Consider the following 91,318-nt stretch of genomic DNA (forward strand, 5'->3'; position numbering starts at 1 on the left):
GGGTCGCTCGCCTCCTCGACGTGCGTGTGCTGCCCGGACCGCAGATAGCCCTGGAGCTCGTGCTTCATCTCGTCGTCCCGACGCGGGCCGATCGGGTTGCTGCCTCGCTCCGCCATGTCGGACGCCTCCTCACTGCCGACTGGACGGCCCCGGCACCGGACCACCGGAGCACCGCCCCCCGGCTACCCGCCCCGAGCGCCGCGACACGGCCCCCTGAGCAAGGTTCTCCGACCCGCCCACCCGGGCCGTACGGCACCACTCCAGGGCGCCACCCCCGAGCGCACCCCTCAGACGTGGGACAGGCTGAACGACACCAGAAAGCCGCAAACCGTGATGACACCGATCGCCGAATGAGTGTCCTCGAACGCCTCGGGGATCATCGTGTCGGCGATCATGGCCAGAATGGCCCCCGCCGCGACGGCCGTCACCGTCGCCACCACCACCGCGGACAGCCCGCCGACCACCGCGTAGCCGAGCACCGCCGAGAGCGTGCCCGCCGCCGCGATCGCGCCCCACACGCCGAAGACGTACCCGCGGCCGCGGCCCGCCTGCCGCATCCCCGCCGAGCTGGACAGCCCCTCGGGGACGTTGCTGATGAACACCGCCGCCACGGTCACCGTGCTCACCGCGCCGCCGTGCGCCAGCCCGACCCCGATGACCGCCGACTCGGGCACCCCGTCGAGCAGCGCCCCGAGCGCCAGCGCGAGCCCGGAACCGGACTGCTCCGCCTCCGACGGCTGCCTCCTGCGGTGGCCGGACCGCTTGCGGTGCCTAGCGCCGCGGCGGGCCAGGGCGACGTTGCCGACGGTGTAGGCCGCCGCGCCGCCGAGCGCGCCGACCGCCGCCGGGGCCAGCCCGCCCTCCCGGTGCGCCTCGGCGATCAGCTCGAACGACACCGCGGACAGCAGCACCCCGGCCCCGAAGGCCATCACCGAGGCGATCACCAGCCGCGGGATCCGCACCGCGTACCCGAGCACCGCGCCAAGCAGCAGCGCGGAGCCCGCGACGGCGCCCCACACGCCCGACTCCACCACTTCGGCCATGCCGCGCCCAGTACCCCTCGATCAGCGGATCAGCCCCGGCCGCGCGGGGCCACCGCGCCCGGCGGCACGGTGGCCCGTCCCGCGGGCGCCGCGGGTCAGTCGACCGAGATGGCCTCCAGGACGTCGCCGACCGTGCGGTCCGGCAGGGCGCGCGCGACGTCGGCCAGCGCGACGATGCCGACGAGGCGGTGGCCGTCGATGACGGGCAGGCGGCGGACCTTGTGCGACCCCATGGTGCGCAGGATCTCCTCGACGTCGTCGTCGGCGCCGATGGTGACCGCCTCGCCCTGGGCGAGCTCACCGGCCCTGACCCTCGCGGGGTCCTGTCCCGCGCCGAGGACCTTCACCACGATGTCCCGGTCGGTCAGCACACCCTTGAGCCGGTCGTCGGAGCCGCAGATCGGCAGCGCGCCGACCCCCAGGTCGGTCATCTTCCGCGCCGCGTCCAGCACGCTGTCCTCGGCGCCGACGCAGGTGGCGCCCTCGGTCATCAGGTCGCGGGCCGTGGTCATGCCGCATCCTCCTCGAATCGTCACTCCTTGCGTTGCAGCGGCTATCCGGTACATGAACGGTCAAACGCCCCGAGACGGCCGGAACGGGGCCCGGCCGCCGGAGTCGCGCGCCGGTCGCACCCCCGGGGGCGTCACCGGTCGCGGGGCAGGAGCGGGCCGAGCGGGCCGAGGTCGATGTTCAGGTCCTCCGGGGCGAGGCCGAAGTGCTCGCGCAGCTCCTCCATGCGCTCCTCCAGCGCCATGAGGGTCAGGCCCACCTGCTCCACCTGCTCGTCGGTGAGGTCGCCCTGCTCGACGCGGCGCAGCGCCTGCCGCTCCATCAACTGGCGCAGCAGCTCGACGACGGTGAGCACCAGCCCGGCCAGGCCGCGCTCCACCGACTCCCGGTCCGCCACCACGCGTTCGGGCACGCCCCGGGCCCGGTCCCCGGCACGGGCCCGGCCGTCGCCGCGATCCTGGCGGCCGGTCACGGCCGGGGCTCCCAGGGCTCCGGCGGGTCCGGGAACAGCGCCGGTGTCCCGCCGTCCACCGCGCGGATGGAGGCGACGAGGGCGTGCAGCGAGATCCGCACCAGCTCGACGTCGGCGATGCACAGCGTGACCTCGCCGGTGACCACGACGCCCCCGGCCAGCACCCGGTCCAGCAGGTCCACCAGGGCGACGTCGCGGCCCGCCAGGACGTGCCCGCCGGGGGTGCCGGGGCGGGTCTCGGGCAGTTCGGGGAGCTCGGGCAGGGTCACGGCCGGCCCTCCCCCGCGCCGGTGCCGACGCCCGGCCCCGCCGTCTCCTCCCGCTCGCCCGCCGCGAAGGAGTACGGCGGCCAGGGTCCGACCAGCTCCAGGCGGACGTCCGGGAACCGCTCCCGGAGCGCGGCCACCGCGTCCGCGAACTCGCCGGTGCGGGTGTCGGCCACCAGATAGGAGGCGTTGAGGACCATCCAGCCCCGGTAGGCGGCCAGCCGCGGGTCCTGCGGCCGGTGCCGGGCGGACCCGCGCGCGAGCCGGGCCAGCGCGCCGTGGATCTCCTCGGCCCGGTCCAGCGCCCGCTGGTGCGCGGTGTCCTGCTCCTCCCGCTGCGCCTTGCGGCGCAGCAGGTAGGCGGTGCCGGGGCGGCCGCCGCCCGCGGCCGGGGCCCGGGGCCCGGGGCGCTCCCCGCCCGGCTGGTCCACGAACGCCTTCACGCCCCACTCGGTGCTCCCCGCCACGCCGCGCAGCGCGTCGGCCAGTTCGGTGTGCCGCTCCTCCAGCAGGGCCAGCACCCGGGCGTCGTCGTGATAAATACTGGCGAAGCGGAACGGGACCACGTCACCGGCGCGGGCCGCCGCCGCGATGACCCGGTGGTGGGCGCGGGCCGCCGCCTCCAGCCAGCGCAGGTCCTCCAGGTGCGCGGTGAGGGCGTCCCGGCCGAAGTCGTCGAGCGGCACGGAGCCCACCACGGCGGCCAGGCGCGCGGTCGCGACAACGCGGACGGGTTCGCCCGCCACACCGGTGACGCCCGCGAAACCGCCGGGCGGGGCCGCCGGGACGACGGCGTACAGCCAGGTGGCCTGCCCACCGGTCACGGCTCCCCCTCGGGCCGGTGATCACCGGAGCCGTGAGCCCCGGGCCCGCGGCCGCCGGACCCGTACCCGTCCGGCCCGTACTCCTCGGGCCCGTACTCCTCGGGCTCGTATTCCTCCGGCCCGTACTCCTCCGGCACCCCCCGCGGCTGCCCGTCCTCCCGGCGCCGCCGGGCCCCGCGTCCGCCGTGCGCCGGCTCGAGCGCCGCCTCCTCGCCGCCGGCCTCCAGCTCGCCGACGCGGCGGCGCAGGCGGCGGTTCTCCGCCAGGACGTCCCGCTTGCCCGAGGACAGCGACGGGTCGTGCTCCCACCAGTCGATGCCCATCTCGCGGGCCCGGTCCACCGACGCCACCAGCAGCCGGATCCGGATGGTGAGCAGTTCGATGTCGAGCAGGTCGATGCGGATGTCACCGGCGATGACGATGCCCTTGTCGAGCACCCGCTCGAGGATGTCGGCCAGGTTCGCCGACTCGGTGTGCGGCCGGGCGGGCGCGTAGTCGCTCCTGCGGCTGGGCCCGCTCCAGGTGTGCTGCTCGGTCATCGCTCGCCTTCCTCTCCCCGTCCCCGCGAGTAGCGCCGGTCGCGGCGGTAGGCGATCAGCTCGCCGTCCTCGTCCACGTCCACGCGGTACAGGGCGAGGACGTCGGTGGTGTCGGGGACGCGCCGCGCCTCCAGCACCTCGATCCCGACCCGCCAGCCGTCGCCGGTCCGCTCCAGCGCGACCACGGCCTCGGGTTCGCGCCCGGTGAACTCCCGCACGTGCACCGCCGCGCACACGGCCGCCTCCCGCCCGGTGAGCCGCCGCCGCGCCCGGCCCGGCCCGGGTTCCCGGCCGCCGCGCCCCGGGTCCCTGCCGTTCCCGCCGCCCGCGCCCGCCCGGCCCGCCGCGTCCCCGGTCGGCTCGCCGTCCCGGCCGCGCTCCCGCCCCGGCGCAGGACGCCGGGGGGCGGGCTGTCGCGGGCCCGGCACCGTTCACACCTCCGGGACACCGCCGGGAGGACCGCCGCCGGGCAGCCCCGCGCCCGCCGACGCCATCAGGCGGGCCACCAGTTCCTCCTCCTCGCGGGCGGCCTCCTCCTCGGAGAGGTCCCCGCTCTGCCGCGCCTCCTCGACCTGCTCCAGCCGCCTGCGGATGGACTCCGGGTCGTACAGCTCGCGCAGCCCCGCCTCGCGAAGCTGCTCCGCGAGCCACACCACCGCGCGCACGGGCGCCAGCGGCGCCAGCAGCACTCCGGAGATCAGCCCCATGACGGCCGCCCCTCCCGTGCGTCCCGCATCGCGTCGTCCACGTAGTCGTAGGGGGCCAGCGGCCCGAGCAGCCGGACGCGGACGCGGCCCTGCCACTGGTGGGCCAGCCGCTCCGCCTCCCGCTCGAACGCCTCCCTGCTGCCGCGCTCCACCAGGAACGACGCGTCCACCAGGCCCTCGCCCGCCGCCGCCTCGGCCGCCTTGGAGGCGACGGCGAAGGCGTCCAGCCGCTCCATCAGCACCGCCGCGTCCCGCCTGCGCCTGGCCTCCACGGCCTCGCTGATCACGCGGCCCAGCTCGATGCGCCGGTAGTACGACGCGTCCTCGGGCAGCGCGGCCACCTCCTCGCGCAGCCGCGCGACCCCCGGGTCGTCGGCGACCACCTCGGCCACCACGGCCTCCGGCACATAGCGCGCCCGTACGGTGAACTGCGCCCGCCCGTCGAGCGTCCGCAGCACCGCGGCGAAGTCGTCACGGCCCTGCCCGAGCAGTTCGTCGGAGACGGCCCGCTCGTCCGGCAGCACCGTGCCGAACCGGAACGGCGCCACCGGCACATCCGCCGCCGCCAGCGCGTCCAGCACCCGGGCGTGGGCCCGCAGGTCCTCCGGCATGCCCAGCGGCCGGTCCGTGCGGACGTCGCTGACGACCGCCGCCACCCCGCCGCCGGGCACGAACCTGATCCGCGCCTCAGGGTCGCCCACTCCGGGAAGCTCCTCGACCCGGCGGGCGTCCGCCGTCCGCGGCACCACGCCGTACACATAACATCCGGTCAGGGCCTGCCGCGCCCCCGCCGCGGGCCCGCCGGCCACCTGTTCCGCGGTCACCGTTCCCGCTCCTCGTGCGCTGCCCGGCTCTGCTGCCGGGGCCTGCGGCGCGGCCGCTCCTCGTAATCCTCTTCCTCCTCGTCCCGCCGGTCGTCGTCGCCGAGCCCGAGCGCGTCGCTCACCGAGCCCTTCACGCCCTCCAGCATCCCCTTGGTCTTGTGCCGGGCACCGCCGCGCTGCACCTCGCCGACGAGCTCGGGCAGCCCCTTGGCGTCTCCGCTGCGGGCCAGGTCCAGGCGGTTGGCCGCCTCCGCGAACCGCAGATAGGTGTCGACGCTGGCCACCACGACCCGCGCGTCGATCGTCAGCAGCTCGATCCCGACGAGGGAGACCCGGACGTAGACGTCGATGACCAGGCCCTTGTCCAGGATCAGGTCGATCACATCGGCCAGGCCGCTGGACGAGGGGCGGTCGAGCACTCCGCCCTGCCGGCCGCTCACGGTCATCAGGTCACCTCCGCCTCACCCGGTCCTCGCCCCGCCGCTCCCGCGCCGCGGGCGCCGGTCGCCTTCCCCCCGTCCGCGAGGGCCCCGCGCGCCCGCGCGCGGGCCCGGGCCGGTCCTCGTCACCCCCCACGTCCTCGTCCTCCTCTTCCTCTTCGAGGTCCTCGTCCGCGTCCTCGTCCCGGTACTCGTCCTCGTCCCGGTAGCCGTCGTCGGCGTCACGGTCGTCGGCGTCACGGTCGTCGGCGTCACGGTCGTCTGCGCGGTCCTCATCGGCGGAGTCGCGGTCGCCGTCCCCGGCTTCGCGGTCCTCGTCCGCGTAGTCCTCGGCGTCCTCGTCCGCGTACTCGTCGTCGTCCTCCGCCCGCCCCCGCCGCTCCCCGCGGTCCCGTCCGGCGGCCTCCGCCTCCTCGTGGCCCCCGCGCCCGCCGTCGTCCCCGCCGCCGCGGGCGTCGTCCTCGTCCTCGTCCCCGCGCTCCCGCTCGTCCTCGCGGGCGTCCTCGTCGCTGACCACCACCTCGCCGTCGCGGACCTCCCCGCGCCAGCCCCGCTCCTCGTCGGGCTTGAGCAGCGTCGCGGTCATCACATGGCGGCGGAAGTGCTTCAGCTCCAGCCGGGCGCGGCGGCCCTGGGCCCGCCAGATGTTGCCCGTGCCCTCGAAGAGGCCCTGCGGGTGGTACTGGAGCACCAGCAGGATCCGGGTCAGCTCGGGACCGAGCTCGTGGAACGTCACCGCGCCGTCCACGTACCCCTTCGCGCCCTTGGAGCGCCAGACGATCCGCTTGTCCGGGACCTGCTCGATCACCCTGGAGTGCCAGGTGCGGTGGGACCAGAAGACCTGCGCCTTCCAGTCGAGCTCCGTCTCGGACTTCCGGTCCACGGACTCGACCTTCTTCATGAAGCTCGGGAAGTCCTGGAACTGCGTCCACTGGTCGTAGGCGACGCGGATCGGGACGCCCACGTCGATGTCCTCGACGATGTTGACGACCTTCACCTTCGCGCCCTTGCCGCCATCCCCGCCGGGCAGCATCTTCTTGACCTTCTCCTTGAGGTGCCCCAGGCCGGTGGAGGCCAGCGCCTTCAGCGGGGAGCCGCCGCCGGTCAGGGCCTTCCCGCCCTCCGCGGCCCCTTTGACCAGGCCGGTGCCCTCGCCCTTGGCGACGTCGCCGACCTTGTCCGTGAGCGAGGTGAGCGCGCGCTCGCCCAGCGCCGTCACCAGGTTCTGCGCCTCGTGGAGCAGCCGGTCGGTGGGCAGTTCCTTGACCAGGGCGCCCTGTCCGCCCCGGCCGTCAGTGTGCTCAGCCATACGTCATCCCCTCGGCTCCGCCGTGCGGTGTGCTCCGCCGGGCCTCCTCCCGGCGGCCCCACGCCGGCCGGTGCGCTGATCCCTGTCGTCCGCCTCGTCCGCCTCGTCCGCCTCGGCCTCGCGCCCGCGGCGGCCGGTCCCGTCCTCGTCCCGGGGCCGGCGCCGCTCGCGGCGCTCCCGGCCCTCCGGCCGTTCCCGGTCCCGGTCCTCGTCCCCCGCGCCCTCGTCCCGCGCGCCCCCGCCACCCGCTGGACCACCGTCCGGCGATCCCGGGCGCAGGGACTCGGCCCGGGACTGGAGCCGGTCGCTGAGGGCCTCCATGCGGCGCCCGGCGGTCGCCACCGCCGCCGTCCGCCCGGCGGAGAGCACCTGTTCGCGCAGCTCCCGCGTCAGCCGGTCGATCTCCGGGGACTTCAGCACCTCGGTCGCGAGCCCGCGCGCCTTGGCCTTCCTCCCCGCCGCGACTCCGGCGACGGTGAGGGCCCAGCGCATCTTGCGGGTCCGCCCGAGCGCATAGCCACCGGCCAGGGCGAGAGCCATCCGGGCGTTGTTCATGATCATTGCCTGCCTCGGATCGTGGGCTACGAATAATCCCAGGATGCGACTATTGCCCGAATATATCTACGTCCGCGACATATAAGAATAAATTACCTACCGCGACGACGTTCTCACAGCGCGCTCCCACCACCCCCGCACCGCCCCCTCACCACCCGCCCGCCACCCTCACCACCCCGCACACGAAAAGGCCCGCCGACCCGGGCTTCCCCGGATCGACGGGCCTCCTCCGCAAGGGCGGGCCTCAGCTCACCGCCCCCTCAGCTCACCGCCCCGCTCACGCCGGGTCGGACGGCACCGCCGCCAGCAGGTCACGGACGACGGGCCCCGCGGACGACCCGCCGGTGACCCCCTTCTCGACCACGCAGGCCACGGCCACGTTCCCGCGGTGGGCGACGATCCACCCGTTGTTGGGCTCCTCCGCGGAGACCTCGGCGGTGCCGGTCTTCGCGCCGACCTCGCCCGGCAGATCGGCCAGGACACCGGCCGTGCCCTCGGTGACGGTGGCCCGCATCATCCGGCGAAGCTGCGCCACGACGTCCCGCGGGAGCGGGGTGGTGGTGGTCGTGTCCTCGGTGCCGCCGGTGATCGACGGCTCGTGGAACCTGCCGGAGACCGCGGTCGCGGTGACGGACGCCATGATCAGCGGGTTGGCCTGCACCCTGCCCTGGCCGATCATCGAGGCCGCCTTCTCCGTCTCGTCGCGCGGCACGGGCACCGACCCGTCGTACGAGGGGATCCCGACGTGCCACTCCTGGCCGACGCCGAAGTACTCGGACGCCACGTCGCCCAGCTCCCCGTCGCCGAGCTTGCCGCGCAGGCTGATGAACGCGGTGTTGCAGGACTCGGTGAAGTCCTTCTGGAAGGTCGCGCCCGGGTACTCGGAGGTCTCGACGTTCTGGAACCGCTTCCCCACCGTGAGGTACTTGGGGCAGTCCACGGTGTCGCCGGGGCTGACGGCGTCCTTGAGCAGCAGCGCGCCACTGGTGACGATCTTCCAGGTGGAGCCGGGCGCGTAGGTGCCGGACACCGCCCGGTTGAACCCGGAGGACGGGGAGTTGGCCACGGCCAGGATCTCGCCGTTGTCGACCCGCAGGGCGACCAGCGCCCCGTACCTGCCCTCGGCCTCACCGGCCAGGGCCTCCTCCGCCGCGGCCTGCCAGGTGGCGTCGATGGTGGTGGCGATGGGCTTGCCCGGCTTCTTCCCGAACGTGGCCTCCGTGCCCCTGACGTCCCCGGTGTCCCGGTCCACCAGGCGGACGGCGCCGCGCGGCCCCGCCCCCTCGGCGCCGGACAACTGGGCCAGGATCGGACCCAGGGAGGGGTGCGCGTCGCCCTTCAGCGGGGCGCCCGTGCGGTCGGTGACCTCGGGCCCCGCGTCGTCCTCGCGCTCCAGGCGGAACTTCTCGGTGTCGCTCAGGTGCGGGTGGACCAGGGACAGCGCCCAGTCCACCTGCCAGGTGCCGTCCTGCTGCTCGCTCAGCGGCAGCGCCGAGGAGTACGTCCAGGTGCCCAGGTCGGTGATGGGCATCCGGGCGGTGAACGGGACGGTGACGGCCCCGTCCTCGGCGAGCGCGGCCCGCGCCGGGGTGAGGATCGGCTCGCTGATGTCCAGCCCCGCGGTGAAGTTGCGCAGCACCTGCTCGGCCTGCTCGGGGCTCGTGGTGAGCGCCGCCGCCTCCGACATGCGGCCCGCCTCCCAGTGGTCCAGGAAGGCCCGCGCCTGCTCCGTCGCCTCCGGGTCGAGCCCGGCGCCCTCCGGCGCGAACGGCCCCAGGTCCGCCGCGTACGCCCCGCCCGCGGCGAGCACCAGCGCCAGCCCCACCGCCACCGCCGCCTTCCCGGCACGCCCGCGGCCCCGGCCGGTCACCTCTCCGGCATCACTCATCGAACGCTCTCCTTGTCATGACTCCCCCCCGCCGCACGCGGCGGAGCGATCGCGGACGGTACTGCCGGCCCGTGCCCCGGCGGGGCCCTGCCCGCCCTCCCCCCGAAGGGCGGAGGGCCACGATCCCACCCCGAAGCCCGGCCACCGGCGCCGGGACCACCCTCACCCTCGCACACCCATGCGAGCCAATACGCTCCTGCACCCTTCCATGCCGACTCGACATGGAACCGCGACACCCACCCGGCCCGCCCCTCCCCGCCCCCTCGCCCCCAAGGCCGGAGCCGTCACTCGGCCCGTCGCTCTCCCCGTCACTCTGCCCGTGGCGAATCTGCGGCGGGCGAAGAAACCGCTTCCGGGAATCCCCCGAGGTCAACAGTGGAGTCAACGGCACCAACGACGGCATCCACGCCACGGCAAGGAGACCAGATGACCTCACTCACCGCGCTCCCGCTCCGCTCGGAGGAGGGCGACACACCGCCCAGCCGCTTCGACGACCATCTCGCGGCACAACTGCTCGCCCAGCGGATCGTCGTCCTCGGCACTCAGGTCGACGACGTGTCGGCCAACCGGGTGTGCGCGCAGTTGCTGCTGCTGTCGGCGGAGGACCCGCGCACCGACATCAGCCTGTACATCAACAGCCCCGGCGGGTCGGTCACCGCGGGCCTCGCCATCTACGACACCATGCGGCTCATCCCGAACGACGTCTCGACGCTGGCGATGGGGTTCGCCGCCAGCATGGGCCAGTTCCTGCTCACCGTGGGAACGTCCGGCAAGCGGTTCGCGCTGCCCAACGCGCGGATCATGATGCACCAGCCGTCGGCGGGCATCGGCGGCACCGCCGCGGACATCGAGATCCAGGCGGAGAACCTCCAGTTCACCAAGAAGGCCATCGAGCGGATCACCGCCGAGCACACCGGGCAGAGCGAGGAGACGATCGCGCGGGACAGCGACCGGGACCGCTGGTTCACGGCCGAGCAGGCCAAGGAGTACGGGATCGTGGACCGGGTGGTGGAGTCGCTCACCGACATCCGCCCGGCCACCTCCCGCCGACGGATGGGGTTGTGACATGGGGTCGTACACGGTTCCCTACGTCATCGAGCGGACCGCGCAGGGCGAACGGTCCTACGACGTCTTCAGCCGGCTGCTCAACGAGCGGATCATCTTCCTCGGCACCGAGATCGACGACGGGGTCGCCAACGTGGTCATCGCGCAGCTCCTGCACCTGGAGTCGGCCAACCCGGACCGCGAAATCTCGATCTACCTCAACTCGCCCGGAGGATCGTTCACCTCGCTGATGGCGATCTACGACACGATGACGTTCGTGCAGGCGCCGATCTCCACCTTCTGCGTCGGCCAGGCGGCGTCGACGGCGGCGGTGCTGCTGGCCGGCGGGGACCCCGGGCGGCGGTTCGTGCTCCAGCACGCCCGGGTGCTGCTCGGCCAGCCGGCCAGCGGCGGCCGGCAGGGGACGGTCTCCGACCTCAGCCTCGCGGCCAAGGAGGTGGTCCGCATCCGCTCGCAGGTGGAGGAGGTCCTGTCCCGGCACACCCATCACGACGTGGCGACGCTGCGCGCGGACATGGACCGGGACAAGGTGCTCACCGCCGAGGAGGCCGTCGCCTACGGGGTCGCCGACGAGGTGCTGAGCCGACGGCTCGCGTTCGCCTGACCCCGCGGCCGGGACGCCGGTACGGCGGTGGCGCGCCCCGCCGTACCGGTCAGGCGGCGAGGCACAGACCGTCGTACCGCGCCGTGGGCGACGTACTACGCCCCCGTCCCACCCGGCTCAGCTCCTCCTGAGCGAGCGAGAGCAGGTCCCCGAGCCCGAGCCCGAGAGCCTGCGCCGCGGCCGCCAGCACCTCCGACGACCCCTCCTTGCGCCCGCGCTCCAGCTCCGACAGATACGGCATCGAGATCCGAGCCGCCTCCGCCACATCCTTCAACGTCCGCTCCTGGGCGAGCCGCTCCCGCCGCAGCACACCCCCCACCAGATCGCGCCACAGAGGCTCCCTCGGCGCGGGCGCCCGCGGAACCCCCTCCGGCCGCTGCGGGCCGCGCGCCCCGGGCGGCGAGCCCTGCGGGCTCAACGGAATGACGCGGGCTTCGTTCGGCGCATGAGTACTCACCCCTTCAGCCTAGGGATCCCCCACGCCGACGGAAGGGAGCGGCATTCTGCCCTGGGTGAAGCCTCCGGCCGCCCGGATGCGCCCCAAGCAGACGAACCACTCGGGGCCGAGTACAAGGACACAGACGCAATAGCCGCGCACCACGCCCCTCCCCAGGTGATGGCGCCACTCACACCTCCCCCACACCGTGGTGAGCAGACCCGACCGAGTGGCACCGGGCCGGCCGAGAAGCGGCCACAGCGAGTACCCCGCACCCTGTGCGCATCATGGTTCACGTTTTGACGCCCAGGGACGGCCCCGCTCACATCTCCAACATGCTGATGGCTCCACGACACAGAAACGGGGCCACATGGGCTAATTCCGCACACAATCAGCGAATCATCCGAGACTTAGACAACTTGGTCACGCCCTTCGTGGGGCTGGTCAAGTTGCTGCTCTCGCTTACGCTGTTCCATGCGCAGGGTCTCGACATTCTCAGCAAACGCCTCCAAATTCTTATCATCCGTGGAATTGTATGGGCGGATCGCCAGTTCAAGAGCCGTGGCGTGCTTCTCAATCTCGTCGGCAGTCTGCTGGAGGTTGAAGCTGCGCTCGCGGAACTTAAAGTAGCCGGTGACGCTGGTTACAACGGTGACGATGGCCCCAAGAGCGATTAGGATTGTTTTCCCTGGTTGCGGCGGGTCATATACGGCCGCAACCGCGGGGATCGCCGCGGAGGCAAGGATGAGGGTCCACTGCAATAGGTTATGCAAACGCCGATAGTGACGCGACTCATTGCGCAGGCGTTCGATCTCCTTGGGCATGGAATCTTTGTAGGAGAACTGCCGATCATATGCAGGTTGACTCAGCCTCGAAGCCTCGAGGATCCTGCGTTCTTCAGCGAGCTCCAGTTGCAGTTTCAGCTTGGCGACCGGATGCTTTACAGTACCTTGACCGTCGGGCATGTAGTAGGCAGACACTGCAAGCACCGCAAAGACGGCGGCCACGATACCGCCAGCTAAATTGGGGCGGAGCATGTCTTGCTCTCGCCAAGTGAGCGCGGTGGCCACAGCAAAGCAGAGAACCACGAGAGCAGCGGTCGCGCCAAAGCCCCACATGAGGCTGTTACGCGTGCGGGTGAGCCTGATCTGACGGCGAAGTTCGGCAATCTCTTCCCGATGCCGGATCAGGGAGTCGATCGTATTCCCAGATGATGCGGGGTTCGACATGGCAGATAACTCGCTCCTTTCATCCTGTCTTGCACGTAGGCGAGGGGTCAAGCGGCTACGGCGAGAGAGCCGGGCCAGCGGGGATTGCGGAGGCGGGTCACGCCAAGAGGACGTTCCACTAATGAAGCGGAGACCAGCAATGACTACCGCGGCTCCAGCCGCAACACCCAACAGAGTGAGGACGGAGCCGAGTGCGACCGCCGCTAACGGACTTACAGAGAGCTGCTCAAACGTCATCGTGAGCGAGCATATACGTCAGCAGCCGTCCGCGACTGGCGTTTGGCGCGTTCCAAGTTGAGCCACCTTCTACCTCGATGCACCAGGTTCACTCCATTCGCTACCATTATGTGGATGAGTCGAGTGATGCCCGAGCGAGAGCGACCATCGATTGTCAGCGAACAAGCCGCAAACGCCTACACCAGTTCGAACAGTTCATTCAGGCCCCTCAAGATCGAGTTCCTCCTGATCATTTCGGTAGATGAGGGCGGCGTGCCGCCAAGATCGCGGTCGGCTCGGTACCGTCCACCGGCTCAGCCCCGCCGACGCGCGGCTGCACCTCGACACCTACTTCCGTGACGGCTACCTGTGCTGCCTGGACGCGGTCTGCTCTTCTAGCAGGAGCAGGAGTGCTGAATGCCGCTCAATGCCACGGTCACACCGGCTATACGCGCTGCGGCCGCTGCTCTCCGTAGGACTGCGTCACGGGAAAGCGCTCGCACTGAGTGGGGCGACATGGACTTCGACGTGCGGCACACCTGGGCATCGCTGCTGCTGGCGCAGGGCGTGGACGCGCGGACCATCATGGAAACGCTCGGTCACAGCACGATCAGGATGATGCTGGACACGTACCCGCACGTGATGGACACGACGCTGAAGGCCGCCGCGGAGCGCATGGACGACGCGCTTGGGTCCGGATGACGAGGAAGAGGGCGACGATAGCCCGGCGGGGTGCCCTGCGGCCGTCTGAGTGACGCGTTGATGTCACCCGCTGATGTCAGAGGCCCCTTGGGAAGATCCCAAGGGGCCTCTGACCAGTGTCGGGACGGCGGGATTTGAACCCACGACCCCTTGACCCCCAGTCAAGTGCGCTACCAAGCTGCGCCACGTCCCGGTGCTCGTTTGGGCGAGCAAGAGAACAGTACCGCATCTCGGGGGGTGGGTGGTAACGATCTTGCGGGTGGGTGAGGGGGTGGGTGCGGAGGGTTACGAGGGGGTGGAGAGGGACAGGGCGAAGCGGGTGGCGGGGTCGGGCCACCAGTGGGTGAGGGTGAGGCCCGCACGGGTGAGTTCCGTGGTGAGGGTTTCGCGGCGGAACTTGGCGGAGATCTCGGTGCGGAGGTCCTCGCCCTCGTCGAAGGGGACGGCCAGGTCCAGGGCGGGGATCTTGACGGTGTGGGCGTGGCGGGCGCGCAGGCGCATCTCCATCCACTCGTGGGTGGGGTCCCACAGGGCCACGTGGTCGAACGCCTCGGGGTCGAAGTCCGCGCCGAGCTCGCGGTTGAGGACGGACAGGACGTTCTTGTTGAAGGCGGCGGTGACGCCCGCGCTGTCGTCGTAGGCGGCGACCAGGGTCTTCTCCTCCTTGACCAGGTCGGTGCCCAGCAGCAGGGCGTCCCCGGGGCGCAGGTGGGTGCGGAGGGCGGTGAGGAAGGCGGCGCGCTCCGCGGGGAGGAGGTTGCCTATGGTGCCGCCGAGGAACGCCAGCAGGGCCGGGCCCCGGGAGGCGTCGTCCAGGTCGAGGGGGGAGGTGAAGTCGGCGATCAGGGCGTGGACATCCAGGCCGGGGTAGTCGGCGGCGAGGGCCGTCGCGGCCTGGCGCAGCGCGGTCTCGCTGACGTCCACGGGGGTGTAGCGGCGCAGGGTGCCGGTGGCCCGCAGGGCGTCGATGAGCAGGCGGGTCTTCTCCGAGGAGCCGGAGCCCAGCTCGACCAGGGTGTGGGCGCGGGTGAGGGCTGCCGCCTCGGCGGCGCGGGCGGTGAGGATCTCCCGTTCGGTCCTGGTGGGGTAGTACTCGGGCAGGCGGGTGATCTCCTCGAACAGCTCGCTGCCCCTGGCGTCGTAGAACCACTTGGGCGGCAGCCACTTCGGGGCGGCGGTCAGGCCGCGCAGGACGTCGTCGCGCAGGGCGGCGCCCGCGGCGTCGGCGGGGATGCGGCGGGTGAGGGTGTACGGGCTCACGGGTGGGTCCTCTCTGCGGCTGCGGTGGGGGTTGGGGTGGTGGTGAGACCCGTGAGGGGGGTGAGTTCCACCGTGAAGCGGGTGGCCCGGAGCAGGGTGTGGTCGGGGACCTCCGTCCAGTCGGGGTCGTCCCCGGTGGGCTCCGAGGCGACCAGGACGCGCCCGGGGGCCTGGCGGTAGTACAGGGTGTCGCCCCAGGCGGTGGCGGTGATGGTGGTGCCGTCGGTGAGCAGGAGGTTGAGGCGGCCGGTGCCGAGGCGGGCGATGGTGTCGGCGAGGGCCCGGTGCGGCGGGGCGCCCGACCTCAGGCCGTGCAGCACCAGGGCCCACACCAGCGCCGAGTCGCAGCGGGACTCCAGGGAGAGCAGTTCCTCCGCGGGCAGGCTCCGCGCGGCCTCGGCGACGGTGGACGGCCAGCCGGGCAGGGCGCCGTTGTGGCTGAACAGCCACTGGCCCGCGGTGTAGGGGGCGGCGGAGGACTCGTCCGCCGAGGTGCCCGCGGTCGCGGAGCGCACGGCGGCCAGCAGGGCGTGGGTGCGGACGACCCGGGTGAGGTCGAGCAGGGACGGGTCGGCCCATATGGGGACGGCCCTGCGGTAGCGGGCCGGGACCGGGTCGTCCTCGGCGTACCAGCCGACGCCGAACCCGTCCGCGTTGACCGTGCCGTGCGCCTGCCTGCGCGGGGCCCAGGACTGCCGGTACAGGCTCCACTCGGGCTCGGTCAGCACCTCGCGCAGGGGGACCCGGGGGCCGAGGTAGGCCAGGTGGCGGCACATCAGACGGCCTCCTCCGCGGTGCGGGCGGTGCGGAACCCGGAGAAGATCTGGCGCCGGACGGGGTAGTCCCAGTTGCGGAACGTGCCGCGGCAGGCCACCGGGTCCACGGCGAAGGAGCCGCCGCGCAGGACCTTGTACTCGGGGCCGAAGAACACCTCGGAGTACTCGCGGTAGGGGAAGGCCCGGAAGCCCGGATAGGGCAGGAAGTCGGATGCGGTCCACTCCCAGACGTCGCCGATGAGCTGGTGGACGCCCAGCGGGCTGGCTCCCGCAGGGTAGCTGCCGACGGGCGCGGGCCGCAGGTGGCGCTGGGCGAGGTTGGCGTGCTCGGGCCCGGGGTCGGCGTCGCCCCACGGATAGCGCAGGGAGCGGCCGGTCGAGGGGTCGAACCTGGCGGCCTTCTCCCACTCGGCCTCGGTGGGCAGGCGGCGCCCGGCCCAGCGGGCGTACGCGTCGGCCTCGTACCAACTGACGTGCAGCACCGGCTCGTCCGCGGGGACGGGCTCGGTCACGCCGAAGCGGCGGCGCAGCCACTGGCCGCCGTCGCGGGTCCAGTACAGGGGCGCGGTGAGGTCCGCGCGGTTGCGGTGGGCCCAGCCCTCGGCGGTCCACCAGCGCGGGTCGTCGTAGCCGCCGTCCTCGACGAAGGCGGTGTAGGCGGCGTTGGTGACGGGGGCGGTGTCGATCCAGAACGGGTCGACGTGCGCCCGGTGGGCGGGGCGCTCGTTGTCCAGCGCCCACGGCTCGGTGGAGGTGCCCATGGTGAACGGGCCCCCGGGGACGAACGTTTCCGCGGGGAGGGGGGCCGCTCCGGCGGGCGGGGACGGGGGCGGGGGCGCGCTGAGCACGGCCGGGCCGCGGCGCAACTGGTGGGTGATGAGCATCGTCTCGTCGTGCTGCTGCTCGTGCTGGGCGATCATGCCGAAGACGAAGCCGCCGTCGAGGAGCTCGCGGCCCTCGAGCGGTGCGTGGCCGAGCAGGTCGAGCACCCGGGAGCGGACCTCGGCGGCGTAGGCGCGGGCCTCGGCGGGCGGCAGCAGCGGAAGGCTGGGGCGGCTGGCGCGGGGGTGCTCGAAGGCGTCGTAGAGGGTGTCGATCTCCGGGTGCATCGGGTCGCGGCCGCCGACGTCGCGCAGCAGCCACAGCTCCTCCTGGTTGCCTATGTGCGCCAGGTCCCACACCAGCGGCGACATCAGCGGGGAGTGCTGGGCGGTGAGGTCCGCGTCGTCCACGCAGGTGGTCAGGAGGGTGGTGCGGTCGCGTGCGGTGGTGAGCAGGGTGGCCACGCGCTCGCGCAGGCGCTCCGGGGAGGGCTGCTCGGCGGGGGCGGGGCTGTGCCGGTCGGGGCTGTGCCGGTCGGGGCTGTGCCGGTCGGGGCTGTGCTGGTCGGGCGTGGACGGGATCAGCACGTTCGGTTCTCCTTCGGGGTGCGTGCGCGGGAGCGTCCGGCCCGGGGAAGGGGCCGCGGGCTCGCACCGCGCACGGCGTCCAGCAGGTCGTCGGCGGGGCAGCGGCCGCGCGCGACGTAGCGTTCGGTGAAGTCGGTGACGGCGGCGGTGACGGCGTCGTCCGCGCCGGTGCGGGGCAGCGCCCGCGCGGCGGCGGTGAAGCAGGTGAGCGCGGCCCGGCGCAGCGCCGGGTCGGCGAGGCCGTGGCGGGCGGCGCGCAGCCAGACCGGGTTGCGCGGCGCGGGCACCCCGGGCGGGGCCAGATCCCGCACCGCGTCCTCCGCGGTGTCCGCCGCCGCGCGGTCCCCGAACAGGGCGGTGACCACCGCGAGCGGCACGATCCAGCCGTCGGGGCCGGGCTGGGCGTCGATCATGCGCAGCTCCAGGTGGCCGCGCGGCCGCACCGGCGGGAACAGCGTGGTCAGGTGGTAGGCGAGGTCGTCCAGGGTCGGCGCCCGGCGCACGCCGTCGCAGGCGCGCTCTCCCTCGGCTATCCACCGGCGGAACGAGACGCCTCCCGGGACCGCCCACGGCCCGTCGCCGTCCTCGCGGACGCACATCACCGCGGCGTCCAGCGCGTACGCGGCCCAGGCGGCGCGGGGATCGGTGCCCTCGTCCAGCGCCGGGGCCCGGGTGCGGCCGGGGTCCATCCGCGCCCACAGGGCCTGGCGGGTGGAGCGCCAGCCGCTCGGGCGGCCCAGCCGCAGCGGGCTGTTGGCGAACGCGCCCAGCAGCACCGGCCCGAGCAGGTGCGCCAGCCGCCAGCGGCGGGCGAAGCCCTCGGGGCCCGGCTCCTCGGTGCCCGCGTCCACGCAGACCTGCACCGACGCGGTCGCGGTCATCATGCCGCGCGCCTCGGGGCCGTGCCGGTCGAAGTACTCCTCCATGGCGGCGTACCGCGGGAGGTCGAGCACGCGCGCGGCGTGCCGCCAGGGCTCGTGTCCCCAGCCGGCGAGGGTGAGGCCATGCGGGCAGAGGGCGCCGCGCAGGGTGCCGAGGTCGCGGCGGACGGCCGTGACGCAGTCGTGCAGGGAATCGGCGGGGAGGGAGCTGAGCTCAACCTGGCCGCCGGGTTCACGGGTGATCAGGGCTCCTTCGGGGAGCCGCCCGGGGTCGGGCAGGGACGCCAGCGCGCCGGTGAGCCGGGACGGCTCCACGGGCAGCGCCGGGTCGGAGGAGTCCTGGACGATCCACTCCAGTTCGACGCCGACCCGGCGGGGCGGGCCGGTCTTGAAACAGATGCCGTGCACATAGCTCTCGGCGGCGGCCGCGGTGAGCGGGTCGGGCGGCGGCAGCCAGCCGGGCACGGCGGACGGGGACTGGGGTGGCGGTGGCACGGGATGACGCGGGGGTAGTGCGCGCATACGGGCCTCCTGCGGAGGGGTCTCGGATGTGTGGGTGAGGACCTCGAGGTGCCCGGCCGGGCCCCGGTTGCGGACCGCGGGCGGGCGTGGGTTGTCGGTGGTCGGCTCCTTGACGGGCGGTGTCCGGCTCGGGGCGTGCGGCTTGGCTCCGCGACCGGCGGGGTCCCCGCGGCCGGGGCTCGCCCGGCCGCGGTCGCGGGCGCGCGGCCCACGGTGGAGCGGGATGGGCCGGTGCGGTGACGGGTCCATCGGGGGTGCCGCTGGGGTGTGCGTCGGGGATGCGATCGGTGGTACAGGGGGTGCAGATGGGGATCTTATTCGCAGAACGGCTTTTTGGGTATGGGTTGGCTGAAACAGGCCGCTGCACGGGCGGCGACCGGGGCATTCCCGGTGCCGCGCACGCCCGGTGAGCGGCGGCCGGTCACGGCGGGCCCGGGGCGGGCCCTGAACCTGCATGCCCAGCCGTCCGCCGGTCATGCCCGCCGCCCGCATCCCGGGACGGCGGCGCCCCCTGGGCCGCGGCGGCGGCCAGCCGCGCCAGGGCCTCCTCCAGTTGGGGACGCGGCAGGGCGAGATTCAGCCGCAGGAAACCCGCCCCGTCCGGGCCGTACGCCGCGCCGTCCTGCACGTCCAGACCCCACTCGGCCAGCAGGTGCTCCCGCGCCGAGCGGCCCGCGGGGACGGGCAGCGCCGAGCCGTCCAGCCACAGCAGGTACGACGCCTCCGGCTCGCACGCCACCAGACCGGGCACCGCCGCCAGCGCGCCCACGGCCAGCTCCCGGTTGGCCGCCAGGTACGCCACCAGCCGGTCGCGCCAGGGGCGGCCCCGGGCCAGCGCCGTGTCCTGCGCCAGCGCGGGCAGGACCCGGCCGCCCTCGAAGAAGCCGTGCCCCTCCACCGCCCGCACCAGGCGCTCGCGCAGCCGCGGGGACGGCACGAGCGCGAACGCGTCGGCGAGCCCGCTCACGTTGAACGTCTTGCCCACCGAGTGCACCGTGACGGTGTGCTCGGCCAGGCCCTCCTCCCCCGCCGCGGCCACCGCCACCGGGTGGACGCGGCCGGGGTGCACCAGGTCGCTGTGCACCTCGTCGCTGATCAGCACCCCGCCCGCGCCCGCGGCGGCCCGGGCGAGGCGGCGTATCTCCTCGTGCGACCACACCCTGCCGGTCGGGTTGTGCGGGCTGCTGAGCACCACGGCGCGCACCGGCCCGCTCCCCGCCCTGGCCTCGAACTCCTCCACCGGCAGGCGGTACCCGCGGCCGTCCGCGGCCCGCTCCAGCGCGATCGCCTCGTACGCCAGGCCCGCCGCGCGGGCCACCTGCGCGAAGCCCGCGTACTCCGGCCCCGGCGCCAGCACCGGGCCCGGGCCGTCCACGGCGTCCAGCAGGAACCGGACGGCGGCGCGCGGGCCGAACGGAAGCCGGACCACCCACGCCGGGTCGATCCGCGCCCCGAACCCGTCCCGGTACCAGGCCGCGACCAGCTCACGGCTGTCCGGGGCGGGCAGCGTGTAACCGAGCGCCGGATGCGCCATGCGCTCGCGCAGGGCGTCGAACAGGGCGGGGAAGCCGGGCAGGTCCATGTCGGCCACGCCGAGCGGGATGCGGTGCGGGTCCGCCTCCGCCCCGGCGGTGGCCCACTTCACGCTCCTGGTGCCCGAGCGGTCGAAGAACGGGATCATGCGGCCGGTCCTTCCCTGGGGTGTGCTCCCGCGGCGCGCCCGGGGCGGCCGGGGGTGGTCCTGGTGGCGGGTCGCCACGGCGCCGCGACCCGGCGGGGGCCGCCTCGCCTGCTGTACCGCCTGCCCTGTTCCTCGCCTGCCTCCCGCTCGCCTCCGCCGCGGCCGGGATGCCCCGGTCCCTGCTTTCCAGCCGCCGATCACGTTAACCGGCGGGTCTGACATCGGCCTGGAAAGCGCTCGGCGGAAAGGACGGGCCGAGGGGCGGGGCGGTCGGGGCGGGGCGGTCTCGGCGGGGCGGTCTCGGCGGGGCGGCGCGATCGGGAGGCGTGGGCTGCGGCGCGGGGCACGCCAGGGGGATGCGGCGCAGGGCCGGCGGGGTGGCCCCTCCCCCGGCACGCCCGCCCCCTCCACCCCACCCGTCCCACCACCCCCGCGCCCCCACGTGGGAAGGTTCCCCCAGGGCGTCCGGGCAGCGGACGCCGCGGGCAGTGGCAGGCCGTCCAGCGGTACGGAGGGAAGCGCATGGCGGAACGTCTGGTCGTGGTCGGGGGCGACGCCGCGGGGATGTCGGCGGCCTCTCAGGCGCGGCGGCACAAGGGGCACGACGAGTTGGAGATCGTCGCGTTCGAGCGCGGGCACCACACGTCGTACTCCGCCTGCGGCATCCCGTACTGGGTCGGCGGTGTCGTGGACGGGCCGGACAAGCTGGTGGCCCGGTCGCCCGAGCAGCACCGGGAGCGGGACATCGACGTGCGGCTGCGCACCGAGGTGACGGCGATCGACCTGAACCGGCGGCGGGTGCGCACCCGGGACCTGGACGGCGGCGAGGAGAGCTGGACGGAGTTCGACCACCTGGTCATCGCCACCGGCGCCGTGCCCCTGCGCCCGTCCCTGCCCGGCATCGACGCGCCCAACGTGCACGGGGTGCAGACCCTCGGCGACGGCGAGGCGCTGCTGAGCACCCTGGACGGCGGCCGGGCACGGCGCGCGGTCGTGGTCGGCGCGGGCTACATCGGGGTGGAGATGGCCGAGGCGCTGCTGCGGCGGGGCCTTCGGGTGACGGTGGTCGAGCGGGCCGAGCAGCCGATGTCCACCCTGGACCCGGACATGGGCGCCCTGGTGCGGGACGCCATGACCGGCATGGGCATCGAGGTGGTCACGGGCGCCGCGGTGCGGGAGCTGCGCACCGACGGCGACGGGCGGGCGACCGCGGTGGTGGCCGAGGACGGGCGCGAGTTCCCCGCGGACCTGGTGGTGCTGGGGCTCGGGGTGCGCCCGAACACCGCGCTGGCCAGGGAGGCGGGGCTGCCGCTCGGCCCGTCCGGCGGGCTGCTCACCGACGCGGCGATGCGGGTGCGCGGCGTGGAGGGGGTGTGGGCCGGCGGTGACTGCGTGGAGGTGCTGAACCTGGTGTCCGGCACCACCCAGCACATCGCGCTCGGCACGCACGCCAACAAGCACGGGCAGGTCATCGGCGCGAACCTGGCGGGCGGCTACGCCACCTTCCCGGGCGTGGTGGGCACCGCCGTCAGCAAGGTGTGCGAGCTGGAGATCGCCAGGACGGGGCTGCTGGAGGCGCAGGCGCGGGCCGCCGGGTTCCGCTTCGTGACGGCGCGGGTGGAGGCCACCAACCGGGCCGGGTACTACCCGGACGCGTCGCCGATGACGGTGAAGGTGCTGGCCGAGCGGCGCACCGGGCGGCTGCTCGGGTTGCAGATCGTGGGCCGGGAGGGCGCGGGCAAGCGGGTGGACGTCGGCGCGGTGGCGCTCACCGCCCGGATGACGGTGGAGCAGATGACGGCGCTCGACCTCGGTTACGCGCCCCCGTTCTCCCCGGTGTGGGACCCGGTGCTGGTCGCGGCGCGCCGGGCGGTGGCCGAGGTGGCCGCGGACCTGGCCGGGCGGCGGCGCGGCTGAGGCCGTGGGGGGCCGCCGGGCGGGGATCCGGCGGTCCTCAGGGCCTGTCGCGGGGAGGCGGCGGGGTGCCGTCCCCGAACGGGCGCCCGCCGAGCTCCTCGCGGCCGTGCGGGGTGGTCCACGCGGACAGGTCGGGGCCGAGCGGCACGATCCCGGTCGGGTTGATGTGCTCGTGGACCAGGTAGTAGTGCCGTTTGATGTGGTCGAAGTCGACGGTCTCGGCGAAGCCGGGCGTCTGGTACAGGTCGCGCGCGTACGCCCACAGCACGGGCAGCTCGGTGAGCTTGTGCCGGTTGCACTTGAAGTGGCCGTGGTAGACGGCGTCGAAGCGGACCAGGGTGGTGAACAGGCGGATGTCCGCCTCGGTGATGGTGTCGCCGACCAGGTAGCGCTGCCGCTCCAGCAGTCGGGACAGGTCGTCCAGCCGGTCGAACAGGCGGGTGTACGCCTGGTCGTAGGCGCGCTGCGAGGAGGCGAAGCCCGCCCGGTAGACGCCGTTGTTGACGTCGCGGAACACCGCGTCGTTCATCTCGTCGATCCGGTCGCGCAGCCGCTCCGGGTACAGGTCGGGCGCGCCGGGCCGGTGGAGCGCGCGCCACTGGGTGCTCAGGTCCAGGGTGATGCGCGGGTAGTCGTTGGTGACGAGCCTGCCGCTGGGCACGTCCACGATCGCCGGGACGCTGACCCCGCCGTCGTAGTCGGGGTCGGCCGCCCGGTACGCCTCCGACAGGTACCGGATGCCCAGCACCGGGTCGACGCCGCCGGGGTCGAGGGTGAACCGCCAGCTCCGCTCGTCCTGGACGGGGTCGGCGACCGCGAGCGAGAGGGCGTCCTCCAGGCCGAGCAGACGGCGCACCAGGACGGCCCGGCTCGCCCACGGGCAGGCGAGGCTGACCACCAGCCGGTACCGGCCCGCCTCCACCGGCCACGGGGAGGAGCCGTCGCCGGTGATGCGGTCGGTGAAGCGGCTCGGAGTGCGCACCCACTCCTTGCCGTTGCGTTCGCCGGGGGCCGGGGCGGGGGCGGGGCCGCTGTCCCGGCGGGCGCCGCCGGGCTGCTCGTCGCTGGTCACGGTGGGCCTTCCTGCGGGGTCGGGGCGGTGCCGGACGGGGCGCACGCGGGCGCGCACACGGCGACGGATACCCCGGGCGCGGCCGGTCATGGCCCGCTCCCGCGCTCCCGCAGTGGCCGCCGCCACACCGCCCGGCGCGCATGGGCGGCGGGATACCGGGTAGCCGGGCGACTTCGGCACGAGACGAGTGGCACCCCCGCTCGCCCCCTCACGACGATTGGACGGACCATGACCGACGCCCTCAACGGCGGCCCCGCCACCCCCGCGCAGCAGGCGCTGCGCGCCCTGGCCCAGAACGGCGCCGACGAGCAGGCGCTGAGCACCCTGGCGACCAGCGAGGTCCTGCTGCCCGACCCCGGAACCCCGGAGGCCGCCCCGGGCGAGGAGGCGCCCGGCGACGACCAGGGAGTCATGACGCTGCCCGTGTTCGAGCAGGAGGACGGGGCGCGGCTGGTGCCGGTGTTCACCTCCGAGGACCGGCTGACGCAGGCCCTGCCGCAGATCCAGCGCTACCACCGGGTTCCGCTCGCCCTGCTCGCCGGGAGCTGGCCCTCGGACGAGCTCTCCCTGACCATAGACGTCGGCGCGCCGGAGGCGGTGACCCTGACCGCGCACGGGGTGCGGACGCTGCCGAGCCTCGGCGCGCGGTGAACGCCGCCGCACCGGTCTGACGCGGCCGGTCGCTGTCCGTGGCCGGACGGCGACTGGCCGCGGTCGCATTTGGGGCCTGTTATCTGAGAGAGCGAGCGGACGGGGCGCGACCCGCGCGCGGCGCCGGGGCGGCTCAGTCCCCCGTCGGCGCTCCCGCCGCCACTCTGCGCTCGGCCTCGATCCTGCTGTCGTAGGCGGCGCGGGCGGCCGCGATCTCGTCCTGGTGCTCCTCGGTCCAGGTGACCAGCGACCTGATCGTCGCGTGCAGGGTCATGCCGAGGGGCGTGAGCTGGTAGTCCACCCGCGGCGGCACGACCGGGTGCACGATCCGGCGGACCAGGCCGTCGCGCTCCAACTGGCGCAGCGTCACGGTGAGCATGCGCTGGCTGACGCCGTCGATCTCCCGGCGCAGCTCGGTGAAGCGCAGGGTGCGCCGCTCCAGCAGGGCGATGACCAGCAGGGACCACTTGTCCGCGACCCGGTCCAGGATCTGGCGGACCTCGCAGCCCTCGCGGTGGTCCCACTGGCGGGCGTCGTAGGGGTCCTCGGTGTCCGCGCAGTCAGTCGGTGACTTCAAAGTGCCTTCTTCCATGGTCCCCGAGGGTGCCGCAGGATGGCTTGCGGTTACAAGAGAGAACCCGGACACGGAAGGGAACCGTGGACGGCGCGGGGGCCGCGCCATGGCCCCGCGCCATGCCCGGTGACCGGGTGGCGGGGCCGGTGACGGGCCGCGTCCGGTCGGCCGGGGCGCGCTCCCCGGCCGGACCGGACGCGCGGCTCCGGCGGACACGCCCGGCGCCGCGCCCGGCGACCCCGCAGCCCGTCGCGCCGCGCCCGCGGCCCGCCGCTCCGTCCGGGTCTCTCCGCCACTCCCCCATCCACCCGGTGCCCCACAAGGAGCCTGCCCATGTCCGCCTCACCAGCCCCGGCGACCTCACCGGTCACGGAGGAATCCACCCGTATGGACGCGAGATCCTGGGGTGTGCTGCTCGTCCTGTGCGGCGCGATCTTCCTGGAGGGCCTGGACGCCGCGATGCTCAACGTGGCGGTCCCGTCCATCCGCGCCGACCTTGGCCTGTCCACGGCCTCGGCGTCCTGGGTGATCAGCGCCTATGTGCTGGGCTACGCGGGCTTCATGCTGCTCGGCGGGCGCGTGGCCGACCTGCTGGGGCGGCGGCGCATGTTCCTGTTCTGGCTGACGGTGTTCCTGGCCTTCTCCGGCCTCGGCGGGTTCGCCACCGAGGGCTGGATGCTGATCCTGGCGCGCTTCGTCACCGGCGCGGCCGCCGCGTTCCTCACCCCCGCCGGTCTGTCGATCATCACCACGAGCTTCCCCGAGGGCCCGCGCCGCAACCGGGCGCTGCTGGTGTACGCGGGCACCGCGGCGGGCGGGTTCTCGCTCGGCGTCGTCGTCGGCGGGCTGCTGACCGAGATCGGCTGGCGGTGGGTGTTCTTCGCGCCCGTGCTGCTCGCCGCGGTGATCCTGGTGGGCGCGCTCGCGCTGATCAGGGACGGCGGCGCCGCGCCCGCGCGCGGTCAGGGCTTCGACGTGGCGGGGGCGTTCACCGCGACGGGCGCGATGCTGCTGACGGTGTACGCGGTGGTCAGGCTGGAGGACCCAGGGCACGGGTGGCCGCTGACGGTCGCCGCGCTCGCCGCGGGCCTGGCGCTGCTGGCGGCGTTCGTGCGGGTGGAGCGGCGGGCGGCGGCGCCGCTGGTGCGGCTCGGCATCCTGCGCTCGGGGGCGCTGGTGCGCGCGAACCTGGGCGCGGTGCTGGTCGTGGGCGCGTTCTTCGGCTTCATGTTCATCGTCACCCTCTACCTCCAGGAGCTGCGCGGCTGGTCGTCGATGGAGACGGGCCTGGCCCTGCTGGTCGTCGGCATCGACGCGGTGCTCGCGCCGACGCTCACCCCGAGGCTGGTGAGCCGGTTCGGCAACGTCCGGGTGATCCTGGGCGGGTGCGTGCTGGCCGCGGTGGCGTACGCCCTGTTCCTGCCCGTGGGCCCGGACTGGTCGTACGCGGCCATGTTCCCCACCCTGCTGCTGCTCGGCCTGTCGTTCGCGCTGGCCTACGGGCCGCTGACGATCGCCGCCACGGACGGCGTGGCCGAGGAGGAGCAGGGCCTGGCCAGCGGGCTGCTGAACACCTCGATCCAGTTCGGGGCCGCGTTCGGCCTGTCCGCGGTGGCCGCGGTGCACGGCATGGCGGCGCCCGACGCGGGCGGGTCGGCGGGGCAGGCGCTGGACGCGTTCCGGGCGGCGCTGGTGGTGCCGCTGGTGCTCGTGGTGCTCGGCGCGGTGGTCACGGCCACCGGGCTGCGGACGCGCGGCACGGGCCGGGGACGGGCGGCCGCGGCGGCGCCCGCCGGAACCTCCGGGGCGCCCGGCGGCCTGGAGACCGCCGGGCGGCGCTGAGCGCCCCCGCCCGGGCCCCGTCAGCCGGCGGCGGGGCCCGGGCCGCTCAGTCGCCCAGCTTCCGGAACAGGCCCTCCTGCATCACCGACACCAGCAGCTCGCCGCGGGCGTTGAAGATCAGGCCCCGGGCCAGGCCGCGGGCGCCTGTGGCGATCGGGGACTCCTGCTGGTAGAGGAACCACTCGTCGGCCCGGAACGGCCGGTGGAACCACATCGCGTGGTCCAGCGACGCCATGTCGAAGCCGCGCGGCCCCCACAGCGGCTCCACGGGCACCCGCACCGCGTCGAGCAGCGTCATGTCGCTGGCGTAGGTCAGCGCGCACACGTGCACCAGCGGGTCGTCGCCGAGGGAGCCGATGGCCCGCATCCACACGGCGCTGCGCGGCTCGGCGCCCTCCACCTCGGGCTGGGTCCAGCGCAGCCGCTCGACGTAGCGCAGGTCGAACGCCTGGCGGCGGGCCATCCGCTCCAGCGGGGCGGGCAGTTCGCCGAGGTGGGCGCGGATCTCGTCGGCCAGCGCGGGCAGGGTCTCGGGCGCGGGGACGTCCGGCATCGGCACCTGGTGCTCGAAGCCGTGCTCGGCCTCGTGGAAGGACGCGGTGAGGTTGAAGATGGTGCGGCCCTGCTGGACGGCGACGACCCGGCGGGTGGTGAAGGAGCGGCCGTCCCTGACCCGCTCCACCTGGTAGACGATGGGCACGCCGGGGATGCCGGGGCGCAGGAAGTAGGCGTGCAGGGAGTGCACCGGCCGGGTGCCGTCGGTGGTGCGGCCCGCCGCCACCAGGGCCTGGCCCGCCACCTGCCCGCCGAAGACGCGCTGGAGGGACTCGTCGGGGCTGCGGCCGCGGAAGATGTTGAGGTCGATCCGTTCCAGGTCCAGCAGATCGACGAGCCGGTCGGCGGGGCTGTCGGCCATGTGTCAATACTCCTTTGTGCTCATCCGGGCTACGAGTCTGCACTACCGCGTCCACGGCGCGGCCACGGCCTGCCCGGGCCCGCCCGCGCGGGTGTGCCCCAGGTGAGCGGGGGCGTGCGCCCCGGCCCGCCGCCGCGCGCGGCGCGCGCCGCGCGCGGAGCCCGGTGCCCGGCGCGCCGGCTAGAACAGCGCCGGCGGCAGCACGCCCTCCAGGGCCAGCAGCTCCCGCTTGGTGCCCACTCCCCCGCCGAAGCCGCCGAGCCCTCCGGCGCTCTCCACCACCCGGTGGCAGGGCACCACCACGGGCAGCGGGTTCGTCGCCATGGCCACGCCCACCGCGCGGGCGGCGCCGGGTTCGCCGACCCAGTTGGCCAGGTCCTGGTAGCTGGCGACCCGGCCGAACGGCACCCGCTCCGCCAGCGCCCGCAGCACCCGGCGGTTGAAGCCCGTGGCGAGCCGGTAGTCCAGGGGGAGGTCGAACGCGGTGCGGGTGCCCGCGAAGTACGCGTCCACCTGCCGCACCACCGGGGCGAGCGCGGCGGGGTCCTCCTCGGGGGCCACGGCCAGGCTCTTCTCCAGCTTCTCCAGGGCGGTGGCCGCGGCGGGCCCGTCGGCGTGGAAGACCACGTTCACCAGGCCGCGCTCGGTGACGGCGAGCAGCAGCGGACCGATCGGGGTCGGCGCGACGGTCCAGGCGAGCGTGGCGGTGGCAGTCATGGCCCAAGCCTAGATCGCGCCGGTGACAGTGGCGGGCGGCCGGGAGCCGCGCCCGGGGCGACCCGGGGAGCGGGCGGGCGGGCCTCGGCGGCGGGCACGGTGGGCGGTAGCGTTGCCCCCGCAGGCGGCAGGAGGCTTGGATGGGTGCACCGACCGATCGTCCCCGCGGGGGTGCCGCGGAGGCGGAGGGGCCGGCGGAGCGGACCGGCGGGGTCCGGGACGTGAAGTCCACCGCCCGGGCGCTGGAGCTGCTGGAGCTGCTGGCCGCGCGGCAGCACCGCCCGGCGCGGCTGCGGGAGCTCAGCGAGGCGCTGGGAATGCCCAGGAGCAGTTGCTACGCGGTGCTGCGCACGCTGACCAAGTACGGCTGGGTGCGCACGGACGTGTCCGGCACCCTGTACGGCATCGGCATCCGCGCGCTGCTCGCGGGCACCAGCTACCTGGACGCCGACCCGTATGTGCGCATCGCCAGGGCGGCGCTGGAGCGGGCGGGCGAGCACCTGGACGAGACGTTCCACCTGGGCAGGCTCTCCGGCTGCGACGTGGTCTACCTGGCGACCCGCGAGTCCGGGCAGTACCTGCGCCCGCTGAGCCGGGTCGGCCGGCGGATGCCCGCGTACTCCACGGCGCTCGGCAAGGCGCTGCTGGCGGGGCTGGACGCGGAGGAGCTGCCGGAGCACCTCCCGGAGGAACTGGTGCCGCTGACCGCGCACACCCTGACGGACCGGGCCGAGCTGGAGCGGGAGCTGGCGCTGACCCGGGAGCGCGGCTACGCGGTGGACCGGGAGGAGAACACGGTGGGGGTGCGGTGCTTCGCGCTGCCCCTGCGCTACGCGGAGCCGCCGGGGGACGCGATCAGTTGCTCGGTCCCGCTGGCGCGGCTGACCGCGGACCGGGAGGCCGACATCGTCAGGGCGCTGGGGCGGGCGCGCGACGCCATCGAACGGGAGGCCGCCGCCGGGGGGTTCGGCGTGTCGGGCAGCACCTGGCCGCCCGCCCGCGGCTGAGCGGCCCGGGGCCCCTGAGCAGCCCGGCCCCGCCGCCCCGGCTCTCCGTGGGCGCGGCGGGGCCGGGCCGCCCCTGCTCAGGCGCCCACCGGCGCGGCGTCCAGCGGGAAGTGGCACAGGCCCTCGTGCGCCTCCCGCTGCGCGCCGCCCGCGCCGTCGCCCGGCCGGGTGACGACCGGCGGGGCGTGACCCGCGCACCGCTCGGTGGCCTTCCAGCAGCGGGTGCGGAACCGGCAGCCGGACGGCACGTCGAACGGGGAGGGGATCTCGCCGCGCAGCGTGATGGCCTCGCCGCGGTCGCCGGAGACGTCCAGCGTCGGGGCGGCGGACATCAGGGCGGCCGTGTAGGGGTGCAGCGGCCGGTCGAAGACGTCCTCGGTGCGGCCGTGCTCGATGACCTTGCCCAGGTACATCACGGTCACCCGGTCGGCGACGTGCCGGACCACCGACAGGTCGTGGGAGATGAACACGTAGCTCACCCCGAGCCGCTGCCGCAGCTCGCCGAGGACGTTGAGCACCTGGGCCTGCACCGACAGGTCGAGCGCGGACACCGGCTCGTCGCAGACGATCAGGTCGGGGCCGAGCGCGAGGGCGCGGGCGATGCCCAGGCGCTGCCGCTGGCCGCCGGAGAACTCGTTGGGGTGGCGGTGGGCGTCCCCGGCGCGCAGCCCCACCAGGTCGAGCAGTTCGCGGACCCGCTTCTCCCTGGCCTGGGCGGTGGGCACGACGTCCCGGTGGGTGCGCCACGGCTCGGCGATGATGTCGGCCGCGGACATCCGGGCGTTGAGCGAGGCGAAGGGGTCCTGGAAGACCATCTGCACCCGGCGCCGCCACGCCAGCAGCTCCTTGCCGCGCAGGGCGAACGGGTCGGTGCCGTCGAAGCGCACCGTCCCGGAGTCCGGCCGCTCGAGCAGCAGCAGCACCCGGGCCAGGGTGGACTTGCCGCAGCCGGACTCGCCGACCAGGCCGAGCGTCTCCCCTCGCCCGACCCGCAGGTCCACGCCGTCCAGCGCGTTCAGGCGGCGCCGGCCGCGGCCCGAGCCGACGCGGAAGGTCTTGGTCACGCCGCGGACCTCGAGCAGGGGCGGGGCACCCGCGGCGGTTGCGGGGGTGTCAGACACGGGCGAGCTCCTCGGAGAAGTGGCAGGCGGCGGAGCGGGCGTCGCCCGAGGGCCGCAGGGCGGGGCGCTCCTCGGCGCAGCGCTCCCGGGCGAGCGGGCACCTGGCCTGGAAGACGCAGCCCGCCGGGATCGCGCCGAGCTCGGGCGGGCTGCCCGGCACCGCGGGCAGCGGCCTGCCCTTCTCGGCGTGCTCGGGCACCGAGTCCAGCAGGCCCTTGGTGTAGGGGTGGGCGGGGCGGGCGAACACCTCGCGCACGGGGCCGGTCTCCACGACGGTGCCCGCGTACATCACCGCGACCTCGTCGGCGCGCTGCGCGACCACCGCCAGGTCGTGGGTGATCAGGACGACCGCCATGCGGTGCTCGTCCTGGAGTTCCCGCAGCAGCCCCATGATCTGCGCCTGGACGGTGACGTCGAGCGCGGTGGTGGGCTCGTCGGCGAGCAGCACGTCGGGGCTGAGCGCGACCGCCATGGCGATGAGCAGGCGCTGGCGCATCCCGCCGGAGAACTGGTGCGGGTAGGAGCGGGCGCGGGTGCGCGGCTCGGGGATGCCGACGCGCTCCATCAGCTCCACGGCCTTCTCCCCGGCCTGGCGGCGGGACATGCGCCGGTGGATGCGGAACGGCTCGGCGAGCTGGCGGCCCACCGGCTGCACCGGGTTGAGGGCGGTGAGGGCGTCCTGGAAGACGATGGACAGCACCGGGCCGGCGAGCCGCCGCCGCTCGGGACGGCTCAGCCTCAGCACGTCGGTGCCGGACACGCGCACCGCTCCCCCGGTGACCTCGGCCACGGGGTCGAGCAGCCCGATGACGGACTGCGCGGTCAGCGACTTGCCGCAGCCGGACTCGCCCAGCAGGGCGAGGGTGCGGCCGCGGCTCACCCGGAAGCTGACGCCGTCCACGGCGCGGACCCGGCCCGCGGGGGTGCGCAGGTCCACGCACAGCCCTTCGACGTCGAGGGCGGGGCGGTCGTCCGCGGCGGGCGCGGCGGGCGCGGTCGCCTTCACGTGGTCACCTCCGGGGGGACGGGCCGGGCGCCGCGCCGCTCCTTGGGCAGGGTCAGGCGCCAGCGCTGGGCGGGGTCGGTGGCCAGCCGCACCCACGCGGCGAGCACGGTGGCCGACACGGTGGTGAGCACGATCGCCAGGCCGGGCAGCACCGCGATCCACCAGGCGGTGCGCAGGTACTGCCGTCCCTGGGCCACCATCAGGCCCCAGCTCACGTCGGGCGGCTGGACGCCGATGCCGAGGAAGCTCAAGGAGGACTCGGTCAGCATCACGAAGCAGAAGTCGAGCGTGGCGACGGTCAGCAGGGTGGGCAGCGCGATCGGCAGGATGTGCCGGTAGATCGTCGGCCAGGCGGCGGTGCCGAAGGTGCGGGCGGCGTCCACGAACAGCCGGCTCCTCAGCTCGGCCGCCTCGGCGCGCGCGGTCCGCAGGTACACGGGGATGCGGGCGACGGCGAGCAGCAGCACCAGGTTGAGGGTGCTGGGCGCGAACACGTACAGGACGACGACGGCGAGCAGCAGCGAGGGAAAGCTCAGGATGACGTCCGCGGTGCGCATCGCGATGCTCTCCCGGACGCCTCCGTGGTAGCCGGCCCACATCCCGAGGGCGGAGCCGATCAGCAGCGAGCACAGCACGGCGGGGACGGCGACGGACAGCGTGGTGGCGGCGGCCTCGATCAGCCGGGCCAGGACGCTGCGGCCGAGCACGTCGGTGCCGAGCAGGCCGTAGAAGCCGTGGTCGAGGGACGGGGCGCGCAGCGAGGCCCGCAGGTCCTGCCGCTCGGCGTGGTCGCCGACCAGCAGGGGGCCGAGCAGCGCGACGAGCAGGACCAGGCCGAGGGCCACGGCCGCGACGGCGGCGGGGCGGTCCCGGCCGAGCAGCCGCCACCAGTGCGGCGGCCGGGTGCCGGGCCTGCCCGGCTGCTCGGGGCCGCCCGGCGCGGCGGAGCCGGCGGGCGGGTCGGTGAGGGCGGTCATGGCGGCTCCTTCGCTCATGCCTTGGCCGTCTGGCGCACGCGCGGGTCGAGCACCGCGTGGCAGACGTCGACGAGCAGGTTCAGCGCGAAGATCGTCACCGCGGTCAGCAGGACCGCGGCCTGCAACACGGCGAAGTCCCGCTGGAGGATGGAGTCGATCATCAGCTTGCCGATGCCCGGCCAGCCGAAGATGGTCTCGACGATCACGGCTCCGTTGACGAGGCCGACGGTGAGGTCGCCGGCGACGGTCAGGACGGGGGTGGCGGCGTTGCGCAGGGCGTGCCCGAAGACGACCCGCTTCTCGCCGGCGCCCTTGCTGCGGGCCACCTTCACATAGGGCGCGGACAGCGCCGCGACCATGCTGCCCCGCACGACCTGCACCAGCACGCCGAACGGTCGGATGACCAGGGTGGCGATGGGCAGCACCCACACCTCGGGGCCGCCGATGGTGCCGGAGGTCGGCAGCAGCTCCAGGCCCACCCCGAACACCAGCACGCCCATGATGGCGAACCAGAAGTCGGGGATGCTGGCGGCGACCATGGACAGGAAGGACGCGACCCGGTCGGTGGCCGAGTTCGGCCGGTAGGCGGCGAGGCTGCCGATGAGGACGGCGGCGAGGATCGCGATGAGCATGGTGACGCCGGCGAGCTGGAGCGTGACCGGGAACGCCTCGAGGACCATCGAGCCCGCGGACTGCCCGGTGCGCAGCGACTCGCCGAAGTCGAACCGCACCGCCTGGCTGAGGTAGTCCCACAACTGGGTGAGCACCGGGTCGTCGAAGCCGTGCTTGGCGGCGAACTCCGCGCGCTGCTCCGGGGTGGCGCTCAGCGGCAGGTAGAGGTCCACCGGGTCGCCGGTCAGCCGGGCCAGGCAGAACACGCCGAGCACCACGGAGACCAGCGGGATGGCGCTCGAGGTGACGCGTTTGCGCAGGAAGTCCATCTCAGCGCTCCTTGCCGTCCGCGGGGCGGACCTCGGCCAGGCGCAGTTCGTCGCCCGTCGCCGAGTTCGGCCGGTAGCGGACCTGGTCGGACATGCCGAGCAGGCCGCGCATGTGCGCGAGGTGGGCGAACTGGGCGACCTCCTCGTTCTGGAGGGCGGTCAGCTCGGCGTAGCCGCCCTGGCGGGCCGCTCCCGCGAGGGTGGCCGCCCGCGCGGTCGCGCGGTCGAGCTCCTCGGTGCCGAAGGTGGACTGGGGGCCCTCGCGGAGCATGAACTGGCTCGCGGTGAAGCCCGCGTCCCCGGCCTGGTTGCCGTGCATGATCAGCAGTGCGACGGGCCCCACGTCCTTCGGCAGCGGGCGCAGCAGGTACTGGAGGTGGGTGGCGGTGTCGGTCATCCTGATCTTCACGTTCAGGCCGACGCTCGCCAGCTCGTACTGGAGGGCCTCGGCGGTCTCGGCGACGCGGGGGAACATGCTGGAGCGGGCGACCAGGGTGATCTGCCGGCGGACGGGCACGCCGTCGGCCTTCGCCTCCTCGATCAGGGCGCGCGCGGCGTCCGGGTCGTACGGCGGCGGTTCGATCTCGTCGTTGAAGCCCACCACGCCCGGCGGGACCAACTGCGCCGCGGGCTCGGCCCGCCCGTCGAACAGGGCGTCGATGATGCCCTCGCGGTCGATGGCCATGCTGATCGCGCGGCGCACCCGGATGTCGTCCAGGGGTGCTTCGCGGCCGTCCAGCCGCAGCGCCGTGGTCTCGTTGTTGGGGTGGTCCACGGAGTTGTCCTCGGTGGCGTCCACCGGGTCGATGGACGTGGCGAGGTCGGCCTCGCCGCGGTCGATCATCGCCGCGCGGACGCTGGACTCCGCCCGCCACACGTAGCGGGCCCGGGGGAAGGCGGGGGTGCGCCCCCAGTAGGAGTCGTTGCGCCTGAGGTCGATGGAGATGCCGGTGCGCCAGTCGGCGACGGAGTAGGGGCCGGTGCCGACGGGGACGCGGACCTTGGCCTCGGTGCTGGTGGTGCGGGGCACCACCTCCACGAAGCTGAGCCGCAGCGGCAGGATGGGGTCGGGTTCCCCGGTGGTGACGGTCAGCCGGGTGTCGCCGGTGGCCCGCACCTTCAGCTCGGCGTCGCCGAAGACGTAGCCGTCCACGTTGCAGGCCAGGTCGGAGTTGACGGCGCGGTCGATGGAGAAGGCCGCGTCCCGCGCGGTGAACGGTGTGCCGTCGTGGAAGGTGACGCCGGTGCGGGTCTCGAAGGTCCAGGTGGTGGGGGTGGTCTGGCGCCAGGAGGTGGCCAGCAGCGGGCGCAGCTCGCCGGAGTCCGGTTCGCGTTCCACCAGCGGCTCGGTGATGTTGGACCGCACCACGACACCGGTCGAGGTCAGGGACGCCTCGCACGGCTCGAGCGTCGGCGGCTCCTGGCCCAGCACAATGCGCAGCGTGTCCCCGTCCGCGCCGCCGGTGCCACCCGCGGAACCGCTGTTCGCCACGGCGCATCCGCTGGTCAGCAGTGCGGTCGAGACGAGGACAGCGAGTGCCGCGCGTGTCCGGCCCCGTCCTGGGCGCGGGAGGGGAGGTACGGAAGACAGCGTCGTCATCGTCTCTCCGGAGAGCGGGATTTTCGTTGCCGCCGGAGACGCACAATCCTCAGTGACTGTCCACAAATGCGCATCCGGTCTGCATAGGTAGACGCAGACGGTAAGCGCGTGCCGTCGAGCCGGTCAAGAGGCCGGGGCCTGCCGCGCCGTCAGCCGCAGCAGCTCGTCCAGCACCGGGTTGCCGTGCCTGGTGCGCCACACGCAGTGGGTCTCCACCAGGTCCGGGCCCGTCCCGTCGATCTCGGCGAACGCCAGGTTGGGCAGCCGCAGCCGGGTCGCGGTGCGCGGCACCAGGCCCACGCCGATGCCCGCGTTCACCAGGGCGAGCAGGCTGTGCACCTGCCCGACCCGCTGCACCCAGCGCGGCTCCACCCGGGCCTGCCGGAAGACGGAGACGACCAGCTCGTGCAGGTAGCGGCTGCCCACCGGCAGGTAGGTGACGATGTCGTACCGGCCGATCTCCCGCGGGGACGGCGGGCGCCCCAGCTCGATGAGCGGGTGGTTGCGCGGGCAGGCCAGCACCAGGCTCTCGGTGTGCACCAGGCGCAGGCTCAGCAGGTCCGTCGGGGACACCCCGCGGACCAGGCCGATGTGCACGTCACCGGCCAGCACCGCCTCCACCTGGTCCCGGGTGACCATCTCGGTCAGGGTCAGCTCCACATGGGGCAGGTGCTCGTTGATGATCCGCGTCCAGTCGCCGAGCACGGTCATCGCGGACAGCGCGGTGAAGCTGACCGACAGGCTGCCGGTCAGGCCCCGGGCGGCGTTGCGCGCGGTGGCGGGGGCGGCGTCGGCCAGACTCAGGATCCTGCGCGCCTCGGGCAGGAACGCCTGGCCCGCGGCGGTCAGCAGCACGCCGTGCGGGGTGCGGACCAGCAGCTCCACCTCCAGGCAGCGCTCCAGCTTGCGCACCTGCCTGCTCAGCGGCGGCTGGGTGATGCGCAGCCGCGCGGCGGCCCGGCCGAAGTGGCCCTCCTCGGCCACGGCGACGAATCCGCGCAACTGCTCCAGCGTGAACCCGGCCGGCACGCGGCCACCCCCTCGCTCTCGTCCCGCGCGCGCCCCGCCGGCCGCCGCGCCGCGGCACCCTGCTGACCCGCATGATGCCGAAAGGGTATCGGACGATGCGTATCAGATCTTGGACAGGTATCACCCTGGGTCGTAGCCTCCGGGCAGTTCCCCGACATCGGAGTTGGCCACCATGACCTTCGCTCCAGACGCCCTACGGTCCGTGCTCGGCACGGGGCTGCTGTCCTTCCCCGTCACCCACGCGACCGAGGACCTCGCGTTCGACGAGGACGGCTACCGCGAGCACGTCGCCTGGCAGTCCTCCTTCCCCGCGGCCGGCGTGTTCGCGGCGGGAGGCACCGGCGAGTTCTTCGCCCTCACCCCCGACGAGGTGGGCCGGGTGGTGCGGGCCGCCGTCGCGTCGGTGCGGGACGGCCGGCCGGTGATCGCGCCCGCCGGGTACGGCACCGCCCAGGCCGTCGCGATGGCCCGTGACGCCCAGGCGGCCGGCGCGTCGGGCGTCTTCCTGCTGCCGCCGTACCTGACCGAGCTGTCCCAGGAGGGGCTGGTCGCCCATGTCCGCGCGGTGTGCGAGGCCACGGACCTCGGGGTGATCGTCTACCACCGGGCCAACGCCGCGTTCGGCTTCGACGCGGTGCGGGAGCTCGCCGACCGCTGCCCGAACCTGATCGGGTTCAAGGACGGCGTCGGCGACGTGGACCTGATGACCCGCATCCACGCCCGGCTCGGCGACCGCCTGCTGTCCATCGGCGGCCTGCCCACCGCGGAGACCTACGCCCTGCCCTATCTGGAGATGGGCGTGACCACCTACTCCTCCGCGGTGTTCAACTTCCTGCCGCGCTTCGCGCTCGACTTCTACACGGCGGTCCGGGCCCGCGACACCGAGGGCGTGTACCGCCGGCTGAACGAGTTCATCCTGCCGTACCTGGACATCCGCAACCGGCGGGCCGGCTACGCGGTGTCCATCGTCAAGGCCGGGATGACCGCCGTCGGCCGCGGCGCGGGCCCGGTCCGGCCGCCGCTCACCGACCTGACGCCCGGCGAGCTCGACGAGCTCCGGGCCCTGGTGGCCAGGGCCGCGGAGTGAGCCGGCCGGGACGCCGGTAGCCTCGGCCCGTGGCGGACGGACGGGTGCGGGCGCGGTGGCTGGACCGGGGGACGCGGCGCTGGGTGCGGCTGACCGGTCGGCGGATCGACCCGCGGACCGACGGCTGGCTCGACGGACCGCGCGGAGAGCGCGACCGGGTCGGCGACCGCTGGCTGCCCCGGGAGGCGGCCCGGCACGGCGCGCGGGTACGGCGGGGGGACGCGGACGCCGGGCTGCTGGCCTCGATGGCGGCGCTGGACGGGCCCGGGTTCGACGCCGCCGCCCTGCATCCGCGGGTGCGCGGCTTCTACGAGCACACCGCGCGCTGGCGGATGGAGCTGTGGTCGCAGTGGTCGCCGTGGGCGTGGCCGTTCGGCTGGCTGGTCTCCGCGCTGTTCGCGCGCCGGCTGGAGCAGCTCAGCCTGCCGCTGCGCCCGCTGGACGCGGCCCACGGGATGAGCAGCGAGGTCACGCCCGTGGCCGGCGCGGACGGCCGGGTGCTCGGCACCTCCTGGCGGCGCCGCCTGCGGGCGACCGGGCAGACGGTGTTCAGCGGCTGGTACCAGACGGTGACGCCGCCCGGCTCCCGGCAGCCCCGGGTGCGGGTGGTGTTCCCGCTGCCCGGCGGGCGGCTGGTGGTGCTGCTGCGCCCCGCGGTCACCGCGGCGGGCGGCCTGGAGCTCGTCTCGCCCGCGGGCGGCTGGGGGGACGACGGCGCCTACCTGGTGGTGGACCCCGGCGGCGGCTCCCCCGCGTGGGCCAGGCGCATCCCCGTCCACGAGCGCTTCCACGTCCATGTGGACGCCGAGGGGGTGCTGCGCACGGATCACGCGCTGAGCTGCTGGTCGGTGCCCGTCCTGCGGCTGCACTACCGCCTGGAGGAGACCGGGGGGCCGGGGCCGGGCGCCGGCGGCGGGGCGGGGTGAGCCGGGCGGTCCCGGGTCAGTCGGCGCCGGTGCGCACGGCGGCGACCGCGAGCGTGGTGTAGCGCATCGTGAAGCCGCCGCCCGCCGCGTCGAGGGCGGCGGCGACGCCCGCCAGCACCTTCTCCCGCGCGTCCTGCGGGAGCAGGGCGTGGCCGCCGGTGGTGGGCAGTTGGTCCAGCCACTCGTCACGGGCGCAGGTCCGCTCCCACGCGAACCGCCACCGCTCCGGGGCGGCGAACCCGCCCACCGTCCGGATCCCCTCGGCGGCCCTGCCGCACAGCGCCGCGTACGGTTCCGCGGCGCTCGCCGCCCACTGGCGGGCGGCGAGCGAACCGGGCGCCACCCGGCGGTACACCTCGGCGAAGGACTCCGCCAGCTCCCGCGGGGGTTCGCCCGCGTTCCAGAACACGGCCAGCAGGCCGCCGGGCCGCAGCGCCTCCGCCGCCTTCGCCGCGCCCGCCACCGGGTCCACCCAGTGCCAGGCCTGCCCGGAGACGACCGCGTCGAACCGGCGGCCGGCCGGGTCCCACCCCTCGAACGCGGCCACCTCGACGTCCAGTCCCCGTCGCCGCGCCACGGCGGCCATCCGCGCGTCCACGTCCACCCCCAGCACCCGGCACCCGGCCGCCGCGAGCTGCCGGGCGGCGATGCCGGTGCCGCAGCCGACGTCGAGCACGTCCGGTCCTGGGCAGGCGGCGGCGATCCGGTCCACCAGGGCCCGGGGGTAGGGGGGCCTGGCCCGGTCGTAGCGTGCGGCGTCGGCGCCGAACGACTCCGCGACCTGCCGGTGCCGGTGGGGCTGGGGTTCGGGGGCGGACGAGTGCCCCGGAGATAGAGTGGGCATGCGCCCACTATGAGTGGGCGACCGCCCACTCGTCAATCGGGGGCGTACGGAGGAGCGAGAAGGAGGCGCACGGTGCCGACAGGAGTGGCCATCCGCGACCCGCGCCGGGAGTTGTTCGACGCCGCGGAGCGCGTGCTGCTGCGGGACGGGCCGAGCGCGCTGTCCAGCCGGGCGGTCACCGCGGAGGCGGGCTGCGCCAAGGGCGTCCTGCACCGGCACTTCGCCGACTTCGACGCGTTCCTCGCCGACCTCGTGCTGGACCGCGTGGCCCGGCTCGACGGCCAGGCCGCCGCGCTGCGCGACCGCGCCGGGACCGGCACCGTCGCGGGCAACCTCGCCGACGCCCTCACGGAGCTGTTCGGCTCCGTCGCCGTGGCGATCGTCGGCCTGGTCGTCTCCCGGGACGCCCTGCGCGCCCGGCTCCGCGCGACCACGCCCACCGGCATCCCCCTGCTGGCCGAGGCCTCGGCCATGATCGCCGACTACCTCACCGCCGAACGCGAACGCGGCCGCCTCACCGCCACCGCCGACATCCCCACCCTCGCCCCCACCCTCATCGGCGCCACCCACATGCTCTTCGCCGACCGCCACTCCCCCCCACCCCGACCGGACGCCGTCCACCACCTCGTGACGGCCGTCCTCTCCGGAGCGACCGGGGAACCCCACCCCTGAACGGCCGGGGGAGCCGGACCCTGCGGGGGGCCTCCCGGCCGGGGCGGCGTTCCGGCGGCAGGGGCAGCCCCCGGGCCGGGCGTCCCCTGGTGACGGGAGCGGCCCTTCGGCCGCGCGGCCTCCTGACGACGGGGGGAGCGTTCCCGTCCGGGCGCATTCCGGTGACGGGCAGCCCTCCGACCTCCCGGTCGACCGGCGACGGGAGTCGGCTCTGCCGTCCGGACGACCTCCTGGCGAAAGAAGCCGACGCCCCGGGGCGGGGCGGCCTCGTGGCGACGGAGGAAGCCGCACCCGACCGGCCAGGGGTACCGGCCCTGCGCGCCGCACCGGCGCACAGCGCCTCCCCCCGCCCGGCGCTCACGCTCACGCGCCACCGCGACCGGGTGCCGGCCCGTTGCCGCCTCTCCCGGCGGCGCTCGCACGGCGCGGGATCTCCCGCGTCCCCGGACGCACTCGCGTGATCCGGCGACACGGCACGCCGCCCGCCGCCCCCGCACACGCCCGGCACAAAGGCCGAACCCCGCCCCGGCTGCCGCAGCGGGCGGCGACCGGGGCGGGCGAGGCATCCGGGCAGGTGCGGCGGTGAGGGGCCGGGCCGCACCGCGGCCCTTCCAGGGCCTGCCGTCGAATCCCCGTCTGCCCCGCGACGCCTGGCCCGCGCTCTCGCCGCACCGGGCGAAAGCCCGAGTACGACCCGGTACGAGGGCTTCCGCCCGGCGCGCCGAGAGCACGCACCGGACGCCGCGGGGCCGCCCTCCGGGCGACGACGGGGATCCGACGACAGATCTAGTACTTGTAGTCCCAGTGCTGCTCGTCCGAGCCGAGGCAGTTGTAGATGACGACCTTGGTGCCGTTGGCGGTGCCGCCGCCGCCCGCCGTGGACATGCACTTGCCGGCCTTGATGTTGTACCACTGGTGGGCGCCCGAGTAGTCCCACTCCTGCTCGGGGCCGCCGTTGCAGGTCCACAGGATGACCTGGGTGCCGTTCGCGGTGCTGCCGCCGCCCGCGAGCGACAGGCACTTGCCGCTCTTGAGGTTGCGCAGCTCGCCCGACGGCGTGGCGTGGAACCAGTACTGCTCCCGCCCGTCGTTGCAGTCCCAGATGATGGCGTTGGTGCCGTTGGCCGTGCTGCCGCCGCCCGCGAGGGACAGGCACCGCCCGCTCTTGTAGTTCACCAGGTTCGAGTAGATGTCGGCCGCGCCCGCCGAGGGGGACCCCACTCCCAGGGTCGCCAGGGCCAGGGTGCCCGTCGCCAGTGCGGCCCAGGTCTTCTTGCGCATCTGCGGAACCTTCCGTCGCGCGGGGCGTCCGCCGCCCCGCTGCCTCCGCGGCCGCCCCCGTAACGACTCCACGGCGACCCGAACGCTGGCGATCTTGACTGGCCGAACAAGTGTCTGAACATGACCCTTCCGGCCATTCGGTCCTGAAGAGCCGGCCAACGGCAGGTGGATCCTCCCTGTCCGGGAGGGTCCCCCGGGATGGCCGAGCGCCTCGTTCGTCCCGCGCCGCGCGGAAAGGCGGCCGCCGGCACCCGTGCCGACGCGGCGGGAAGGCGGTGGCCGGAAAAGACCGCCCCCACCCCTCCCGGCCCCGCGTCCGCGCCCCGTCACCCGTGCGCACCGCCCCCGTCCGGGTGACCGGGCACCCCGCGCGGCGCCGCCTGCGCTGCGGGCGGGCCTCCGGCGGGACACGATGTTTGACGCGCTCTTGACAGCCATGTCGGCGCGCGGCGAAGATCTCTGACGCACCGCTCCTGACAACGTTGTCGGACGCCGGAGGACGGACGCATGCAGCTCCGAGGACGAAAGCGACGCGCCGGCCTGCGCGTCACCGCGCTGGCCGCGGCCCTCCTGGCCTCGGGGCTCGCCGCCCCGCCGGGCGCCGCCGCGGCCCCGCCCGGGGAGGAGGCCCTCACCGACCTGGTCAACCCGTTCATCGGGACCCGCAACGAGGGCAACACCTACCCCGGCGCCACCGTCCCGTTCGGGATGGTGCAGCTCTCCCCCGACACCGGCCACAACACCGGCTACGACTACGACCACGGCGCCATCCGCGGCTTCAGCAGCACCCATCTGTCGGGCGTGGGCTGCGGCACCGGCGGGGACCTGCCGGTGCTGCCCACCACGGGCCCGATCACCTCCACCGACTACGCCAGGTACGCGGCACCGTTCCGGCACGAGGACGAGACCGCCTCCCCCGGCCACTACAAGGTGACCCTCGGCTCCGGCATCACCGCCGAGCTCGGCGCCACCACCCGCACCGGCTGGCAGCGCTACGCGTTCCCGGCGACCGGCGAGGCGAACGTGCTGCTCAACACGGGGCAGGCGCTGCACCGGGTCACCACGAGCGAGATCACCGTGGTGGACGACCGCACGGTGGCCGCGTCCATCACCGGGCGCGGCTTCTGCCAGGACACCCGCCCGTACACCCTGCACACCGTCACCCGCTTCGACCGCCCGTTCGCCGCCTTCGGGACCTGGCGCGGCGACGAGGTGACGGCGGGCTCCCGCACCGCGGCGGGCTCCGGGCGCAACGGCGCGTACGTGCGGTTCGACACCACCGAGGACCGGGACGTCGTCGCCGTCACCGCGCTGAGCTGGGTGAGCCCGCAGGGCGCGCGCAAGAACCTGGAGGCGGAGGGCCGCGGCACCTTCGACGGCACCGTGGCGGCGGCGCGGCGGGCCTGGGAGGAGCGGCTGTCGCGGGTGCGGGTGCAGGGCGGCGACCGGGAGCGGCGGCGCACCTTCTACTCGGCGCTGTACCGGGCGCACCTGGCCCCGAACACCGGCACGGACGTGGACGGCCGGTACACCGGCTGGGACGGGAAGGCGCACACCGCCGAGGGCTTCACCTACTACCAGAACTGGTCGCTGTGGGACACCTACCGCACCCAGCAGCAGTTGCTGTCGCTGCTGGCGCCGCGCGAGTCGCGGGACATGGCGCTGTCCCTGCTGCGGGTGGACGCCGAGGGCGGCTGGCTGCCCAAGTGGGGTTACGCCACGGTGGAGACCAACATCATGACGGGCGACCCGGTGACCCCGTTCCTGGTGAACGCCTACCGGCAGGGGCTGCTGCGGGGCCATGAGCAGGAGGCGTACCGGGCGCTGGCGAGGAACGCCGACGGGGTGCCGCCCGCCGACTCGCCGTACGTGGGCCGGATGGCGAACCGGGAGTACCTGCGGGACGGGTTCGTGCCCCACGACCCGGAGCGCGGGCGGGACAAGCCCGGCGACTCCGACTTCGAGCACGGCGGCTCGGCCACCCTGGAGTACGCGCTCGCGGACGCGGCGCTGGGCACCATGGCCCGGGACCTGGGGCACCACGCGGACGCCCGCCGCTACCTGGCGCGCGGCCAGAGCTACCGCAACCTGTTCGACAGGCGCACCGGGTTCTTCCGCGCCCGGGACGAGGACGGCGTGTTCACCGGCCCCGCCGACCCGGCGAACAGCGTCGGCTTCCACGAGGGCACGGCCTGGCAGTACATGTGGCTGGTGCCGCAGAACCTGCCGGACCTGGTGCGGCTGATCGGCGGCGCCGAGCGCGCCGAGGAGCGGCTGGACTCCTTCTTCGCCTACGAGCAGTTGCTGAAGGACCCGGAGGGCACGGCGCGCAACGTGTGGGTGAACGGGCCCTACGACTACTACAACGCGGACAAGTACAACCCGCAGAACGAGCCCGACCTGCTCGCCCCCTACACCTACCTGTCCACCGGCCGGCCGTGGAAGACCACCGACGTGGTGCACGCCGCGCTGACCCTGTTCACGGACGCGCCGGACGGCATCACCGGCAACGACGACCTGGGCACCATGTCGTCCTGGGCGGTGCTGTCGGCGATGGGCCTGTACCCGCTGATCCCCGGCTCGGACGTGTGGGCCCTGTCCACGCCCGTCTTCGACCGGGTGGACCTGACGCTGGACACCCGCTGGTACCCGCGCGGCCGGTACCGGATCAGCGCGCCCGGCACCTCGGAGCACAACCGCTACATCCAGTCGGCGACCGTCGGCGGGCGGGACCTGGGCAGGACGTACATCACGGGCGCCGACCTCAGGGCGGGCCGCGACCTGGCGTTCACCGTCGGCGACCGGCCGTCGTCGTGGGGGACGTCCGCGCAGGCCGCCCCGCCCGCGCTGGGCTCCGCCGCCGCCCCGCGGCACCACCTGTCCGCCGGGGTGCGCCCGTCCACCGCCGGGGTGCCGGCCGGCGAGGGCGGCGAGGTGGAGCTGACCGTGACGGGGGTGTTCACCCAGCCCGGGCGGGCGACCGGGCAGGTCTCCGTCACCGCGGCCGAGCCGCTCACGGCCGCTCCCGCGCGCAGCCGGTTCCAGGTGTCCTCCGACGGGCTGCCCACCACGCACGAGGTGCCGGTGCGGGTGACCGTGCCGAAGGGCACCCCGGACGGCCTGTACCCGGTGACGGTGCGGGTGTCCGACACCCGGGGCGGCGCCGTCACCCGGCAGGCGGCGGTGCAGGTGGTCTCGGCGACCTGCGAGGGCGCGGCCGGCTACTGCCCGCAGGACCTCGCCGCGGCCTACGACACCGACGGCGTGGCCGCGGCCGGCGCCCGGGGCGAGGGCGACTTCGACGGCACCGGCGCGTCGTTCCCCGCCGAGTCGATGCCGCGCCCCGGCACCGTCCTGCTGGACGGCAGGGCGTACCGGGCGCCGGAGACCGCCGGGACCGCGAGGAACTTCGCCGCAGCGCGCGGGCAGACGCTGCCGCTGGCGCGGCGCGCCTACTCCTCGCTGGAGCTGCTGCTGTCCGCGCACCACGGGGACGCCACCGGCACGGCGACGGTCACCTACGCCGACGGCGGCACCCGGCAGGTGACGCTGTCCGCCACCGACTGGGCGGCGGGCGGGCCGCGGCTCGGCGAGGACACGGCGGTGCGGGCCGCCAGCAGGTACGACGCGCAGGGCGCCCCGGACGGGGTGGCGGTGTCGCTGTGGCACCTGTCGGTGCCGCTGGACCGGGAGCGGGAGGCGGTGTCGCTGACCCTGCCGGACCTGCCCACCATGAAGGTGTACGCGGTGAGCGGGCGCAACGCCTGAGCCGCGTCGGGCGCCCGGTTCCCCGTCGTCCGGCACTGACACGGGGCGCCGGGCGCGCCTATGCTCCGGACATGGAGAGGCTACGCGACGGTAACAACGGCCCGGCGGACAGCGGTGCCGCGCGGACGACCTACCGGACCTGCCCGCTGTGCGAGGCGACCTGCGGCCTTCAGGTCACCGTCGCCCCCGGCGGCGTCACGGTGCGCGGCGACGCGCAGGACCCGTTCAGCCGGGGGTACCTGTGCCCGAAGGGGGTGGCGCTCGGCGAGCTGCACACCGACCCGGACCGGCTGCGCGCGCCCCTGGTCCGGCGGGGCGGCACCTGGCACGAGGTCGGCTGGGACGAGGCGTTCGCCGAGGTGGAGCGGCTGCTGCGCCCGGTGGTCGCCGAGCACGGACCGCAGGCGGTGGGCGCCTTCCTCGGCAACCCCGTGGTGCACAACCTGGCCGCGGGCCTGTACGCGCCGGTGCTGCTGCGCACGCTCGGCACCCCGTACCGGTTCACGGCGAGCACCGTGGACCAGATGCCCAAGCAGGTCGCCTCCGGGCTGATGTACGGCACCGAGCTGTCGGTCGCCGTGCCCGACGTGGACCGCACCGACTACCTGCTGGTCCTCGGGGCCAACCCGATGGCCTCCAACGGCAGCCTGCTCACCGCGCCCGACCTGCCCGGGCGGCTGCGCGCGCTGCGCGGACGCGGCGGGCGCCTGGTGGTGGTGGACCCGGTGCGCACCCGCACCGCCGAGGTCGCCGACGAGCACCTGCCGATCCGGCCCGGCACGGACGCGCTGCTGCTCGCCGGGATCGCGCACACCCTGTTCGACGAGGACCTGGTGGCGCCCGGGCCCGCGGGCCCGCACCTGGCGGGCCTGGACGAGCTGCGGGCGGCGCTGCGCCCGTTCCCGCCGACGGCGGTGGCGCCGGTGTGCGGGGTGCCGCAGGAGGCCATGCGGCGCCTGGCCAGGGAGCTCGCCGCGGCGCCCGCCGCCGCCGTGTACGGGCGGATGGGCACCACCACCTCGGGTTTCGGCACCGCGGCGAGCTGGCTGGTGGACGTGGTGAACGCGCTGACCGGCAACCTGGACCGGCCCGGCGGGGTGATGTGGGCGGCGCCCGCGCACGGCTCGCCGAACCTGCGCGGGGAGCCGGGGCGGGGGCGCGGGGTGCGGATCCCCGGTTCGCGGCGGACCCGGGTGCGGGGGCTTGCCAGCGTGTTCGGGGAGTTCCCCGTGGCGGCGCTGGCCGAGGAGATCGACACCCCGGGCCCCGGCGGCGAGCGGCTGCGCGGCCTGGTCACGGTGGCGGGCAACCCGGTGCTGTCCACGCCGAACGGGCCGCGGCTCGCCGCGGCCCTGGAGACGCTGGACGTCATGGTCAGCGTGGACGCGTACCTCAACGAGACCACGCGCCACGCCCATGTGGTGCTGCCCGTGCCGTCCCCGCTGGAGCGCGGCCACTACGAGCTGGCGTTCAGCAACTTCAGCGTGCGCAACGTGGCGCACTGGTCACCGCCGAGCGTCCCGCCCCCGCCGGGCACGCCGGGCGAGGCCGAGGTGCTGCTGCGGCTGGCGTGCGTCGCCGCGGGCGGCGGGATCACGGTGGAGCGGATGGACGACGCGGTGGCCGCCGACACCGCGCGGCGGCTGGTCGCGGACCCGTCGTCGCGGGTGTTCGGGCAGGACCCGCGGGAGCTGCTGGCCGCCGTCGCGCCGCGCCGCCTGGAGGAGCGGCTGCTGGACCTGATGCTGCGCGCCGGGCCCTACGAGGGGCTGGACCTGGCGGAGCTGGAGCGGCACCCGCACGGTCTCGACCTGGGTCCGCTGCGGCCCCGGCTGCCCGAGGTGCTGCGCACCCCGAGCGGCCGGGTGGAGCTGGCGCCGCCGCAGTTGGTCGCCGAGGCGGAGCGGCTCGCCGGGTGGCTGGCCGACCGGGGCGCGCACACCGGCGAGGACTCGCTGGTGCTGGTGGGGCGGCGGCAGTTGCGGTCGAACAACTCGTGGATGCACAACCTGCCGCTGCTCGCGGGCGGCAGCAACCGCTGCACCCTCCAGATCCACCCGGACGACGCCAAGCGGATCGGCGCCGCCGACGGCGGGACCGTGCTGGTGCGCTCCCGGGTGGGCGAGGTGCGGGCGACCGCGGAGCTGACGGACGCGGTGATGCCCGGCGTGGTGAGCCTGCCCCACGGCTGGGGGCACGGCCTGCCGGGCACCCGCGCCCGGGTCGCGGCCGAGCGGCCCGGGGTGAACAGCAACGCCCTCACCGACGAGGAGGCGGTGGACCCGCTGTCCGGGACCGCCGTGCTCAACGGGGTCCCGGTGCGGGTGCTGGCGGTCGCGCCCTGACGCGGCGGCCGCGGGCACGGTCGGGAAGCCGCGGGTCGGGGCCCTCGCGGGGCCGTGGGGGGCCGTCAGCGGCGGCGGCCGGCGTGCGCGGTGTGGGAGGCCCCGCCGAAGAGCCGGGCGAGCGCCCGGAACGGGAGGGTCACCACCGAGGCGAGGGTGCCACCGATGGCACGGAGAACGTCGGCGATCGCCCTGAACATGGTTGCCTCCAGTGTGTTCGGCCAGTGTTGGCCCGTAATGTCCGTTCGGTTGCCGCCTTTCCGGAGTGAGCGATCGAAAACCTCATTGAGGCACCCGGGCGTGCGGTGAACCGGGCCCGGCCCCGGCGCGCGCCGGGGCCGGGCCCGGTTCACCGGCGGGTACGCCCCCGCGGGTTACCCAGTGGTAGCGCCGGGGCGCGGGCGGCCCTACGCTCACCGCTGGCGGCGCGCCCGACCGGCGCGCGCCGCCCGGCCCCGCGACCGCCCTCCACCGACGAGGAGCCCCATGCGTCCGCACCGCTCCCCCGTGCGCACGGCAGCCCGCGCCGCCGTCGCCCTGCTCGGCACCCTGACCCTCACCCTGGCCGCGCACGGCCCGGCGTCCGCCTCCCCCGGCGGGTGGACGGTCGGCGGCGGCACCACCGTGAACACCCTGACCGGGGGTCAGGGCCTGGCCACCCTGGCCGACGGCTCGCTGCTGTACCGGGGCCTTGCGTCCATCCCGCTGTCGCTGCGGCTGCGCGGCTGGGAGCACATCGGCGACCCCGACGCGGCGGGCGGCTGGGTCTTCGACGCCTACCAGGGCGGCTCCGGCGCCACGAAGAAGATGTTCGCCGCGACCGGCCCCGACGGCACCCGCCACCTGTACGAGCACCCGCTCGACCCGGGCGAGCGGCTCAACAACTCCTTCGCCGCCGTCTCCCCCGACGGGCAGTGGCTGGTCTCCGGCGAGTGGGGCGACCAGGACCGGCTCCAGGTCTTCCCCACCCCGGTGCTCAACCCGGCCACCCCGCCGGCCGGGGGCACGCTCGCGCAGGCGGGCCGGATCCGCCTCGAACCGCCCGTCCGCGACATCCAGGGCTGCGACTTCGTCTCCCCGACCCGGCTGGTGTGCGCCTCCAACGACGCCACCCGCGCGCTGTGGCCCGACTCCCGGCCGCTGCTCCAGGTGGACCTGCCGCGCGCCCTGGACGGCACCGAGGTCACCGGCCGGGTCACCAGCCTCGGCCCGCTCCCGGAGCGCAGCGCCTGCACCGGCGCCTTCGAGGCGGAGGGCGTCGACTACGACCCGGCGACGCGCACGCTGCGCGCCCAGATGATCCAGCCCGGCGTGTGCGCGGTGAGCACCACCGTCTACGCGTACCGGCCGACGACCGGCTGAGCGGGACCGGGCGGCGCCACCGCGGCGGCCCGGGCGGCCCCGTCCCGTGTCGCGGCGCGGAACGGCACGGGTGCCGACGGCTCGAAGCGGGGCGCGGTGCGCGCGGCGGGCCGGTGGGGCACGCCGGGTGCGCCCCGCGGAGCCTCAGCGCGCCGCGCGCCTCCGGGCCAGTCCTCGCGGGGTGCGCCGCCGGGCGGGACCGGGGGCGAGGTGTCCGGCCGCGGGGTGCGCGACCACCGGCGCTCCCGGCCGGCCGGGCGGCGGACCGGGCCCGCGGCAGCGGCCCCCGCGGTGCGCCTGAGCACGCCTGACACGGCGACACCTCCCGCTGCGGACGCCCCGTCCCCGCCCCGTCCCGCAGGCGCCCGGCCCTCCCCGGCGGTCCCCGCCGCGCCCCGTCCCGCGGCTCACCCCACGGGGGAATCTTGGCCGGAAAACTCCGCGATACGTTCTCGTAACGCACAAGGTATGGCAGCGGCGAGGGTCCATCAGCAGTATCGGGCGCATGGAGCAGAACGGCGTACCGCGTCCGCTGGCAGCCGACCTCCCGCCCGAGGTGAAGGCCCTCGCCCAGTGCCTGCGCACCCTGGTGGCCTCGCTCGGCACCTCCCCCGACCGGTACAGCTCCTGGGCCCTGAACGACCCCGACGCCATGCGCCACTACCTCGACGGCTCCCGCCTCCCGCCCCGTGACGTGGTGTCGGGCCTCATCAGTCACCTGGCCGAGCACCGGGGGGTGCGGCTGGAACCCGAGGCCCGCCGCCGGGCCGAGGAGCTGCACGCCGCCGCGGTGCGCGCGGTGGACGCCGACCCCTCCCGGGTGGAGGAGCTGCGCGCCGAGCTCGACGCGATGGACACCGGCCTGGAGCGCACGGCCCGCCGCGAGCAGCAGCTCCTCGGCGACGTCCGCGCCCAGCAGGCCGCGGTGCAGGGCGGCGCCGTGGAGCACGCCGACTACCGCAGGCGGCTCATCGCCATCCACGAGGAGCTGCGCCGGGTCAGGCGGCAGCGGGCGCTGGCCGAGACCCGCCGCGCCGAGCTGGCCGAACGCCTGGCCGCCGCCGAGGAGCGGCACCAGCGCAGCGCCCGCCCCACGCGCCGGGCCCGCCCGACCGGCGCCCGGTTCGCCGGCGCCTACACCGAGCCGGAGGCCGCCCCCCCGCCGCGGCCCGCGCCCGAGGCCGAAGCCGCCGAACCGCCGCCGACCGGAGCCCGGTTCGGCGGCGCGGCGCCGGCGCGGCGCCGCTTCGCCCGCAGGAACGGCACCGAGCGGGCGCCCGGGCCGGAGGCCGCGCCCGGGCAGGACACCGTCCGTGCGGAACTCGCCCGGGACCCGGACGCCAAGGGGCTGGCGGAGGCGGTGATCCGGCTGCGCGGCGAGGGCCGCGCCCAGGAGGCGCAGCGGCTGCTGTGGGCCGCCTCGGCCTGGGCCCCGGAGCGGTTCCCGGCGCTGCTCGCGGCCCTGTCGGTGGCCGGGCTGAGCACCGACGCGAACGTGCTGGTGTGGGAGCTGTCGTCCCGCTCCCCGCAGGAGGTGGCCGCGTTCAGCGCCTGGCTGGTGAAGTGCGGCCTGGCCGAGGAGTGCCGCGAGCTGCTGGTGCACGCCTCGTCGCGGGCCCACGCCGACGTGGCCGCCGCCGCGCTGGCGCTGGCGGAGGCGGGGTGGCGGGATCAGGCCAACCTGCTGCTGGGGACGGTGACCCGGGTGCGCCCGCCCGAGGTGGTGGCGGGGCTGGCCGGGGATCTGGCGTCGGCCGAGGCCACGAGCCTGCTGCGGGAGCTGCTGGGGGCGGTCGCCGCCGTGCCCAGGGACCGCCAACTGCTCATCGCGGCGGCGATGCGCGTGGCGGGCCTCACCGAGACCGCGGCCGACATCCGCGGGTAACCGGGGCGGGCGGCCGGTGGCACCGGCGGGCCGCGAGCCGGAGTCCGCTCCCGCGCGCCCTTCCCCACTCCTTGCCGCGATCACCGGGGGGCAGCACAGTGTTCGGCCGGGATCCCGAACACCTGCCATCCACCGCTCCCGGAGGGGACCTCCATGCCGGACGCGCGTACCACCGCGACCCGCGCCGCCGCGCTCCTCGCGGCCCTGCTCCTGCCCCTGCTCGCCCTCACCGGCACCGCCCCGGCGCACGCCGCGCCCACCCTGGCGGCGTGCCCCACGGGCTGGGTGAACGCGCACTTCAGCCCGGGTCTGACCACCGAGTCCAGGCCCACCAGCGTGGACACCGAGGGCATGCTCGGCCCCTGTCTGTCGGTCGGCAACCCGGCGATCACCGCCGCCAGGTTCACCACCCACGGCACGGGCATGGCGAGCTGCACCGCCGCCGCCTTCGACACCACCGCGGTGGTGGACTGGAACGCGGGCCCGGACAGCGTCATCGACTACCACATCACCGTGAACCTCAAGCCCGCGGGCGAGAGCGTGCTCGTCGCCGAGGGCGAGGTGGTCGAGGGCCAGTTCGCCGGCGCCACGGTCCTGCGGGTCGCCACCGGGCTGCAACCCTCCGTCACGGGCTGCCTGACCGCCGAGGGCGTCACCGAGTCCTCGGGCCCGCACGCCCTGGCCGTCGTCGACTAGCCGGGCACCGGGGCGGGTGACGGCCGGACCGACGGGCCGTCACCCGCCCGTCCGCGCGGCGGGCCCGCGCGGCCCGGAAACAGGTCGGGCGGGTCCGGCCGCTCCCCTCGTGGCGGCCGGACCCGCTCCCCCCCCGGACGCCCCCCCGGGCGAAGACGCGACCTGGCACGACCAACTTAGGGGGGCCGCGTCGTCCGCACATCAGGGCAGACCCTGAGCCGCCGCCGACCCCAGGGCGGTTCTAGGACGCCTGGAGGTACGTCAGCACCGCGAGCACCCGCCGGTGGTCGGCCAGGCTCGGCTCCAGGCCCAGTTTGGTGAAGATGTTCCGCACATGCGTCTCGACGGTCTTGCCGCCCACGCCGAGCCGCTGCCCGATCGCCTCGTTGGAGCGGCCCTCCGCGATCAGCGCCAGGACCTGCCGCTCCCGCCCGGTCAGGTCGTCCAGCGCGCTGGTGGTCCTTCTGCGGTTCAGCAACCGCTCCACCACCTCGGGGTCCACCACGGACTCCCCGCGCGCCACCCGCACGATCGCCTCGACGAGCTCGTCGATGTCCGCGACACGGTCCTTCAGGAGGTAACCGAAGCCCTTCAGGTCCCGGGTCACCTCCCGCACCGCGCTGCCGGTCTCCACGTACTGGGACAGGATCAGCACGCCCATCGCGGGGTGGCGCAGCCGCAGCTCGCGGGCGGCGCGCAGCCCCTCGTCGGTGTGGGTGGGCGGCATGCGTATGTCGGCGAGCACCACGTCGGGCAGCTCGGCGTCGGCGAGGGCCAGCAGGTCCACCGCGTTGTCGGTCTGGCCCGCCACCTCGATCCCGGCCTCCCGGAGCAGGCGGACCAGGCCCTCGCGCAGCAGCGCCGAGTCCTCGGCGACGACGACTCTCACGGCCGCCCCACCGCAACCTCCACCGGCAGCTCGGCCCGCACCGTGGTGCCGCCCCCGACGGGGCTGACCACGCGCAGCTCGCCGCCCACGGCCGTGACCCGGTCGGCGAGGCCGCGCAGACCCGTGCCGCGGGCCAGGTCCGCGCCGCCGGCCCCGTCGTCCACCGCCTCCACGACCAGCCGCTCCCCCTCCCGGCGCACCCACACGCTCACCGCGCGGGCGTCGGCGTGCTTGGCCGCGTTGGACAGCGCCTCGCACACGGTGAAGTACGCGGTGGCCTCGATCACCGACGGGTAGCGGCCGGGCTCCACCATGACCACGACCGGCATCGCCGCCTGCTCCGCCAGCGCGCTCACCGCGGGCCCGATGCCCTCCCGGGTGAGCAGCGCCGGGTGGATGCCGCGGGCGAGGTCGCGCAGCTCGTCCAGGGCCACCCGCAGCGTCCGGTCGGCCTCCCGCACCGTGAGGCGGAGCTTGTCGTCGGCCTGCTTGGCCAGCCGCGCGTCCAGCCGCCTGAGGGTCATCAGGGCGAACACCAGCCGGGTCTGCGCGCCGTCGTGCAGGTCCCGCTCCAGGCGCCGCCGCTCCCGGTCGGCGGCCTCCACGATCCGCGAGCCCGCGGCCCTGACCTGCTCCAGCCGGGCGGTGACCTCCTCGCGCAGCCAGGTGTTCTCCAGGCCCAGGCGCAGCGAGGCGGCGACCGCGGCCAGCAGCTCCGGGTCCTCGTCCAGGCCCGGGTCGTGGATCAGCACCGCCGCGGGCTCGCCGCCGCGGTCCACCAGGGTGACGGCGCGGCCGGCGCCCTCGGCGGGCGGCGGCAGCGGGGCGCCGTCCACGTCCAGGTACGCGGAGGCGGAGGGCGCCCACACGCCGAGCCGCAGCGACGGGTCGCCGGTGACCCGGGCCAGCACCTCCTGGAGGCGGCGCGGGGTGGGGTTGGCGCCGACCTCGATGACGAGGTTGCCCACCGCGGCGCGCCGCAGCCGCATCCGCAGCAGCCCGGCGAGGAACGCCAGCGGCACCGCGACCTGGCTGAGGTCGGACAGCAGGGCGAGCAGCCGCTCGACGGCGCCGATGGTGCCTGGGGTGAGGACGTGCAGCATGCCCCAGCCGATGAACACCATGGCGAGCAGCACCGAAAGCCACGCGGGGAGCAGCACCCGGCGGCGGGCCGGTGAGGCGGCGCGCCAGCGGCGGGCCAGCTCCACCAGCACCACCGCGGTCAGTACCGCGCCGAGCCCTCGGTAGGCGGCGTCCACCGCCTCGAACAGCTCCGGGTCGTGGTGGAGCAGCAGCGCGTTGGGGCCGCAGCGCGTGGAGCAGCTCAGGTAGGTGGCCCAGGAGCTCACCGCCGGGTCGAACAGGGTCACCCGCGCCAGGCCGGCCACCGCGACCAGGCCGTAGCCCACGCCGACCACCCACCGGGAGACTCGGGTGGGCAGCCTGCCCTCGGGGTAGGCCAGGACGAGGTGGGCCAGCACCGCCAGGTTCAGCGCCTCGAACCACGCGCCGACCGCGAACAGCGCCGGCACGGCCGTGCCCTGGAGGTTGCCGAGGAACCAGGTGAGCCCCTCGGCGAGCATCAGCGCCCCCGTGGGGTTGGCCGGGCGCCGCCACCGGGCGACCAGGCCCGCGCCGGCGAACGCCCACCCCACGGACAGGTCCCGGGCCACGTCGGCCGCCGAGGCGCCCGCGCGGGCGTACGCCCACTCCGCGACCACGCCCGCCGCCAGCGCCACCACCGCCCAGGCCGCAAGGCGGACCCCAAGGCCCACGTCAGGATCCTCCTGGCTGTCGTCGGGGCCTTTCCGCCCACCGGTGCGCTTACGCCCCTAACCGTAGGGCAGCCGCACCGGACCTGCCGCCCGCCCGGGAGGGCGCACCGCCCACCGAGGGGGCGCGCGGCTAGCCGCTGTGCTCGGCGGCCAGGGAGCGGGGGGCGGTCAGGCCCCAGGAGTCCTGGAGTATCGCCGTGAGTTCCGCCACGTCGTCCAGCGCGGCCAGGCGTACGTTCAGCCAGGCGCCCGCGGAGTCCCAGCCGCCGCGGAGGAAGAACTTCTCCGGCTCGGCGATGATCAGCTCCTCGCGGTCCTCGACCGGGCAGCGGACGGTGACGGCGGCGTCGTCGTCGGACAGCATGGCGAAGATCTTTCCGCGCACCCGGAAGGTGGGCATGCCCCAGGACAGCTTCTCGGCGGTCTCCGGGAGGGACAGGGCGATCCTGCGGACGTCGTCGGCGGCGGGCATGGGCTCTCCGTGGGGGAACGTGGGCCTGGCGGGGCGGGTCTGCCTGCGGCCTCCCGCACCTCACCGCGAACGTTAACCCCTGCCACCGACAGCCGGCCCCGGCCGCCGGGCGCGGGCCCTCGGCCGGGCCCGGCCGCGAGAACGCCGCCGGGCCCCGGCGGCGCGGCACGAGCCGGGTCCGGCGGCGGAGAGGAGTCCGGGCCCGGCGGCGGGGAACAGGCCGGGCCCGGCGGGGTGGGGGAGCGTCGGGCCGGTCAGCCCTCCAGGCCCGCGACGCCCTCCTCGCCGACCTGCCGGGCCTGCACCTCCACCGGCGGGAACGGGTCGAGGTCGGTGGGCCGGGGCGGCTCGGGGCCGTCGGGGCCGAGCCGGACGAGCTGCTCGACGCGCACCACGCGGAACCGGCGGCCCGGCACGGCCACCTCGTCGCGCCGCTCCCGCTCCAGGCGGTCCGCGGCCCGCGCGTACACGGCGCGCGCCTCCTCGTCCATGCGGGTGAAGCGGGGCGCCATCTCGCGCAGGTAGAACGCCAGCGCCTCGCGGGCGCCCTGCGGGTGGGCGCCGGCCGCGGTCAGCGGCTCCCACCGTCCGCCGGTCTCCTCCGCGACGGCGAACTCGGCCGGAAGCAGCACCCCGCCGGGATGGGTGCGCAGGGCGGCGCGGGCGGCGTCGGCCCGCCCGTCGTCCGGGTACGGGTCGGGGCAGGGCACCAGGGACAGCAGCCGCAGCCGCAGCAGGCCCTCGCTGAGCCCGGTGGCGGCGCCGGGGTCGAGCACGAAGCCGCGCCCGCGGGCGGCGCGGACGCGGCCGGGCAGCGGGTCGGGGTCGGTGGGGCGCGGCGGCTCGGGGCCGTCCGGGCCCATGCGGACGAACTGCTCGCCGCGGATGATGCGGTGGCGGCGGCCGGCGACGGTCAGCTCGTCGGTGACCTCGCGGTCCAGCAGGGCCGCCGCGGCCAGGTGCTCCTCGGCCGCGCCGGCGGGCCCGCCGGCCTCCCGGGTCTCGTGGGCCGTCCTGCGGAAGTGGGAGGCCAGCGAGTCCCTGGCCGCCTGCGGGGCGCACTCGCCCATGGTCAGGACGGTCCACAGCCCGTCCTCGCCCTCGCGCGCGCACCCGAACACCGGGCCGGTCCCCGCCACGTCGGGAAATGCCTCCAGGGCGCGCCGCGCGTCGTCCTCGATGACCGCGGAGACGGGGTCGTCTCGCTGCACCATCCTGACGATCAGGTGCTCGGGCACTTCCTCAGCGTCATTCGCCATGCACGCATTGTGCTCGGTCCTCCCGGAGGACCGCAGAGTTTCGGCAATCCCACGCGCACCCCCGGGGCCCCGCGCGCTCCCCGGGCCCGGGACGCCCCTGGTGGGGAGGGTGCCGCCGCGGGCCGTCCCCGGCGCCGCGCCCGGCACCCTTCGTACACCTGCCGTACCCCGCCGGTACCCCGGCAGTACTACAGCAGGTCTCCCGTCCCGCTCCGGCCGCAATCCGTCCGGATCCCGCCCTCGGGGCCCCGCCCGGACCGTACCGGAACGGCACCGTCCGACCGGGGCGGCGGGCCGCCGCGGGGTCAGCCGGGCGCCCCGACCGGTTGGCGGACCGCCGCGCGGGGTGCGGCCCGCGGCGGGCGCCCGGGCCCCGCCTCCGTCCACCGCCGCGGTGGTGACCTGCGGGGACGGCCGTCCGGTGGGCCCCGGCCCCCTCCTCCGGCCGGGCGCGCTGCCGTATCGTCGTCTGGTCGCCGCCCGAAAACGATGCAACACGAAGGAGTGCCGGTGTCCCAGGAGACGACCCACGAGACCGTCCCGGCCGAGCCGACCCTGTCCGGTGTGCGCAACTTCCGCGACGTGGGCGGGCTGCCGACGGTGGACGGGTACCGGGTCGCCCACGGCAGGCTGTTCCGCAGCGGCCACCTCGCGCACGCCACCGGGGAGGACGCCGCGTTCCTGTCGGGCCTCGGCCTGCGCACCGTCTTCGACCTGCGCAACGACGCGGACATAGCGCTGGAGGGCCCGGACGTGGAGCTGCCGGGCGTGCGCAACGTGCGGATGCCGCTGAACGACCCCGCGGACGGCGCCGAGTTCTGGCGCATCGTCCGCGACGGCGAGATCACCGCGCTGCGCGACGCCCTCGGGGGCGGGCGCGCCGAGCGGCGCATGGCCGCCGCCTACCGGGACATCGTGGTGGGCCGCACCGCCGAACTCGGGCGCCTGCTGCGCACCCTGGCCGAGGACGACGGGCTGCCCGCACTGCTGCACTGCGCGGCGGGCAAGGACCGGGCGGGCCTGTCGGTGGTGATGGTGCTGCTCGCGGTCGGGGTGGAGCCGGCCGCCATCCAGGCGGACTACCTGGAGAGCAACGCGGCGCACCGCCGCTACCGGATCCGCCGGGACGCGGACGGCGCGGGCGGGCCGAGCCCGGAGGCGATGGAGCTGCTCAGCCCGCTGTTCGAGGCCAGGGCGGAGTACCTGGACGTGGCGATGACCGCGATAAGCGAGGGGTGGGGCAGCCCCGAGCGGTATCTGCGCGAGGCCCTGGGCTGCGGTCCCGAGTTGCGCGAGCAACTGCGGGAGCGGCTGCTCGACGGGGTGGTCTGAGACGGAGTGGTCTGAGACGGGGCGGCCTTCCGGCGGGGCGGGCCCGTGCCGCCGCCCCGCCCGGGACGTCCGCCGGGGGCGGGCGGGCCGGGTGGGGGCGGCGGCGGTGGCCGTCAGGTGGGCATGCGGTCCCCGATCAGCGCCAGGTTCTGGATCGCCGCCAGGCCGTACAGCGCCGTGGTGTTGGTGTCCACGAACGTCGCCTCCTCGCCGGGCACCAGCGCGGCGGGGCCGGTGAGCTTCTGCGCCTTCCACGGCAGCGTCGTCCCGTACCCGTCGCCGGTGTAGAACTCCCGCCAGGCGCGGGCCGCGAGCTTGTCGTCGCGCAGCCGCACCGCCGCGTAGGCGGTGAGCCGGGAGTGGCCCTGCTTGAGGATGAGGTTGCCGAACGCCTTGCCGGTCTCGGCCTCCTGCTCCGCGGGGGTGGCCCCGTACAGGCGGCAGTACTGGAGCCACGCCTTCTCGAAGTCCGGCATGTCCACGATGGAGATGAGCTCGCTGCACATCTCCACCTGGCCGAACATCGCCGACAGATGGCTGACGTCGGTCTTCTTCTGGGCCTCGGCGAACTCGCCGGTGTCGATGTCGTACAGGCCGCCGCCGGTGACGAAGCCGTTGGGCATGCGGGCGATGGTGCGCATGGTCGCCAGCAGCTTCTTCCTCGCGGTCTCCGCCTGCGGGCCGCCGCGCTCCCACTCGGTCAGCCACGCCGCGGCGAGCCCGCTCCAGTCGGTGCCGAGCCCGATGGCCAGGGCGTGCGGGTCGGGCTCGTAGGGCTCGGTGCGGATCTTGCGGAGGGGGTCGAGCACCAGGAACGTCCGGTCCGAGTCCACCAGGTCCCGCATCAGGTCGCCGACGCGCTCGTCCGCGGTGAGGAAGTAGTGGAAGCGGCGGTAGGCGGCGGTGCTGATGCGCTGCTGCTTGGCGCTGTCGGCGAAGTGCTGGACGCCGTGCCGGGTGCCGAGCCCCGCCCACTTCCCCAGGTGGTAGACGTCCACCTCGCCGGTGTGGCGGGTCATCGCCTCGGCGAACCGGAACACCTCGGCGCGCCCGGAGCGCAGATAGGCGTACCACAGCCACAGGTCGGGGGACAGCTCGGAGTTGTCCCACGCGTACCCGCCGACGTCGTACCGCCACTGGTGCCGGTCCACGTCGTAGGTGTGCATGATGTCGCCGTAGTCCCAGAAGCCGTACCAGCGCCGCTGCTCCACCTGCCCCTTGTAGTACGAGAACAGGAAGTCGAGGTGGTCCTCGATCTCGGCCTTGGCCGGGGTGGAGCGGTCCACCGGCGCCCAGTCGCCGAACACGCCGGCGGCGTGCAGGTGCTCGGGCCCCACCACGAGCTGCGGCGGGGTGCGCACGGCGGCGGCCTGCCCGGCGAGGACCTCCGCGCTCGGGGTGGCGTCCATGGCCCACAGGGTCAGCTCGCTGGTGCGGGCGATGCCGTACGGCGTGCCGAACCCCGGCTCGTAGTCCTCGTAGGTGATCTGGAGCCCTTCGAGCTGCTCGGGGAAGGTGTCCTGGCCCATGCCGTCGTGGTAGAAGCGCAGGTCCATCGGCTGGGCCTCGGGGGACCACAGCCACACGGTGACCTCGGCGGTGTCGGTGGCGGCGCCGCGCACGTCGAGCTGGGTGGGGTGGCGCTGCCAGAAGTCGCGCAGTCCGAAGGACAGGCCGCCGCCCGCCCCGCCGACGTAGCCGAAGCCGGAGGCGCGCCGCCCGCCGCCCGCGGCGATCCAGCCGTGCCCGGCCTTGGTGCGCTTGCGGACGGTGAAGCCGTCGGCGCTGAGCTGGCTGAGGGTGTAGTCGCTCCAGGTGGGGATCAGGTGCAGGCGGCTGCTGACGCGGGTGTCCCAGGTGGCGGTGTCGGGGGTGGGCCGCCCGGCGACCTGGGCGTCGCGGACGGCTTTGCCCGGGTCGCGCCTCAGGCCTGTTATTCCGCGGACGGCCTCGTAGAGCATGCCGTCGCCCTCGCCGCCGAGGCGGATGTGCCGGTTGTGCGGCTCGTCGCGCATGGGGACGGCGAACCGCACGCCGAGGCCGCGCACGAAGTCCTTGTCCTGGTCGCCGTCCCACACGATGGTGTGCACCATCCGCACGGCCTCGGACCCGGCGTGGAAGTACAGCCGGATGCTGAACGGCAGCCAGGAGCGGTTGCCCTTGCGGTGCTTGCCCTCCACCCGCACCACGGCGCGCACCGGGCCGTCCTGCTCGACGGTGGTCCTGGTCACCGCGCTGGTGAACCGCTCCCACCGCACCTCGCCGCGGTCGCCGTCGGCGATCGCGTCCTGCCGCAGCAGCACCAGCTCGCCGCGGCCGGCGATCTCCTTGCCGCCGCGGGTGATGGAGTCCACCACGCGGCTGCCGCTCCTGGGGATGCGGACGCTGACGACGCCGGTGTCCACGGTGACGTGGCCGCCGCCGCGGTGCACCTTCAGCGCCGTGGGGTGCGCGGCGGGCCGCCCCGGCTCCAGCAGGTACGACTCGGCGGCGGGCACCGCGCCGCCCACGGCGTGGGCCGTCCACTTCAGCGAGCCGTCCGGCCAGTAGCCGGTGGTCCAGGTCTGCACGGGGACCCGGGTGCCGTCGGATGTGCGCAGCGCGAACGCCTGGCCGGGTCGGAACCGGCCCTTGGGCCAGGGCACGCCCCAGGTGCTGCCGGGGGCGCGGCCGGGCCCGCCGGGCTCCAGCCAGCGGACCTCCACGGGTCCCTCGGTTCCGCGCGGGGCGGCCGGGGCCGCCGCGGCACGGCCCGGAGCGGCCCAGGACAACTGGCCGGCCGCTCCGGCGACCGCGGCCGTGGCGATCAGGGACCGCCGGGGGATGTCGGGCATGGTGCACCGCCTCACTCGAGTGTCTGTCGGGTGCGTTGCCGGGCGGCGGACGCGCCCGCAGTCCTTCGGACGCGTCCGCCGGCCAACGATGAAGGGAAGGTGGTACTCAGGCGGCGGGGGCGTCGGTCTCCTCGAAGCCCGCGCGCCGCTCCACGGCCACCGCGGCCGCGGCCAGGCAGCCGAGGGTGGGCAGCAGCAGCGGCGGCAGCGCCCAGGTGACGACGGCGAGCACCACGAGACCGCCGGCCAGCAGGCCGCTGCCCGCCGGGTCGGCGACCGCGCGCGCGGCCCCGTCCCGGGCGAGCCGGCACCACCGCTCGCCCGGCCGCCACCCCGCCGCGGCGCGCAGCCCCACCACCGTCACGGCAGCGGCGCCGGCGGCGCCGACCGCGACGACGAGCGGCCCGCCGGGCAGGCTCCCCGAGGAGCCGACGCGGACGTCGAGCAGCAGCACCGCCAGCGCCGCCCAGCCCAGCAGCCCGGCGAGCCAGCCGCGCCCGCCCGCGGCGGCCCGCCAGTCGGCGGCGAACTCGCGCATCCCCGCCCGCTCCCCCGCCAGGTGGCGGCGGACGTGGGCGCAGGCGGCGGCGAACGACGCGGGCGCGGTGACCAGGGGCAGCGCCCCGAGGAAGCACCACACCCCGGCGAGCATGCACTCGGCGAACAGGGAGAAGCGCGGGTGGCGCTCGGTGCGGACGTCGGCCGCCGCGGTCGTCGCCATCGCCCTCACCCCTTCAGGCCCGAGGTCGCCACGCCGTCCACCAGGAACCGCTGGAACGCCAGGAAGAACAGCAGCACCGGCAGCAGCGCCAGCAGCGACATGGCGGTCATCGCGCCGTAGTCGGACAGGCTCTGCTGGTCGATGAACTGCATCAGGCCCAGCGACAGCGGGTACTTCGACGGGTCGTTGAGGTACAGCAGCGGGCTGAGGAAGTCGTTCCACGCCCAGATGAAGCTGAAGATCGCCGCGGTGATCAGCGCCGGCCGGGTCAGCGGCAGCATGATGAACAGGAAGATCCTCACATGCCCGCAGCCGTCGATGCGCGCCGCCTCGTCCAGCTCCCTGGGCAGCCCGCGCATGAACTGCACCAGCATGAAGACGAAGAACGCCTCCACGGCCAGGAACTTGCCCAGCAGCAGCGGGACATAGGTGTTGATCATGTCCATCTTCTGGAACAGGATGTACTGCGGGATGATCAGCACGTGGTACGGCAGGAGCAGGGTGCCGATCATCATCGCGAACAGCACGTTGCGGCCCGCGAACCTGATCCTGGCGAAGGCGTACGCGGTCAGCGACGCCGAGAACAGCACCCCGACGACGGAGCCGACGGCGAGGATCGTGGAGTTGACGAAGTAGCTCCAGATCTCCACCCCCGCCACGCCGTCCAGCGCGCTGGAGTAGTTGTCCAGCGTCCCGTTCGACGGCAGCACCTCGACGTTGCCGACGATGTCCTGCGACGGCTTGAACGAGCTGCTGATCAGCCACACCAGCGGGTAGAGGATGACGCCGAGCGTCACCAGCGCGCCCAGGTGCCAGGCGATCGACCCGGCCCGGCGCCGGCCGGCCCGCGCCGGGGCCGCGGTGGCGGTGGTCATGCCTTGGCCTCCTCACCGGAGTAGTGGACCCAGCCCCGCGAGGTCTTGAACAGCACCGCGGTCACCAGGCCGACGCCGAGCAGCAGCATCCACGCCATGGCGGAGGCGTAGCCCATGCGGAAGTTGGTGAAGCCCTGCTCGTAGAGGTACATCGTGTAGAACAGCAGCGAGTCCGCGGGGCCGCCCTTGCCGTTGCTCACCACGAACGCCGAGGTGAACACCTGGAAGGAGTGGATGGTCTCCAGCAGCAGGTTGAAGAACAGCACCGGCGAGATCATCGGCAGGGTGATGGAGACGAACCGCCGCCACCGGCCCGCGCCGTCCACCTCGGCCGCCTCGTACAGCTCCCGGGGCACCTGCTTGAGGCCGGCCAGGAAGATCACCATGGGCGCGCCGAACTGCCAGGTGGTCAGCGCGATCAGGGTGAGCAGCGACAGGTCGGGGTCGCCGACCCAGCCGCCGGTGCCGATGCCGACCGAGCCGAGGACGCGGTCGACCGCGGCGTCGTCGGAGAAGATGGCCCGCCACACGATGCCGATGCTCACCGACGCGCCGATCAGCGACGGCGCGTAGAACGCGGAGCGGTAGAACCCCTGGCCCCGGCGCGGCTTCGCCAGCAGCAGCGCCACGCCGAGGGCGGCGGCGAGCTTGAGCGGGGTGCCGACCAGCACGTACAGCAGGGTGACCTTGACCGACTGGAGGTAGCGGTCGTCCTCGAACATGCGCTGGTAGTTGTCGAAGCCGACCCAGTTCGGTGACTGGAGCAGGTCGTAGTCGGTGAACGACAGGTACAGCGAGGCCAGCATCGGGCCGAGGGTGAGCAGCAGCATCCCGATGCACCAGGGCGTCAGGAACAGGTAGCCCGCCAGGTTCTCGCGGGTGCGCGCGCTGGTCCTCGGCTGCCGCGCCGCGTCGCGCGGCCCACCGCCGCCCGGCCGCTTGGACAGCGGCCGGGCGCGCGGCGGCGACGGCGTCTGTGTGTGAGCCACCAGGCCCTCCGTCAGTCCTTGTTGAGAGCTTGCTCGGCTTCGGAGAAGAACTGGTCCACGGCGTCGTCCACAGACAGGCTGCCGTGGTTGAGGTCCTCGTAGATGCGCTTGAACGCGGCCTCGACGACGCCGGTGCCGGCCGGCTGCGGGGTGATCGGCTCCAGGTAGGGCTCGGACTGCTGCTCGTAATCGGCGACCAGCTTGTCCGGGCCTGCGGGCTTGAACGCCTCGAACTGGGCGTTGGTGGGCAGCACGCCGCGGTTGTAGCCCATGATCTTGCCGACCTCGGGGTCGTTGACCATGAAGCTGATGAACTTGGCGACCTCCTCCGGGTGCTTGGTGCGGGCGTAGCCGCTGAGCATCAGGGAGGACAGGTACTGGCCGGTCTTCTTGCCGTCCGCGGTGGGGATGGGGGCCAGGGCCAGGTCGTCGCCGCTCTCGCCGACGAAGCGGGGCAGGAAGTTGTCCCAGTTGAACTCGGAGGCGGACTCGCCCGCGCTGAGCACGGACTTCGGCGCGACCTGGTCGGCCTTCTTCTGCGGGACGTACAGGCCCTCCTTGCTGCCCTTGGACTCCTCGCCCCAGAACGTCCTCAGGTCGTCCTTGGTGAAGCCCAGGCCGTCCTCGGTGAAGAACGCCTTGCCCTGCTGGCGCAGGACCAGGTCGTAGAAGTACATGGTGTTGGCGGGGCCGCTGTTGCCCTTGATGCCGCCCTTGTCGCTGATCTTCTCGACAGCCTCGTGGTACTCGTCCCAGGTCCAGCCGGGCTTGGGCGTCACGCCGACCTTCTTGAACTCCTCGGGCCGGTAGACCAGGGCGAAGGTGTTGGCGCCGACCGGGACGCCGTACTGCTTGCCGTCCACCACGCCGATCTTGTCGATGTCGGCGCGGAAGTCGCTCAGGTCGAGGTTGCCGGCCTTGACCTGGCGGTTGAGGTCGAGGAGCACGTTCTTCTCGCCGTACTCGCGCAGGAAGGTCACGGAGTTCTGGAAGACGTCGGGGGCGCCGCCGCCCGCCGCCTGGGTGGAGAACTTCTTCCAGAAGGACTCGTACTCCTGGAAGTCCGCCTTGACCTTGATGTCCGGGTGCTTCTTCTCGAAGAGGGCGATCGTCTTCTGGATCAGCTCCGCGCGCTCGGCGTTGCCCCACCAGGAGTAGCGGATCTCCGTCTTGCCCGAGCCGCTGCCGTCGTCCCCGCCGCATCCCGCGACGAGGAGGGCCAGCGCCGCGAGCCCCGCCCCGGCTGTGCGCAGGCGTGTTGATACGTGCATGCCGCTCCCCCTTTGGAGTCGTTCGCGCACCACAAATGATCTTGAAGCGATCCCTGAAATGATCTTTAGAAAGCGCTTGCGTTGAAACGTTAAAAACGAGGTGGACTCCCGTCAATGGATCGGACAGAACTGACTGCTGATCAAAAACGGGGGCGGGGGTGGGGCAGGGGTGCGGAGGCGGTGGGGTGAGAGGGGTGGAGCGGGGGGTGGAGGCGGGTGGGGGGCCGGGTTCGGGCGGGGTCGGAGGTGGGTGGGAGTGGGGTTTCGGGCGGCGGGCGAGGGGGCGGTGGGCCGGGCGGAGGGCGGGCGTGGCCGCGGGTGGGGTGCGGAGTGTCGCTCGGGTTGGTGGGGTGCGGACACCGGTCCTCCAGGCCCACCCTCTCCGCGACCCGCCACTCCCGCCAGTCCCTGGGGGTGGCCGCCGCCCGGTCGGCGCCGCTCGGCGCGCCGGCCGGGGTCACGGCCCCTGGTGGACACTGCCCAGCCGCCGGCTCCCGCGATCGCCTCACCCGCCGGACCCCCGGGCCTTCACGCCCGCCGCCCACTCCCCCGCCAGTCCCTGGCGGGTGGCCGCCGCCCGGTCGGCGCCGGCCGGTGCGCCGACTCCCGGCGTCGGCACCGCTCGGCGCGCCCGCCGGGGGCCACGGCGCCCGCCGCTGGTCCCCGCCGCTCGGCCCGCCAGTGCGGTAGACACTGTCTACTCACCCTGGTAGACACTGCCCATGCAGGAACACGACCCCACGGGTCTGCGGGCGCGGCTGGTTCGGGCCGGGGTGGAGACGGTGGGCCGGGAGGGCGTCGCCGCGCTGTCGCTGCGGGAGATCGCGCGGCGGGCCGGGGTGTCGCACGGGGCGCCGCGGCGGTACTTCCCGACGCACCGGTCCCTGCTGTCGGCGATCGCCCGGGAGGGGTTCGCCGAGCTGGAGCGGCGGGCCGCCGAGGCCGTCCGCGGACAGGCGGCGCCGCGGGCGCGGATCGCGGCGCTGGGCCGCGTCTACCTGGACTTCGCGCGCACCGAGCGCGGCATGTTCGAGCTGATGTTCCGGCACGACCTGCTGGAGAGCGGCCGGCTCGGGCTGCGGGAGACGAGCCTGCCGCTGTTCCGGCTGCTCGTGGACCTGGTCGCCCGGGTCCGCCCGGCCGCCCCGCCGGAGGCCGTCGCCGGTGCGCTGTGGGCGAACCTGCACGGCGTCGCCCAGTTGTGGCAGTGGGGCGCGCTCCAGCTCGCGACCGGCGCCGACGACGTCGAGCCGCTGCTGCGGGCCGCGCTGGAGGCGCACCTCGGGCCGGAGGAGCGGTGAGGCGGCCCGCGACGCTCGTCGCCTGCGTCACCGGCGCGGTGATCGTCGCCCTGGACGGCACGATGCTGACCCTCGCGCAGCCCACCATGCAGCGCGACCTGCACGCCTCGTTCGGCGAGGTGCAGTGGACCAGCACCGGGTACCTCATCGCGGTGGCGAGTCTGCTGGTGTTCTCCGGGCGGCTCGGCGACCGGTACGGCCACCGGCGGGTGTTCGCCGCGGGGACGCTGGGGTTCGCCGCCGCCTCGGCCGGGATCGGGCTGGCTCCGGGGATCGGGTGGGTGGTGGCGCTGCGCGTCCTCCAGGGGGTGTGCGGGGCGCTGCTGCAACCGGCGACGCTCGGCATGCTGCGCGCCGCCTACCCGCCGGAGCGGCTGGGCAGGCCGATCGCGCTGCGGACGAGCGCCATCGGCCTCGCGGCGGCGGCCGGTCCGCTCCTCGGCGGGGTGCTGGTGGAGGAGCTGGGGTGGCGGGCGGTGTTCTTTCTGCACGTCGTGCCCGCGCCGGCCATCGCCGCGCTGGCGCTCGCCGCGCCGGAGCCGGCCCGCCCGGACGCCCCCGCCGGGCCGGCCCGCCTCGACCTGCCGGGCGCCTGCCTGCTGGCCGTGGCGCTGGCGTGCCTGGTGCACGGCCTGGTCGCGGTGCCCGCCTCGGGCTGGACGGCCTCCTCGGGCGCCGGGTTCGCCGTCGCGGCGGCCGCCGGCGCGGCGTTCGTCCGGCACGAGCGGCGGGCGGCGAACCCCCTGGTGCCGCCGGACGTGGTGGGCGCCCCCGCGGTGTCGGCCGCGCTCGGCGTGCTGGTGTGCGCGTCCGCCGCGCTGTTCGGCACCCTGTTCGTCGGCACGTACGTCCTCCAGGACGTCCTCGGGCTGGGCCCGCTGGAGACCGGGCTGCGGGTGCTGCCGCTGGCGGCGGCGATGGTGCTGGGCGCGCCGCTGTGCCCGGCGCTGGCGCGGCGGTACGGGCCCCGGCGCACCGCGGTGGCCGCGATGGGCCTGCTCTGCCTGGGCGTGCTCGCCCTGTCCCGGCTCGCCGAGGGGGTCGGGTGGGCGTGGTGGGGCGGCGGGTTCCTGCTGCTCGGCGGCGGCTTCGGGGCGGTGATGGTGACGGCGACGGCCGTGGTGGTGCGGCACGCCCCGGTGGCGGCGGCCGGGGTGGCGGGGGGCCTCCAGCAGACGGCGATGAACGTCGGCCCGACGGTGGGGGTGGCGGTGGCGGCCATGCTGGTGGGCCTGGACACCGCGCTGCGCACGGGCTCCGCGCTGCTGGTGCTGGGGGCGGTGGCGGCGATCGGGGCGCTGGTGGCGGTGGGGCTGCCGGGCCGCCCCGGGGAGGCGGCGGCGGAGCCGGTGACGGCCCGGCGGTGAGCGGTGTCGGCCCGGGGCGTGCCCGTCAGGGGTGGGGGACGCCCGCCGCGGTGAGCTCCTCCAGCAGATGCCGGTAGGTGGGCGCCAGGCGGAGCAGGCCCGCGGCGAGCGCCTCGTCGTCCCCCGTGACCAGGGGGTGCTGGAGGCCGCCGAGGATCCTGGCCTGGCCGTCGGCGGCCCGGGCGGCGGCCGCCAGGCCGAGGGAGGCCAGGCAGGTGGCGGCGTCCAGCAGGCGGCGGGTGCCCACGCGGATGCCGAACGCGGCCAGCAGCCCGCGCACGGCGGGGGCGAGGCGGCCCCCGCGCACCTCGGCGGCCAGGGTCTCCAGGGCGGCGGCGCCGCCCAGGGTGCCCGGGGGGACGGGCAGGTCGCGGCGGCCCGCCAGCCACCGGGCGGCGCGGGGAAGGGACGCCCGCAGCGCCTCGTCGGGGGTGACGCGGCGGTGGCGGGCGAAGCCGGCGCGCATCACGTACGGGACGTCGGTGTAGGGGACGGCCCCGGCCTCCCAGGAGGCGGTGAACGCAGCGGCGGGCAGGGTCGCGTACGGGTGGCCGTGGGGGTCGTGGAGCAGCACGGTGCCGTCCTCCACGGCCAGGACGACGACGTAGTGGTCGGCCACGTCCTGCTCGCCGTCGCCCGCCCGCGGGGTGCCGGGCTGGTACAGCAGCAGGCCCATGTCCAGCGGGCCGGCCAGCACGGGCCCCGCGGCGCAGGCCGAGCGCAGGCGGGCGAGGGCCTGCTCGGGCGTGCCGCCCGCGGTCCGCTCGCAGCGCAGGCCGAGCAGGTCGATGGCGTCGCTGAGGCCGGTCTCCGGGTCCCAGCCGTACGGGTCGAACAGCGGCAGGGTCCCGGCCAGGAGCTGGACGCCGAAGGGCGAGCCGGTGAGGGTCTCGATGACGGCGGGCGGGGGCGCGTCGGGGCCGAGGACCATCGCCAGGGAGTTCGCGTAGCAGTAGGGGCCGGAGCCCGTGTAGGCGGTCATGGGCGCAGTGCAGCGGCTCACACCGTGTCAGTGTCAACTCGGTGTCAACCCGAACCGGGATTCGCACGTGTGTATAGGCGGAAGTGTCGATCGCTGGAGGTGTGTTCGTGGCGCAAGCCGCTGTGCCGTCGCGTGCGAGGAGACGGGGACTGGCCGTCGGGGCGCTGGTCGCCGCGCTGGTCGGGCAGGCCCTCGCGGGAACGGCCGTCGCCGCCCCGTCGGGGACGGCCTCGTCCTCGGGCCGGGGGCTGGCCTGGAAGGCCTGCCCCGAGGAGAAGAGTGTCCAGTGCGCCAAGGTCAAGGTGCCCGTGGACTGGAAGAACCCCAAGGGCAAGACCATACAGATAGCCGTGGCCCGGCACCGGGCCACCGACCCCAAGCGCCGGATCGGTTCGCTGCTGGTCAACCCGGGCGGGCCCGGCGGGTCCGGGGTGGACTTCGCGATGATGGCGGACGGGTCGTTCTCCCCCGAGGTGCTGGCGCGGTTCGACATCGTCGGGTTCGACCCCAGGGGTGTGGCCCGCAGCGCCCCGGTGAGGTGCGACGAGAGCCTGATCGTCGCCCAGGACAAGCTGCTGTTCCCCAAGAACGACGCCCAGTTCTCCGCGCTGCGCAAGGCCACGAGGAAGCTCGGCGACAACTGCAAGAAGCTCAACGGGCCGCTGGTGGAGAACGTGGACACCGCCAGCGTCGTGCGGGACATGGACGCGATCCGGGCGGCCCTCGGCGAGAGCAGGATCAGCTACTACGGGGTGTCGTACGGCACGCTGATCGGCCAGCAGTACGCGCAGATGTTCCCCAAGCGGGTGCGGGCGATGACGCTGGACTCCAACATGGACCACAGCCTGTTCACGTGGGGGTACCAGACCACGCAGGCCGAGGCCGTCGAGGGGTCGTTCAACCAGTTCGCCGACTGGTGCAAGCGGACGTCCGGCTGCGCGCTGCACGGCAAGGACGTGCGGGCCCTGTTCGACTCGCTGATGAAGCGGGCCGAGGCCGGGAAGCTGACGGTGCCGGGCGAGCCGTCGGAGAAGATCACCGTGCGGGACCTCCAGGAGGCGATCTTCGGGTACTTCTACGACCCGGCGTCCTGGTTCGAGCTCGCCGAGGTGCTCAAGGAGGTCGACGCCGGCAACACCCGCGCGGTGCCGGCCCGGGAGCGCGGGGAGGCCGTGGAGTTCGCCTACCGCGCGGTGATGTGCGAGGACTTCAACTTCACGCTGAAGGACCACAAGGAGCTGGCCAAGCTCGAGGGCAAGCTCAAGCGCCTGGCCCCGCACACCCGGCTCAGCCCGCTGGGCTGGACGGACCTGACGGGCTGCGACACCTGGCCGCGGAAGGTCAGCAACCCGCAGGCCAAGCTGAAGGTCGACGGCACGCCGAAGATCCTGATGACCAACAGCAAGTGGGACCCGGCGACGCCGTACTCGTGGGGGCAGAACTCCGCCAAGCAGATCGGCAAGGAGGCGGTGCTCCTCACCTACGACGGCGTGGGCCACGGCGACTACTGGCTCAGCCCGTGCGCCCGGAAGGCGATCGACACCTACCTGGTGTCGCTGAAGACGCCGAAGTCCGGCACGCACTGCCCGGCGGTGTGGCCCAAGCGGCAGGACGCGCGCGCGCAGGGCGACGCCGGCACCGCGCTGGTGAACCCGCTGCCGGCGCTGCTGGGGACGGGGACGACCCGCTGAGGCGGGACGGCGCGGCCCGCTGACGCGGGGCGGCGTGTGAGCTGATCGAGGAGCGCGGGGTGCCCGGGTGGCGCCCCGCGCTCTTCGCGTTCCCGGGGCGGGGAGGGGCCGGAGGAGGGGCGGGAAGGGAGTGCCCGGCTCCACTTTGTCCTGGCCCGGGAAAAAGTCGGATCGGGTTCTGCGCAAGTTCTTCCTCGCCCGGTTCGCCGGTGCTACGGTCCCCCGTGAAAGCCAGGCCCACGTCGGGATGTCGGGAGGTGGCGTGAGACGGATGACGGCTCGACCCGCGAACGCGGACCAGGCGCGCCTGCTGAAGCTGCTGCGCGACCAGGGACCGCAGTCGCGGGCGCAGCTCGGGGACCAGGTGGAGCTCTCCCGCTCCAAGCTGGCCGTCGAGGTCGACCGGCTCCTCCAGACCGGGCTCGTCGTGCCGGACGGCCTGGCGGCGTCCCGGGGCGGGCGGCGGTCGCACAACATCCGGCTCGCTCCTTCGCTGCGGTTCCTCGGCGTGGACATCGGCGCCACCTCGGTGGACGTCGCCGTGACCAACCCCGAGCTGGAGGTGCTGGGCCACCTCACCCAGCCGATGGACGTGCGCGAGGGACCTGTCGCCGTGTTCGAGCAGGTGCTCGCGATGGCGGCGAAGCTCAGGGACTCGGGCGTGGCCGAGCGGTTCGACGGCGCCGGGGTCGGCGTGCCGGGTCCGGTGCGGTTCCCCGAGGGCGTGCCGGTGGCGCCGCCGATCATGCCGGGCTGGGACGGCTTCCCGGTGCGGGAGGTGATGAGCCAGGAGCTGGGCTGCCCGGTGCTGGTGGACAACGACGTGAACCTGATGGCGCTGGGCGAGCAGCACGCCGGGGTGGCGCGCACGGTGCGGGACTTCCTGTGCGTGAAGATCGGCACGGGCATCGGCTGCGGCATCGTGGTGGGCGGCGAGGTGTACCGGGGCGTCACCGGCAGCGCGGGCGACATCGGGCACATCCAGGCGGTGCCGGACGGGCTGGCCTGCGCCTGCGGCAACCGGGGCTGCCTGGAGGCGTACTTCGGCGGCTCGGCCCTGGCCAGGGACGCGCAGGCGGTGGCGGCCTCCGGCGAGTCGGCGGCGCTGGCCGCGCGGCTCGCGGACGCGGGGCGGCTGACCGCGTCGGACGTGGCCTCGGCCGCGGCGGGCGGCGACGGCCCCGCGATCGAGCTGATCCGTCAGGGCGGGCTGCGCACCGGGCAGGTGATCGCCGGTCTGGTGAGCTTCTTCAACCCGGGCCTGGTGGTGATCGGCGGGGGCCTGACCGGGCTCGGCCACACGCTGCTGGCCAGCATCCGCAGCCAGGTGTACCGGCAGTCGCTGCCCCTGGCCACGGGGAACCTGCCGATCGCGCTGAGCGAGCTGGGCCCGCTGGCCGGGGTGGTGGGGGCGACCCGCCTCATCAGCGACCACATATTCTCGCCCGCCTGATCCGCGTCCGCGGGCAGGCGGGACGGCACGGCGGCGGCCCGGCGACGGACCGGCGGCGGGCGGCACGACCGAACGCGCCCCGCGAGGGGCAGGCACGAGCGCACCGAACGGACCGGCACGACCGGCCCGGGGCGACCTGACCGAGAACGACCGAACCGAGAACGACCGGCCGAGAACGACGGGCCGAGAACGACGGGCCGAGGACCACCGGGCCCTGCACCACCGAGCGCAGCACGAACGAGCACCGACGACCACCGTCCCCGTGTGCCGGCGACCCCGGCACCGGCCGGGCACCCGCACCCGACGACGCGCACCGCAGCCGAGCCGGCACACCGGCGACCTTGTCATGCCTTGATCAAGAACCTTCCATCAGGAGACCGCCGTGGTCCCACCCGATCCCTCCTCCCCACCGCCGCTGCTGGAGATGAGCGGCATCGTCAAGACGTTCCCCGGCGTGCGCGCCCTGGACGGCGTGGACCTGGACGTCGCGCCCGGCGAGGTGCACTGCCTGCTCGGCCAGAACGGCGCGGGCAAGTCCACCCTCATCAAGGTCCTCGCCGGCGCCCACCGCCCCGACTCCGGCACCATCACCTGGCGCGGCGAGCCCGTCTCCCCGTCCTCCCCCGTGGCCGCCATGAAGCTGGGCATCGCCACCATCTACCAGGAGCTGGACCTGGTGGACGGCCTGACGGTGGCGGAGAACGTCTTCCTCGGGCACGAGCACGCCACCGCCGGGGTGATCAGGGGAGGGCGCGCCAAGGCCGCCGCCGCGGGGCTGCTCTCCCGGCTCGGCCACCCCGAGATCGACCCGGACCGCAGGGTCGGCGACCTGTCCGCCGCGGGCAAGCAGGTCGTCAGCATGGCCCGCGCCCTGTCGCACGACGCCCGGCTGATCGTGATGGACGAGCCGTCGGCGGTGCTGGACCACGACGAGGTGGACAACCTCTTCCGCATCGTCGGCGACCTGACCGGCGCCGGGGTGAGCGTGGTGTACATCTCCCACCGCCTGGAGGAGATCCGCCGCATCGGGGACCGGGTCACGGTGCTCAAGGACGGCCGCACCGTCGCGCGCGGCCTGCCCGCCCGCACCACCCCGACCCGCGAGGTGGTGGCCCTGATGACCGGGCGGAACGTGGAGTACGTCTTCCCGGAGCGGACGCGGGCGCCGCGCACCGAGCGGGAGCCGGTGCTGGTGGTCGAGGGGCTGGCCCGCGAGGGCGAGTTCGGGCCGGTGGACCTGGCGGTGCGGCCCGGCGAGATCGTGGGGCTGGCCGGCCTGGTCGGCTCGGGCCGCACCGAGATCCTGGAGACCGTCTACGGCGCGCGGCGGCCCACGGCGGGCCGGGTGCTGGTGGACGGCCGCCCGCTGCGGCCCGGCAGCGTGCGGGCCGCGGTGCGCGCGGGACTCGGCCTCGCCCCGGAGGAGCGCAAGGCGCAGGCGCTGCTGATGCTGGAGTCCGTCACCCGCAACGTCTCGCTCGCCTGCCTGGGCCGGTTCTCCCGCGCCGGGTGGGTGGACCGGCGGCGGGAGCGGGAGGCGGCGCACGCCCGCATCCGCGAGCTGTCCCTGCGCCCCGACGACCCGGACCGGCCCGTGCGCACCCTCTCCGGCGGCAACCAGCAGAAGGCGGTGCTCGCCCGCTGGCTGCTGCGCGGCTGCCGGGTGCTGCTGCTGGACGAGCCCACCCGCGGCGTGGACGTCGGCGCCCGCGCGGAGCTGTACGCGGTGATCCGGCGGCTGGCGGACGCCGGCCTCGCGGTGCTGCTCGTCTCCAGCGAGGTGCCCGAGGTGCTCGGCCTCGCCGACCGGGTGGTGGTGCTCAGGGAGGGCCGCGCCGTGCACACCGGGGACGCGGCCGGGCTCGACGAACACCGTGTGCTCGACCTCGTCATGGAAGGGAGTCCCGTATGAGCGCCGCACCCGAGTCAGCGACCGGCGCGGTCCTGGAGAAGGGGGACGCGGGCCCGCCCGGGAAGTCCCCGCAGGACCGGGGCAGATGGAGTGCCGCCGCCGTGGTGCGCGTGCTCGACCTGCGCAACCTCACCCTGCTCGGCGTGCTGGCCGCGCTGGTCGCGCTGGGCGGGTTCACCGAGCCGGACCAGTTCCTGTCCACCGACAACCTGACGCTGGTGCTGACGCAGTCCTCCGTCATCGGCGTGGTCACCGTCGGCATGACGTTCGTGATCACCTCCGGGGGCATCGACCTGTCGGTGGGCGCGATCGTGGCGCTGTCCACCGTGTGGGCGACCACCGTGGCCACGCAGGAGTACGGGCTGGGCGGCATCCTGTTCTGCGCGATCGCGGTCGGCGTCGGCTGCGGCGCGGTCAACGGGCTGCTGATCGCCTACGGCGGCATGGTGCCGTTCATCGCGACGCTGGCCATGCTGGCGTCGGCGCGTGGCCTGGCGCTCCAGATCAGCGACGGCAGCACCCAGGTGGTGGAGAACCGAACCCTGCTGGAGCTGGGCTACAAGGAGTCCTACATCCTGGGCATTCCGCCGCTGGTGCTGATCTTCGCCGGGGTGACGGTGCTGGGCTGGCTGCTGCTCAAGCGCACCACGTTCGGCCGGCACACCGTGGCCGTGGGCGGCAACGCCGAGGCCGCCCGGCTCGCCGGGATCGACGTGCGGCGGCACCGGCTGCTGCTGTACCTGCTGTCCGGCCTGTGCTGCGGCATCGCCGCGTTCATGCTGATCGTGATGACCGGCTCCGGCCAGAACACCAACGGCAACCTGTACGAGCTCGACGCCATCGCCGCGGCCATCATCGGCGGCACGCTGCTCAGCGGCGGGCGCGGCACCATCACCGGGTCGGTGCTCGGTGTGCTGATCTTCACGACGATCACCAACATCTTCGCCCTGAACAACCTCCAGAGCGACGCCCAGCAGATCGCCAAGGGCGCGATCATCGTCGCCGCCGTCCTGGTGCAGCGCAGGACGGCGCGGGACGCCGGGGAGGGCGGGTGAGGGTTCCCCCGGAGGCCGGAGGGCTCCGCCCCCGGGCCCCCCGCCGGGGGCCGCGCCCCCGGACCCCCGCGGGAGGGCCCGCCGCCCGGGCCGCGCCGGGGACTGCCGCCCCCGCGACCCGACGGGGCTGTCGCCCGGGCCCCCACCGGGGCGAGTCCCCTCCCTCCGTCCGCCTCGAGTCGCCACACCCGATCCCGACCCAGAAAGGCCGTGCCCATGCGCTCCCCCTCCCGCAGACGGCTCCTCCTCGGTGGTGCCGCGCTGTCCGCGACCGCCGCGCTCGGTGCCTGCACCAGCAACGAGAACAACGACGGCGACGGCGGTGAGCAGCCTGCGGCGCAGCCCGCCGCCGACGAGTCCGGCAAGCCCGTCACCATCGGCTTCGCCGGCCCCCAGGCCGACCACGGCTGGCTGAACGCGATCAACGAGCAGGCCAAGGCCCGCGCGAAGAAGTACGCGGACGTCACCCTGGAGATCACCGAGGGGTCCAACGACACCGCCCAGCAGATCGGGCAGATCGAGACCCTGATCAACAAGAAGGTCGACGTCCTGGTGATCCTGCCGGCCGACGGCAAGGCGCTCACCCAGACGGGCCTGAAGGCCATGCGCGCCGGGATCCCCGTGATCAACCTGGACCGGATCTTCGACTCGCCGCAGGCCTACCGCACCTGGATCGGCGGCGACAACTACGGCATGGGCCTGAACGCCGGCCACTTCATCGGGGAGCAGCTCAAGGGCAGGCGCAACGCCAAGGTGGTGGAGCTGGCCGGGATGGACAGCCTGGAGCTGACCCGCCAGCGCACCCAGGGCTTCGACGACGCGCTGAAGAACTACCCGAACATCAGGAAGGTGGCCCGGCAGGCCGCCGAGTTCACCGTCGAGTCCGGCCAGGCCAAGATGGCGCAGTTGCTCCAGGCCGAGCCGAAGTTCGACGCCCTGTGGAACCACGACGACGACCAGGGCGTCGGCGCCGAGCGGGCCATCGCCCAGGCCGGCCGCGACGAGTTCCTGATGGTGGGCGGCGCCGGGTCCCGGCACGCCATGGACGCCATCAAGGCGGACAACACGGTGCTGAAGGCCACGGTCCTGTACCCGCCGACGATGGCGGCGTCCGCGATCGACCTGGCCCGCGCGCTCGCCCAGGGCCGGGGCATCGGCGGCATGGCCGAGCTGGAGATCCCGGCGACGGTCACCCTCTACTCCGCCGTGGTGACCAAGGACAACGTGGACGACTACCTGGCCACGGGCTTCCGCTGAACCGGCCGAACCGGTGCCCCGCCCGGCCCGGCGGCCCGGGCGGGCACGAGACCTGGAGGAGAACCGATGGACAGTGAGCACGGCACGCCCGCCCTGGGGGTGGGCATGGTCGGATACGCCTTCATGGGGGCCGCGCACTCCCAGGGCTGGCGCACCGTCGGCCGCGTCTTCGACCTGCCGCTGCGGCCGGTGATGGCCGCCGTGTGCGGCCGGGACGAGGCGGCGGTGCGCGAGGCCGCCCGGCGGCACGGCTGGGCCGCGACCGAGACCGACTGGCGGGCGCTGGTGGCCCGCGACGATGTCCAGGTGGTGGACATCTGCACCCCGGGGGACAGCCACGCCGAGATCGCGCTGGCCGCGCTCGAGGCGGGCAAGCACGTGCTGTGCGAGAAGCCGCTCGCCAACACCGTCGCCGAGGCCGAGGCGATGACCGAGGCCGCCGCCCGCGCCGCGGAGCGCGGGGTGGTGGCCATGGTGGGGTTCAACTACCGGCGGGCGCCCGCGCTGACGTACGCCCGGCGCCTGGTGGCGGAGGGGAGGCTGGGGGCGCTGCGCCACGTGCGGGCGGCCTACCTCCAGGACTGGATCGTCGATCCGGAGTTCCCGCTGGTGTGGCGGCTGCGCCGGGAGCACGCCGGCTCCGGGGCGCTGGGCGACCTCGGCGCGCACATCGTGGACCTGGCGCAGTACCTGGCGGGCGAGCCGCTCACCGGGGTGTCCGCGCTGACGGAGACGTTCGTGCGCGAGCGCCCCCTGCCCACCGGGTCGCGGGGCCTGTCCGCGTCGGCCGAGGCGTCGGACAACGGGGAAGGGCCGCCGCGCGGCCGGGTCACCGTGGACGACGCCGCGCTGTTCACCGGCCGGTTCGCCTCCGGGGCGCTGGCGTCGTTCGAGGCGACCCGGTTCGCGGCGGGCCGCAAGAACGCGCTGCGCATCGAGCTGAACGGGGAGCTCGGCAGCCTCGCGTTCGACCTGGAGCGGCTCAACGAGCTGCACGTCCACGACCACACCGCGCCCGCCGTGGACGCGGGCTTCCGCCGGGTCCTGGTCACCGAGCCGGAGCACCCGTACCTGGAGGCGTGGTGGCCCGCCGGGCACCCGCTCGGCTACGAGCACACGTTCGTGCACCAGGCCCGCGACCTGGTGCAGGCGATCGCGCACGGGCGGCGCCCCGAACCGTCGTTCGCCGACGGGCTCCAGGTCCAGCGGGTGCTCGCCGCCGTGGAGGCCAGCGCGGCGAACGGCAGCGCGTACACGCCCGTGCCGCAGGCGGCGCAGCCCGCGCCGGTGTGACCGCCCCGCGACCGACACCCGTATCCGCACCCTACGGAGGCTTTCCGTGCCACGACCCTTCACCCTGTTCACCGGCCAGTGGGCCGACCTGCCGCTGGAGGAGGTCTGCCGGCTGGCCCGCGACTTCGGCTACGACGGCCTGGAGCTGGCCTGCTGGGGCGACCACTTCGAGGTGGACCGGGCCCTGACCGAGGACGGCTACCTCGCCGGGCGGCACGCCCTGCTGGAGAAGTACGGGCTGCGCTGCTGGGCGATCTCCAACCACCTGGTGGGCCAGGCGGTGTGCGACCACCCGATCGACGAGCGGCACCGCGGCATCCTGCCGGGCCGGATCTGGGGCGACGGCGACCCCGAGGGGGTGCGGCGCCGGGCCGCCAAGGAGATGGCCGACACCGCGCGCGCCGCGGCCGCGTTCGGCGTGACCACCGTGGTCGGGTTCACCGGCTCGTCCATCTGGCACACGGTGGCGATGTTCCCGCCCGCGCCGGCGTCGATGATCGAGCGGGGGTACGCCGACTTCGCCGAGCGGTGGAACCCGGTGCTCGACGTGTTCGACGCCGAGGGCGTGCGGTTCGCCCTGGAGGTGCACCCCAGTGAGATCGCCTACGACTACTGGACCACGCACGCGGCCCTGGAGGCGGTGGACCGCCGCCCGGCGTTCGGGCTGAACTTCGACCCGAGCCACATGGTGTGGCAGGACCTGGACCCGGTGGGCTTCCTGTACGACTTCCGGGACCGGATCTACCACGTGGACTGCAAGGACGCCCGCAAGCGCCTGGACGGCCGCAACGGGCGCCTGGGCTCCCACCTGCCGTGGGGCGACCCGCGGCGCGGCTGGGACTTCGTCTCGGCCGGGCACGGCGACGTGGTGTGGGAGGACGTGTTCCGGATGCTGCGGGCCATCGGGTACGAGGGTCCGATCTCCGTGGAGTGGGAGGACGCCGGGATGGACCGGCTGGCCGGGGCGCCGGAGGCGCTGGCCCATCTGCGGCAACTGGACTTCCCTCCGCCGACGACGTCGTTCGACTCGGCGTTCGACAGCGGCGCCTGAGCGGGCCGTCCGCCGGGTAGTCCTGAAGGGTTGCCCGGCGGGCCGCCCGGGCGCGCCGGCAGGCGCGGCAGCACGAGGTCACCCCGCCGGGGAAGTCGCCCGGCGGGGTATCGCCGCTGGGCTCTTTGTCCCGCGCTGAGATGAAGTCAGCTCCATTGTGTCAAAAGGGTTTCCTATTCGGGAAGAAGTCGTTACCTTCGCTGATGAGCGGTGGAAAAGGGCTCCCGGCGGCACCCGGCCGGACCCGCCCGCTCTCCCTGACTCCACCCCGGCCGCCCCGCCCTCCGAGCCCCCTCCCCGGGTGGCGGCGGCCCTCGGCGCGTCGGCGCGCGCCTGTGCCAGCGACTGACCGACCCTCGCAGGAGGACGCACGTGCACAGGAGATTCAGACAAGCCCTCGCCCTCTGCGCGGGCGCACTGCTCGCCACGACGGGCCTGACCGCCACCGGGACGGCCGCGCCGGGCCCGGCCGCGTCGGCCCCGCTGGCCGAGACGTTCCAGCAGGTCACCCTCGCCAAGGGCGAGCCGGAGACGGGCGAGCCGATATCGCTCGCGGTGCTGCCCGACCGGTCCGTCCTGCACACCTCCCGGGACGGCACCCTGCGGCTGACCACGGCGTCCGGGCTGACCCGGGTCGCGGGCCGGCTCCAGGTCTACTCCCACGACGAGGAGGGGCTCCAGGGCGTCGGGGTGGACCCCGGCTTCACGTCCAACCGGTTCATCTACCTGTACTACGCGCCGAAGCTGGACACGCCGCCCGGCGACGCCCCCGCCGAGGGCACGCCCGCGGACTTCGCGCCGTTCGACGGCGTCAACCGGCTGTCCCGGTTCGTGCTGCGGCCCGACGGCACCCTGGACACCGCCAGCGAGAAGAAGGTCCTGGACGTCCCGGCGACCCGCGGCACCTGCTGCCACGTCGGCGGGGACATCGACTTCGACGCGCAGGGCAACCTGTACCTGTCCACCGGCGACGACACCAACCCGTTCGCCTCCGACGGCTACACCCCCATCGACGAGCGCGCCGGGCGCAACCCGGCGTACGACGCGCAGCGCACCGCCGGCAACACCAACGACCTGCGCGGCAAGATCCTGCGGATCAAGGTGGCCGAGGACGGCTCGTACACCGTCCCCGAGGGCAACCTGTTCGCACCGGGCACGCCGAAGACCCGGCCCGAGATCTACGCCATGGGCCTGCGCAACCCGTTCCGGATCAGCGTGGACAAGCCGACCGGTGTCGTCCACGTCGGCGAGTACGGGCCGGACGCGGGCAAGGCCGACCCGGCGCGCGGCCCCGGCGGGCAGGTGGCGTTCGAACGCGTCACCGGCCCCGGCAACTTCGGGTGGCCGTACTGCGTGGGCGAGAACGAGCCCTACGTGGACTACGACTTCGCCACCGGCGAGTCCGGGCAGCCGTTCGACTGCGCGGCGCCGAAGAACACCTCGCCGCACAACACCGGCCTGACCGACCTGCCCCCGGCACAGCCCGCGTGGCTGCCCTACGACGGGGGCTCGGTGCCCGAGCTCGGCGACGGCTCCGAGTCGCCGATGGGCGGCGCGGTCTACCGGTACGACGCGGACTCCGACTCGCGGGTGGCGTTCCCGTCCTCCTACGACGGGGACTACTTCGCCACCGAGTTCGGCCGGGAGTGGATCAAGCGGATCGAGCAGGACGAGGACGGCGCGGTCACCGCGATCCACGACTTCCCGTGGACCGGCACCCAGGTGATGGACTCCGCGTTCGGCCCCGACGGGGCGCTGTACGTGCTCGACTACGGCCGGAACTGGTTCGGCGGCGACGAGCACTCGGCGCTGTACCGCATAGAGAACGCCACCGACGGCTTCTCCCCGGTGGTGGAGGCCGCGGCCGACCGCACCTCGGGCCGCTCCCCGCTGCGGGTGGCGTTCGCCTCCACCGCGAGCGACGCCGACGGGGACGCGCTGACCTACCGGTGGGACTTCGGTGACGGCACGTCGTCGGACGCCGCGGACCCGGTGCACGTCTACCGCAAGAAGGGCCAGTACACCGCGACCGTCACCGCAACCGACCCCGGCGGGCGCACCGGGTCGGCGAGCGTGCAGGTCACCGTCGGCAACACCGCGCCCACGGTGACGCTGCGGCTCCCGGCGGACGGGACGCCGTTCACGTTCGGCGACGACATCCCGTTCGAGGTGCGGGTCACCGACCCGGAGGACCGCCGCGTCGACTGCTCCCGGGTGACGGTCACCTATGTGCTCGGCCACGACAGCCACGGCCACCCGGAGACCTCGGCGAACGGCTGCACGGGCACGCTGCCCACCTCGGCCGACGGCGAGCACGACCCGAACGCCAACATCTTCGGGGTGGTCCACGCCCGGTACACCGACCTCGGCGGCGGCGGGCAGCCCGCGCTGACCGGCGAGGACGAGGCGCTGATGCAGCCCAGGCACCGCCAGGCCGAGCACTTCGGCGAGGCGTCCGGGGTGAAGGTGACCGCGCACGGCCCGGCGCACGGCGGGCGCACCGTCGGGGACGTGCACGACGGCGACTGGATCGCCTTCCGGCCGTACCTGCTGCGGGACGCCACCGGCCTGACGGCGCGGATCGCCTCCGGCGGCAAGGGCGGTGTGCTGGAGGTCCGCGCGGGCGCCCCCGACGGGCGGCTGCTCGGCTCGGCGCGGGTGCCGGTGACGGGCGGCTGGGAGCAGTACCGGGACGTGACGGCGCCACTGGCCGACGCGCCGCGCCGCACGACCACGCTGTACCTGGTGTTCCGGGGCGGTACCGGCGCGCTGTACGACGTGGACGACTTCACGCTGACGACCCGCTGAGACCCGTCCGCGGCGGGGGCCGGGCCCGCCCGGCCCCCGCCGCGGGCCCCGGGCCGCCGCCCGCCCCGGACGGCGGGGAGTCCGGGGCGGGCGCGCGGACGGCCCGTGCGGTTGTCACACGGTCGGACACCCCAGCGAAGGAGCGCCGCATGCGTCGCCGTCCCCGACCCCCCGGGCGGGTGGAACCGCCGCCCCGCGCGCGTCGGGAGCGAGCGGGCGCGGGTATGGCTCAGCGGGGTGAAGATCAACGACGTCACTGCCGGGAGCCGGGCCCGCCGCGGCGGGCCGGACAGCCGCGTGCGCGCCCTGCCGCCCGCGCACGCACTCCGTCGGCGGCGCGAGGGGGCTCGCGCCCGCCGTCGGCCCTCCCCCCGCCCGGCGGCCGCCGGGCGGGGCCCGCGGCGGGGACGCGGACGCCGACCGCCGTCCCCGCCGCATCCACCACTCCGATCCCTGGAGGCTCCCGTGACAGCACCCACGCACCCGGACGCCACCGGCGTCTGGCTCATCGGCGCGCGCGGCTCCGTGGCCACCACCGCCATCGCCGGCTGCGCCGCCGTCTCCGCCGGGCTCCGGCCCCCGACCGGCATGGTCACCGAGCAGCCCGCGTTCGCCGGGTGCGGGCTGCCGCCGACGGCGCGGCTGGTCTTCGGCGGCCACGACGTCGTCCCCACCCCGCTGCCCAAGCGCGCGGAGCAACTGGCCGACGGCGGCGTGCTGCCGGCCGCGCTGCCGCGGGCGGTGCACGCCGCGCTGGAGGCCGCCGACGCCGAGGTGCGGCCCGGCGCCGCGGAAGGGGGCGACGACGAGGAGGCGGTGGCGGCGCTCGCCGCGGACATCACCGCGTTCACCCGCGCGCACGGCCTGGCCCGCACCGTGGTGGTCAACGTGGCCACCGCGGAGCCCGCACCGCCCGCCGGCGGCCGCACCCCGCCCAGCGCCCGGTACGCGGCGGCCGCGGTCCGCGCGGGCTGCGGCTACGTCAACTTCACCCCGTCCGCCGGGCTGCACTGGGGCGACCTGCGGCAGCGGGCCGCCGCCGCCGGGCTGCCGCACGCCGGGCGGGACGGCAAGACCGGGCAGACCCTGCTGCGCTCGGTGCTGGCGCCGATGCTGGCGCAGCGGGCGCTGCGGGTGCTGGCCTGGTCCGGCAGCAACCTGCTCGGCGGCGGGGACGGCGCGGCGCTGGCCGACCCGGACACGGCCGCGGCGAAGAACGCGGGCAAGGAGCGGGTGCTCGCCGACACCCTCGGCGAGGTGCCCGAGGGCGGCACGCACATCGACAACGTCCCCGCGCTCGGCGACTGGAAGACCGCCTGGGACCACGTGGCGTTCGAGGGGTTCCTCGGCACCCGGATGGTGCTCCAGACGATCTGGCAGGGCTGCGACTCGGCGCTGGCCGCGCCGCTGGTGCTCGACCTGGCGCGGCTGGTGGCCGCGGCCCACCGGGCGGGCCTGGCCGGGCCGGTGCCCGGGCTCGGCTTCTACTTCAAGGACCCCGACGAGGGCCCGGCGGCGCTGGCCGACCAGTACCGGGCGCTGCTGGACCTGGCCGGGACGCTGCGGGAGGCGGCGTGAGCGGCGCGTGGGTGGAACTGGTGCGCGGCCCGGCCGCGCTGACCGTGCCCGGGGACACCCTCGCCGGCGCGGCGGCGGCCGGCGGCGCGGACCCGCGGCGGGCCGCGCTGGCCGCGGGCTGCTCGGTGTGCCTGTACTGGGCGGGCATGGCCCTCAACGACTGGGCGGACCGGGAGCTGGACGCGAAGGAGCGGCCGGAGCGCCCGCTGCCGTCCGGCAGGATCCGCCCCGCCGCCGCCCTGGCCGCCGCCGCGGGCCTGACCGCGGCCGGGCTCGGGCTCGCCGCGGCGTGCTCCCGCCGGGCGCTGGCCGTGGCCACCGCGCTCGCCGGCACCGTGTGGGCGTACGACCTGGCGGCGAAGCGCACCCCGCTCGGCCCGGCCGCGATGGCCGCGGCCCGCTCCCTGGACCTGCTGCTGGGCGCCGCCGCCTGCGGCCCGGGGGCCGGGACGCGCCGCGCCCTGCCCGCGGCGGCGGCCCTGGGCGCGCACACCCTGGCGGTCACCGCGGTCTCCCGGTACGAGGTGCGCGGCGGGCCCCGGCCGGTGGCCGCGGGGGCGCTCGCGGTCACCGCGGGCGTGGCGTGGGCGGCGGGGCGGGGCACGGCCTCCCGCCGGGCGGCCGCCTGCGCGTCGCTGTACGCGCTCACCGCGGGCGTGCCGCTGGCCGGGGCGGTGCGCTCGCCCACCGCGGCCCGACTGCGGCGCGGGGTGGGCGCCGGGATCCACGCGATGGTGCCGCTCCAGGCGGCGCTCGCGGCGCGGAGCGGCGGGCAGCGCCGGGCCGCCGCGCTGCTCGTCCTGCTGCCGGTGGCCCGGCGGCTGTCCAGGAGGGTGTCGCCGACATGAGCCTGCGCTTCGCCTACGGCACCAACGGGTTGACGGACCTGCGCCTCGCGGACGCGCTGGCGCTGCTCGCCGACCTCGGCTACGACGGGGTGGCGCTGACGCTCGACCACATGCACCTGGACCCGTGCGCCCCCGGCCTGGCCCGCCGCACCGCCGACGTCGCCCGCGACCTGGAGCGGCACGGGCTCGCCGTCGCCGTGGAGACCGGCGCCCGCTATGTGCTCGACCCGCGCCGCAAGCACGGCCCGAGCCTGCTCGACCCCGACCCGGACGCCCGCGCCCGGCGGGTGGAGCTGCTGCGCACGGCCGTGCGGGTGGGCGCGCACCTGGGGGCGCGGGCCGTGCACTGCTTCAGCGGGACGGTGCCGCCGGGCACCGCGCCGGAGCGGGCCTGGCCGCGGCTCGCCGGGGCGCTGGAGCCGGTGCTCGCCGCGGCGGAGGACGCCGGGCTGCCGCTGGCGTTCGAGCCCGAGCCGGGGATGCTGGTGGACACCCTCGCGGCGTTCCACCGGCTGCGCCGCCTGCTGGGCGAGCCCGCGGCGCTGGCGCTCACCCTGGACGTCGGGCACTGCCGCTGCCTGGAGCCGGAGCCCGTGCCGGAGTGCGTCGCGGCGGCGGCGCCGTGGCTGGCGCATGTGCAGATCGAGGACATGCGCCGGGGCGTGCACGAGCACCTGCCGCTGGGCGAGGGGGAGATCGACTTCCCGCCCGTGCTGGGTGCCCTGCGGGCCGCGGGGTACGAGGGGCTGGTCTCCGTGGAGCTGCCCCGGCATGCGCACGCCGGCCCGGCGCTGGCGGCGAGTTCGCTGGAGTTCCTGCGCGCTTGCGCTGTGGAGGTGGCGGTATGAGGGAGCCCGTGGAGTCGCGGGGGGCCGCGGTCGCCGGTGGTGGTGACGGGGTGGATCCCCCGGAGCCCCCCGAACTTCCCTCGGAGGTGTCGGCCGCGCTGTTCGCGGCGCTGGAGCCCGCCGCGCGGGGGTGGCTGGACTCGGCGGTGGCGGCGGCCGGGCGGGGGGACGCCTGGGAGGCGTGCTTCACCTGCGCCGGGCGGCACGTCGGGCGCAGGGCGCTGCCCGGGACGGCCTGGACCGCGGCGGACGCCGCGCGGACGCTGATCCTGCGCGCCGCCCGCGCCGACGCCGGAACCGTCGCGCGGCTGTACCGCCAGGGGGACGCCGCGGAGCGCCGCGCCGTGCTGTACGCGCTGCCGTACCTGCCCGTCGGGGCGGCGGCGGTGGAGCTGGTCCACGACGCGCTGCGCGCCAACGACACCCGTCTCGTCGCCGCCGCCGTCGGCCCGTACGCCGCCCGCCACCTGGATCCGCACGCCTGGCGGCACGCCGTCCTGAAGTGCGTGTTCACCGGGGTGCCCGTCTCCGCGGTCGCGGGCCTGCGGGAGCGGGCCGACGCCGAGCTCGGCCGCATGCTCACCGCGTACGCCGCCGAGCGCCGCGCCGCGGGGCGCCCCGTCCCCGACGACGTCCCCCACGTCCTCGCCCTGACCACCCCCCACCCGCCCACGGAGGCGTGAATGCGCATCTTCGACCCGCACATCCACATGACCTCCCGCACCACCGACGACTACGAGGCGATGCGCGCCGCCGGGGTGCTCGCCGTGGTGGAGCCCGCGTTCTGGCTCGGCCAGCCCCGCACCAACGTGGGCAGCTTCCTCGACTACTTCGACTCCCTGCTCGGCTGGGAGCCGTACCGCGCCGCCCAGTTCGGCATCGCCCACCACTGCGCGCTCGCCCTCAACCCGAAGGAGGCGAACGATCCACGCTGCGTGCCCGTGCTGGAGGAGCTGCCCCGCTATCTGCTGAAGGACTCGGTGGTGGCCGTCGGCGAGGTCGGCTACGACGCGATGACGCCCGCCGAGGACACCGCGCTCGCCGCCCAGCTCCAGTTGGCCGCCGACCACGGCCTGCCCGCCCTGGTGCACACCCCGCACCGGGACAAGGCCGCCGGGGTGGCCCGCACCCTGGACGTGCTGCGCGAGTCGGCGCTGCCGCCGGAGCGGGCGCTGCTGGACCACCTGAACGAGACCACGATCGCCCTGGCCGCCGACAGCGGCTGCTGGATGGGCTTCTCCGTCTACCCCGACACCAAGATGGACGAGGGGCGGATGGTGCGGCTGCTGCGCGAGTACGGCACGGAGCGGATGCTGGTGAACTCCGCCGCCGACTGGGGCCGCAGCGATCCGCTGAAGACCCGCCGCGTCGCCGAGGCGATGCTCGCGGACGGCTTCGGCGAGGACGACGTGGACCGGGTGCTGTGGCGCAACCCGGTGGCGTTCTACGGGCTCAGCGGCCGCCTCGACCTGGCCGCAGCGGGAGAGGCGCGCGAGGCGGCGGAGCTGCACGAGGGCAACTCCATCGTGCGCGGCACGCCCGCGGGCCGGTGACGCCGATGCGCTTCAAGCACCCCGACGGCAGCACCGTCCACCTCGCCTACTGCACCAACGTCCACCCCGCCGAGACCCTGGACGGGGTGCGGGCCCAGTTGCGCGACCACTGCGAGCCGGTGCGCCGCCGCCTGTCCAGGGACCGGCTCGGCATCGGCCTGTGGCTGGCCCGCGACGCCGCCCGCGCCCTGGTGCAGGACCCGGCGGCGCTGCGCGGGCTCCGCGCCGACCTGGACCGGCGGGGCCTGGAGGTGGTCACCCTCAACGGCTTCCCCTACCGGGGGTTCGGGCAGCGGCGGGTGAAGTACGCGGTGTACCGGCCGGACTGGACCGAACCCGAGCGGCTGGACCACACCACCGACCTGGCCAGGATCCTGGCCGCGCTGCTGCCCGACGACGCCGCCGAGGGCACCGTGTCCACGCTGCCGCTGGCCTGGCGGGAGCCGTTCCCGCCGCGGGCGCGCGCCGCCGCGCTGGCGGCCCTGACCACGCTGGCGGCCCGCCTGGACGCGCTGCGGGAGCTGACCGGGCGCGAGGTGCGCGTCGCGGTGGAGCCGGAGCCGGGCTGCGCCGTGGAGACCACCGAGCAGGCCGCGCGGGCGCTGTCCGGGCCCGGCGGGCCGCCGCCACACCGGATCGGGGTGTGCCTGGACACCTGCCACCTGGCCACCGCCTTCGAGGACCCGCGGGCGGCGCTGGCCGGGCTCGCCGCGGCCGGGGTGCCGGTGGTCAAGGCGCAGTTGTCGGCGGCGCTGCACGCCGAGCACCCGGCGCGGCCCGAGGTGCGGCGGGCGCTCGCCGCGTTCGCCGAGCCGCGGTTCCTGCACCAGACCAGGGAGTGCGCGGCGGGCGCGGTGACGGGGCGCGACGACCTTGACCTCGCCCTGGACGGGCCGCAGGCGCTGCCCGGCGACGGGCCGTGGCGCGTCCACCTGCACGTGCCGCTGCACGCCGACCCGCGCCCGCCGCTGGCCTCCACCCTGCCGCTGCTCAAGCGCACCCTGGAGCTGCTGGTCGGCGGGGCGGCGCCGCTCACCCGGCACCTGGAGGTGGAGACCTACACCTGGCAGGTGCTGCCGCCGCACCTGCGCCCGCGCGGCCCGGCCCGCCTCGCCGACGGCATCGCCGCCGAGCTGTCCCTCGCCCGCGACCTGCTGCTCGACCTCGGCCTGAAGGAGCTGCCGTGACCGCTCTCGTGGTGCTCGACGTGGTGGGCCTGACCCCCCGGCTGCTCACCCACATGCCGCGGCTGGCCGCGCTGGCCCGCGGCGGCTCCCGGGCGCCGCTGGGCACGGTGCTGCCCGCGGTGACCTGCTCGGCGCAGGCCACCTTCCTCACCGGCGTCCCGCCCGCCGAGCACGGCGTGGTCGGCAACGGCTGGTACTTCCGCGACCTGGGCGAGGTGCTGCTGTGGCGGCAGCACAACGCGCTGGTCGGCGGCGACAAGCTGTGGGACGCGGCGAGGCGCGCCCGCCCCGGGTACACCGTCGCCAACGTGTGCTGGTGGTACGCGATGGGCGCGGACACCGACTGGACGGTCACCCCGCGGCCCGTGTACCACGCCGACGGCCGCAAGGAGCCGGACTGCTACACCCGCCCGGCGGCGCTGCACGACGAGCTCACCGACCGCCTCGGCACGTTCCCGCTGTTCCGCTACTGGGGGCCGACCGCCGCCCTGGACTCCTCCCGCTGGATCGCCGAGGCCGCCCGCCACCTGCTGCGCACCCGGCACCCCGACCTCACCCTGGTCTACCTCCCGCACCTGGACTACGACCTCCAGCGGCACGGCCCCGACGGCCGCCACGCCCGCGCCGCCGCGGCCGAGCTGGACCGGGTGATCGGCCCTCTGCTGGACGACGCGCGGGCGGCGGGCGCCACCGTGGTGGTGCTCTCCGAGTACGGCATCACACCCGTGCGCCGCCCCGTCCACGTCAACCGGGCGCTGCGCCGCGCCGGGCTGCTGGAGGTGTACACGCAGGCCGGGATGGAGTACCTGGACCCGTGGACGTCCCGGGCGTTCGCGGTGGCCGACCACCAGGTGGCGCACGTGTACGTCCGCGACCCCGGCGACCTGGGCCGCGCCCAGGACGTGCTGCGGCAACTGCCCGGCGTGGCCGAGGTGCTCACCGACAAGGGCAAGGCCCGGCACGGCCTGGACCACCCGCGCTCGGGGGAGCTGGTGGCGGTGGCCGAGCCGGACGCCTGGTTCACCTACTACCACTGGCTGGACGACGCGCGGGCGCCCGACTTCGCGCGCACCGTGGAGATCCACCGCAAGCCCGGCTACGACCCGGCCGAGCTGTTCTTCGACCCCGCCGACCCGCTGGTGAAGCTGAAGGCGGCGACCGCGCTGGCCCGCAAGCGGCTCGGGCTGCGCTACCGGATGGCCGTGGTCCCCCTGGACCCGTCCTGTGTGCGGGGCAGCCACGGCCGTCTGCCCGACGACCCCGCGGAGGGGCCCGTCCTGCTGTGCTCGGACCCCGACGCGCTCACCGGGGAGCCGCTGGCCGCCACCGACGTCAAGCCCCTGCTGCTCCGCCTGGCCGGAGCCGACGACCCCAAGGAGAACCGCCATGCCCCGTGACCTGGAACTGAGCCGGGCCCTGACCCGCCGCGGCATACTCGGCGCGGCCGCGGGCACCGCCGCCGCCGCGGTGGCGCTGGGCGCCGCGCCCGCCGCGGCGAAGGGCGGCGGCCCGCTGGTGCCGCGCGGCCGCCTGGGCATCCAGCTCTACACCGTCCGGGACCTGATCGCCGCCCACGGCTTCGCCGAGGTCTTCGAGGAGCTGTCCCGGATCGGGTACGGGCAGGTGGAGCTGGCCGGGTACACCCAGGGCTCGGCGGGCCCGATCACCCTGGAACAACTGCGGCGACTGCTGGTGGACAACGGCCTGACGGCGATCGGCAGCCACGTCGGCTACTGGTCGACGGACCCGAACGCCACCACCTTCGCCACCAACCTCACCAAGGTGCTGGACGAGGCGCAGGCGCTGGGCCTCACCCACATCGGCACTCCCAGCAACCCCAACCGGTACGGCACCACCGTGGACGGCTGGAAGCGCGCCGCCGAGGACTTCAACACCTACGGGGCGGCGGCCCGCGCCCGGGGCATGCGATTCTACCAGCACAACCACGCCGAGGAGTTCGCGTTCGCCGACGACCGCCCCTCGGTGCGGCTGTACGACCTGATGCTCACCGAGACCGATCCGCGCCTGGTGTACTTCGAGCTGGACGTCTACTGGGCGTACTCGGCGGTGTTCCGGTACTCCGTCCGGCCCGACGGGACGGCCGCGCCGTTCGACCCGCTGCGCTACGTGCTGCGCGACCCGCGGCGCTTCCCGCTGTTCCACGTCAAGGACGGGGTGAAGGACCCGGCGACCCGCGACGGCTACCGGATGACCGACGTCGGCGACGGCGACATCGACTACCGCCGGTTCATCCGCGCGGTGGAGCGCACCGGGGGCCCGCACCACTGGCAGGTGGAGCGGGACGACGCGCCGAACCCGGCCGCCAACCCGGCCGGGTCGCTGAGCACGGCGGCCCGCTCCTACCGCCATCTGCGGCGCTGCGGCTAACCCCTAGGCGCGAGCCGCTTGTAGAAGAAGGTGCAGTCCTTCAGGACGGCGCCGTCCGGGCCGGAGGCGTAGTCGGGCACCAGGCCGTACGGGGTCCAGCCCGCGGCGCGGTACAGGTGCTCGGCCGCGCTGCCGGTCTCGGTGTCCAGCAGCAGCAGGGTGCGCCCGGCCCTGGCCGCCTCGGCCTCCGCGGCGGCCAGCAGCGCCCGGCCCAGGCCCGCGCCCCGGGCGTCGCTGCGCACCATCAGCTTCAGCACCTCGGCGCGGTGCCGTCCGTTGGGCTTGTCCTCGAAGGCGAGGCTGACGGTGCCGGTGACCTCGCCGCCGCGCCCGTGGGCCGCCCACACCGCGAGGGCGCCCCCGGCGACGGCGCCGTGCCTGGCGCGCCACCAGGCGGCGGCGGCCTCGTGGTCGAACGGGTCGGTGAAGCCGAGGGAGGCGCCGCCGCCGACGGCGTCCACCAGCAGGTCGGCGAGGGACTTGACGCTGTCGTGGAGCCCGTCGGCGGACAGGCGGGTGATGGTGTGCACAGGTGTTCCTTCAGGGCAGGACGATCAGCAGGGCGTAGCGGACGGGTCCGGGGCCCGGGCAGCGGAACCGGGAGCGGCCCCACAGCCGGAAGCGCAGGCAGTCCCCCGCGGACAGGGTGTGCACGGCGCCGCCCGCCGTGACCTCCAGGGCACCGTCCAGCACCCAGATGTGCTGCTCGACCCCGGGCACGGGCGGCCCGTCGTAGGAGATGTCCGCGCCGGGCCGCAGCACGGCCTCGACGACCTCGCCGCGCAGCGACGGGTGCGGCGGGGAGACGGACCTGCGGGTGAAGCCGGACGCCGGGTCCTCCCACACGGTCTGCCGGTCGGCCGCCACCACCGGCGGCGGCTGCTCCTCCACCTCGGCGAGCAGCCGCGACATGGTGCGCTCGTACGCGGCGCACAGCCGGTTGAGCAGCGCCGCCGTGGGGCTGATCTCGCCCCGCTCCAGCCGGGACAGCGTGGACCGGCTCACGCCGGAGCGCCGCGCCAGCTCCTCCAGCGACCATCCGCGCTCGGCCCGCAGCCCGGCCAGTCGTGCCGCGAGGCGCGCGTCGACGTCCTCCACCGCTTCTCTCACATGCGAGAGAATATCCCACTTTCGAGAAACGCGCGCTCCACCGCCTCGTCCAGCGCCTCCCACACCGAGACCGGGGTGGCCGCGGGGGTCACGGCCCCGGGCGGCAGGGTCACGCAGTAGGTGTCCTCCAGTTGACCGATGATGCGGGCCGCGCAGGCCGCGTCCAGGCCGTACCCCAGCAGCGCGGCCCCCGGGTCCAGGGTGCTGGTGGGCGTCAGGGCGGGCAGACAGGTGCGGAGCACGTCCTCGAACTTGGCGTCCCAGGGTATGAAGGTCATGGGTCCAGGGTCCGCACGGGGTCTCGAGAGCCCCTGCCAAAACCCCTCAAGGCGGGGCGGGGCGGCGCCCGCTCAGGAGCCGAGTTCGAAGAGCAGCCAGAAGAAGAACGCGACGAAGTGCCCGGCGACGAGGTAGACGAACAGCCTCACCCCCACCGCCTTGCCGATCTTGCCATCGGCCGGGGGGCGGTTTCCGTCGAGCATGGGTGGCTCCTTGCCTTGCCGCAGAGATGCGTGGGTGGTGCGCGCCGGGCGCCTCAGCCCCGGTGCGGCTGGGGCACGCACAGGGCCGTGGCGGCGCTCTGGAGGAGGGTGTGGACGAACAGCAGCCGCACCCCGTCCCCGGACGCCGCGGCGATGCGGTGCGGGGTGAGGGAGTCGAAGTGCGCCGAGTCGCCGGGGTCCAGGAGGTGGGTGCTGCCGCCCAGGGTGAGCCGGAGGCGGCCCGCCGTCACGTACAGCCACTCCTCGCCGGGGTGCACCCGCACCAGGTCGTCCTGGAGGGCGGGCGGGACGAACAGCCGCAGCGCGTGCATGGCCCGGCCGGGGCCGCCCGCCCGCCAGTACGTCCAGCCGCCCGCGGGCACGGGGTCCATCGCGGCGGCGCGGATCACCGGGGACTGCTCGGTGCTCTCCTCGCCGAGCAGGTCGGAGACCGTGGCGCCGTAGGAGCGGGCCAGCGCGAGCAGCACCGGCAGGGACGGCTGGCGGCGGCCGGTCTCCAGGCGGGACAGGTGCGCCGGGGAGAGACCGGTCCTGGCGGCGGCGTTCTCCAGGGTGAGCCCGCCGCGACGGCGGTACTCACGCAGCCGGGGACCGAGCCCCGGCAGCTCCTGCTCGGGGGAGCTCGCGGAAGGGTGGGCCATACCTAGATGTAACTACCAAGGGTGCCTCAGAGGCAACGAACTTGCCTCTGAGGCAAAATCCCGTGTCCACCCGCGGCGGCGGGCGGCGTCGCCTAGCGGTGGGCCAGCGCCTGTTTCACCAGTGTCCGGCCGAAGTCCCACATCAGGCCACTGCCGCGGTGGGCGTCGTCCATCACGTCGGTGAACGCGCCGACGAACCGCTCCACCTCCGGCTCCCCGATGATGAGGGGCGGGATGAGCTTGATCACCTCCATGTGGTCCCCGGAGACCTGGGTGAGGATGCGGTGCCGCTGGAACAGGGGCACCACCACCATCTGCGCGAAGAGCCCCTTGCGCGCCGCCTGGAGCATCGCCCACCGCCCGCGCAGCTTGAGCGACGCGGGCCTGCCGAACTCGATGCCGATCATCAGGCCGCGCCCGCGCACCTCGTGCAGCAGCTCGTAGCGGTCCACCAGCGCGGTGAGCCGCTTCTTCAGCGACTCGCCGGTGGCCCTGGCGTTCGCCACGATCCCCTCGTCCTCCATGACGGCCAGGGTGGCCAGGCCCGCCGCCATCGCCTGCGCGTTGGAGCCGAAGCTCGCGGAGTGGACCAGCACCCGGTCCATGGAGGAGTAGACCTTCTCGAAGATCCACCCCTTGGCGACGGCCGCGCCGACCGGCACATAGCCGCCGGACAGGGCCTTGGCGACGGCGACGATGTCCGGCTCCACGCCCTCCTCGTGCTGGTGGGCGTAGAAGTCGCCGGTGCGGCCGAGGCCGGTCTGCACCTCGTCGGCGATGAGCAGCGCCCCGTGCCGGTGCAGCAGCTCCTGCGCGGCGGCGAGCCAGCCGGGCGGGGCCTCGTGCACGCCCTTGCCCTGGATGGGCTCGACGATCAGGGCGGCCACGTCGCCCCGGACGAGTTCGTGGCGCAGCGCGTCCAGGTCGCCGAGCGGGACGGGGGTGTCCGGCAGCAGCGGGTCGAAGCCCTTGCGGAAGGCGTCCTCGCCGTTGACGGACAGCGCCCCGGTGGTCAGGCCGTGGAAGGCGTGCTCGCAGTACAGGACCCTGCTGCGCCCGGTGGCGCAGCGGGCGAACTTCAGGGCGCTCTCGACGGCCTCGGTGCCGCTGTTGCAGAAGAACACCCGGTCCAGGTGCGGGCTGTGCGCGAGCAGCCGCTCGGCGAGCAGGCCCGGCAGCGGCGGGCAGTCGAACCGGGTGAGGTCGGCGAGCCCGGCGTCCAGCACGTCGTGCAGGGCCTTGCGGACCACCGGGTGGTGGCGGCCGAGCCCGAACACCCCGAATCCGGCGAGCATGTCGAGGTAGTCCGCGCCGTCCTCGTCCCAGAAGTAGGCGCCCTCGGCCCGCTGGTAGACCTTGTCGAAGCCGATGGTGTGCAGCATGCGCGGCAGTTGGTGGTTGAGGTACCTGCCGTGCAGCTCGTAGCGCTCGCCGCCGCGCCGGTCCAGCAGGGCGCGCAGGTCGAAGCCGGGGGCGCCGGAGTCGCCGGTCACGGCCTTTCCCGGACTTCCCGCTGGGCCTCGATCTTGCGCACCAGCGCCTCCACCTGGCGGGCGATGTCGGGTGCGGTCAGCCCGACCTCCGCCAGCACCTCACCCCGCGACCCGTGATCCAGGAACCGCGGCGGCACACCGAAGTCCCGCAACGGCACATCCACCCCCGCATCCCGCAACGCCTGCGC

Annotated in this window: 84 protein-coding genes, 1 tRNA gene and 1 pseudogene (1 of these 86 running past the window's edge); 34 read left to right on the forward strand and 52 right to left on the reverse strand. The window is 75.0% G+C overall.

Features of this window, described 5'->3' with window-relative positions; translation table 11 throughout:
* The 14 genes from ACYVO2_RS15900 to ACYVO2_RS15965 form a co-directional block, all read right to left on the reverse strand.
* Positions 1-116 carry the 5' end (the start) of a DUF2795 domain-containing protein gene (locus tag ACYVO2_RS15900; RefSeq protein WP_461008454.1) on the reverse strand. It extends 313 nt beyond the left edge of the window, so 116 of the gene's 429 nt are visible here — the first part of the coding sequence; it begins with the start codon at positions 114-116; its stop codon lies off the left edge, out of view.
* Between the two features lie 171 nt (positions 117-287).
* Positions 288-1,043, reverse strand: coding sequence for a ZIP family metal transporter (locus ACYVO2_RS15905; RefSeq protein WP_461008455.1), 756 nt, complete (start codon positions 1,041-1,043; stop codon positions 288-290).
* Positions 1,044-1,138: 95 nt separating this feature from the next.
* Positions 1,139-1,555, reverse strand: a complete 417-nt coding sequence (locus ACYVO2_RS15910; protein WP_461008456.1) for a CBS domain-containing protein — start codon at positions 1,553-1,555, stop codon at positions 1,139-1,141.
* Positions 1,556-1,686: 131 nt separating this feature from the next.
* Entirely contained in the window at positions 1,687-1,965 is a 279-nt protein-coding gene (locus ACYVO2_RS15915; RefSeq protein ID WP_461008537.1) for a gas vesicle protein K, read from the reverse strand.
* A gap of 56 nt (positions 1,966-2,021) precedes the next feature.
* A complete protein-coding gene (locus ACYVO2_RS15920; RefSeq protein ID WP_461008538.1) occupies positions 2,022-2,288 on the reverse strand; it encodes a gas vesicle protein in 267 nt (88 codons plus the stop codon).
* Positions 2,289-2,290: 2 nt separating this feature from the next.
* A complete protein-coding gene (locus ACYVO2_RS15925) occupies positions 2,291-3,115 on the reverse strand; it encodes a GvpL/GvpF family gas vesicle protein (RefSeq protein ID WP_461008457.1) in 825 nt (274 codons plus the stop codon).
* A complete protein-coding gene (locus ACYVO2_RS15930) occupies positions 3,112-3,654 on the reverse strand; it encodes a gas vesicle protein (RefSeq protein ID WP_461008458.1) in 543 nt (180 codons plus the stop codon). The genes ACYVO2_RS15925 and ACYVO2_RS15930 overlap by 4 nt, the downstream gene beginning before the upstream one ends.
* Positions 3,651-4,082, reverse strand: a complete 432-nt coding sequence (gene gvpO, locus ACYVO2_RS15935; RefSeq protein WP_461008459.1) for a gas vesicle protein GvpO — start codon at positions 4,080-4,082, stop codon at positions 3,651-3,653. Before gvpO ends, ACYVO2_RS15930 begins: the two co-directional genes overlap by 4 nt.
* A 3-nt stretch (positions 4,083-4,085) precedes the next feature.
* Positions 4,086-4,361, reverse strand: coding sequence for a gas vesicle protein GvpG (locus ACYVO2_RS15940; RefSeq protein WP_461008460.1), 276 nt, complete (start codon positions 4,359-4,361; stop codon positions 4,086-4,088).
* Positions 4,352-5,185: a GvpL/GvpF family gas vesicle protein gene (locus ACYVO2_RS15945; protein WP_461008461.1), complete on the reverse strand. Its 834-nt coding sequence runs from the start codon at positions 5,183-5,185 to the stop codon at positions 4,352-4,354. The genes ACYVO2_RS15940 and ACYVO2_RS15945 overlap by 10 nt, the downstream gene beginning before the upstream one ends.
* On the reverse strand, positions 5,182-5,631 hold the full coding sequence (gene gvpJ / locus ACYVO2_RS15950) for a gas vesicle protein GvpJ (RefSeq protein ID WP_461008462.1): 450 nt from the start codon (positions 5,629-5,631) through the stop codon (positions 5,182-5,184). Before gvpJ ends, ACYVO2_RS15945 begins: the two co-directional genes overlap by 4 nt.
* Before the next feature lie 4 nt (positions 5,632-5,635).
* Positions 5,636-6,934: an SRPBCC family protein gene (locus ACYVO2_RS15955; RefSeq protein ID WP_461008463.1), complete on the reverse strand. Its 1,299-nt coding sequence runs from the start codon at positions 6,932-6,934 to the stop codon at positions 5,636-5,638.
* A gap of 3 nt (positions 6,935-6,937) precedes the next feature.
* The gene (locus ACYVO2_RS15960; protein ID WP_461008464.1) at positions 6,938-7,495 is read right to left on the reverse strand and encodes a hypothetical protein; all 558 of its coding nucleotides are present in this window, start codon (positions 7,493-7,495) and stop codon (positions 6,938-6,940) included.
* A 271-nt stretch (positions 7,496-7,766) separates the two neighbouring features.
* Positions 7,767-9,377, reverse strand: a complete 1,611-nt coding sequence (locus ACYVO2_RS15965) for a penicillin-binding transpeptidase domain-containing protein (protein WP_461008465.1) — start codon at positions 9,375-9,377, stop codon at positions 7,767-7,769.
* Positions 9,378-9,803: 426 nt separating this feature from the next.
* Between ACYVO2_RS15965 and ACYVO2_RS15970 the strand changes: the two genes are divergently transcribed.
* Together ACYVO2_RS15970 and ACYVO2_RS15975 are read left to right on the forward strand one after the other, a co-directional pair.
* Complete coding sequence (locus ACYVO2_RS15970; protein ID WP_461008466.1) at positions 9,804-10,442, forward strand: ATP-dependent Clp protease proteolytic subunit; 639 nt, start codon at positions 9,804-9,806, stop codon at positions 10,440-10,442.
* Position 10,443: 1 nt separating this feature from the next.
* The gene (locus tag ACYVO2_RS15975; RefSeq protein ID WP_461008467.1) at positions 10,444-11,046 is read left to right on the forward strand and encodes a ClpP family protease; all 603 of its coding nucleotides are present in this window, start codon (positions 10,444-10,446) and stop codon (positions 11,044-11,046) included.
* Between the two features lie 49 nt (positions 11,047-11,095).
* Here ACYVO2_RS15975 and ACYVO2_RS15980 read toward each other — a convergent pair whose 3' ends face one another.
* Positions 11,096-11,503 (reverse strand): helix-turn-helix domain-containing protein, encoded by a 408-nt coding sequence (locus tag ACYVO2_RS15980; protein ID WP_461008468.1) that lies wholly within the window; start codon positions 11,501-11,503, stop codon positions 11,096-11,098.
* 389 nt (positions 11,504-11,892) lie between these two features.
* Entirely contained in the window at positions 11,893-12,711 is an 819-nt protein-coding gene (locus tag ACYVO2_RS15985; RefSeq protein WP_461008469.1) for a DUF4231 domain-containing protein, read from the reverse strand.
* 732 nt (positions 12,712-13,443) lie between these two features.
* Between ACYVO2_RS15985 and ACYVO2_RS15990 the strand changes: the two genes are divergently transcribed.
* Positions 13,444-13,629 (forward strand): tyrosine-type recombinase/integrase, encoded by a 186-nt coding sequence (locus tag ACYVO2_RS15990; protein WP_461008470.1) that lies wholly within the window; start codon positions 13,444-13,446, stop codon positions 13,627-13,629.
* A gap of 119 nt (positions 13,630-13,748) precedes the next feature.
* On the opposite strand, the gene ACYVO2_RS15995 is transcribed toward ACYVO2_RS15990, so the two are convergent.
* From ACYVO2_RS15995 to ACYVO2_RS16020, 6 genes are all read right to left on the reverse strand, one after another.
* Positions 13,749-13,822, reverse strand: a tRNA-Pro gene (locus ACYVO2_RS15995).
* Positions 13,823-13,914: 92 nt separating this feature from the next.
* Positions 13,915-14,889, reverse strand: coding sequence for an L-histidine N(alpha)-methyltransferase (gene egtD / locus ACYVO2_RS16000; protein ID WP_461008471.1), 975 nt, complete (start codon positions 14,887-14,889; stop codon positions 13,915-13,917).
* Entirely contained in the window at positions 14,886-15,665 is a 780-nt protein-coding gene (gene egtC, locus ACYVO2_RS16005) for an ergothioneine biosynthesis protein EgtC (protein WP_461008472.1), read from the reverse strand. The genes egtD and egtC overlap by 4 nt, the downstream gene beginning before the upstream one ends.
* Positions 15,665-16,963, reverse strand: a complete 1,299-nt coding sequence (gene egtB / locus ACYVO2_RS16010) for an ergothioneine biosynthesis protein EgtB (RefSeq protein WP_461008539.1) — start codon at positions 16,961-16,963, stop codon at positions 15,665-15,667. The genes egtC and egtB overlap by 1 nt, the downstream gene beginning before the upstream one ends.
* Before the next feature lie 104 nt (positions 16,964-17,067).
* The gene (gene egtA, locus ACYVO2_RS16015; RefSeq protein WP_461008473.1) at positions 17,068-18,477 is read right to left on the reverse strand and encodes an ergothioneine biosynthesis glutamate--cysteine ligase EgtA; all 1,410 of its coding nucleotides are present in this window, start codon (positions 18,475-18,477) and stop codon (positions 17,068-17,070) included.
* 421 nt (positions 18,478-18,898) lie between these two features.
* Positions 18,899-20,158, reverse strand: coding sequence for an aminotransferase class I/II-fold pyridoxal phosphate-dependent enzyme (locus ACYVO2_RS16020; protein ID WP_461008474.1), 1,260 nt, complete (start codon positions 20,156-20,158; stop codon positions 18,899-18,901).
* Positions 20,159-20,680: 522 nt separating this feature from the next.
* Between ACYVO2_RS16020 and ACYVO2_RS16025 the strand changes: the two genes are divergently transcribed.
* Positions 20,681-22,075: an FAD-dependent oxidoreductase gene (locus ACYVO2_RS16025; RefSeq protein ID WP_461008475.1), complete on the forward strand. Its 1,395-nt coding sequence runs from the start codon at positions 20,681-20,683 to the stop codon at positions 22,073-22,075.
* A gap of 37 nt (positions 22,076-22,112) precedes the next feature.
* Here the strand turns inward: ACYVO2_RS16025 and ACYVO2_RS16030 are convergent, their stop codons facing one another.
* On the reverse strand, positions 22,113-23,057 hold the full coding sequence (locus ACYVO2_RS16030) for a glutathione S-transferase family protein (RefSeq protein ID WP_461008540.1): 945 nt from the start codon (positions 23,055-23,057) through the stop codon (positions 22,113-22,115).
* A 318-nt stretch (positions 23,058-23,375) separates the two neighbouring features.
* Here ACYVO2_RS16030 and ACYVO2_RS16035 point away from each other — a divergent pair, with 318 nt between their 5' ends.
* On the forward strand, positions 23,376-23,798 hold the full coding sequence (locus ACYVO2_RS16035) for an SseB family protein (protein ID WP_461008476.1): 423 nt from the start codon (positions 23,376-23,378) through the stop codon (positions 23,796-23,798).
* Positions 23,799-23,931: 133 nt separating this feature from the next.
* On the opposite strand, the gene ACYVO2_RS16040 is transcribed toward ACYVO2_RS16035, so the two are convergent.
* Positions 23,932-24,390: a winged helix-turn-helix transcriptional regulator gene (locus tag ACYVO2_RS16040; protein ID WP_461008477.1), complete on the reverse strand. Its 459-nt coding sequence runs from the start codon at positions 24,388-24,390 to the stop codon at positions 23,932-23,934.
* Between the two features lie 369 nt (positions 24,391-24,759).
* Between ACYVO2_RS16040 and ACYVO2_RS16045 the strand changes: the two genes are divergently transcribed.
* On the forward strand, positions 24,760-26,214 hold the full coding sequence (locus tag ACYVO2_RS16045) for an MFS transporter (RefSeq protein WP_461008478.1): 1,455 nt from the start codon (positions 24,760-24,762) through the stop codon (positions 26,212-26,214).
* Between the two features lie 46 nt (positions 26,215-26,260).
* On the opposite strand, the gene ACYVO2_RS16050 is transcribed toward ACYVO2_RS16045, so the two are convergent.
* Complete coding sequence (locus ACYVO2_RS16050; RefSeq protein WP_461008479.1) at positions 26,261-27,130, reverse strand: acyl-CoA thioesterase; 870 nt, start codon at positions 27,128-27,130, stop codon at positions 26,261-26,263.
* Positions 27,131-27,310: 180 nt separating this feature from the next.
* A complete protein-coding gene (locus ACYVO2_RS16055; protein WP_461008480.1) occupies positions 27,311-27,847 on the reverse strand; it encodes a methylated-DNA--[protein]-cysteine S-methyltransferase in 537 nt (178 codons plus the stop codon).
* Positions 27,848-27,987: 140 nt separating this feature from the next.
* Between ACYVO2_RS16055 and ACYVO2_RS16060 the strand changes: the two genes are divergently transcribed.
* Positions 27,988-28,854, forward strand: a complete 867-nt coding sequence (locus ACYVO2_RS16060) for an IclR family transcriptional regulator (protein ID WP_461008481.1) — start codon at positions 27,988-27,990, stop codon at positions 28,852-28,854.
* A 77-nt stretch (positions 28,855-28,931) separates the two neighbouring features.
* Here the strand turns inward: ACYVO2_RS16060 and ACYVO2_RS16065 are convergent, their stop codons facing one another.
* The 6 genes from ACYVO2_RS16065 to ACYVO2_RS16090 form a co-directional block, all read right to left on the reverse strand.
* Positions 28,932-29,975, reverse strand: a complete 1,044-nt coding sequence (locus tag ACYVO2_RS16065; protein WP_461008482.1) for an ABC transporter ATP-binding protein — start codon at positions 29,973-29,975, stop codon at positions 28,932-28,934.
* Complete coding sequence (locus tag ACYVO2_RS16070) at positions 29,968-30,981, reverse strand: ABC transporter ATP-binding protein (RefSeq protein WP_461008483.1); 1,014 nt, start codon at positions 30,979-30,981, stop codon at positions 29,968-29,970. The genes ACYVO2_RS16065 and ACYVO2_RS16070 overlap by 8 nt, the downstream gene beginning before the upstream one ends.
* Positions 30,978-31,958, reverse strand: coding sequence for an ABC transporter permease (locus tag ACYVO2_RS16075; protein ID WP_461008484.1), 981 nt, complete (start codon positions 31,956-31,958; stop codon positions 30,978-30,980). Before ACYVO2_RS16075 ends, ACYVO2_RS16070 begins: the two co-directional genes overlap by 4 nt.
* A 14-nt stretch (positions 31,959-31,972) precedes the next feature.
* A complete protein-coding gene (locus ACYVO2_RS16080; protein ID WP_461008485.1) occupies positions 31,973-32,899 on the reverse strand; it encodes an ABC transporter permease in 927 nt (308 codons plus the stop codon).
* A 1-nt stretch (position 32,900) separates the two neighbouring features.
* On the reverse strand, positions 32,901-34,391 hold the full coding sequence (locus ACYVO2_RS16085) for an ABC transporter substrate-binding protein (protein ID WP_461008486.1): 1,491 nt from the start codon (positions 34,389-34,391) through the stop codon (positions 32,901-32,903).
* A 231-nt stretch (positions 34,392-34,622) separates the two neighbouring features.
* On the reverse strand, positions 34,623-35,528 hold the full coding sequence (locus tag ACYVO2_RS16090; RefSeq protein WP_461008487.1) for a LysR substrate-binding domain-containing protein: 906 nt from the start codon (positions 35,526-35,528) through the stop codon (positions 34,623-34,625).
* Between the two features lie 172 nt (positions 35,529-35,700).
* Between ACYVO2_RS16090 and kdgD the strand changes: the two genes are divergently transcribed.
* Both kdgD and ACYVO2_RS16100 read left to right on the forward strand, forming a co-directional pair.
* Entirely contained in the window at positions 35,701-36,615 is a 915-nt protein-coding gene (kdgD, locus tag ACYVO2_RS16095; protein WP_461008488.1) for a 5-dehydro-4-deoxyglucarate dehydratase, read from the forward strand.
* A gap of 29 nt (positions 36,616-36,644) precedes the next feature.
* Positions 36,645-37,541, forward strand: coding sequence for a hypothetical protein (locus ACYVO2_RS16100; protein ID WP_461008489.1), 897 nt, complete (start codon positions 36,645-36,647; stop codon positions 37,539-37,541).
* 16 nt (positions 37,542-37,557) lie between these two features.
* Here the strand turns inward: ACYVO2_RS16100 and ACYVO2_RS16105 are convergent, their stop codons facing one another.
* Positions 37,558-38,385 carry a class I SAM-dependent methyltransferase gene (locus ACYVO2_RS16105; RefSeq protein ID WP_461008490.1) on the reverse strand — a complete coding sequence of 276 codons (828 nt, stop codon included), beginning with the start codon at positions 38,383-38,385 and terminating at the stop codon, positions 37,558-37,560.
* A 72-nt stretch (positions 38,386-38,457) separates the two neighbouring features.
* Between ACYVO2_RS16105 and ACYVO2_RS16110 the strand changes: the two genes are divergently transcribed.
* Positions 38,458-39,057, forward strand: coding sequence for a TetR/AcrR family transcriptional regulator (locus ACYVO2_RS16110; RefSeq protein ID WP_461008491.1), 600 nt, complete (start codon positions 38,458-38,460; stop codon positions 39,055-39,057).
* A gap of 786 nt (positions 39,058-39,843) precedes the next feature.
* Here the strand turns inward: ACYVO2_RS16110 and ACYVO2_RS16115 are convergent.
* Positions 39,844-40,338 carry an RICIN domain-containing protein gene (locus ACYVO2_RS16115; protein ID WP_461008492.1) on the reverse strand — a complete coding sequence of 165 codons (495 nt, stop codon included), beginning with the start codon at positions 40,336-40,338 and terminating at the stop codon, positions 39,844-39,846.
* Positions 40,339-40,845: 507 nt separating this feature from the next.
* On the opposite strand from ACYVO2_RS16115, the pseudogene ACYVO2_RS16120 reads away from it, so the two are divergent.
* Positions 40,846-43,191 (forward strand): annotated as a pseudogene (locus ACYVO2_RS16120) (GH92 family glycosyl hydrolase); the annotation flags it as partial.
* A gap of 986 nt (positions 43,192-44,177) precedes the next feature.
* Positions 44,178-46,451: a molybdopterin-dependent oxidoreductase gene (locus ACYVO2_RS16125; RefSeq protein WP_461008493.1), complete on the forward strand. Its 2,274-nt coding sequence runs from the start codon at positions 44,178-44,180 to the stop codon at positions 46,449-46,451.
* Positions 46,452-46,516: 65 nt separating this feature from the next.
* Here the strand turns inward: ACYVO2_RS16125 and ACYVO2_RS16130 are convergent, their stop codons facing one another.
* Positions 46,517-46,651, reverse strand: coding sequence for an LPFR motif small protein (locus ACYVO2_RS16130; RefSeq protein ID WP_461008494.1), 135 nt, complete (start codon positions 46,649-46,651; stop codon positions 46,517-46,519).
* A gap of 286 nt (positions 46,652-46,937) precedes the next feature.
* Between ACYVO2_RS16130 and ACYVO2_RS16135 the strand changes: the two genes are divergently transcribed.
* The 3 genes from ACYVO2_RS16135 (at position 46,938) to ACYVO2_RS16145 (ending at position 50,394) form a co-directional block, all read left to right on the forward strand.
* Positions 46,938-47,813, forward strand: a complete 876-nt coding sequence (locus ACYVO2_RS16135; RefSeq protein ID WP_461008495.1) for a hypothetical protein — start codon at positions 46,938-46,940, stop codon at positions 47,811-47,813.
* 505 nt (positions 47,814-48,318) lie between these two features.
* Positions 48,319-49,698 (forward strand): hypothetical protein, encoded by a 1,380-nt coding sequence (locus ACYVO2_RS16140; RefSeq protein WP_461008496.1) that lies wholly within the window; start codon positions 48,319-48,321, stop codon positions 49,696-49,698.
* Between the two features lie 153 nt (positions 49,699-49,851).
* On the forward strand, positions 49,852-50,394 hold the full coding sequence (locus ACYVO2_RS16145; RefSeq protein ID WP_461008497.1) for a hypothetical protein: 543 nt from the start codon (positions 49,852-49,854) through the stop codon (positions 50,392-50,394).
* Between the two features lie 241 nt (positions 50,395-50,635).
* Here ACYVO2_RS16145 and ACYVO2_RS16150 read toward each other — a convergent pair whose 3' ends face one another.
* The 4 genes from ACYVO2_RS16150 to ACYVO2_RS16165 all read right to left on the reverse strand — a co-directional run bounded on the left by ACYVO2_RS16150 (position 50,636) and on the right by ACYVO2_RS16165 (position 54,789).
* Entirely contained in the window at positions 50,636-51,283 is a 648-nt protein-coding gene (locus ACYVO2_RS16150; RefSeq protein WP_461008498.1) for a response regulator, read from the reverse strand.
* A complete protein-coding gene (locus ACYVO2_RS16155) occupies positions 51,280-53,058 on the reverse strand; it encodes a sensor histidine kinase (RefSeq protein ID WP_461008499.1) in 1,779 nt (592 codons plus the stop codon). The genes ACYVO2_RS16150 and ACYVO2_RS16155 overlap by 4 nt, the downstream gene beginning before the upstream one ends.
* 130 nt (positions 53,059-53,188) lie before the next feature.
* Positions 53,189-53,530: an MmcQ/YjbR family DNA-binding protein gene (locus tag ACYVO2_RS16160; RefSeq protein ID WP_461008500.1), complete on the reverse strand. Its 342-nt coding sequence runs from the start codon at positions 53,528-53,530 to the stop codon at positions 53,189-53,191.
* A gap of 254 nt (positions 53,531-53,784) precedes the next feature.
* On the reverse strand, positions 53,785-54,789 hold the full coding sequence (locus ACYVO2_RS16165) for a DUF5954 family protein (RefSeq protein ID WP_461008501.1): 1,005 nt from the start codon (positions 54,787-54,789) through the stop codon (positions 53,785-53,787).
* A gap of 489 nt (positions 54,790-55,278) precedes the next feature.
* Here ACYVO2_RS16165 and ACYVO2_RS16170 point away from each other — a divergent pair, with 489 nt between their 5' ends.
* On the forward strand, positions 55,279-56,121 hold the full coding sequence (locus tag ACYVO2_RS16170; RefSeq protein ID WP_461008502.1) for a tyrosine-protein phosphatase: 843 nt from the start codon (positions 55,279-55,281) through the stop codon (positions 56,119-56,121).
* 113 nt (positions 56,122-56,234) lie between these two features.
* Here ACYVO2_RS16170 and ACYVO2_RS16175 read toward each other — a convergent pair whose 3' ends face one another.
* The 5 genes from ACYVO2_RS16175 to ACYVO2_RS16195 form a co-directional block, all read right to left on the reverse strand.
* A complete protein-coding gene (locus tag ACYVO2_RS16175) occupies positions 56,235-58,955 on the reverse strand; it encodes an exo-rhamnogalacturonan lyase family protein (RefSeq protein ID WP_461008503.1) in 2,721 nt (906 codons plus the stop codon).
* 106 nt (positions 58,956-59,061) lie between these two features.
* The gene (locus ACYVO2_RS16180) at positions 59,062-59,676 is read right to left on the reverse strand and encodes a hypothetical protein (RefSeq protein ID WP_461008504.1); all 615 of its coding nucleotides are present in this window, start codon (positions 59,674-59,676) and stop codon (positions 59,062-59,064) included.
* 5 nt (positions 59,677-59,681) lie between these two features.
* Complete coding sequence (locus ACYVO2_RS16185; RefSeq protein WP_461008505.1) at positions 59,682-60,551, reverse strand: carbohydrate ABC transporter permease; 870 nt, start codon at positions 60,549-60,551, stop codon at positions 59,682-59,684.
* A complete protein-coding gene (locus ACYVO2_RS16190) occupies positions 60,548-61,540 on the reverse strand; it encodes a carbohydrate ABC transporter permease (protein WP_461008506.1) in 993 nt (330 codons plus the stop codon). Before ACYVO2_RS16190 ends, ACYVO2_RS16185 begins: the two co-directional genes overlap by 4 nt.
* A gap of 11 nt (positions 61,541-61,551) precedes the next feature.
* Positions 61,552-62,811, reverse strand: a complete 1,260-nt coding sequence (locus tag ACYVO2_RS16195; protein WP_461008507.1) for an ABC transporter substrate-binding protein — start codon at positions 62,809-62,811, stop codon at positions 61,552-61,554.
* A 722-nt stretch (positions 62,812-63,533) separates the two neighbouring features.
* Between ACYVO2_RS16195 and ACYVO2_RS16200 the strand changes: the two genes are divergently transcribed.
* The gene (locus ACYVO2_RS16200) at positions 63,534-64,112 is read left to right on the forward strand and encodes a TetR/AcrR family transcriptional regulator (protein WP_461008508.1); all 579 of its coding nucleotides are present in this window, start codon (positions 63,534-63,536) and stop codon (positions 64,110-64,112) included.
* Positions 64,109-65,479, forward strand: a complete 1,371-nt coding sequence (locus ACYVO2_RS16205; RefSeq protein WP_461008509.1) for an MFS transporter — start codon at positions 64,109-64,111, stop codon at positions 65,477-65,479. Before ACYVO2_RS16200 ends, ACYVO2_RS16205 begins: the two co-directional genes overlap by 4 nt.
* 25 nt (positions 65,480-65,504) lie before the next feature.
* On the opposite strand, the gene ACYVO2_RS16210 is transcribed toward ACYVO2_RS16205, so the two are convergent.
* Positions 65,505-66,461, reverse strand: coding sequence for a hypothetical protein (locus tag ACYVO2_RS16210; protein WP_461008510.1), 957 nt, complete (start codon positions 66,459-66,461; stop codon positions 65,505-65,507).
* 107 nt (positions 66,462-66,568) lie between these two features.
* Here ACYVO2_RS16210 and ACYVO2_RS16215 point away from each other — a divergent pair, with 107 nt between their 5' ends.
* The 16 genes from ACYVO2_RS16215 (at position 66,569) to ACYVO2_RS16290 (ending at position 87,383) form a co-directional block, all read left to right on the forward strand.
* Positions 66,569-68,152, forward strand: a complete 1,584-nt coding sequence (locus tag ACYVO2_RS16215; protein ID WP_461008511.1) for an alpha/beta hydrolase — start codon at positions 66,569-66,571, stop codon at positions 68,150-68,152.
* A 271-nt stretch (positions 68,153-68,423) separates the two neighbouring features.
* A complete protein-coding gene (locus tag ACYVO2_RS16220) occupies positions 68,424-69,605 on the forward strand; it encodes an ROK family transcriptional regulator (RefSeq protein ID WP_461008512.1) in 1,182 nt (393 codons plus the stop codon).
* A gap of 424 nt (positions 69,606-70,029) precedes the next feature.
* A complete protein-coding gene (locus tag ACYVO2_RS16225) occupies positions 70,030-71,517 on the forward strand; it encodes a sugar ABC transporter ATP-binding protein (RefSeq protein ID WP_461008541.1) in 1,488 nt (495 codons plus the stop codon).
* Positions 71,514-72,572 carry an ABC transporter permease gene (locus ACYVO2_RS16230; protein WP_461008513.1) on the forward strand — a complete coding sequence of 353 codons (1,059 nt, stop codon included), beginning with the start codon at positions 71,514-71,516 and terminating at the stop codon, positions 72,570-72,572. Before ACYVO2_RS16225 ends, ACYVO2_RS16230 begins: the two co-directional genes overlap by 4 nt.
* Positions 72,573-72,788: 216 nt before the next feature.
* Positions 72,789-73,829, forward strand: coding sequence for a substrate-binding domain-containing protein (locus ACYVO2_RS16235; protein ID WP_461008514.1), 1,041 nt, complete (start codon positions 72,789-72,791; stop codon positions 73,827-73,829).
* Positions 73,830-73,895: 66 nt separating this feature from the next.
* A complete protein-coding gene (locus ACYVO2_RS16240) occupies positions 73,896-75,122 on the forward strand; it encodes a Gfo/Idh/MocA family protein (RefSeq protein WP_461008515.1) in 1,227 nt (408 codons plus the stop codon).
* A 46-nt stretch (positions 75,123-75,168) separates the two neighbouring features.
* Positions 75,169-76,173: a sugar phosphate isomerase/epimerase family protein gene (locus ACYVO2_RS16245; RefSeq protein ID WP_461008516.1), complete on the forward strand. Its 1,005-nt coding sequence runs from the start codon at positions 75,169-75,171 to the stop codon at positions 76,171-76,173.
* Positions 76,174-76,545: 372 nt separating this feature from the next.
* Positions 76,546-78,981, forward strand: coding sequence for a PQQ-dependent sugar dehydrogenase (locus tag ACYVO2_RS16250; protein ID WP_461008517.1), 2,436 nt, complete (start codon positions 76,546-76,548; stop codon positions 78,979-78,981).
* Positions 78,982-79,446: 465 nt separating this feature from the next.
* The gene (locus tag ACYVO2_RS16255; RefSeq protein ID WP_461008518.1) at positions 79,447-80,559 is read left to right on the forward strand and encodes an inositol-3-phosphate synthase; all 1,113 of its coding nucleotides are present in this window, start codon (positions 79,447-79,449) and stop codon (positions 80,557-80,559) included.
* Positions 80,556-81,407: an SCO3242 family prenyltransferase gene (locus ACYVO2_RS16260; RefSeq protein WP_461008519.1), complete on the forward strand. Its 852-nt coding sequence runs from the start codon at positions 80,556-80,558 to the stop codon at positions 81,405-81,407. The genes ACYVO2_RS16255 and ACYVO2_RS16260 overlap by 4 nt, the downstream gene beginning before the upstream one ends.
* Positions 81,404-82,255, forward strand: coding sequence for a sugar phosphate isomerase/epimerase family protein (locus tag ACYVO2_RS16265; protein ID WP_461008520.1), 852 nt, complete (start codon positions 81,404-81,406; stop codon positions 82,253-82,255). The genes ACYVO2_RS16260 and ACYVO2_RS16265 overlap by 4 nt, the downstream gene beginning before the upstream one ends.
* The gene (locus ACYVO2_RS16270) at positions 82,252-82,938 is read left to right on the forward strand and encodes an EboA domain-containing protein (RefSeq protein WP_461008521.1); all 687 of its coding nucleotides are present in this window, start codon (positions 82,252-82,254) and stop codon (positions 82,936-82,938) included. The genes ACYVO2_RS16265 and ACYVO2_RS16270 overlap by 4 nt, the downstream gene beginning before the upstream one ends.
* On the forward strand, positions 82,939-83,808 hold the full coding sequence (locus ACYVO2_RS16275) for a TatD family hydrolase (protein WP_461008522.1): 870 nt from the start codon (positions 82,939-82,941) through the stop codon (positions 83,806-83,808).
* Between the two features lie 5 nt (positions 83,809-83,813).
* Positions 83,814-84,995 (forward strand): metabolite traffic protein EboE, encoded by a 1,182-nt coding sequence (gene eboE, locus ACYVO2_RS16280; RefSeq protein ID WP_461008523.1) that lies wholly within the window; start codon positions 83,814-83,816, stop codon positions 84,993-84,995.
* Entirely contained in the window at positions 84,992-86,392 is a 1,401-nt protein-coding gene (locus ACYVO2_RS16285) for an alkaline phosphatase family protein (protein WP_461008524.1), read from the forward strand. The genes eboE and ACYVO2_RS16285 overlap by 4 nt, the downstream gene beginning before the upstream one ends.
* The gene (locus ACYVO2_RS16290; protein WP_461008525.1) at positions 86,382-87,383 is read left to right on the forward strand and encodes a sugar phosphate isomerase/epimerase family protein; all 1,002 of its coding nucleotides are present in this window, start codon (positions 86,382-86,384) and stop codon (positions 87,381-87,383) included. The genes ACYVO2_RS16285 and ACYVO2_RS16290 overlap by 11 nt, the downstream gene beginning before the upstream one ends.
* Here ACYVO2_RS16290 and ACYVO2_RS16295 read toward each other — a convergent pair.
* The 7 genes from ACYVO2_RS16295 to ACYVO2_RS16325 form a co-directional block, all read right to left on the reverse strand.
* Complete coding sequence (locus ACYVO2_RS16295) at positions 87,380-87,913, reverse strand: GNAT family N-acetyltransferase (protein ID WP_461008526.1); 534 nt, start codon at positions 87,911-87,913, stop codon at positions 87,380-87,382. The two genes, ACYVO2_RS16290 and ACYVO2_RS16295, sit on opposite strands and share 4 nt — an antisense overlap.
* Positions 87,914-87,923: 10 nt before the next feature.
* Positions 87,924-88,493 (reverse strand): helix-turn-helix domain-containing protein, encoded by a 570-nt coding sequence (locus ACYVO2_RS16300; RefSeq protein WP_461008527.1) that lies wholly within the window; start codon positions 88,491-88,493, stop codon positions 87,924-87,926.
* A complete protein-coding gene (locus ACYVO2_RS16305; RefSeq protein ID WP_461008528.1) occupies positions 88,490-88,771 on the reverse strand; it encodes a hypothetical protein in 282 nt (93 codons plus the stop codon). The genes ACYVO2_RS16300 and ACYVO2_RS16305 overlap by 4 nt, the downstream gene beginning before the upstream one ends.
* 72 nt (positions 88,772-88,843) lie before the next feature.
* Entirely contained in the window at positions 88,844-88,975 is a 132-nt protein-coding gene (locus tag ACYVO2_RS16310) for a DUF6126 family protein (protein WP_461008529.1), read from the reverse strand.
* A 53-nt stretch (positions 88,976-89,028) separates the two neighbouring features.
* Positions 89,029-89,637 (reverse strand): helix-turn-helix domain-containing protein, encoded by a 609-nt coding sequence (locus tag ACYVO2_RS16315; RefSeq protein WP_461008530.1) that lies wholly within the window; start codon positions 89,635-89,637, stop codon positions 89,029-89,031.
* Positions 89,638-89,729: 92 nt separating this feature from the next.
* Positions 89,730-91,130, reverse strand: a complete 1,401-nt coding sequence (locus ACYVO2_RS16320; protein WP_461008531.1) for an aspartate aminotransferase family protein — start codon at positions 91,128-91,130, stop codon at positions 89,730-89,732.
* Positions 91,127-91,318, reverse strand: a 192-nt coding sequence (locus ACYVO2_RS16325; RefSeq protein ID WP_461008532.1) for a hypothetical protein, incomplete at its 5' end; no start/stop codon positions are given. The genes ACYVO2_RS16325 and ACYVO2_RS16320, both read right to left, overlap by 4 nt.

Source organism: Streptomyces capparidis (assembly GCF_054782095.1).

Excerpts from the sequence above, each read along its gene's own strand:
- ACYVO2_RS15905 (WP_461008455.1), bottom strand. The coding sequence starts at position 1,043 with ATGGCCGAAGTGGTGGAGTCGGGCGTGTGGGGCGCCGTCGCGGGCTCC.
- ACYVO2_RS15910 (WP_461008456.1), bottom strand. The coding sequence starts at position 1,555 with ATGACCACGGCCCGCGACCTGATGACCGAGGGCGCCACCTGCGTCGGC.
- ACYVO2_RS15930 (WP_461008458.1), bottom strand. The coding sequence starts at position 3,654 with ATGACCGAGCAGCACACCTGGAGCGGGCCCAGCCGCAGGAGCGACTAC.
- ACYVO2_RS15940 (WP_461008460.1), bottom strand. The coding sequence starts at position 4,361 with ATGGGGCTGATCTCCGGAGTGCTGCTGGCGCCGCTGGCGCCCGTGCGC.
- gvpJ (WP_461008462.1), bottom strand. The coding sequence starts at position 5,631 with ATGACCGTGAGCGGCCGGCAGGGCGGAGTGCTCGACCGCCCCTCGTCC.
- ACYVO2_RS15955 (WP_461008463.1), bottom strand. The coding sequence starts at position 6,934 with ATGGCTGAGCACACTGACGGCCGGGGCGGACAGGGCGCCCTGGTCAAG.
- ACYVO2_RS15960 (WP_461008464.1), bottom strand. The coding sequence starts at position 7,495 with ATGATCATGAACAACGCCCGGATGGCTCTCGCCCTGGCCGGTGGCTAT.
- ACYVO2_RS15965 (WP_461008465.1), bottom strand. The coding sequence starts at position 9,377 with ATGAGTGATGCCGGAGAGGTGACCGGCCGGGGCCGCGGGCGTGCCGGG.
- ACYVO2_RS15970 (WP_461008466.1), top strand. The coding sequence starts at position 9,804 with ATGACCTCACTCACCGCGCTCCCGCTCCGCTCGGAGGAGGGCGACACA.
- ACYVO2_RS15975 (WP_461008467.1), top strand. The coding sequence starts at position 10,444 with ATGGGGTCGTACACGGTTCCCTACGTCATCGAGCGGACCGCGCAGGGC.
- ACYVO2_RS15985 (WP_461008469.1), bottom strand. The coding sequence starts at position 12,711 with ATGTCGAACCCCGCATCATCTGGGAATACGATCGACTCCCTGATCCGG.
- ACYVO2_RS15990 (WP_461008470.1), top strand. The coding sequence starts at position 13,444 with ATGGACTTCGACGTGCGGCACACCTGGGCATCGCTGCTGCTGGCGCAG.
- egtC (WP_461008472.1), bottom strand. The coding sequence starts at position 15,665 with ATGTGCCGCCACCTGGCCTACCTCGGCCCCCGGGTCCCCCTGCGCGAG.
- egtA (WP_461008473.1), bottom strand. The coding sequence starts at position 18,477 with ATGCGCGCACTACCCCCGCGTCATCCCGTGCCACCGCCACCCCAGTCC.
- ACYVO2_RS16020 (WP_461008474.1), bottom strand. The coding sequence starts at position 20,158 with ATGATCCCGTTCTTCGACCGCTCGGGCACCAGGAGCGTGAAGTGGGCC.
- ACYVO2_RS16025 (WP_461008475.1), top strand. The coding sequence starts at position 20,681 with ATGGCGGAACGTCTGGTCGTGGTCGGGGGCGACGCCGCGGGGATGTCG.
- ACYVO2_RS16035 (WP_461008476.1), top strand. The coding sequence starts at position 23,376 with ATGACCGACGCCCTCAACGGCGGCCCCGCCACCCCCGCGCAGCAGGCG.
- ACYVO2_RS16040 (WP_461008477.1), bottom strand. The coding sequence starts at position 24,390 with ATGGAAGAAGGCACTTTGAAGTCACCGACTGACTGCGCGGACACCGAG.
- ACYVO2_RS16045 (WP_461008478.1), top strand. The coding sequence starts at position 24,760 with ATGGACGCGAGATCCTGGGGTGTGCTGCTCGTCCTGTGCGGCGCGATC.
- ACYVO2_RS16050 (WP_461008479.1), bottom strand. The coding sequence starts at position 27,130 with ATGGCCGACAGCCCCGCCGACCGGCTCGTCGATCTGCTGGACCTGGAA.
- ACYVO2_RS16055 (WP_461008480.1), bottom strand. The coding sequence starts at position 27,847 with ATGACTGCCACCGCCACGCTCGCCTGGACCGTCGCGCCGACCCCGATC.
- ACYVO2_RS16060 (WP_461008481.1), top strand. The coding sequence starts at position 27,988 with ATGGGTGCACCGACCGATCGTCCCCGCGGGGGTGCCGCGGAGGCGGAG.
- ACYVO2_RS16075 (WP_461008484.1), bottom strand. The coding sequence starts at position 31,958 with ATGACCGCCCTCACCGACCCGCCCGCCGGCTCCGCCGCGCCGGGCGGC.
- ACYVO2_RS16080 (WP_461008485.1), bottom strand. The coding sequence starts at position 32,899 with ATGGACTTCCTGCGCAAACGCGTCACCTCGAGCGCCATCCCGCTGGTC.
- kdgD (WP_461008488.1), top strand. The coding sequence starts at position 35,701 with ATGACCTTCGCTCCAGACGCCCTACGGTCCGTGCTCGGCACGGGGCTG.
- ACYVO2_RS16105 (WP_461008490.1), bottom strand. The coding sequence starts at position 38,385 with ATGCCCACTCTATCTCCGGGGCACTCGTCCGCCCCCGAACCCCAGCCC.
- ACYVO2_RS16115 (WP_461008492.1), bottom strand. The coding sequence starts at position 40,338 with ATGCGCAAGAAGACCTGGGCCGCACTGGCGACGGGCACCCTGGCCCTG.
- ACYVO2_RS16125 (WP_461008493.1), top strand. The coding sequence starts at position 44,178 with ATGGAGAGGCTACGCGACGGTAACAACGGCCCGGCGGACAGCGGTGCC.
- ACYVO2_RS16130 (WP_461008494.1), bottom strand. The coding sequence starts at position 46,651 with ATGTTCAGGGCGATCGCCGACGTTCTCCGTGCCATCGGTGGCACCCTC.
- ACYVO2_RS16135 (WP_461008495.1), top strand. The coding sequence starts at position 46,938 with ATGCGTCCGCACCGCTCCCCCGTGCGCACGGCAGCCCGCGCCGCCGTC.
- ACYVO2_RS16140 (WP_461008496.1), top strand. The coding sequence starts at position 48,319 with ATGGAGCAGAACGGCGTACCGCGTCCGCTGGCAGCCGACCTCCCGCCC.
- ACYVO2_RS16145 (WP_461008497.1), top strand. The coding sequence starts at position 49,852 with ATGCCGGACGCGCGTACCACCGCGACCCGCGCCGCCGCGCTCCTCGCG.
- ACYVO2_RS16160 (WP_461008500.1), bottom strand. The coding sequence starts at position 53,530 with ATGCCCGCCGCCGACGACGTCCGCAGGATCGCCCTGTCCCTCCCGGAG.
- ACYVO2_RS16165 (WP_461008501.1), bottom strand. The coding sequence starts at position 54,789 with ATGGCGAATGACGCTGAGGAAGTGCCCGAGCACCTGATCGTCAGGATG.
- ACYVO2_RS16170 (WP_461008502.1), top strand. The coding sequence starts at position 55,279 with ATGCAACACGAAGGAGTGCCGGTGTCCCAGGAGACGACCCACGAGACC.
- ACYVO2_RS16175 (WP_461008503.1), bottom strand. The coding sequence starts at position 58,955 with ATGCCCGACATCCCCCGGCGGTCCCTGATCGCCACGGCCGCGGTCGCC.
- ACYVO2_RS16180 (WP_461008504.1), bottom strand. The coding sequence starts at position 59,676 with ATGGCGACGACCGCGGCGGCCGACGTCCGCACCGAGCGCCACCCGCGC.
- ACYVO2_RS16185 (WP_461008505.1), bottom strand. The coding sequence starts at position 60,551 with ATGACCACCGCCACCGCGGCCCCGGCGCGGGCCGGCCGGCGCCGGGCC.
- ACYVO2_RS16195 (WP_461008507.1), bottom strand. The coding sequence starts at position 62,811 with ATGCACGTATCAACACGCCTGCGCACAGCCGGGGCGGGGCTCGCGGCG.
- ACYVO2_RS16200 (WP_461008508.1), top strand. The coding sequence starts at position 63,534 with ATGCAGGAACACGACCCCACGGGTCTGCGGGCGCGGCTGGTTCGGGCC.
- ACYVO2_RS16210 (WP_461008510.1), bottom strand. The coding sequence starts at position 66,461 with ATGACCGCCTACACGGGCTCCGGCCCCTACTGCTACGCGAACTCCCTG.
- ACYVO2_RS16220 (WP_461008512.1), top strand. The coding sequence starts at position 68,424 with ATGACGGCTCGACCCGCGAACGCGGACCAGGCGCGCCTGCTGAAGCTG.
- ACYVO2_RS16225 (WP_461008541.1), top strand. The coding sequence starts at position 70,030 with ATGAGCGGCATCGTCAAGACGTTCCCCGGCGTGCGCGCCCTGGACGGC.
- ACYVO2_RS16230 (WP_461008513.1), top strand. The coding sequence starts at position 71,514 with ATGAGCGCCGCACCCGAGTCAGCGACCGGCGCGGTCCTGGAGAAGGGG.
- ACYVO2_RS16235 (WP_461008514.1), top strand. The coding sequence starts at position 72,789 with ATGCGCTCCCCCTCCCGCAGACGGCTCCTCCTCGGTGGTGCCGCGCTG.
- ACYVO2_RS16240 (WP_461008515.1), top strand. The coding sequence starts at position 73,896 with ATGGACAGTGAGCACGGCACGCCCGCCCTGGGGGTGGGCATGGTCGGA.
- ACYVO2_RS16265 (WP_461008520.1), top strand. The coding sequence starts at position 81,404 with ATGAGCCTGCGCTTCGCCTACGGCACCAACGGGTTGACGGACCTGCGC.
- ACYVO2_RS16270 (WP_461008521.1), top strand. The coding sequence starts at position 82,252 with ATGAGGGAGCCCGTGGAGTCGCGGGGGGCCGCGGTCGCCGGTGGTGGT.
- ACYVO2_RS16275 (WP_461008522.1), top strand. The coding sequence starts at position 82,939 with ATGCGCATCTTCGACCCGCACATCCACATGACCTCCCGCACCACCGAC.
- eboE (WP_461008523.1), top strand. The coding sequence starts at position 83,814 with ATGCGCTTCAAGCACCCCGACGGCAGCACCGTCCACCTCGCCTACTGC.
- ACYVO2_RS16290 (WP_461008525.1), top strand. The coding sequence starts at position 86,382 with ATGCCCCGTGACCTGGAACTGAGCCGGGCCCTGACCCGCCGCGGCATA.
- ACYVO2_RS16305 (WP_461008528.1), bottom strand. The coding sequence starts at position 88,771 with ATGACCTTCATACCCTGGGACGCCAAGTTCGAGGACGTGCTCCGCACC.
- ACYVO2_RS16310 (WP_461008529.1), bottom strand. The coding sequence starts at position 88,975 with ATGCTCGACGGAAACCGCCCCCCGGCCGATGGCAAGATCGGCAAGGCG.
- ACYVO2_RS16315 (WP_461008530.1), bottom strand. The coding sequence starts at position 89,637 with ATGGCCCACCCTTCCGCGAGCTCCCCCGAGCAGGAGCTGCCGGGGCTC.